This is a genomic window from Psychrobacter sp. M17(2026) (assembly GCF_055699815.1).
On sequence record NZ_CM146741.1, the window covers coordinates 403701 to 519043 of the forward strand.

Genomic DNA, 115343 nt, shown 5'->3' on the forward strand with positions numbered 1-115343 from the left:
CAGCTTTGGTTAGTAGAATATGGACAGGAAGGTTACCCTCATTGGCCCAATGTAGCATCTGCTCATCGTAAAACTTTATAGGATGACGGATGTCTGTTAGTAGCACTAAACCTGCTAAGCTTGAACGCGCTACTAGGTATTCCTCAAGCTCAACTTGCCATTCCTTTTTCATCTCTAATGGCACTGCTGCATAGCCGTAACCTGGCAAGTCCACGAGTCGTCTATCGGTATCACCAATACTAAAAAAGTTAATCATTTGCGTGCGCCCAGGGGTCTTGGATGAGCGTGCCAGCTGCCGCTGATTGGTCAGCGCATTGATGGCAGATGATTTGCCAGCATTTGAGCGTCCAGCAAAAGCAACCTCAAACCCAGCATCTGGTGGGCAAAGACGAAAAGTAGGAGCTGAGGTCATAAACTCAGTTTGTTGAATTCGCTGACGGGCTTTAGTATTAAAAGCCGCATGTTCAGCAGCAACATCATTATACGGGGTACTCATAAGGAGCTCATTAATATTTAATATTTAAAATCAAGTGACTAATTGCTTAAGTGACTAATTAGTGTGGACACTATTTAATAGCATTACCTATAATCTCTATTGAAAATAGCACTATTGCCATCATATATAGAATAACACTAAATTCAAACAAGGCTCAAAGAAAGTTGCTGATAGTGCTTAAGCTTTCCTAAAGTTATTGATGAAGCTTTGCAGGATTTTCCTTACATAATTTGTTACAATATAGGCTAAGTTGGAAAGTTTGACAAAGAGCACCTATAGACTACAAATAAAGTCTATAGCGGATCTAAGGAGAGATATCATGCACATTATGACTCAATTATCGGCTAAAATTACGCGCCTATTAATACCTGTCTTTATCACTATTATAGGCAGTGCTGCTATGATGACAGCTGTGTCTGCTGCTGATATTGCAACGACTTATAGCGACTCCTGCGGTGCTTGTCATGATAGCGGTGCTTTAAACGCTATCAAAAAAGGGGATAGTGCCAAATGGCAGCAACTAATAGAATCTAAAGGTATGCCAGCGCTAGTAAAATCGGTCAAAAACGGTATGATTCAGATGCCTGCTGGTGGCTTGTGCAATAACTGTAGCGATGAGGATTATCGTGAACTTATAAAGTACATGAGTAAATAGGCAGTATTTACGATTATCAAACGCTATAATTTATGGTTAGCAAAACTACAGATGTTAAGATTAAGTAAGCAAATAGCGTGAAGTCTTGCTATAATAATTGCAAATAAACCCCGATGTCAGTAAGTACTTGCAAACGGTGTCGAATTAAGGCTTGTCATACTTAGCTACCTTACCGAATAGTAAGGTAGTTTATAATGTACCTAGTTACAGTTTATCTAGGATATAGTGTATCTGGGCTTTTATTAACGCAACCATTCTAAATAATACTTACGTCGAGTTAGTAGGATTCATATCAATGAAAAAGTTAATCGCTGCCGCCAGCTTATGTGTTGCAAGTTTCAGCGTACAAGCTGCTATCACCGTTCCTGAATATGACGCTAATGCTGGTAAAAAAATCGTCGAAGCACAATGTGCGGCCTGTCACGGTGTTAATGGGGTAAGTGTAGTGCCCTCTCAGCCTAATCTAGGCGGTCAAAATCCGAAATATCTGTATAAGCAATTGGTCAATTTTAAATCAGGCTACCGCGTTAATGGCATTATGCAGTCACAAGTCGCTAATCTATCACAGCAACAGCTTGCTGATGTAGCGGGCTACTACGCTGAACAAGCGCCTTGGGGAGTTGGTTTCGGTAATCCCGCTACGACTGCCGAGGCGACTAAGATCTTCTTAGGTGGTGACAAGTCGCGTGGTGTTATTGGCTGTGCAGGCTGTCATGGTCCAGATGCTGCTGGTAATACGTGGGCAGCATTTCCACGTTTAGGTGGTCAGCATGCTCAGTATATCGCCACTCAGCTCAAGCTGTTCCGCGCAGCTGGCCGTGAAGACGATGTCACAGGTGATGATCAAAAACGTTATAACGATGCGGCCAAAGAAGGCGATATGGGCATGATGCAAATGGTAGCCTCAAAACTATCAGATCGTGATATCCGCATTTTGTCAGATTATGTTAGTGCTATTCACTAATTGCTATTTACTGATATTAGTCATCAATGAAAATTATTAAACATTAATTTTTTGAATTGATGCTTAGCCAGTCGTTATCGTTACGTTTTAAAAGCCCCGTTCTCGGGGTTTTTTTACAGCTTACTATTAGCTTTCATAAAATCTATCTATAGCCGCGTATTAGTGGTCTGTATAATTGATTACCTTTTAACTTTAGATCGTTTGGATTGAGATTATGATGATCCGCTATGCTTCTTATTTTATGGCAGCATTATTGCCTTTATTACTGTTTCGCTTTTTTGTCAGCTCATCTATTGGCGAGATTGACTTTTGGCTATTGTGGTTACTGGCGATGGTCGTCGTAGCATTGCCAGTCGTTTATGCTGAGATTGCTTTAGCTTATCGCAGTGCTGAATCGCCACTAGCAGGTATGCAAAAGCTCACCCGCGAAGCGGATGCCAACTCCCTATGGCGCAGCTTTGGCTGGCTGGCAGCCGTAGTTGCGATAGTGATTGCCGCTTTGAGTCTATCGGCAGCAAGTAGTAGTCTATTATCAGCACTGAATGAGCTAAATGGCGCAGCTGATATTCCGCTATTTGCTATTGCCGCAGGCTTGATGGTAATTGCGGTGCTACTCAGCTTACTTGGTGCCGCGCCCTTACCGATTGGTTTAGGACTTATGGTGATTGGGTTAGTGCTAGGGGTTACTAGTGGGCTACCGCAAATTAGTTTTACGATGACTGATGTCAGCTTGAGCGAATGGGCGCGAGCCGTTGCTTTGGCCTTGGTCAGTGTTGGCGCTGGTACGGGATTATATTGGTTCGCTCAGCACTTAAACTATAATCAGACGTTGACCGTTGCTAACAACTCCGAAACTAACCATCAGCCACGAGCAGCTGCGATCTACCGTGCTTCTAGATTAGTACTGCCTATCTGGCTATTACAGCTAGTCGTTGGGGTGATAGCTTTATTCATAAGTGGTTTGAATCTACCACCTGTCGCTCAGATATTATATTCAGTAGGCGTGCTGTTTGTCGTGAGTTATTTATTGCATTATGCTGCGCAGCAGTTAGCGCATAAGTTCGGCGTGTTAATCAGCATAGCATTGACTTTAGTTTTGGGAGTGCTACTAGTAATAGCAGTACCAACCGCTTGGCTGGTTGGTGTGCTAGTCATTATTAGCAGTATCGCGGTTCTGCTATTATCCGTATTTGTTGGATGGCAAATGAAAATAAGTCATTTGCGCAAATCATTAAACTTTGCCAGTGAAGGTTTTTATAATGTGTGGCGGATAGCGATTCGTATCATCGTACCGTTAGCATTGGTATTAGCTTTATTAGGCTGGATATTACAGTGGTTGAGCTGATGAGTACAGATCATAGCGATAGCAGAGCAAAGCAGTCGATAACGGTGCATTTAGCTTATGCTAAGACGGCAACTGAGCAGCATTATCAGGCACTGCAAGTGATCAAGGGCAGCACAATATACGAGGCTCTGGAGCAGGCGGGATGGCTGAGTCAATTTACAGATTTAGCGTTATGGTGTCAGCAAGCTATAGATATCAAAGTGCCTACAGCTAAGCTGTGGCATGTCGGTATCTTTGCGCAAAAGCAGCCACTTAGCTATCAGCTTCAGCCCTTTGACCGTATTGAGGTGTATCGTAGCTTGAGCGCTGATCCTATGTCTCAGCGCAAAAGTAGATCTAGAAGTTAAAAGCTTAAATTCTTATATAAATAACCTTTTAGCGGCTATTTATTTAGCCTGAGGTAAGGTTTCGATACCTTCAATACGACTCACTAAGCTGTTGGCGTCAAAATAGATTATTAAATGCTGACTGGCGTCTCTTACATCAGCAATCCCTTTACGACTGCCCTCAGTACCTGCCTGAAAATCATAGACATAATCCCAGCGATTAGGGGCTAAAGTGTCCCTAATAGCAGGGCTACCTAGTATGTACAATACTTGATTTTGGCTCATGCCAAGCTTTAGCGACTGGGCTTGAGTCTGAGTGATTGGTGTACCTTGTGGTAAATCAATCTTATAAACACTAAATAGCGAACAACCTGATAAGGTAAGTGTAGCACCCAGACCGATGGCAAGGACAAGCTTGCGTAGAGTACGATTAGAAAAAATAGCTAATGAATTTATCATGATAAGATGACTCATAAAAATGGGTTAGGCTGGGCTAAACGTCAGTATAACAACGCATACCAGCAATCTTGGACAAATGATACGTCATTTACTTGCAATTGCCTATCACTTACGACATTATTTCATAAACCTAATTTCATAAGCCTTATAGGATAGCGATAGAGCAGATGTCTGTAACGCTCTAAGCTGTGCAGCTTAGAGCGTTTGTAGTCTGTAGACTAAAACTCTGTGCTTGCTAAATACCGACGAGCTAGTATGATTACTATAATAATTGCTTTATTATTAAATAAATAGCTTCTTAAAATAACCACTATGAACTACTTATATTTTAATTTTTACTTATTTGGACTTTAATAGTCAAAGGGAACATTATGTCTTTTACTAATCAAGATTTGCGTAAAGCGGGACTCAAAGTGACCTTGCCACGAGTCAAGATTCTGGAGCTGTTAGAGAGTGCAGAGCTTCATCACATGAGCGCGGAGGAAGTGTACAAAGCCCTCATTGAACAAGGTGAAGATGTTGGTCTAGCGACCGTATATCGAGTACTGACCCAGTTTGAGCAAGCAGGCATCGTTGAGCGTCATAATTTTGAAAATAATCTATCCGTATTTGAGATTACCCAAGAAGAGCATCATGATCATTTAGTCTGTGATATCTGTGGCAAAATTATTGAGTTTCACAATGCTACTATTGAGCTTGAACAGCTTGCCGTTGCAAAAGAGCATGGCTTTAAGCTCTCGGGACACTCGTTAGTGCTATATGGCATCTGTAATAATAAAGAGTGTCAAGATAGCGCTAAATAGAATGATTAGGGTCTGTTGAACATTCATAAATGAGCACTGCTGATAGCTAAAATAGTTCTAGTCTAAGTAAAAATCGCAGGTAATGCTTAGTGCATTGGCTAGATTTTTATAACGAATAGAACAATTTTAGCATCAGCCTGCAAGGACAGGACTCTTTTTTGCCGATTCGTCATTAAAAAGATCCGCTTAGAATGACTAAACTAGATATTTTTAATCTAGAATTGCCTAAAAAATAGTCTCTGTCAGTGCCAAGATCGAATGTTCAACAGACCCTAGTCTTTATGATTTTAATTCGAGATGCCATTAACCATTAAGCCTTCATAACGAAGGCTTTTTTGTGACTTTAAACTTTGTGATCTTAAATAAGGTTTTGCAAATTTGAACGACTTATTCTAATCGATAGTTTTTAATTAACAATTTCTACTCAACAATTAAAAAGTGTCTAAGGATAGGTTATCCAAGTCTTGATCTTGATCCTGAGCACTACTGCTATGCTTACTGTTTAGCTTGATTTGCAGGCGCAAATCATTAGGGGAGTCTGCATATATCATGGCATCTTCATAAGTGACTTCATTATTTTCATATAAATCAAACAGTGCCTGATCAAAGGTCTGCATGCCGTTGTTCCGTGAGCGCTTCATTACCTCTTTGATCTCATGCACCTCACCTTTACGGATATAGTCACTGATCAGTTGTGAGTTTAATAAAATCTCAATAGCGGCGCGACGCCCTTTACCATCAGGGGTAGGGATAAGCTGCTGAGCAATGATAGCTTGCAGGTTTAGCGATAAATCCATGAATAGCTGGCTATGACGATCGGCTTCAAAAAAGTGAATGATACGGTCAATAGCTTGGTTGGCGTTATTGGCGTGTAAAGTTGCAAAAACTAAATGGCCGGTCTCAGCATATTGAATAGCGTAGTTCATCACTTCACGATTACGAATTTCACCAATCAAAATAACATCTGGTGCTTGGCGAAGGGTATTTTTGAGGCCAGACTCAAACGATAAGGTATCGATACCCACTTCGCGCTGGGTGATAATGCAGCCTTGATGCTGATGGATAAACTCTATTGGATCTTCAATAGTAATAATATGACCATGCGAGTTTTGATTGCGATGCCCAACCATAGCAGCAAGGGTAGTCGACTTACCTGTACCAGTCGCGCCAACTAATAAAATGATGCCACGGTTTTTCATAGCCAGCTCTTTTAATAGAGGTGGTAATTGCAGCTCATCAACAGTCGGAATTTTATTCTCAATTTTACGTAGGACCATTCCTGGCATATCGCGTTGCACAAAGGCGCTAACGCGAAAACGGGCTAATTCAGCACTATCAGTGATGGCGAACTGACATTCATTAGTCTCAGAGAATTCTTTTCGTTGCGCAGGCGTCATCACCCCTTTTACCAAAGTATCGACTTGCTTGATAGTCAATGGCGTTTTACCCACGGGATGGATAACCCCGTTCATTTTCATTGAAGGCGCGACGTCAGCTGTGATAAATAAGTCAGAGCCATTTTTTTTGATCATTAACTGTAATAACTTATCGAAGTCCATAATAGAGTCACATATAAATAAAGAGTAAGGGTAAGTACTTAGTGATATTGAATATCAAACGTCCATCAACTTAACTTATAATAATTTTACTTATAAAAAGGCATCTGGTTGCTTGGCATAAGGTCTAGCAACTTCCTTACTAATAGTGCCTTTAGTTATTAGATTCTTGAGCGACTGATCTAAAGTAATCATCCCTTCACCTGCACCAGTCTGTATCGATGAATACATCTGTGCCACTTTATTTTCGCGGATCAAATTACGAATGGCGGGCGTGCCTAACATGATCTCATGCGCAGCCACTCGGCCACCTGTCTTACGGGGTAATAAGGTTTGTGAAATGACGGCTTGCAGTGATTCTGATAGCATAGCGCGAATCATAGACTTCTCAGAGGCTGGAAAAACATCAATGACTCGGTCAATCGTTTTGGCCGCTGAGCTGGTGTGCAAAGTGCCAAATACTAAGTGTCCTGTTTCAGCAGCGGTCAGAGCCAAACGAATGGTCTCAAGATCACGTAATTCGCCGACTAAGATCACGTCTGGATCCTCACGTAATGCTGAGCGCAGAGCAGGCTCAAAACCTAGAGTATCACGGTGCACTTCACGCTGATTAATCAAACTCTTTTTGGATTCGTGAACGAATTCAATAGGGTCTTCGATAGTCAAAATATGCTCTTTACGAGTCTCGTTAATATAATCCACCATAGCCGCTAGGGTAGTGGACTTACCCGAACCAGTAGGACCTGTGACTAATACCACGCCGCGTTTGAAGTCAGAGACGCGCTTAAACACTTCGCCCATGCCTAAGTCCTCCATAGTGAGCACTTTAGAGGGAATAGTCCGAAAAACTGCCCCAGCACCACGATTTTGATTAAAAGCGTTGACTCGAAAACGGGCTAAGTTTGGAATCTCAAATGAAAAATCCGTCTCAAAAAACTCTTCAAAATCTGCGCGCTGCTTGTCATTCATGATATCGTAAATCAGCTGATGAACGGTCTGATGGCTCATCACGGGCATGTTGATACGAGTCATCTCACCGTCAACGCGAATGATCGCGGGCATTCCTGCGGAGATATGCAAATCTGATGCGTTGTGCTTCACCGTAAAGCGTAATAAATCTTCAATACTCAACGTGCTTTTCTCAGACTTCATTGTCTATTCCTAATAGTAAATAAAATATACTCACATACCTATAATAGTTATTCATCTAGACTACAAAAATTCTATGTTACCCTATTTTGCTACAGGCAATGAGCCAATACTCTGTTAACAGTATAGATTAAATCATGTGACCCTATAATAACAACCTTAATTAATTTTAATGACCCTTTTAAACGTACAACTAAAACGTGAGGCTTTTATGAGTAATGATATGATCGGAAAGCTGCCAGACAATAAAAATGACAACATTGACAATGCTAATAATGAAAACATTGATCAAGCTGCCTTGATCGATAACTGGCAAAAAGTTAGCGAGCAAGTAGCACAAGCGCATAAGCAAACCGCTGAGCAACAGCATAGCAAAGCGGCGGCTAAAGTGACCTTGCTAGCGGTGTCCAAAACTAAGCCTGTCAAAATGATTGCGACACTTGTCAAGCAAGGCCAGCACGAGTTTGGTGAGAACTACCTACAAGAGGCGATTGAAAAGATCACAACTTTACAGGCCGATCCTGAGATGAGTGCTATTGTCTGGCATTACATCGGTAGTATTCAGCGTAATAAAACCCGCGATATAGCAGAGCATTTTGATTGGGTGCAGACCCTGGAGCGCGATATTATCGCCAAGCGCTTAAATAATCAGCGCCCTGATGATATGCCACCATTGAACGTACTTATTCAGCTCAATATTGATGACGAGGATAGCAAATCAGGATGTCTTCCAGCAGAATTACCTAAATTGATTGCGACTATTAAGGGTTATGAGCGCTTGCAACTGCGCGGACTTATGATCATTCCTGCCAAATCTGATACTGATGCATTTGCGCGGACTCAGCGATTATTTGCTGATATAAAACAGGATCATCCTGAGCTTACAGGATGGGATACCCTGAGCATGGGCATGAGTAGTGATATGAGTGAAGCTATCGATAATGGCTCGACTATGGTGCGAGTGGGTACGGCGATATTTGGGGCGCGTGATTAACCAACAACCGAGTCATATTCTACAAATTAACTTATGCTAATTTTCTTCTTCAAATTTAGTCACCAGTAATTGGTTGATCTTTAAATTTTCGGTAGCCAGAATCTCAAACCGATAATTAGTATACTCAATGCTATCGGTCTTTTTAGGGATTTTGCGCAACATATACATCATAAAGCCACTGATAGTCTCGTAGTTTTGACTATGCGGTAGCTCGCCCATACCCAAAGCGCGAATGACGTCTTCAATAGGCGTCATACCATCGATCAGCCAAGAGTTATCAGTACGCTGTACAATAGGCTGCTCCTCTAAAGTCACCAGCTCGCCCATAACGATACTCATCACATCCCTTAAAGTAATCACACCGACCACCAAGGCATACTCGTTAACGATGACCGCAAAGTCAGCGCCTGTTGATTTAAAGGTTTCAAGCACTTCAAATAAGGAGAGCGTGTCTGGGATAAATAGCGCAGGCTTTAGCAGAGCTTTATCCGTCAAACATACTTGCTGCTGCTCAAGCACTGAGGCCAAGAAGCTACGTGACTCGACATAGCCGATGATATGCTCTAAATCATCATCTATGCAGACCAAAAACTTATTATGTGGCTGCTTGATCATGACTGCGACTATTTGCTCTGTGCTGGCTTGGCTATCAAAATAGACCACATGCTCGCGCGGATTCATGACCGAGGTCACTGTACGCTCTTGCATCTCAAATATGTTTTCGATCAAGTGATGCTCTTGGTGCTTGATAACGCCTGCTTCTGCGCCAGCATCCATCACCGCATAAATATCCTCAGAGGTCATTTCATCTTTACGTACAGTTGAGATGCCTGCCAGTTTAAATATCAAATTTGCAGCGCTATCGAATACCCAAATAATGGGCTTTAGAATAAATATCAAAAATAGCATTGGTCTTACTAATTTTATAGCAATATTTTCAGTGTCTGACATAGCTAAGCGTCTGGGTATCAGATCAGCAAACAAAGAAAATATACTGGTAACTAGCACAAATGATATGACGGAGGATAGTGCTTCATTATGGAAAAGACGCTGCAAATAGGGGCTAAGAGCTGACTCACCTACAGCACCAGCTGAGATAGCGACAGCATTCAGAACGACTTGGACTAAGGTAATAAAATTACCAGGGTGCTCTTGCATATTTAGAACAACAAGCGCACGGATGTCGCCTTCTTTTGCTAGTACTTGTAGCTTGATCCTACGAGCAGCAGCAATGGCTATCTCTGCACTAGAGACTAGTGCACTTAACGCGATTAGTAATAAAAGAAACACACTAGCTGCTAGCAAGCTCATGAAATACTCGGATGAATGGGATAAAATAAAGGTGAGATTTAGAGAATAAAACCACTGAAAAAGAGTAGGATCAAATAATAAAAGACAAAAACTAAAAAAGCTGGGAAGCACCCAGCTGATAGTTATACGATTAGTTTTCGTTAGTTCAATTAGTCCTTTAACGACCACTTATTGACAAGTGGATAGCGACGCTCACGGCCAAAGGCTTTATGACTGATTTTGGTACCGATTGGGGATTGCACACGCTTAAACTCGCTGTTATTGACCATAGCAATAGTTTTGGCAACCAGTTCGGCCTCAAAGCCTTTGTCAATTATATCTTGATAGCCCATATCCTCATCGATATACAAGCTCAAAATACCATCTAAAATCTCATAATCAGGTAGGCTATCCTGATCGGTTTGATCAGCACGTAGCTCAGCTGATGGTGGGCGAGTGATAACGCGCTCAGGAATGACAGGCGTATCCTCTAAGCGATTACGATAGCTGGCTAAGTCGTAGACTTGCGTTTTATAAACGTCTTTTAACACATCAAAACCACCTGCCATATCACCGTACAAGGTTGAATAGCCTACTGCTAGCTCTGATTTATTACCCGTAGTAATCACTAAATGGCCAAATTTATTCGACAAGGCCATCAAGATAACGCCACGAGCACGCGCTTGGATATTCTCTTCTGTTGTGTCCGCAGGTGATTTATTAAATAATGGCGCAAGGGTATGGCGAATACCTTCAACGGCATCAAATATCGGACAAACCGTATAAGATACGTTTAAGCGGCGCGCTTGCGCTTGCGCATCCTCTAAGCTGATTTTTGAAGTGTATTCATAAGGCATCATCACCGCATAGACTTTATCCGCACCCAAAGCATCAACAGCGATACAAAGCGTCAAAGCAGAGTCTATACCACCTGATAGACCGATAATCACCCCAGTAAAGCCTGAATGATTGACATAATCACGCAAGCCTACAACTAAAGCTTGATACATCTCAGACTCACGGCTTAATGATAATGGCGCTTTGGCTTGCGTATCAAAAGTCGTCGTCGCCACATCCAAAGTGGTCAGCAACAGCTGACTCATAAAGCGTGAGGCTTCATGAGCAATCACTCCATCAGCTTGTACCGCCATTGAGCCACCGTCAAATACTAAGTCGTCTTGACCGCCAACGGCATTAACATAGAGAATCGGTAGTTTGTTTTCACTACTACGCTTAGTCAGCATAGTTTTGCGCATCTCTTGCTTGTCTCGCTCAAACGGTGAGGCATTTAGACTAATAACCAAATCTGCGCCTTGCTCTTTGAGCTCAGTGATCAGATTTTTCTCCCAAAGATCTTCGCAAATAAGCAGACCTATGGTAACGCCCTTATAGTCAAACAGTACTTGATTGCGACCTTTATCAAAATAGCGGCGCTCATCAAACACCCCGTAATTAGGCAGAAACTGCTTATGATAAAAGCCTTTTTGATGACCATTATGCAAGATGGCGGCTGAATTAAAAGTGCCGTGATGATCAACGTGTGGATAGCCGACGATCATGACAATATCTTCGATATCACTCAGATTTGCCAAAGCAGCTTTGATACGACCTGAGAGATTAGGGCGTAACAACAAATCTTGCGGAGGGTAGCCTAAAAGGGAAAGCTCTGGAAATACAATGACATCAGCGCCTTGAGTACGGGCTTCAATAGCTAACGTACGCATCTTTTCAGCGTTGGCGCTAATATCACCAACCAAAAAGTGTGACTGAGCTAGAGCAAAAGTGATGGTATTAGAGGCAGGGTTATCGGTTGTTGTATTAGATTGAGTACTGTCTTTTGACATTGTTATTTTTCCTATCAATATGATATTTAAAATGTAGTGGATTATTATTTATTTAATTTTCAAGTGAATGACTAAACCCATAATAGGCAGGTAAGCAATAAAATAAATAGTTTTAGAGCGTATTATAATTAAAATAAGTTAAACAACAGTCACACTAATTAAACAGTTGATGACCAATAATGCAAAATAAAAGTCTAAAAATAGACTTAATACAATTAAAGTGTAGAAAATAATACCTTTAGTATAACACCAATTATCTAGGCTAAGAGAACGCTATGGTATTTTAGCCGATTAAATGAGCGGGTATTATTGCTAATATAGCACAAGAAAATGCCCGCCTGTTTTGATAGCACTTCACAAGCGCAAACTAAGTCTCACACATAAAATTGTAAGTAAAAATTACAACATAGTGTTATATCTTTATACTAGGCTGTTGCATAATGAGCGCTTGAAAACACAAGCTTTTGGGGTGTTAACAAGGTATGATTTATAAGATTATTCTATATTCCTATTTATATCTAAAGTGGTAGCATCTTATTTGGCTCTCATTGTACGTTATTGGCTCATAAACTATGATTGAAAACTGGACAAAAGAGGTCGTCATTCAGCGACTGCTAGCGATTACTTTGTTAGTGATGTTGTTTATACTCTGCTTTCAAGTGGTACAGTTTTTTATTGTACCTGCACTTTGGGCGGCGATTTTAGCTTATGTTACTTTTCCTATTTATAATTTTTTCCATGAAAAAGTAGAGCTAAGTCCCAGCTTTAGTGCGGGGATTATGACCGTTAGTATCAGCCTTATGATCGGTGTTCCCTTAGTGGTCGGCGTGTTTATCTTGCAGCAAGAAGCACTGAGTCTTTATAGCAATCTTATCTATCGCGTAAAGGTTGGCTATCTAGATGTGCCTGAATCGATAAAAGGCTTGCCAATTATAGGCCAGCAGATTCAGGATGCCTTATGGAGAATAAATAAGAATCCTGAGGGTACATTAGATGCTTTTCGCGCTTGGATCCAGTCGCATCTTTACTATGGTAAAGTCGCGCTTGATGTAGTGCTAAGCAGCTTGGCTAAACTCGGCATGGCCTTGATGACGCTATATTTTTTCTATCGCGATGGCATCAGCTTAATCAAACAGATTCGTCAAGCGCTACGCAATATTATCGGTAATCGTATCGATGGTTATATCGATTCAGTAGGAACGACGACGCGCGCTGTGGTCTACGGCATTGGACTGACGGCATTGGCGCAGGCCATATTAGCTGGCATCGGATACTATTTCTCTGGAGCACCTAGTCCTATCTTAATGACGCTCATAACTTTTGTGGTAGCGCTGATCCCCTTTGGTACTCCGTTCGCATGGGGTGCAGTATCGATTTGGTTATTGAGCCAAGGTCAGACTGTAGAAGGAGTTGGTCTAGCATTATGGGGTATCTTGGTCATTAGCTGGGTCGATAATTTGATCCGTCCTATCGTTATTAGCGGCGCCACCAAAATCCCATTTATTATTATTTTTATTGGCGTATTAGGCGGATTAACTGCCTTTGGGTTTGTGGGCTTATTTATTGGCCCTGTCGTATTGGCAATCGGTCTGGCGGTTTGGCGTGAATGGATCACTCAGCATAAAGGCGATATTTTTGAGTCTAAGCAACCGCCAGTCATTGATAATCAGATGCTATTAAATTTTGATAAATCCGTTGAAGACGATGTGAGCCAATAATAATAAAAAGCCTTAAAATACAATTTTTGCAGCACTTATTCTTAAGTATTTTAATTGTAATTCTAAGACGACTGTAATTCTGAAACGACTATAATTCTGAGACGATTATGCCTACTAAAAACTCAGCTAGCTTTACTATTATTGCTGACAGCAATATTGCCAGCCTTGATGCTTTTTTTAATCCTCACACGTTATCCCAAGATCTAACACAAACGATAACTATCATCAGGGCTGTAGGGCGTGATATCGATGCGCAGCTGTTACATGATTTGCAGCCAGATGTGTTGCTCATTCGTTCAGTGACGCCTGTAGATGAGTCTCTACTAGCTGATAATACCAGCGTCAAGTTTGTAGGTTCTGCCACTATTGGCACTGACCATGTCGATCAAGCTTATCTGGCTGCACGTAATATCACTTTTGCTAATGCGGCAGGCTGTAGCAAGCACTCAGTGGCGCAATATGTGCTTACGGCGATTTTAACTTTGCGCCCTCAGTATTGGCAGCAGCCTTTAACTTTAGGTATTGTCGGGCTGGGCAATATCGGTAGTACTTTGGCTAAATATGCCACTGATTTGGGCTGGCAAGTATTGGGCTATGACCCACTGCTACCCCCATCGAATTATAATAATGCCAGCTTTGAGCAGGTAATAAGTCAAAGCAATGCTATCAGCTTACACGTGCCCTTAACCTTTAAGGGAACGACTAAAGATCAGGGTGCTGACTATCCAACACAGCATTTAATTGACGCTAGTGCTTTAGCATTAATGTCGCCTGATACTATGTTGATTAACAGTGCGCGCGGGCCTGTTATTGCCGCTGATGACTTAGAGCAAGATATTAAGAGCACTAAACGTCAAGTTGTGCTCGATGTATTTGAGCATGAGCCACAAATTGCTGAATCATTACTAGCTCAGCTAACGATAGCAACGCCGCATATTGCAGGCTATACGTTAGAGGGTAAACTGCGCGGTACGCAAATGATTTATGATGCGCTATGCGAGCAGTTTGAGGTAGAGCCAGTACAGTCTATGCACCAGCTAATACCTGTCAATATGTATCTGTGGTCTGAGCTCAAAGCACACCCTGATCGACTCGCAAAATTTTATGACATTATGGCGGATGACAAGTCGCTACGCTCGCAGATTTGTGATGGACAAGTCGCTGGAGCTGACTTTGATCAGTTGCGCCGTGATTATCATCTACGCCGCGAGTGGCAGTCCTGATGAGCCATTGAGTCTCAAAAAGCCATTGAGTCTTAATCAACACCATATTGAGCGATAAAAAATGAGCCAAGATCCTAATCTTTCTACTTCACCAACTTTTGATAAATCCCCTTACGCGCCAACGATGAGCTTAGCTATGGCGCGCCAACGTGCGCAAATGCTGGCTAGTATTCGGCAGTTTTTTGCGCAGGGTAAAGTGTTAGAAGTACAGACGCCACTGTTATCACAAGCAGGTAATACTGATACTTTTTTACAATCAGTATCAGCCAACGTCACTTACCAAGATAAACCCCGTCGCTATTATCTACACACCTCACCTGAATTTGCGATGAAGCGCTTACTTGCCAGCTGGCAGGTGGCTATGTATCAGATTTGCCCTGTTTTTCGTGATAATGAAATAGGCTCGCGGCATAATATTGAGTTTACTATGCTCGAATGGTATCAGCCCCACTATAATTTATCAGATATGGCGGATGAGTTGGCTAAACTGCTAGAGGCGCTCTACGGCTATCCTGTGATTATGAATCACTATCGTTATGTTGATGCGTTTATGGATTTTGTTGGTATTCATCCTTTGACTGCTAGCATTGACGCATTGCAAGCGGTAGCTGAGGATAAAGGGTTGACGGTTTTCAACACTGGTGGCATTTTGAATGAGCAACCATCAAATGAGAAAATAGATAGTGAGAATAGCCGCCAAGATTGGTTAGACTTATTGTTCAGTCATAGCGTCGAGCCGAATCTTGGGTTTGATTTACCGACGCTTATCACTGAATATCCACCTGCTACCGCCGCTTTAGCCAAGACCGCGATTGATAAAGACGGCAATTTGGTGGCTAAGCGTTTTGAGCTCTATATCGACGGTATTGAGATTGCTAATGCTTATGATGAGCTGGCAGATGGGTCAGCACTACGCGAGCGTTTCGAGCAGGATAATGCGTTGCGTCAGCAGCATGATCTGCCAGTCATGCCGATAGATGAGCATTTGCTAGCCGCTTGCGATGATCTACCGCCTTGTAGCGGTATTGCGGTGGGTATCGATAGACTGCTGATGGTGATTACGGGCACAAAATCACTACAAGAGGTCATTGCTTTCTCCAGTGGGCGAGCTTAAAAGCTAGTCACTTAGCCTATTTTATAATTGTCATTAAAAAGCGGATAAGCTTAGGGGCTTATCCGCTTTAAGTTTTATATTATTCGACTTAGTAAAATAACGCTATAGAAAAGCAACCATGCACTGTTGCCAAGTGCTACGCTAAATTAGCAATGGCCTCATCGATAGAGGTGTCGCCGTTTTTCATATTGAATACTTTTTTACTAGCGCTATTAGCCTCTAACACTGCTTTTAGTGTCGCTGCCACATCTTCAATCGCATTTTCACCTGCTTTATCACTATTGACCGTGATTTTGCCAGTACCCGCGCGCTCTTTTAACGCACCTGCTTGCACAATGGTGTAGTTTAAAGTGCTATCGTTGACTAGCCAAGCATCGGCATAATGCTTACCGATATAGTAGTCTTTTAGATCAGCAATCGCAGGACTATCCCATTTGCTCGTATCTAGTGAGAATACAGTGCTGAGCATAATATAGCGCTTGATACCTTTATCTTGCGCGGCTTGAATGGTTTTGATCGTACCATGTAAGTCAACTTCTAGCACTTTTTTGCCGCCAGAACCTGCCACAAAATACACGGCATCGATATCATTAGGCATTTGCTGCTGAATCTCATCTTTGCTAGCGGTAATATCTAAATCTAGCTGACTATAGTTATCGGCATCGAATAACTGCTGCTCTTGACGAGTCGTACCGATAACTTGATGGTTATCTGCTAGCAGTTTACTGACTAGATCTTTACCAACACGACCACTTGCGCCTATGACTAAAATTTTCATAATTTCTCCTATTGTTTTTATCAGTTGTTATTAAAAGTTAGGCATACGATAACAAAAAATCTAGCAATAGTAAGTTATGATAAGTGGATATTAGCAGCGGTTTGGTTGCAGACTGTATACTCTTTGCAAGGTGAAACTTGATTTTAAATTTGCTTAAAAGGTGTTAACGGACTAATTTATTCAGACCATCCGCAAAAGCCTTTTTGTCGCGGTCGCCATAGGGCTTTTGTCCGCTCATCTCTTGTAGCTCTAACACGCCAGTGCCGCGCATGGTGTCCATAAAGTCGCGCATATTAAGCTTTTGCTTGATGTTGTTGTGATCGTAAATGACGCCGCGTGAGGTCAGCACTTTACCGCCTTTATCTAAGATATCGTTGGCTAGTGGAATATCACTGGTAATAGCCAAATCACCGCTTTGAATATTATCAGCGATATAGTCATCAGCTTTATCAAAACCTGACGGCACTACGGTCATGATTAGTAGTGGCGATTTACGCAGTTTGATAGGCTGATTGGCAACGAAGATCGCTGTCGTTTGGGTGCGCTCAGCGGTTTTTATAATCAGCTCTTTAGCGATTAATGGTACTGAATCGGCATCCACCCAAATCTGCATTATTTCTTCGCCTTATTATTTGCCGATTTATTAGCGCTAGTCTTTTTGGTAGTGCCTGCTACTATTTTGGCTGCAACTGCTAACACTTCGGTTTCAGCGGCAACTTCTTCAGTAGCTTTAGCGTCATCAGAGGTGTTGTTCTCAGAGATACGGATGGTAGACATATCATCTTGCACGTCAGCTGTCATTGCCGAATCGGTAGTCATCAATACGGTTGTATTTTTATCTAGTCCTACTTTGTTCGGTAGGCTCGTCACTAGCTTAGCTAAAGCAGGTTCTAAGTCTGCCACGTCGTTTGGCATCAAGGTGATATGGGCAATCTTGCGATCAGGGCGTTCAGCCTTGTGATAGCTGTGATAATGCGCCCCATCGATCGCCATTACCGCTGTAATGTCAGGGTAGCGGCCGAGTACATTAACCATAATCGATGGATGGATATTGTCGGTATCGCCAAGTGGTAAGCCCACTACCGCGCGAATATGGTTCTCAAACTGACTGGTAATAGCGCCCTCAATACTCCAGTGACCCGAGTTATGTACGCGCGGAGCGATCTCATTAGCGAGCAGATGGTCATAGCCTTGCTCGTCTTTACTAACGAATAACTCCAATGCCATAACCCCAACGTAATCGAGATGATTCATCAAGATCGTCATGGTTTTTTGTGCTTTGATAAACAGATGGCTAGTACCGACGGCAGGCGCTTGCGTCTTGGCTAGGACCCCCTGATGATGGTAATTTTCGACTAGATCATAGCAGCGTACGCTACCGTCTTGGGCGCGTGCCGCTATGATAGACACTTCACGGCTAAAATTAATAAAGCCCTCGGCAATTAGTGGCGCAGGTGTCGATGTCAGGCTACCTTTACCACTGACCGCGTCTTCTAATGCTTGCCAAGCCAGCTTTATATCGCTGGTCTCTTTGATGACATATTGACCTTTACCATCGTAACCACCACGGCTGGTTTTTAGCACTATAGGCAGACCCAAAGTCTGACTGGCTTGTTGCAAATCTGCAAGCGAACTTACGCTCACAAAAGGCACTGTGGCGATATCCAACTCATTAAATAACTGCTTTTCTTTTAGGCGGTCTTGGGCAACGTCCAGGGCAATCAGTGATGGAAACATACCTTGCTTATGCTTATCTTTGGATAACTTGGTTAAGCGCTCAACCGTCGCTGTTGGCGTATTCTCAAATTCTAAGGTAAATACGTCAGCGGCAGCGATAAACGCCTCTAACTGCTCGCTGGTATAAACCCGACCATATAGGCTGGCAGGGCAGTCCGCGCTGTCTTCTAAGAACACACATTTATAGCCCAAAGGCATTGCCGCCTCGGCTAACATCATTCCTAGCTGACCACCTCCTAAAATACCGATAGTGTGAATCGTTTGAGTAGTAGGATAAGCATTGGCTATAGTCATATCAGGCCTTTAAAATAGTAATGAGTTTGGAATACTGAAATTAGCAAAACAGGAATAGTGTGAAAACCTAGTATAAATCAGTTTGATAAAATAACAAAAGGTGCACGATTGGCACCTTTCAATTGTGCTTTTTAAGGTAAATATTAGTTATTGATGATACCAGGTATTGGACTGGCCAAAATAGTCTCGGTTTGGTCTTTACGTAGATTATGCAGCTTCGCCGCAATCAAGTTGTCGTGCAGTGCTAGTATCTGAATAGCAAGCAGCGCGGCATTATAAGCGCCAGCGCTACCGATCGCTAGAGTACCAACCGCAATGCCTTTTGGCATCTGTACTATAGAGAGTAGACTATCCCAACCGCTAAGCATAGAGGACTTTACGGGTACACCAAGCACAGGTAATGGCGTTTGACTGGCGCACATTCCTGGAAGATGCGCGGCGCCACCTGCACCTGCGATGATAACTTGTAGGCCATTATCTTTGGCGCCTTTGGCATAATCAAATAATCTATCAGGGGTGCGATGCGCTGACACCACTTCACATTCAAAGGCAATATCAAAATCTGCTAACAGCTGGGCGGCCGCGCTCATTGTTGCCCAGTCAGACTGTGAGCCCATGATAATGCCTACTTTTGCTGCGCCAGCAGGAGATTCAATAGGGCCAAGTGATGTAGTAGTGCTCATAACGCAATATCCTCAAAAGGGTCATCATACAAAAATTTAGCTAGTAGCGTAAAGACAAGTTTTAACAATCAGTTCGATTTTTGACTATTTTAGCCATACAAAATTAATCATGAATATATTGGACAAAGTTGTCAGCGGTTAAAGGTAGCGGCTGATCTGTATCTAACTGATAGCAAGTCAAATAACCACTATCGACGGCAGCCGAATAGTCAGTACAGATAACTTGCGCGCTCAGCGGTGCAGGCTCGCCTGTCATCCAGTAGTGACCGACAAATACTGGCTTATAAGTTCTTAATACAAAATCAATATTTTCACTTAGGGCATCTTTGGGGATTTGTGCCAGTCCCGAATTAGGAGCGCGCGCAATTTGATGGATGGTTTGTTTGTTAAGATCATCAAGCCACCAGCGCACTCGTACCCGCGTGCGTTTTGTGCCTTCTTTATCGATCATCGATAGTCCTGCTGGTAGTGGTGTCTCGACGCCTTTTAATACTCGCTCTAGCGCCTCAAACGGCTCGCTGTGCTTTTGTGAGGTCAAAATTAATGCTTGCTCGGTCAAGCAGTTATCAGCCGTCAACATCGGCTGAAGTATCGCCATACTATCGACATCCCAGCAGGCGTGTACAAAGCAAGCATAGTCAGTCTCAAGCCATAACGGAATCTCATACAAACGCGCCAGCCAATGCTTATGCAGCGCTGAGCCAAAAGGTATTTCAGCCAAAAAAGCTTCGTGTTGCGTGGTATGAGTCTGATTGTGTTTGCGTAAATATTGCTTAGGATGGTCAGAACTAAAGTTAGAATCAGGATCAAGGGTAGCAAAAGCCAGCGCGTTGTACTCATGATTGCCCATCACCGCATCAGCTACATTAGCATCAAGCATAGCAAATACGATCTCAAGTGCCGCTAGCTGCTGCGAGCCGCGGTCAATAAGATCGCCAATAAATAACGCCCGATGATTAGCAGGCGGCTCATAATAAGTGCCGTTGTGCACATAACCCAATTGGATCAGTAAGCCTGTGAGCTTATCTGCATAGCCATGGATATCACCGATAACATCTATAATCATAATTTGAAGTCTAAAGCTAAGCGCAATTTAAAAGCTAGGTGAGAGTAGCGCATTGATGAAATAAGGCAGAATCTGTGGTTGTAGCGCGATAGTAGCAACAACCCCAAACGCGCCGCCCCATAAATGTGCCATGTGGTTAATATTAGAACCGCCGCGCCTGTCGGCGTAGATGCTGTAAGCCACATAAGCCACAGCAAATAAAATGGCAGGGATAGGAATCACGGCAAACAGATAAATCATATCCCATGGCGCAATTAAAATAAACGCGAATAATACCGCTGATACACCGCCTGAAGCCCCAAGACTGAGATAGCTGGCACTGTTTTTATGCTTAATATAGCTAGGTATCATCGCTACGATAATAGCCAGTACATAAAAAACCACAAAACCATAACCCGCTAAAAATGGCTTGTATAATCCTTCGATAGCGCGACCGAAGAAATATAACGTAAACATATTAAACAGTAAGTGCATACTGTCGGCATGAATAAAGCCATGGGTAACAAAACGATCCCATTGACCTTTACTGACTGCAGGTGGATAAAAAATCAAACGGTTAAACAGTGCCTTGTTTTGCCAAGCCAACAAGCTCACAATAACCGTAATAATAATGATAAGAGTAGTATGGTCAAACAAAGGGTAATCCTTAGGCCAAGCCTAATCAGTAATATTGTCAAAAACCTATAGTTGTCAAAAGCCCAGTAGCTGGCATAGAATTTTAGAACAATGAGCAAATTTGATAGCACTAAGTCTAACGCTAAATCATCGTTATAGCTCTATATAACTTACATACCCATACAAATTATAGTCAATAAGTTATCAAACCTAACTATTTACTGTAAGATATTTTGATAGTGGCAGCAGTATAAATTATATACTCAAATATATCCTACGTACTCATCAAATATTGATAATTTTCATTCTCAAAATGTTATCGCAGAAGGCAAGATTTATGACCATTATCGACCAGCTAGAATCCTTGATTACGCCTGCTATCGTAGGGGATGATCCAAGCGTTGCCTCTATCAGCTTACTTGAGCAATTCTATGCGATCTTAGTCAGTCGTCTAGCGATAGCGGATGTCTATAACCAATTGCAACGCAATCAGGCATCGATTGCCACGCATAATAATATGTTTGAGCAGTTTTGGACTGAGCCTAGTGAGCGTGAGCTTATCATCAGCGAGCTGGCGCAAACCCATCATCTTGACGAGCTTGAAACTGAGCATTTAATCACGAATGCTGCTCACTTAGGATTTGGACAGCTCAAAGAGCTTGCCAACGACCAGTTTTTACCCGCGTTTTTGCAGTCCAAACAAGCAGATATACGTCACTATTTACCTGTATGGGCATCAGAGATTATAGCAAATCCTATCACACCAATTGAGCAAATAGCCTTATTAGATAATGATAAAAAGTTAAATAACGATAAACAGTTAGGCAGAAATAACCCCTTAACTCTCGATCCGCAAGAGAACAACGAACCAGTCGTCGCTATTGTAGAAGAAACCCTAGTGGTCGATGGTCTCAATGACGTAAGCATCCTCAACGACACAGATACAGATACAGATACAGAAAATACTATGGCTATGCCAGTCATAACGATTGATAAAGATGACGGCATCAGTAATGAGAGCCATGATAAAGCTATACCAACCAATGCGTCAGCTAATAGCTCTCCGGCCTATGCCAGTTCTAAAAACCTGTCTAGCACTCACGCTAATAAGCCGCCTAGTAACTGGCTTATCCCTATCTTGTTATTGATTATCGCTTTAGCGGCTTTGGCTTTGTTATGGTCTTTGGTCATCCAGCCTAAGCTTATGCAGCCTGCCGAATCAGTGATAATAGAGCCAATAGTGATTGAGGATATAGCGCCTATCGCAGCTGTACTAAAGCCCGCTCAACTGATCATAGCCGTCGATAATAGTGGCAGCTTATATACTTGTACAGCGACTATTGGCGATGTCAATTTGCAAAATAGTTTGCGCCAAGCTTTAACTACTAGCTTTGGCGAGCAGGCGAGTATCTGTGAATTCATCATAGAGCAGGACATTGCCACAGATTTGGCGAGTGTAAATATCAATAGTTTACCAGAGATTCTAACCTTAGTACGCGCCACCCCTTTTGCCCGTCTAGAGCTACTAGATAGCAGCATTCGTCTGGAAGCACCTGATAGTAATCTATTGCAGCAACTGGCAATCAATATGCGTAGTCTATTGCCAACGACTTCTATCACTACTACCGATCCTACGCCATTGCTAAATGATGTTAACAACCCTAACGGCGCTAATAATCTAAATAATTCTAATGTCAAATTTGATAACGGTGCTGGATTCAATACTAATGATCCCAATTCAAATTATCAATCCTCAGATGATGATACCAATGACAGGGTAATGCCCGCACCATCAAGTAATAATGACAATTTCAACAATACTAACAACGTCAATAATCCTAACTATGCTAATAGCAATAATAATAGCAATGCCAATATCAGAAACAACGCTTTTAGTGAACGAAGTCAGCAATCAGGACTCATATCAGAATCAGAGGTTGATAATCTTGCCAATACTTCAATCGTAGCAGAGCCATTACGTAATGCACGACCTGTCGATAACAATTTAAATCTTAATAACTAACTATAGAACAAAGATTATCTGCCAAAAATTATAGGTCAAAAATAATAGAAATCGTTATTTTTACCATTGGAATAATTATCTTGTGTCTACATTGTGTTATCCATTAGCTTAATATAAGCGCTACAGTTACGTGCAACAACTGAAACATTACTTATCGTAGCAATTACACAACAGCGAGTTGATTGTGATATTCAAAGTATTGAATTTATAATAGAAAAGTTAAATAAAGTGTTGAATCTTTGCATTATTTTATTTTGAATAATTTTACTTTGAATAAAGAATAAGATAAACACTTGCTAAGCTTCTTATTTATTTGCAGTAAGTAGCACATCGTTTTAGATTTCTAGAAAGATAATTATAATTGGAGGAAACATACTATGGATATTATTGGTCATTTAACCCGTACGGTGACACCAGCGGTACTAGGCAGTGATAACGACCCTGCCAAAAAAAGCTTACTTGAGCAGTTTTACGCGGTATTTACTGCACGTTTAGCAGATAAAGAGACTTATGGTCGTTTTGCTAATGAGAATATTGCCCGTGACGATCAAGGATTTTATGATCGTGTTTGGACAGATGGTAGCCATCGAGATCAAATCTCTAACGAGCTCTCAAGTGGTCATAACGTAGATCCTACAGCGGCTCGTGGCCTTATCGCTATGGCGGCTCCATTGGCCTATCATGAAATCAAAAGCTTGGCGGGTACAACACCTGTACCTCAGTTCTTAAATGACAATCTATCCAGCTATCAGCATCATATTCCTGCTTGGGCTGCAGGTGTCGTTCCCGCTGGTATGCTAATGGCAGCGCCTGCTGGTGAGCGTATCTCAGATACCACTAGCATGGCACCATTGGTACACGAAGAAGAAAAGTCTGGTAGCTTTATGAAAGCACTACTGCCTATTATAGGTCTAATTATCTTAGGTGCATTAGCTTGGGCATTACTGCGTGGCTGCCAAGATAATCCAGAGCCTGTCGCGACGCCTATCGTAACTGAAGAGCAAGTGAGCGATGCGCCTGTAGCAGCAGTTGCTAGTGATATCGAATTGGCATCATTACGTGTCGCTACGGGTGAAGGCAATACTTTGTACGCTTGTAATATGAATGTTGGCGACGAAGCGCTACAAAATACAGTTATGGGCGCTATGAGCACGACGTTTGGCGCTGAAGCAGATAAATGTGTTGCCGATGTTGATGATAGCTTTGCAGCAGATATGCCTGCAGCAGCAGTACTAGCGGATATTTTACCCATTATCCAAAGCTCACCAAACGCTAGCATGATTGTCAAAGGTAATGAGATTATTGTTAACTCACCAGATGCAGCAGCGCTTGAGCAATTGGTTGCTGATTTGCAAGCAGCTGCGCCAAACATGATGGTAAGTGCAGAAGGTCCACTAGATCTACAGGGTGAGATCGATAATAGTTTAGCCGCTGCAGATGTTGCTATTGGTCGTCTTGGTGAAAATCCAGATCCCCGTGATGTAGCACGAGCGCTTAGCATACAAGTTATCAATTTTGAGCTGGATGCAGCTATGATTCCAGATATCAATAAGCCGTTCCTTGATCGTGCTGCCAAGCTAATTACTGAAACGCCTGATGTGCAATTGACTATTACAGGTAATACCGATAGCTTAGCATCAGATGCTTACAATCTAGACTTATCACGTCAACGTGCCCAAGCAGTTAAAGAGTACTTGGTATCACAAGGCGTCGATGCTAGCAAGCTAGTTACCAAAGGTGCTGGTGAGTCCAATCCAATTGCGGATAACTCAACCGAGCAAGGTCGTTTCCGTAACCGTCGTATTGGCTTTACTGTATATGATGAAAGTGTAGATGGTAATGGAGTTGCAGTCACAGCTGGTAATGGTGGCGATATGGCAACTAATACATCACTTAACAATAACGCAACGACTGGTATGGATGTCAATATGCCAGATCCTGATCTAAACCCACTAGATGATAACAATGATGATGTGTTGCCAGATGGTGATGATCTTACGCAAGGTACTGTATTAGATCCTCAGTAATCTATGATGATCTATATTTAGATAAATATCTAAAAGTATTTTCAATTTAAAAAGACCGCATCTGTTATAGATGCGGTCTTTTTGTATAACACGCCCTAGTATTTATCAATAACAAGTGGGGTCACGTTGCTCATCGTTATTATCTAAAAGCTTTGAATCGGCTGATTCGTTTTTACCGCTACTTTTACTAAAAAAAGCTTCAGTGACTGCAAGCTTTGCTTGATGCCAATGCTCAAACTGCAGGCAAGTATCGTCAAGACTACCTTGCCATACAGGTATTCTCCCACACATGGTTTTGATACGCTTTTGACTAGGGTAAGGTAGCTCTTGGGCGGCCTCAGCAGCTTCATGCGCGGCAACCCTATCATTACAGACCAATACAATATCACAGCCTGCTTCAATAGCCGCTTGTACACGAGCGCTAATATCGCCAGCTGCCTGAGCGCCTTGCATAGATAGGTCATCAGAGAAAATCACCCCATCAAACTTTAGCTGATCACGCAAAATATCTTGTAGCCAAATCTTAGAGAATCCAGCAGACTTATCATCGACTTGTGAGAAAATAACATGAGCTGGCATAACGGCATCAAGCCAAGGTAGTGTCTGCACAAAGGGCTGAATATCAGTCGCCATAATGTCATGTAGGCTACGCTCATCGATAGCCTCTGCCACATGCGAATCAGGGGCAATAGCGCCATGACCTGGGAAATGCTTACCTGTCGTTGCCATGCCTGCATCCTTTATGCCGCGCATCAACTGTGTGGCCAAAGCTATTATAACTTGAGGATCTTGATGAAAGCTGCGATCACCGATCACTTGACTGATACCATCGCGATCAAGCACAGGTGCAAAACTGATATCGATGCCTACGGCTAGTACTTCAGCCGCCATTAAGTAGCCACAGTCATATGCCAAGCTTAGCGCATCACTCGGCTGTTGATCGAAGAGTTTACCCAACTGTCCCATAGCAGGTAGTTTACTAAACCCCTCACGCAGGCGAGCAACCCGACCACCTTCTTGATCAACGCCTATCAAGATATCGGGATTATGGTAACGTATATCATCACAAAGATAACGTACTTGCTCAGCATTGGCGATATTACGTGCAAACAAAATAACGCCACCGACCTGAGCTTGTTTGATAAGACTGACATCTTCAGCTGTCAAACCTGTGCTATCGATATCTATCATTAATATGCCGTACATGGCTTTGTCCTTAAAGTGCTAAGCACCATTTCATTTGGTTTATAAGGGTTTAAAATAATAACAAAAAGTTTGGTGTACAAAGAGATTGCGTGTAAGATTGATTATACATTTTGAGACAATTTCAAATTAAAACACATGCTAACATCACCTTTAACTGAGCCATATTGAATAAAGTTTCTCCAAATTAAATGCTTGATTATCGTACACAGCTTTTTAATTTAGCGGTCTAATTTAATAGTCTAAAGGTTTTGTATAATCAATAAAAGAGACCCTAAGGTAATCATAAATAAACGGTTGTGATTAGTGTATGCTTATCTCATTGAAATATTAGAATATGTTTTTGTTTTATAAAGTTTTATAAAAATAGATCCATTTATTTTTAACTCAATACCTCATTTGAAATAACTAGGTAGATATAATGAAGAAACAACCCGCACAATGGTTACTTAGCGCTGCATCTGTTGGTATCGCAGGTCTAATATTGACGCAAAGCTATGGTACTGCATTAGCAGAGACCAATACTGAAGGTTTTGTGCCAACACCTGAGCAAAAGATTACCACTCGTCAGGTTGCCGCCTTGCTTGATCGCAGTCATTATCTCAATCAACCCTTAGATACTAAAATGGGTAATGAGATACTAGCTATGTATATCGATAGCTTAGATCCTAACCATACGCTATTTCTGCAATCTGATGTTGATGAGTTTACCCAAAAGTACGGCGGTGATTTTGGCAATCGTCTCAAGCGCGGTGACTTATCAGCAGGCGTTGATGTGTTTGAGCGCTATCGTAAACGCTCAAATGAGTATTTTGAGATGGCTACCAAAATGCTTAAAACTAAAATAGATCTGACCAGCAAAGAGACCATAGTGTTAGATCGTGAAAAATTAGCGCATTTTAAGACTAAAAAAGAGCAACGCGATTATTGGGCGCGCCAGCTAAAGTTTCAGCTGATGAGCATTACTTTGGGTCAAGAGGATGAGAAAAGTAAAGAAAAAATATTCTTAGACAACCCAGATATTACGCGTGGACAAGACTTGATACGCGATGATCAGCGTACACCAAGTGAGATTTTACTCAATCGTTTCTCGCGTCAACAGGGTCAGATGAAGCGTCTTAAAGACGATGAGATTATGGAAACAGTACTAAATACTGCAATGCTGACCTATGATCCGCACAGTAATTATTACGCGCCTATCCAAGCCAATGAGTTGCAGATTCAGTCGAGTTTACAGTTAGAGGGTATTGGGGTCTCTATCCGTCCTGATCGTAAAAACCCTGACTATACACGCATTGTCACCTTAGTTGATGGCGGCCCTGCTGCTAAAGGCGGTCAGATTAAGCCTAATGATCTAATCGTCGGTGTGGCCCAAGACGGCAAGACTATGACCGATGTAGTAGGGTGGTCAACGCGTGAGATTGTGGCGCTGATCCGTGGTAAACGTGGTACTACGGTAGTGCTTAAGGTGCGTCAGCCTAACACCCCTGAAGCGGGTGCCCGTACCGTCTCTATCGTCCGTGATGTGATTCAGCAAGAAGAGTCGGGCGTGACGCAGCGAGTGATCGAGGTGCAGCGTCCTAATATTGACGCCACGCCTAAACGTATTGGCGTACTTGAGATACCTAGCTTTTATTTAAACTATCGTGCGCGCCGTAATGGTGAAGACTATCGCAGCGTCAGTATAGATACTGAAAATGCGATCAAAGCGCTTAATAAACAGAATATAGACGGCTTAGTGGTTGATCTGCGTAATGATCCAGGTGGCTCATTAGATGAAGTCGCAAAAATGTTAGGGCTATTTATAAAGCAAGGACCTTTAGTCCAAATCCGTGACAACCGCGGTAATATTCAGGTCTATCGTGATGATGACGGTGGCAAGCAGTTATATGATGGCAAGATGGTCGTCTTAACCAATCTAGCTTCGGCCTCTGCTAGTGAGATATTTGCAGCGGCGATTCAGGATTATGGTCGTGGACTAGTCGTCGGTAGTACCACGACGGGCAAAGGATCTGCGCAGATTCAATTAGATAGTTTAGCTTTGGGTTCAGCGACGCTAACTCAGCGCAAATTCTATCGAGTTACTGGTGGTAGTACCCAAAACAAAGGTGTAGTACCTGATGTTGAGCTAGTAAATATCTACGATGACGCCACTTTTGGTGAGCGTGCGCAGAAAAAAGCACTGCCTTGGGATACTATCAAGACCGCCCCTTTCAAACCTGAAGGAAAGTTTAGCGCCAGTACTCTAGCGACGCTGAATCAGCAGTCGAAGATCCGTCAGCAACAAGACCCACAATTCGTCTATTTATCGACGCTGAATGATATACGAGATATGGACGACGAGAAGAAGCCAGTAGATCTAGATATCAATAAGCGCCGTGCCAAAATGCAGCTTATCGAAGATCGTACGCTAGCGGCTGAAAACAAGCGACTTAAAGCGACAGGTGAGCGTCCTTATGCTAATTGGAGTACTTATCAAGCCGCAATGGACTCTAAGTTTGAAGAGCGTAGTCAAATGAAAGAAAGTGAGCGTCCCCAGCTGCCTGAAAACGAGACCTATATAACAGAAGCTGCTTATTTGATGCTAAGTGCTGATCCAATAGTTTCCATTAGCCCTGAAGAAAAGCTGTAATAGTAGTTTCAGTCTAACAGCGTTGTGGCTTGTAAGTATATGCTTACAAGTAACGACGCTATAGCGTCTTACGTTGATCTATAAAATTTGCGATCATTACCTCGCAGCACAATTTAGTGATAATATTTATCTATACTGTTTTGAATACTATTTTAAATACTAGGGATTGGTATTTAGGATTGATATTTACAAGCAGCTAATAAATTGATCTAGGGATGGATAGCTGGTTGTAAGTGATAAAGTTAATAGCTTAATCATGATTTTGTATCTCGGGATTAGATGCAAAACAGTATTAATAGTGACGTAGGCAAGGATGTCGAAGGTGCTATTAGCTGATGTAAGACTGTGATAAGAACCGTATAGCGATCGTCGTTATGCGGTTTTATTACGTTTAGAGAGCAAGAAATTACTAAAATTTATCCTAATTATTGATCACAACTACTAATCGTAACTTTTAAAAGTCATCAATTGACTCAGACACAAAAAAGCCAGTAGCATGACTATGCACACTACTGGCTTTTATGCTTTAGACGACATATTAATCTTTATACCACTATCAAAATGTCATCTAGATACTTTATCGATAATGATAAAGAATTAGTGCTCAACACCACCAGCACCATGGACATGGCCATGGTTCAATTCGTCTTCGGTAGCAGCACGTACTTCTTGGATTTCTACATCAAAAGTCAAACGCTTACCTGCTAATGGGTGGTTAGCATCTACAGTAACTTCTTCGTCATTAACATCAGTGACTGTCACTAGCATGACTTGACCGCCCGCTTCAGACTGAAACTGCATACCAGGCTGAATATCTTCAACACCTTGGAAATTATCACGAGGTACCTTTTGTACGGCTTGCTCTTGGTATTCGCCGTAGCCATCTACAGGCTCAACAACAGCATTAACGCTTTCGCCAGCAGACTTGCCTTCTAGCTGTTTCTCAAGACCTGGAATAATGTTGCTATGGCCATGCAAGTAAGCTAAAGGTTGACCTTCTGGTGACTGGTCAAGAACATTCCCTTCATCGTCTTTTAGAGTGTAGTTAAATTTGACAGAGGTATCTTTTGCAATAGTAGTCATAAATTATCCTAAATAGATTATAAAGATTAAATTCGGTTGTAATAAACCTAAAAAAGCCAATCAATGCGCTAAACAGCCATATTATCAGTCAATGACTTATAGTTTATTAGAGTAACTGAAACAGTTAGCCTCTTTAATTGAGATGGTTATAATAACTTTCAAGGTAAATACCTCAAAAAAAGCCAATTATTAATATATTTGCGAATTTTGAGTGAATGTTTTTCACAATTGTAGTCACTGACGGTTTTATCGTTGCGTTTTTGACTAATCACTTCTAACATAACACTAAATACTCGCCAAGTTCCTACTATGACTAAAACTATCCAAGATAACGATGATTTATCACAGACAGCTAGTGTAGCTGCTATAAGCTATTGCCTTAACTTTGCACGCTTTAATGAGCATCTGATCGATGTTACCTTAACTTTTACAGCCTCTGTTGATTCTCCGCGGCTGTGGTTACCAGTCTGGATTCCAGGAAGCTATTTGCTGCGTGAGTTTGCTCGAAATATCACGGCGCTGCATTATAAAGGGAGTGATGAGTCATCAAAGGTAGGGCGCGCGCAAAAGGTAGATAAGCATACTTGGGCGCTGCCAGCAGTCAAAGCAGGGCAGATTGTGAGCGTAGATTATGAAGTCTATTGCTATGATCTGTCAGTACGGACTGCTTATGTCGATCAGCAGCGTCTATACGGCAACTTTACCTCACTGGCCTTAGCAGTTGAGGGGCAAGAGCAACTGCCTGTACAAGTTAGCCTACTGGTGCCAGCCGCGTTTTTGAGTGACAAATGTGAAAATAATGTGGTATTGGCTTGTGGGCTTGATGCGACCTATCTAAAGAGCCTCAATCAAGAAGATGATAATAAAAACAGCAGCACTCAGCATGGCTATGGTCTGCAGGCCGATAGCTATCATCAGCTGATTGATTATCCGTTTGAAATAGCCGAGCAGCAGTTTTTCGATTTTATTATTCAAGATAGCGATAATCAAACGCTAAGCCATCGCTTTTATTTATCAGGCAAGCACAGCGCCAACATGGGCCGCTTACAGCAAGATATTACCCAAATCTGTCAAACTTATTTGAACTGGTTGGGGGATGCGCCCTTTGGTGATTATACTTTTATGACCTTTGCTAGCGGTCAAGATTATGGTGGCCTTGAGCATATTAATTCAACCAGCCTTATCACTCCGCGACGGGATTTACCGTCTATCGATGAGCCTGAGTTGCCCAGCACTGACTACAAGCGCTTTTTGGGGTTATGCAGTCATGAGTATTTTCATGCATGGTGGGTTAAGACCGTCAGTCCCGATGTGATGATCGATGTGGATTTGCGCCGAGAAGCCTATACGCCACTACTTTGGGTATTTGAAGGCTTTACCTCTTATATTGACGACTTTATGTTGCAAGCATCTGGTGTCATCGATCAAGATGGCTATTTGACCTTATTGGCTGAACAAATAAGCCGTTATTATCAGACGCACGGGCGTAGCCAGCAGAGTGTGGCTGAGTCCAGCTTTGATGCTTGGATTAAGCTGTATCGTAGTGATGAAAATACAGGCAATGCGGGCATTAGCTATTACAATAAAGGTGCATTAGTAGCCTTATGCTTAGATTTAACTCTATTTGAGAAAAGTGCTGGTAAGCATCGACTATTCGATGTCGTCAGATCCTTTTATAGTCAAGCTAAACAAAGCGGTACTCAGCGTATTGGTATTAGTAGTGCTGATATGGGTGAAGTTATCAGTCAGTTTATGCCAAGAGCAGATTGGGAAGATTTTGAGCAGCGCTATGTTAATGGGGTAGAGGAGCTGCCTATTGAGGCATTACTAAATGCTCACGGCACGATTATTTATAAGGATGCTAAAGATAATGCTGATAAAAAAGTGCCTTGGGGCATGCGCTGTACAGAGACGCCAGCAGGTCTGAAGGTCAATCGGGTACAACGTGGTAGTATCGCCGCCAGAGCTGGTATCTCAGCGCACGATATCATCATCGCTATTGATAGGATCAAGGCGGATAATAAGCATTTAGCGACTTTAAGCCCATTATTACAAGATACCACTTGTCACTTGTTTCGCCGTGATGAGCTGATGACTATTACTATAAAAGCTGAGCCTACTGCGCAAGCTGAGGTAGATATTACCGATGCGTATAAAGTCAATCTAAGACGCAAGGAATCAGAGTTTGAGCAATGGCTAAACCCTGATTTTATCGAATCTTAATAACTCTTAATAAGATAGGGTTTTTGACAATATAAATAAAAACCGCCAAGCTTTTATTTAGAAGCTTGGCGGTTTCTTTAAGCCATGTTAAGTCATCAGTTGCGCCTAGCCAAAACGCTGATGTAAATAGGCGTTGATATCGTCTGATTCATACATCCATTGGACGTCGTTATTTTCTGTAGTGTTATCTTCAATACGTAAGCAAGGTACTTTGACACGTCCACCATTTTCAGCAAGCTCACTACGAAACTGCTCATTATTTTTGGCGTCACGCAACTCAATAGGCAAGTTTAGCTTATGAATTTGACGGCGTACTTTGACGCAAAAAGGGCAAGATTGAAATTGATATAAAGCCAAATCTTCACAAGCTGCGTCTACGCGGGCTTGCTCCTCGGCAGTGCGTGTCACAGCTTTGCCCTGAGTCATGACACTGCCGCCTGCTATGAGTCGTCCTAGCCCTTCGCGCATAAATTTTACTAGCATTTTTGCCTCTATAAATTTTGTTGTGTGGGTGTTGGGTGAGTGCTTTAAACACTCAAAGAATAAGATGTTAATTAGTTTCTATTGCTTCTTTGGTTAAATTGTCATCAGCATCGTCTGCGATATCGTCGTCAGTAATATTATCACTATCTAAAGAAGTGCTGTTTGCCGCCAGCCAGTTCTGCAAGTCTACAATGATAGGCTGTTGAGCATTGATAATCTGTCGTGCTAGTACTAACATCTCCTCATTAGCACCATATTTAAGCTCAATTTTTGCCATCTTACCAGCGCTGATATAGTGCGCGAGCATAGTACGAGCAAAAGCTACATCCGCTACTGGATCAGCAATACTTAATGACATCTCATCTAGCATAATCTGCGTAGTATCGGTATATTCTTGTTGTACAAAAGGAGTCTCAAGCTTAGCTCTAGCGCTATCAAGATGGCTGGCAAGCCACTTATTAATAATGTTAATCTCGCCCTGTTGTGAGTTAATGACCTGCTGAGCCAATTGACGCATGACAGGATCACTGCCGTACTTAAGTTGTAGACTAGCCATATCCAAAGCGCCACGACTGTGCCCGAGCATACTCTTGGCAAATGTCGTATCAGGATCATTATAGCCCATACCGATCAGCATCTCATCATGCATTCGAGTTATCGACTTATCATAGTCCGCCTGCATCGCCGTCATTGGTGCTATATCAGCGATCATATCATTAGCTGAGAGATTATTATCGACATAGCCCTCGTCATCCGTGCCTGCTTCAGGGGTAGTAGAGTTATTTATCACATCATCAGCTGGTGCAGGCTGAGTGGGCTCTACAGAGTCAGCCTTGGGCTGACAGGCGCTGAGCATAAGCGTCATGCAAGTAGCAATAGCGAGATGATAAACAGGAGTCATAAAATACCCTTAACTGGATGGTTGTATGGCAAGGCAGGCGACTAAGGTATAAAAGCACATAAAGCTATGAATATTAACAGATAAGTCTTACTAGTTTAAGACGTAGCGTTATAAATATGCTAATTACTTAAAGTCCGTAGGCGATAATAGACTGCTACTTTATGTTTTTAGCTAGGTCTTATGGTTATGTCGGTAATGGATAACTAATACTGGCTAATATTTAACGTCTAATATTTAATACCTAACTGTCGATAGTGTGCTTTGTTTAAGACCAAAGTTATAGAGTCTCCGACGGCCAAACTCCCTAGCTCAAATCCTGCTACAGACCAGCGAATCAAACGCAAACAGGGCAGACCAACGTGCGCAGTCATTCGCCGAACTTGACGGTTTTTACCTTCATAAATCGTTAGCATCAGCCACGACGTTGGAATGTTTTTGCGCTCGCGAATAGGCGGGTCACGTGGCCATAGCTCGATTGGCAGCTCAGACTCATCAACGATGACAGCGGTAGCAGGTAGGGTTTTGCCGTCTTTTAGTATAACGCCACGGCTTAACTCAGCCAATTGGATAGCTGTCGCTATTCCTTCAACTTGTACTAGATAAGTTTTGCCTTGCTTATGAGTAGTATGATCAAATTTTTCAGTCTTTGGCGGTTGAGTAATGGCTTTATTCACGCGTCCATCATTGGTTAATATTAATAATCCCTCTGAGGTCGCATCCAACCTACCTGCTATGCGCAGTGACTTATCGCTAAAGTACTCTGATAACGTCGTATGCTTATTATTGCTATCCTCTCGAAACTGACTTTGCACGCCAAAAGGTTTGTTAAATAGCACAAGATTTGAGATCGACATAAAGCAAAGATTCCTAGGGTGTTTCCTCATTTTGAAAATAGAGATAAAAATGAGATAGTTTTGTGTCAGGTACAGTAAATACAACAAACCTTAGTCATGTTAACAAGGTTTTGCATAAAAAACACCTTAACAGTCTGAGACCATTAAGGTGTTTGCAATACTAGCCAAACCCGCTCAAATATTAAATCATTCAAGCGTGTTTTGGTTCAGGTTATAAAGAAGCTGAGTTACAACGAAGCCAAAGCTTCATTGAATAGTTTACTTGGGCGCATGGCTTGCTCAGCCAAGGCTTCATCAGCGAGATAATAGCCTTTAATATCGACAGCTTTGCCTTGGGCACTATTCATCTCCTCGACGATAGCTCGCTCATTGCTCGCAAGCTTTTCGGCTAGCGGGGCAAACTGTGCTTTTAGATCAGCGTCTTTATCTTGCGCAGCGAGTTCTTCGGCCCAGTACATGGCTAGGTAGAAATGGCTGCCGCGGTTGTCAAGCTCGCCTGTTTTACGCGAGGGCGACTTATCATTTAATAATAGCTTTTCAGTCGCTCTATCTAAAGTGTCGGCCAGTATTTGTGCTTTAGCATTATCATCATTCTTAGCTAAATGCTCTAAAGACTCTGTCAAAGCCAAGAACTCACCCAACGAATCCCAACGTAGGTGGTTTTCCTCGATCAGTTGTTGAACGTGCTTCGGTGCAGAACCACCAGCACCGGTTTCAAATAAACCGCCGCCTTTCATTAATGGCACGACTGATAGCATCTTGGCGCTAGTACCCAATTCTAGAATAGGGAACAAGTCAGTCAGGTAGTCACGTAAAATATTACCAGTAGCAGAGATGGTATCGAGACCACGAGCGACGCGCTCCAAGGTATAGCGCATGGCGCGAACCTGTGACATAATTTCGATATGTAGCCCTGTAGTATCATGATCTTTTAGGTAAGTTTGTACCTTTTTGATCAGCTCATTCTCATGTGGACGATAAGGGTCTAACCAAAAGATAACCGGTGTATCTGATTCGCGCGCACGGCGTACCGCAAGCTTGACCCAATCTTGAATAGGCTCATCTTTGACTTGACACATGCGCCAGATATCACCTTTTTCAACGCGCTGTTCAAGTAATACTTCATCTGTAGCTTCGTCGACAATACGCGCTATACCCGCATCGCTGGCTTCAAACGTCTTATCATGCGAGCCATACTCTTCAGCTTTTTGCGCCATCAAACCAACGTTTGGCACCGTACCCATAGTCGTTGGGTCAAAGTTACCATGCCATTTGCAAAAGTTAATCATCTCTTGATAAATACGTGCAAAAGTGGACTCAGGCATGACCGCTTTACATTCGTACATTTTGCCATCAGCGCCCCACATTTTACCGCCTGAGCGAATCATAGCAGGCATAGAAGCATCGACGATGACATCACTTGGCGAATGGAAGTTGGTGATACCTTTGGCTGAGTCGACCATCGCTAGACGCGGACGATGTACCTGACAAGCATGCAGATCACGTTCAATCTCTTCACGCTTACTGGCGGGTAGCTCTGCTATTTTTTCATATAGCGAGGCCATGCCGTTGTTGACGTTGATACCTAGCTCATCAAAGTAGGCACCATGCTTGTCAAAAGCGTCTTTGTAATAGGTCTTGACCGCATGTCCAAAGACAATAGGGTGCGACACTTTCATCATCGTCGCTTTTACGTGCAAGGAAAATAAAATGCCCGCTTCACGGCAGTCTTCCATTTCACGCTCATAAAATTCAATCAGCGCTTTTTTACTCATGAACATCAAATCGATGACTTCTTTGTCTAGCAGCGCAATGCCTGTTTTGAAGACGCCGATAGTACCATCTTCAGCCACGCGCTCCATACGTACGCTACGTGCTTTATCCAAAGTAATAGACTGCTCACCTTCATAAAAGTCGCCACTGTGCATGTGCGAGACATGAGTGCGTGACCATTGTTTCCACTCGCCCATAGAGTGCGGATGCTTACGGGCATAGTTTTTGACTGCTTTAGGAGCACGGCGGTCTGAGTTACCCTCACGGAGTACTGGATTCACTGAACTGCCTAGACTCTTACCATAGCGTCTGCGTAGCTCAATCTCTTCCTCAGTTTTTGGATCGTCTGGGAATTCAGGTAGCGCATAGCCTTTGCCTTGCAGCTCTTTGATACAAGCTTTGAGCTGTTGTACAGAAGCGCTAATATTAGGCAGTTTGATAATATTAGTGTTGGGATCTTGAGTTAAGCGTCCGAGCTCAGCTAGATTGTCAGGAACACGCTGCTCATCTGTTAAATAGTCAGAGAACTCAGCCAATACACGCGCAGCAACTGAGATGTCACTGGTCTCAACGACGACGCCTGCCTTGTCGGTAAAAGCTTTTACGATAGGTAAAAAGGATAGGGTTGCCAGTGCTGGGGCTTCATCGGTTTTGGTATAAATAATTTTTGACATGACAGTAAAATTTCCTCTTGAATGTTTTTATTTAGTGCTCTTTGATATCGCCATCAATAGTATATAACAGGAACGCTCTTGTTTCTAAGGCAATAAGATTAAAGTATAAGGTAATTGCTAATAGTCTCTATAAATAATAAAAATGACTCATATTATCAGGTTCAACAAAAACCCCAACACTCTTAGATCATTAAGGTTTTATATTGTAGGCTCAGCTAAAAGCTAAGTTTAAAAGCTAAGTTTAAAAGCTAGGCCTAGAGCAAGTATTGTCGTTTATCACAACGCTTGCCTTTGACCGTGTTTCTATTAAATCGAAGCTATAATTTCATTTAAGGTTTTACTTGGGCGCATAATATCTGTTGCCAGCTTTTCATCAAAGAAGTAATAGCCATTGATGTTGGCAGGGCTACCTTGAGCATCATTGAGCTCTTTGACGATAGCATCTTCATTATCCTTCAGCTTCTTAGCTATTGGAGTAAAGGTCTCTTTTAGCTCGCTGTCTTGGTTTTGATTCGCCAGCTCCTCGGCCCAGTACATAGCTAGATAGAAGTGACTACCACGGTTATCAAGCTCACCAGTCTTACGTGATGGCGACTTGTTATTCATCAGCAGAGTCTCAGTCGCAGTATCTAAGGTATCTGATAATATTTGCGCTTTAGGATTATTTTCGTGAATAGCTAAATGCTCTAAAGACTCGGCTAACGCTAAGAACTCACCTAATGAATCCCAGCGCAGATGATTTTCTTCAACCAGCTGCTCGACATGCTTCGGCGCAGAACCACCAGCACCAGTCTCAAATAGACCACCACCATTCATAAGCGGTACGATAGAGAGCATCTTCGCGCTAGTACCCAGCTCTAAGATTGGGAATAGATCGGTTAAGTAATCACGTAAGACGTTACCGGTAACTGAAATCGTATCTTTGCCTTCTTTTAGACGCTCTAAAGTAAAGCGAGTCGCCTCGCGAACGGGCATGATGCGAATATCTAAGCCAGTCGTATCGTAATCTTTTAGATAGCGTTCTACTTTTTTGATCAATGCAGCATGATGCGGACGCTTATGATCCAACCAGAAGATAGTCGGTATCATGCTAGCACGAGCACGCGTGACTGCTAACTTGACCCAGTCTTGAATCGGTGCGTCTTTGACCTGATTCATACGCCAGATATCGTCTGCTTCAACTTGATGCTCAGTCAATACCTTATCATTGCTATCCAGTACTTGCACAATACCTGCAGATGGGATCAAGAAAGTCTTATCATGTGAGCCATACTCTTCTGCTTTTTGTGCCATAAGACCGACGTTCGGTACTGAACCCATAGTCGTTGGATCAAAGGCACCGTTTTCTTTACAGAATTTGATGGTTTCATCATAGATGCAAGCATAGCTGCTATCAGGGATAATCGCTTTGGTGTCGTGTAGCTCGTTATCCGCGCCCCACATCTTACCTGAGCTACGAATCATAGCTGGCATTGACGCATCAACGATCACATCACTCGGTACATGTAGGTTAGTGATGCCTTTGTCAGAGTTGACCATTGCTAGATCTGGATTGCTCTTATAGATGCTTTGGATATCCGCTTCGATTTCTTGACGTTTGTCATCAGGCAGCTCTTTTAATTTAGCGAGCAAGTTGCTAAAGCCGTTATTGACATTAACGTCGATCTCTTTGAACGTATCACCGTGCTTGTCAAACAACTCTTTGAAGAATACTTTTACTGCTTCACCAAAGATAATAGGATCAGAGACTTTCATCATCGTCGCTTTTAGATGTAATGAGAATAATACATCTTCAGCTTTGGCGTCTTCGACTTGCTCTTCTAAAAACTCAACCAAGGCTTTGTGGCTCAAAATAGCCGCATCGATAACTTCACCCGCTAGTAATGGTGCAGGTGCTTTTAATTCAGTGACACTACCGTCGTTAGCAGTGAACTCAATACGGTAATCAGTTGGCTCGTCTACAGTGACTGAAGTCTCCGTATCGGCAAAGTCGCCATGATCCATAGTCGCCACATGAGTTTTAGAGTCTGCACTCCATGCCCCCATAGAATGAGGATGGCTACGAGCATAAGCTTTTACCGCTTTTGGTGCACGGCGATCTGAGTTACCTTCACGTAAAATCGGATTAACTGCACTACCTTTTATTTTGTCATAACGATCTCGCACATCTTTTTCTTCGTCGGTCTCTGGATGATCTGGATAATCAGGTAAGCCGTAACCTTTATCCTGTAACTCTTTGATCGCCGCTTTTAGCTGCGGTACTGAGGCACTAATATTAGGCAGTTTGATAACGTTAGCACCAGGGGTTTTAACCAGTTCGCGTAGTTCTCTAAAAGCACTAGGAATACGCTGCTCTTTAGTAATAAAATCTGGAAATAAAGCAATGATACGTCCTGCTAAAGAGATATCAGCCGTTTCTACTTCGATATCAGCTGTTTTGGCAAAAGCTTCTACGATAGGTAAAAAAGATAGGGTAGCAAGCGCTGGGGCTTCGTCAGTTTTCGTATAAATGAGTTTTGACATTTTAGTATTTATTCCTTTAGGTTGTGTTTGATCATAAAGCTGAAATTTAACAGTATACCTAGCCATAATAAGGCTAAAGGCTGAAAGCAATTGCGTTACAAGATAGGTGGTTTTTCGAAGAGTTTTAGGCCGACGTAGAATGTTTCGTGACTTTTATTTAGATATTTTTTATTTACACTATTTAGCTAAGTCCATCTCTACCAAATAACATTCCATTTGTACCGGTAACTTAGGTAATTCATATCGTTCAAAACAGCTAAGGGTAGCCTTGCTTATGAATAAGAGAACAGGGAAGCTGATAAGCTCACTATAGATTTACTACAATGTCAATATTACATAATGAACTTAAGATACTGTTTTTGCTCTTACCACACGTATCTTAATTGTACTAGACTGTCAGAAGCCTTATTCTAGCAGTCATCGGCAAAAATAACATCTTTTACCGATACCTTAGCTCACTATTATAATAAAGTTAACGTTAAAAAAAGCTATCGGTAACGTTATAAATACCTTTTTTATGCCGAACTAGGGTGTGTCATTATAAGTTGAATGAATGACAAAGGTATTAAAAGTACTTATTTTTCAGCTTCGACAATCACAACTTGATCATCGCGCTGCTCAGCTTTTGCCTCAGCAACATCGCCCATACTGTTGAGTTCCATCTTATCGTCATTAGTTTGCGTTGCATTATCGCTACCAAGGGTTGACTCATCAGTGATCTCTTGAGCGTTATTGCAGGCTCCTAAAAGCAATGTGCAACCTATGACAAGCATGACCAATGGTGTTTTGATAACTTTGGTAAAACTAGGTGAGCAATATGGTCGAGAGTTAATCATAGTATTCCCCAGATAAGTAATAAGCTTCTATCTATCCTAGAATTGCCTATATCATTTGCAAAAATCTAGCTGATTTTTGCAAATTGTGACAGCAATTGAGTAAAAGTTTGCTAGTCTAGAACTCATAAAAACTAATAAACAGTGATAATAAATAATATGAGCATGAGTCTACAGTATGCACTCGTCGGAGACATGAGCTGGCAGAATCGCGCCCAGTGGCAAGCTCCTGATACCCCTTTTATGAGCTTTGCTTTTTGGCAAGCATTGACTGATACTGGCGCTATCGGTGAGGCTGCTGGTTGGTTACCTATTTTTATATTGGTTTATCGTCATAGTAATAACGATAATAATACCGATACTGATATAGATGTTCATAAAAATGAGATAAATTTAGATGTAATGCAGCCTGTGTCGGTGATGCCAGTGTTCGTCAAAGGTCATCATCGTGGCGAGTTTGTTTTTGATTATGCGTGGGCAGAGGCTTATGCGCGCTATGGCATTGACTATTATCCGCGTCTGGTGACCAGCTCGCCATATACGCCGATCACAGGTCAGCGTATATGGCTGACGGTAGGTCAAGCTTTAGACCGTGAGATTATACAAGCCATAATGGCAGGGGTTGATGATATCGCCCAGCAAGTTGGTGCATCAAGCTGGCATGGCTTATTTGTCACACCAGAATTAGCAAGACTTGCGGCCTCTACACAGACTGAAATAGCCAAAGCTTTAGCCAATAATCACAGTATCACTCAAGATAAAGAGACTATTGATGATGACGATAGTGCTTTTACAACACCTATATTAGAGCGGCAAGGTTGTCAGTTTTTATGGCAGAATAAAAACTTAATGAAGGATAAAAAACCGTTTTTAAGTTTTGAGGATTTTTTAGCGACATTGAAAGCCAAAAAGCGTAAAACTATCCGTGCTGAACGTCGAAAGGTCGCTGAGCAAGGTATTAAGTGCGAGCGTAAGTGTGGCGTTGCTATCACTGACGCTGATTGGTCGGCGTTTTATCATTGTTACGTGATGACTTATGCGGTACGTGGTCAGCAGCCTTATTTGACCGCTGAATTCTTTGATTCTCTTGCAGTCAGCATGCCTGAGCACATAATGCTTGCGCAAGCGTTCGATAATGATGGTGAGATTATTGCGAGTAGTTTATTTCTCTACGACAAGGTTGATAGCGCTGAAAATAATAAAGCCACCTTGTACGGTCGCTATTGGGGCGCACTTGGCGAGTATGACAGCTTGCACTTTGAGCTGTGTTACTACCAAGGTATTGAATTTGCTATTGAGCAAGGTTTAACTTACTTTGATCCTGGTACTCAAGGCGAGCATAAACTGGTCCGTGGCTTTATCCCGACGACTACGCACTCCTTGCATCGTATCTATGATGCGCGTTTTATTCCTGCGATAGCGAATTTCTGTATTGAGGATAGAGGACGGATGGCGCAGTATCGCGCACAGGCTCATGAGGCGCTACCTTTTAATCAAGATAACATGCCTACGTTCGATAGCGATGTATAAAGGTTTGATAGCAATGTACCAATGTAGTGGCGGTGGATTATGTCTGATATAAGTAAAACTATCATTGCCAAAACATCACCACCGATAGCGTTACTACCTTGGCTTGAGGCCAAAGGCTCTTTGACGGCATTATTTGAGGCAAAAGCAGGGCAGCCATTGCGAGTTGAGCGCCAGTTCGAGGGCTATAAGCGGCTATCGTTAAGCCAAAAGCGGCAATTGGGCTTGCAAGGCTCAGCGCTCAATCGTCCTCTGATGGCTTGGGTACGTGAGGTGCAGCTATATGGTGATAGCGATCAGCCTTGGGTGTGGGCGCAAAGTATCTTTCCTCTAACCAGCCTGCAAGGTCAAGCCCGTCGCTTGCAACAGCTAAAGGGCACGCCTATCGGTTACGTGTTATTTAAGCGTAGCCGTACTTTGCCCAATCAGCGGATTATTAAGAACACGGCTAAAGGCTGGCAACGACAGACGTATTACGATTGGTATGGGCGCAAAGTGCTTATTAGCGAGACCTTTTTGTCTGATTTTTTGGTCACAGTGTAGATTTTGAAAAACAAGATCGACATAGATAATCAGCCATTATTATTTAAAACTAATAGCTGAATAGGTAGCTAATAAGACGTAACGCTAAGTTAGTCTAGTATCAACCCTATGATATTGCTAACTATTTAATTCAGTGATGATGTCATAAAAAACTCTCAGCTATAGCTGAGAGTTTTTGCTCTCATACCGTAAAGTTTCATGTTACACTTGCTTCACAGCAAAACGTATGGCGCAATATGATGTAAAGAAGCATCAAAATTATTGCTAAATAAAGTAAACCAACGCTAGGCTAGATTTTAGATTACTAGCGTCTTTATTAATAGACTTTCTCTGATATACATTTTCTAATAAAAGTCACTCTATAGGACATAACTATGTTTAAAGATATCTCTATAAAAGAATATGATCCAGCATTATCAGCAGCTATGGAAGCTGAGAGCGTTCGTCAAGAAAACCATATCGAGCTTATTGCTTCAGAGAACTACTGCTCACAAGCAGTGATGGAAGCGCAAGGCTCAGATCTAACTAATAAATACGCAGAAGGCTATCCAGGTAAGCGCTATTACGGCGGCTGTGAGCATGTCGATGTCGTTGAACAACTAGCCATCGACCGTGCAAAAGAGCTGTTCGGTGCTGAATATGTCAACGTACAACCGCATTCAGGTTCTCAGGCCAACTCAGCGGTATTTTTAGCACTGCTCGATGCCAACGATACTATTCTTGGTATGAGTCTTGATGCTGGTGGTCACTTGACCCATGGCGCTCATATCAACTTCTCAGGTATCAACTACAATGCGGTGCAGTATGGTCTAGTTGAAGAGACGGGTCTTATCGATTATGATCAAGTCGATAGCTTAGCCCGTGAGCACAAGCCTAAAATGATTATCGCTGGTTTTTCAGCCTACTCGCAAGTAGTTGATTGGCAGCGTTTCCGTGATATCGCGGACGAGATCGGCGCTTACTTCTTAGTTGATATGGCGCACATTGCTGGTTTGGCTGCTACAGGTGCTTATCCTAACCCAGTACCATTCGCTGATGTCGTCACTAGTACTACGCATAAAACGTTACGTGGCCCACGCTCAGGGGTCATCATGTCACGTGATGATAAACTTGCTAAAAAGCTGAACTCTGCCGTTTTCCCAGGCAACCAAGGTGGCCCGTTGATGCACGTTATCGCGGCCAAAGCGATTTGCTTTAAAGAAGCGCTAGAAGATAACTTCAAGACGTATCAAGAGCAAGTCATCAAAAACGCTAAAGCTATGGCAGCGGTCATTCAAGAGCGTGGCTATGAAATCATCTCTGGTGGTACAGAAAACCATCTCATGCTTATTAGCTTAGTTAAGCAAGAAATGACCGGTAAAGAAGCCGACAAATGGTTGGGTGAAGCGCACATTACGGTTAATAAAAACGCTGTACCTAACGATCCAAAGTCTCCGTTCGTGACTTCTGGTATCCGTATCGGTACTGGTGCTGTGACCACTCGCGGCTTTGATGAAGCAGATGTCAAAGAGTTGGCGGGTTGGATGTGTGATGTACTAGACTCGCGCGGTGATGAAAAAGTATTAGCTGAAGTACGCGAAAAGGTTGAAGCTATCTGTGCGAAAAAACCAGTGTATGCTAAGAATCAGTAATATTTAGAATCGTATAAAAAATAAACCGCTTAGCTTTTGCTTGGCGGTTTTTTTGTGGTTAAGGTTTTCAATTAAGAGTTGTGAATTTGTTGTAGGCAAATGATTTAACTTAACTGCGCTAACCATAAATTCATGGCAAAGCCAATAAATAGTAAGCCTGTAAAAGTGGTGCTAGCTACGATTAGTGTCGGTGATTGGCTGAATTTTCGAGAGAGGTTTTTACCTGAAAATACCATGACGCTTAGATAGCTAAAACTAATGAGCTGTAAAATAATGGCTAATACTAAAAAAGACAAAAAAGGATAAGGATAAGTAGGCTCAACGAACTGCACGAAAAACGATAAGAAAAATAATATGGCTTTAGGGTTGGTCAAACTAAGTAATAGCGCACGATAAAAGAAGTTTTGACTTATGGGCGCTGTTATCAGCTTTGGTTTAGCATCAGCGATTTGAGCTCTATGACGGAAGGTTTGATAGCCACTTATGAGCAGTTTTGTCCCCAAGTAAGATAAATATAATCCGCCCAATAATTTGATAGCGGTGAAAAGAACAGGGTAGAGCTTTAGCAGGCTGCCCATTCCTAAGACGGTCACTAGTATCAAGATACTATCACCCAAAAATATACCCGCTACCGTGCGATAGCCTTTTCTAGTGCCGTGTGCGGCTGACACTGATAGGCAGTATAAACTGTTAGGACCTGGCAGCAAGATAATGATGATTGAGCCAATAATATAGGCAGTAAGATCAGTGATACCGAACATAAATAATTTTCATCATCCAAAGTAAAGGTCTAATTATATCGGTGCGCGGGTCAACACTCTATGCCTAAGCTATATACTTTAAACCGATAATGTCTATTCTAATTTGCCTATTAAGATAAAGTGTTGATTTGGGGTGTAGGTTAGCTCAAGCATAACCCACTAGATCTATCAATTAATTACCAACTTTTGAAAGCTAAGTCGATGATTAAATAAATAAAAATATATCAATGTTTTTGTTTATTTAATTTTATTAGTATATAGTCAGTATTGATTATTTAGTAGTAATAGCAGTACAAAGTGTAATACATAACCACTCACTTAGTATCGATATTACTATAATTATCAAGATATTCACTAGGAAGTGATTCTAATTAAAGGGATTTTTATGAAAAAACAATCGTTAGTCGCCATGCTGCTACTCTTCAGCGCCAGTATCGTGCAAGCCGCTGAAGAATCGGCTTTAGCAGCAGAACAAACAGGTTTAGAAGCATTTGGTACAGGTCTTGATGGCTTCATGGCCAATACCTTTGGCTGGTTTGTAGACCTGATCTTCTTTTCAGTGCCACTCGGTGATGTAAGCTTTCCACTAATTGTGGGTTGGTTATTAGTTGCCGCAATAGTATTTACGCTCTATTTTGGCTTTATTCAGTTTCGTCTTATAGGGTTGTCTCTCGATATTGTCAGAGGTAAATATACTGATCCCAATCCTGCTGTTAAAGAAGAAGGCGAGGTTAGCCATTTCCAAGCCTTGGCTACTGCTCTATCAGGCACGGTCGGTCTGGGTAATATTGCAGGTGTAGGTGCAGCACTCGCAATTGGTGGGCCTGGTGCTACCTTTTGGATGATCGTGGTTGGCCTGTTCGGTATGGCATCCAAGTTTGTAGAGTGTACGCTAGGGGTAAAATACCGTACGATACTGCCCTCTGGTGCCGTATCAGGTGGACCTATGTACTACCTCAGTCGCGGTATGGCTGAACGTGGTATGGGCGGATTTGGTAAGGTTTTAGCCGTTGGTTTTGCCCTTATGACGATACTAGCCACTTTTGGCGCTGGTAATATGTTTCAAGGCAACCAAGCCTTTGCAATGGTAAGCTCTACTTTTTCTATTCCTACTGAGTACAGTATAATCTTTGGTGTTGTCTTAGCGGTTTTAGTCGGTTCGGTCATCCTTGGTGGTATGCCTCGCATAGCAACGGTTACCGAAAAAATTGTACCCTTTATGGCTTTGTTATACATCACAATGGCAGTAATCGTACTGGTTGCTAACTTTAACCAAATTGGCACAGCGTTTGAGCAGATCTTCGTTGGTGCCTTCACTGGTGCTGGTGTTGCTGGTGGTTTCATTGGTGCATTAATCCAAGGTTTAAAACGTGCCACTTTCTCTAATGAAGCTGGTGTTGGTTCAGCCGCTATTGCTCACTCCGCGGTAAAAACAAATGAGCCTGCAACTGAAGGTTTGGTCGCTTTACTAGAGCCTTTCATTGATACGGTTATCATCTGTACTATGACCGCGTTAGTTATCACTATATCTGGTGTGAACACAGCAGCAAACTTGCAAGATCAAGCGATTACTGGTGTAGAGCTAACCCGTGCCGCCTTTATGCAAACAGCACCAATTTTCCAGTACTTCTTAGCTTTAGCGGTAATCATGTTCGCCTTTTCAACGATGATTTCATGGTCGTATTACGGTCTAAAAGCTTGGACTTACCTATTCGGTGAAGGTAGAACTAAAGAAATAATATACAAACTTATCTTTTTAGTCTTCGTCGTTATCGGTACTGTCATACAGTTTGGTTTTGTTATCGACTTCGCAGATGCCGCCCTATTCGCGATGGCTATCTTTAACATCATCGGTCTATACTTCTTGATGCCAGTGGTGAAAAGAGAAGTCAAATCTTATGTCGCTCGTGTGAAGAGTGGTGAGATTAAGAAGTTCAAATAAGCGGTTTGATTAAAAAGCTTTAATACCTTTATAATTATAAAAGCCCGTCAAGACTATTCTTGGCGGGCTTTTTGATGACTGGTAGTTGTTATTTGGTTAGTAGGGTGGGTTAGCTCAAGCGTAACCCGCCGAATTTTATTTACCAACGCTCGTTTTCAAATTTTTTGAATCTAAAACTATTAGAATAGCCAAACCCATCAATATCAGGGAATAGAGTTATATATCTAATATCAAAAATCTCTGACAATCCTTTAAGTGCTTGTTTTTTGAAAGTGGGGCTTATGTTTATAGAAACGTATGAATCGGCATCATTACCGAGCGCTAAACTTCCAAAGTTATTTTCAACAACTTTGCTATAAAGAAACTGAGCACTTTGAGAGGCAATACGCTTTGAAACTACTGGAGGATGCCAAACGATAGGATGATCAAAATTTTCTATTCCCTCAAGAACTTCGGAGTAATCCCCCAGTTCAATCTTATTTTCACCTCCTCCAACAAAATGAGAGTGAAAACCAAATAATATTCCTGATTTTTCTGGTTCTGCCGAGCAAGCAAACCAAAGACCTATTAATATATTTCTAGAGAAATCAATTAGCCTTGTAGCAGCTCCATGATGTTGAAGTTTTGCCAACAGTTCCATATCTGTGAGATATCTACCATCAACATACCTGTATCCTTGATGAGTAGCGTGCTGAAGTAAATGCTGTTCATAACGTTGCATGTGAGATTCAGTTATTTTAGTCTCAGTTCTTTTCAATCTTCTATATGCAGAACTATGGATAGGCCACTGGATATCGCTTTGCCCTCTCCAAAAATATACATTACGCCTTCTAGGAGTTTGTCGTTTTACTAAAAGTAGTAATTCTTCAATAGACTCTGGTGAAGAAATTTTTCCAAACAATGGATCATCAACAAAGTTCATAAAACCTCTTATATCTTTTATATTAATAATATTAAGGGCTTTTAGCCCAGCGCTTTTTGATTTTTATCATCCAGTTTGAAATATATAGTTTTATTTATAAATCGGTGCGCGGAGCGCACCCTACTAAATCCAAAGCCTATTTTAAGCTATCCAATATTGTGACTTACTATAAAGATTTGCTAGGTTAAAAACCCACCCTACGCGACTCAGTTTTCGCAAAAGTAGCTAATTTATTTGTGCCACTTAGACAAGAGTATCAGCTAATAACCCACAACTGAGGCTGACCAAAATCTCGATAGGCATCCTCAATCATACTTTTAAATACGTTAAAGTCCTCAGTGTTAATGTGCTTAACTTTAGTCAAATCAAGTTTTAAATATTTGACATCACTATCGGTTAAGCAGTCCCATGCGCTATCCCAGTTGTAGGTAAAGTAATCTGGAAAATTCAGTGCGTGAGCCAAAGCTTTTAGCAGCATCTCCTTATCTAGTACTGCACCCAAGACGATATCAATTGCTTGCTGAGGGATGTCAGTGAATTCGCACTCTTTATTCCTATAGTAAATGGCAGCACTCATATTAGTTCACCTGCAATTGGCTAAAGCTATCGTAATGGTTGACGGTCAAATAATAAACCGTTGGAGGATTGCCACCAGTAACAATACGTCTTGCGCCGCGATGCGATACGCCAGGTGTGGGCACCGTATATTCGCGGTAGTAGCCACTAGATTGAGCGGGGAGTCTGCCTTCACGATTATAAAATGTCGTGCCGTCCTTGGCAGGATAAGGATATGGCCCACCTTGTTTGATAAGCGCAATAGTATGATCTATCTGCGCATCACCTGTGATAGCTGTCGTAACACTTGACTCAGCTTGCTCAGAATAGCTCGGTGCTATCTTCGCGGTAGCTAGGTCACTATTAAATAGCGTCGACTGGATATCGCCAAAAAAATAAACGGCGACTGCGAGGATAGCAAGTAGACTTAATACAGTAGAGAATACGCTCTTCTTGTGGGGTCTGACGCGCCGCTCATTTTGATTGGTCTGTAGGCTTGAACTAGAGCGAGTCGTATTCTGATAATTATTCTTTGGCGAGCGTTTGGATGCAGTTGAATTAAGGCTGTCTTGTAGACTCAAAGCAGTCGAGGTCACCTCAACCGCACGCAACTGGTTTTTATCATTGCGCTCGCTGGTGAAGTAGACGCGCTGACCTGCGCTTATTGGCTGAGACAAGCGCACTTTGCTAATATGAAAAAACACATCTTCGCTTTGATCGTCGACATCGATAAAGCCATAGCCTTTATCGTCATTCCAGTGTTTGATTTTACCACTTTGCATTGTTTTATAGCCTTGATATTTTCTATTATCGAATAGTATATACAAGATTAGGGGCAGTAAAAGAATAAAGGTCAACATCGTAAAAGGGTGCTTAAAAAGCACACTATAAAAATAATAAAAACTTTTAACCAAAAAAACGCCAGCATTTAGCTGACGTTTGTTATTTGACAATGGTTTTATAGGCTAAGCACGGGTTTCACCATGACCATAGACGATCCACTTTTGTGACGTTAGACCTTCAAGGCCAACAGGGCCACGTGCGTGAATCTTATCGGTTGAGATGCCGATTTCTGCACCGAGTCCATATTCAAAACCGTCAGCGAAACGGCTAGAGGCATTAATCATCACACTGGCTGAATCTACTTCACGGATGAAACGCTGCGACTTACTATAATTATCAGTGATAATCACGTCAGTATGATGGCTGCCGTGCGTATTGATATGCTCAATCGCTTCATCTAAACCGTCGACTATTTTAATTGCTAATATTGGCGCTAGATATTCAGTATCCCAATCCTCAGCGGTCGCAGCGGATAGATGACCTTTGAGCTTGGCATTATCCTTCAAAATAGCTTGTGATAGCTCATCAAGGCGTAGCTGCATAGCGTCGTCCGCTGCAATAATTGCTTCAGCAATCTTCGGTAGCATAGTATCAGCGACCGCTTTATCGACTAATAAAGTCTCCATGGTATTACAAGTACCATAGCGATGGGTTTTGGCATTGACGCTAACCTTTACCGCAGTATCAAGCTCAGCATCGCTGTCGATATAAGTGTGACAGTTACCATCTAGATGCTTAATAACGGGCACTTTAGCATCTTCACTAATACGAGCGATCAAGCCTTTACCGCCACGAGGTACGATAACATCGACATATTCGGTCATCGTAATCAGCTCGCCGACTGCTGCGCGATCAGTCGTCTGTAATACTTGCACGCTGTGCTCAGACAGATTGACATCTTTTAGACCCTGATGGATACATTTAGCAATCGCTTGATTAGACTCAAAAGCCTCAGAGCCACCTCGTAAGATAATAGCGTTGCCTGATTTTAGCGCAAGCGATGCCGCCTCTAAAGTCACATTAGGGCGTGATTCATAAATCATACCGACAACGCCAAGTGGTACGCGCATCTTACCTAAATGAATACCTGATGGCTGAAAGGTCATATCGGTGACTTCGCCAATAGGATCAGGCAGGGTAGAGACGTCTTTGAGACCTTGCAGCATACCGTCAAAACGCGCGTCATTGAGCTCTAATCGATCAAGAAGGGCTGCATCGAGATCATTGTTTTTGCCATTATCCATGTCTATCTTATTAGCGGCTAAAATGTCCGCCTTCGCTGTGATTAGCTGATCATGGATAGCTATCAGCGCTGAGTTTTTGACTCCTGTATTAGCAGCCGCTAGTGCGCGCGAGGCTGCCCGAGCTTGTTGTCCTACGGTTTGCATATAAGCTTTTATATCTTTAGTATTCGATTGAGTCATATATTATTTTCCTTATATATAAATTAATTTTAGCAGTTGTTATAAAAGTTGAAACGAGCTTAAAGAGTAGAAAAACTAAATTTACTGAGTATTAGTTGTACTAAATAGAGGTAAAAACTGGTATAAATAGAGGTTTTAAGCACTTCGTAGCATTATGCTACTTAACATAGAGTAGATAAAGACGATAGTAAAGGCAGATTTATAGTTAATAAGTAGCGAGAGGGCTATTTTGAGTTATTTTTACAGGTTTTATGCGCTTGTTACGCATTTTTAACACAATTAGCCTGTAATTACTAAAGCCGTAACTATCAGATACCAGTATAGTTGTAATCTTTTGATAAATAAGCTCATCGCTTCTTAGCTATCATTGGTTTCGCTTTTGCTATTTACTTTTATAATAGGCATTGAAATGATTGATAAAGATGATGATGTTAAACAACCTACGATTTCTAAAAAGTGGTTGTATGGTTCTCTAGCAATTGCAGCGTTACTCATCGGTCTTTTTTTTGATTTTGGATAGTGATGCTATTGCAGCTGACCTAAATGCTAATGCTAATGCGGTTGAGAAAGCAGAGATCGATAGCATTTACTAGGGTTTATAAAATAAATGCATAACCGCTTTTTTATTATTCTTAACTTCTACATCAACTAATAGGTAATTATTATGGTAGCTCAAGTATCACTGACTAAAAAATTATTATTGGTCTCAGTAGCAGCGGCAGCATTAACGCTTAGCGCTTGTGCTGATCCAGACTCAGCAACCACTCAAGATGATGTCGATGCCGTTGCTGATCCACAAACCCAAATTGAGCAAGAAGCGACTAGCGTTGATGATGTTGTACAAGTTGAAGAAGATATTAATAGCGTTGAAACGGATGAAGATCCTATGGCGGTTGACCCTGTCGTTGCAGAGGGTGATGCTACTATAGTTACTGCAGATGAAGTCGCCGATGCTGATATGCTAGACGGTACAGAGTCTGAAGAGCATGTATCGACATATTAGTAGACGTCACTTTATAAGTCTTAGCTGAACTGTGATTAGCAGTATAAAAAACACCAAGGTTCATCTTAAGATGATAAAATAAAGCTCAAGTTTGCAATAGCAGCTTGGGCTTTTTTATGAGCGCTTAAATAAAGACAAAGGTTGCCTTATTAAACAGTCTTACGCACAATGCCTCGCTATATGATTTGTTCTGAAATAATTTGTTTTAAAACAAATTATTCTAAAATAGGCTACTGCAAATTTTATCAGCCTAATTCGTGGCTTTGAGCTATATTTTATAATGCTACACTCATCAATTGGAAATACGGTAAACCATGCTTGATATGACTAAAGACTCAACTCGCCCTATCGCCTTGGATATACAAGACTTGCATAAGAGTTACGGCTCTTTGGAAGTGCTCAAGGGTGTCTCGCTCACAGCTTATGATGGCGACGTCATTTCTATCTTAGGCTCGTCAGGCTCTGGCAAATCTACCTTGTTGCGTTGCGTCAATCTATTAGAGAAGCCAACACAGGGTCGTATTATTGTAGGCGATGAAGAGCTGAGGTTGAAGCCCAATAAAGCAGGCGAATTGCAAGCGACTGATGTCAAGCAATTAGAGAGCCTGCGGGCGAGCGTGGGTTTCGTGTTTCAGAATTTTAACTTATGGCCGCACAAAACCATTTTACAGAATATTATTGAAGGCCCAACTCAAGTACTCAAGATCAAAAAAGACCAAGCGATCAAAGATGCGGAAGCGCTACTTGATAAAGTCGGTCTGCTCGATAAGAAAGACGCTTATCCCGCTAACTTATCAGGTGGTCAACGTCAGCGCGTTGCTATCGCTCGCGCCTTGGCGATGCAGCCTCGTGTGCTATTATTTGATGAGCCGACCTCAGCGCTAGATCCTGAGCTAGTCAATGAAGTACTGGTCGTTATGCGTGAGCTGGCAGAAGAAGGTCGTACTATGCTTATCGTCACGCATGAGATGCGTTTTGCCCGCGAAGTCTCAAGCCAAGTAGTGTTTTTGCATCAAGGGGTAGTAGAGGAGATCGGAACGCCTGAACAAGTCTTTGATAACCCTAAGTCAGAGCGAGTTCGAGACTTTATGGCTTCGCATCGTCAAAATACCTAGAAAAACACAACACAATGAAGAGTCATAAAATTGATTGAACAATAATTAATCTATATGGCTCAGTCAATAGCGCTATCGAATTATCGATTAGCGCTATTATTTTTTGAGGATGCCGTTTATTACCCAATAATGACAGTCAATACCTAAAACGTTTGTTTTTGATATTTTAGTAAGGTATTATCGATGAGTTTATAACTTATCGATATATATAACTATTTTGCTAAGCTGGCAGGGATATCAGCGTTAAAAAGGATAGCAATATCGGTAACAACCCTATTAAAAGCTTGATAAAATTCATTAAAAATTTGAGGAACGTATGATGTTTGATCTCCGTCTTTTATGGCCATCTGTTACTATTGCTACCGCTATGAGCTTAGCGGCTTGTAGTCAACCCGCCCAAGACACTGCTAGTGCCGATGCCGACGCTCCTGCTGCTGATACTGCTGGTAAGACTATTCGTATTGCTACCGAGGGGGCTTATCCTCCGTTTAACTTTACCAATGCCGATGGTAGTATTGGTGGCTATGATGTGGATGTTGCCAACGCCCTATGCGCGCAGATGCAAGCCAAATGTGAAATCGTCGCTCAAGATTGGGACGGTATTATTCCAGGGCTATTAGCACAAAAGTACGATGCCGTTGTAGCGGGGATGTCTATTACACCTGAGCGCCAAGAAAAAGTTGATTTTACTGAGCCGTACTTTGCTAATACTATGGTTTGGCTGACTGACATTAATGGCGGCTTTGATCCTTTAGCGATTAAGAGCTTAAACTTGGGTGGTCAACGTTCAACGACACCTGGTGCGTATCTACAAGATAATTATGAAGGCAAAGACGGCAATACCGTGCAGTTATATGACAATTATGATAATGCTTATTTAGATCTAAAGTCAGGTCGTAGCGATGCGGTATTGGCTGAAAAAGTCTCTGCAAAGTCATGGTTAAAAGACAACCCTGAAGGCTTTGGTATTGTCGGCGATGAGATCGACAACGATGACAATATTGCTATTGCAGTGCGTAAAGGGGATAGCTTACGTGACGATTTCAACAAAGCTTTGAGCGAGATTCGTAGTAATGGTGAGCTGGCACGTCTTGAACAAGCCAACTTTGGCGAGTAAGCTATAGTTTAGTTGCCAAAGTTGGCTTCAAGCACTATTGATTCGCCCCATTATTCAAGGTTTAAGCCTTTATTAGATCAATGTAGGAATACTCTTTATGTCTTTTTCAATATCAGCTACCGTAAATAAAGCCCTTTGGCTGGCTCCACTTAGCGCTGCAATGCTTATGCTAGCAGGCTGTAATAATAGTACAACGCCCACTGAAAACGTAGCAGTCGATTCAGCAGATGCTACGCCTATGAATATCAAGATTGCGACCGAGTCTAGCTACAAGCCTTTTAGTTATACTGATGCTGATGGCAAGCTCATCGGTTATGAGATTGAGCTGATTGATGCCTTGTGTGCGCAAATGAAAGCGGAATGTGAAGTTATCTCGCAAGATTGGGATGGCTTGATTCCAGGTCTTAATGCGCAAAAATTCGATGCGGCTATTGCTGGGATGTCTATTACTCCTGAGCGCCTCGAGGTCGTAGAGTTTAGCGATCCCTACTTTTATAGCGGTATTATCTTGATCGGCAAAAAAGGCGATAACGTCAGCGTTGACGATCTAAAATCTCAGCCGATCGCCTCCCAGCGTGCAACAGTTTCTGCGCAGTATTTACAAGATGAGCATAGCGACGCTGATATTAAGCTTTATGACACGCAAGATAACGCTTATTTAGATTTAACCTCAGGACGCGTACGGGCGATGATGTCTGATAAAGTCACAGGTATTGACTGGTTAAAAACAGCTGCGGGTCAAGACTACGAAGTCAAAGGCGAAGAGATTAGCACCGATGATGATGCGATGGGTATCGCCTTTCGTAAAGGGGATCCTTTAGTTGCCAAGTTCAATGCCGCTTTAGCTGAGCTAAAATCTAATGGGTCTTATGATCAAATCACTGGTAGCTACTTTGGTACTAGCACTACGGCTGCTGTGCAAAATACGGTAGTTAACGATGCAGAAGTGGCCGAAGGTGAGCCCGCTGAGATGGCTAATTAGGATCTGCTAAACATTTATAAGGATAAATATACGGGTTGATTCAGGGTTAGCTGCTGTTGCTAACTGGTTCAATGGCTCGTATTGTCAAATAATCGTCATAAGGAAATCATGGATGATCACCCGTAGCCACTTTGCTCAAAGCTTGAAGTCTCATAATGTGTTTATCAGTCGTATAGCTAAATGCTGTTTGTCAGCTTCAACGGTTGCCGCTGTGATGATGCTAGCAGGTTGTAGCAATAGTCAACAAGCTGGCGAAGAGGTGGCGAGTGATGCTGATGCTAGCACCGCTGAAACACTCAGCGCTGGTGATAGTGGCGTGCTGCGTATTGGTACCGAAGGCGCTTATGCCCCTTTTAACTACACCAATGCTGATGGTACGCTTGGCGGTTTTGATGTCGAGCTGGCTCAAGTGTTATGTGCGGATATGCAAGTGACTTGTGAGATAGTTGCCCAAGACTGGGATGGTATTATCCCAGGTCTAAAGGCTGGTAAGTATGATGCTATCGTAGCGGCGATGTCGATTACGCCTGAACGCGCCGAGCAGGTCAGCTTTACCGACCCTTATTTTAGCAATACCTTAGTATTTTTAGCTAAGCAAGAAAGTGATTTTGATCCTGATAATAGCAATGATATCGATGATAATTTGATCGCTGCTCAGCGCTCAACAATTTCATCACAATGGCTTGAGAGTACTTATCCAAAAGCCAAGATGAAACTTTATGATACTTTGAGTAATGCGTTTTTGGATTTAGGCTCAGGTCGCGTTGATGCGATGATCTCTGACAAAGTGCCTGCGCTACAATGGCTGAACTCTGCATCTGGTAGTGATTATGTGCTCAAGGGCAATGAGATCGATATCGATGATAACTTTGCTATCGCAGTGCGATCAGGTGATGAGCTACAAGGCAAGTTTAATCAATCTTTGGCTAATATAAAATCTAACGGCACTTATGATGAGCTCAATCATAGATACTTTGCCGTATCAGCCGACACAGTGCAATAGTAGCTAAACCGCTTAAACTTAAAAGGGATATCACTAGATCAGTGATATCCTTTTTGCTTTGTGGGCGAACTAGTTTTTATTAAAATTTATCATAGATACAATACTTTTTATTGAGTAAGTTTTTTATAATGATTACTTTTGAGTCAAGCAGTACCCTGCTAGGTGCTGAATATGATAAAATCAGCGCTCATTTTCTGTATATACCATCAGCGAATCAATCACTGATTCTCTTGATTACTATATTATTAACTGAATTATCAATTTATTAGGGCGTTCAGCGCGCCCTTATCGAGAGAGACTGAGTGAGCCCTAGTGTTTGATTTACAAGGATTTGGCGCGCTATTATTAAGCGGCGCAACCGTCACCATCAAGCTTGCCGTAACCAGCCTAGTGATAGGTATGGCCTTAGGGCTGCTAGGTGCTACTGCTAAGCTATCTAATGTTTGGCTATTACGTAAGCTTGCCACCCTCTATACGGCGACGATGCGCGGTATCCCTGAGCTACTGTTAGTGCTGTTTATCTACTATGGCGGCTCTATCTTACTGATGAGCATCCTCAAAAAGTTCGGCTATAATAATTACGTTGAAATCAGCGCTTTTTGGGGTGGCGTAATGGCACTGTCGATTGCTTTTGGGGCTTATGCTACCGAAATCTTTCGCATGTCTATTCAAGAGATTCCAGTCGGTCAAAGTGAGGCGGCCAAAGCCATTGGTATGCGTCCTCTACAAACCTTTTATCGTATCACTCTGCCGCAAGTTTGGCAGATTGCTTTGCCTGGGCTTGGTAACTTGTTTCTAGTACTCCTAAAAGACACAGCGCTAGTGTCAGTTATTGGTCTCAAAGATATTATGTATCAGTCATCGCGTGCGGCGCAGTCCACCCAGCAGCCTTTTACGTTTTATATGGCAGCGGCGATTATTTACTTAGGGCTGACCATGCTGATTACTGGCTTTATGATGTGGCTTGAGTGGCGCGCTAATCCTGCGGCCCGCTATGCCAAAAAGCTAACTCGTCAATCCACCACTCAATCAATCAAAGGATAGGGGAGCGTTATGGATTGGAACTGGCAGGTTATCTTTGAGCATATTCCAGACTTACTTGGTGGCGCGGTATTGACAGTGCAGCTAGTGGTTATATCTGGTGTGATCGGACTGCTCTTCGGTATTATTTTAGCGCTATTGCGCCTATCCAAAAATTGGGTGGTACAAGTGCTACCCTTTCTATATATTTTCTTTTTCCGTGGTACACCGCTACTGGTACAGATATTTTTGATTTACTATGGTCTTGGTCAGTTTGAAGCAGTACGTGACTCTTGGCTATGGGAGCCTGTACTCAGTCAAGCATACTGGTGCGCTATCATTGCTTTTACTATGAATACCAGTGCTTATTTGGCAGAGATCATTCGTGGCGCTATTCAGACTATTCCAGTCGGTGAGCTGGAAGCGGCTGATGCCGTTGGTATGTCCAAATGGCAAAAGCTCACTCGTATCACGCTACCACGCGCTTTTGGTATTGTTATTCCTGCTTATAGTAATGAAGTTATCTTTATGCTAAAAGGCAGTGCCTTGGCTTCGACCATTGCATTGATGGATATCACTGGCGTTGCCCGAACTATCAGTGCTCGTACTTATACTTTAATGGAATTATTCTTTGCGGCAGGTATTGTCTATTTACTTCTGTCGTGGGTGATACTATTTAGTTTCAGACTGTTTGAAAAGCGTATGAATCGCTATATGACCTATGTACCGCCTGATGTGGTCACTCGTACTATTCCTTAGTTTGCCCTAAAAACTCATTATTTAATTGAATAATGAGTTTTGTTTAGTGGCTACTATCAGCAGTAATATATTAGCCAAATTATTTACCGCTGATGAAGATAATGAAAAAACAAAAACCTGCTAAGTATCGCTTTATTGATGAAGTAAAGTTTAGATAGTTTATCCAATAATATAAATAACTAAAATAAGCCTTAATTATGACTCTCTCTGCTAAATCTCAAGCTGTTGGTAAAGTCGTTTGTGTCGGTCGCAACTATGCTGCCCATGCTCGTGAGCTGGGTAATGAAGTACCCAGCTCGCCGTTACTCTTTATGAAACCTGCTTCCTCAGTCGTTTGGATAAATAGTGCTGCTGATAATAAGATAGTGCGTCCAAATCCGAGCACTTATGGTGATACTCATTACGAGGCTGAATTATGTATTCAGCTCTCGGCCGATTTGAGTGCCGCCACTGCCCAGCAAGCACAGCAAGCTATCGGCGGGGTGACTTTAGGCTTGGATCTAACTTTGCGTGATCTACAAAGCCAGCTAAAAGACAAAGGCCAGCCGTGGGAGCGCGCTAAGTGCTTTGATGGGGCTTGTGTGCTAGCGGATTGGTTAGAGGTGCAAGCTTTTGGTGACTTTAGCCAAGTGCAGTATCAGCTCTATATCAATGACGCGCTCAAACAAGACGGCGATAGCGCTTTGATGCTATTTCCCGTCTACGAGCTACTGGCTGAGATCAGTCACGCTTTTAGCTTACAAGCAGGTGATGTCATTATGACAGGCACGCCAAGTGGCGTTGGTGTACTGCAAGCAGGCGACAATCTAAAATTAGTGCTAGGGGCTCATGAGTGGCAAGCGCAAGTTCAGTGAAAGGTTAAAGCACGATAAATTCTACAAAACGTTAAGTTGCACCTTGGGATTTTATTGAACTCATTTAATAGACAGCCTTTTTATCATTCAAACCCTACCACTAATCGCAAAACATACTTATAAGTCAAACCCTGTTCTTCTTTTTTATAAGGTTACCAGCTAGTATGAAACTATTATCACAACTAAACACGCAACGCTATGTCTAACTTTAAGCCATTTGTTACTTACTATGACCTCTCCAGCAAGGAGGTTATTGCTCAGCCCGACGCTGATATGCTTATTGATGAGCCAATGAGCGAGTACCTGCAAGATAATGTCTATGAGCAGTTAGCTGAGCTTGATTATATCTATGTCGATCGTCCAACTGTAGACAGTAGCAACTTTGCGCTTAGTCAAGGGCCGACATCACTGGCGGATGTGTTTGAGGGGCTCGCGCAGCTGGCAACGATGGGTGTGGTCGAAGTCACTGATATTGTAGAGGCCATTCATCGCGAGATTATTCTGCGGCCAATAGGTCGTCTTAATGAGCGCAGTCTAAAAAAATGGCCGCGCGGTATCACGGGACGTATCTATGGTACGGTGCGCTACATTGCTACTTTTGTCGGTAATAATCTGACCACAGGCTTATGGTTATATAATAATATGACCAAACACAAAAATGTCCAGCGCCTTCCTAGAAGCTTAAGACGGCTGATCAATATCTTAAACGGGGTCATGGGCGATCATTTAGTCACTCATAAAAACGCACTTGCCATTCCTATGGTGCTGTATGATAAATATAATTATCTACAAAGCGGTGAACTATCAGGGCGCATTATTATTCTATGCCATGGGCTATGTATGAGTCATCTGAGCTGGAATATTCCTGAACATGATAGCTTGGGTGAGACGCTTATCCGCAGTCAGCCAACCTCTACCATTTTATACCTCAATTATAATACAGGACGCCGTATTTCTAGTAACGGTCGTAGCTTCTCTAAGCTTTTACAGAGCTTAGTCGATAATAATCCTGATATCGCGCAAATAGATTTGGTCGGTCATAGTATGGGCGGGCTCGTCTCTCGTAGTGCGCTGTTTTATGGAAAGGAGCAGGGCTATCATTGGGTGCAGCGTGTAGGTAATCTCGTTACGCTAGGCTCACCGCATAATGGTGCGAGTCTAGAGCGTATTGGGGTTTTTGTGCAAGAGATGATTGGCAAGCTCCCTTTTGCAGGGTCTCTCGCTAAGCTCGGTGACTTGCGTAGTGCAGGTATCATTGATCTGCGCTATGGTAGCGTTCGTGATGCCGACTGGAATACTTTAGAGGGTCGTAGTGTATTGCCGCAAGAGTTTCGCCATCCTGCGCGTCTGCCACTGCATGTACGCAGCTACTTTGTGGCGGGCACTATCGTTGAGGCGCACTATGATTCTAAGGCGGCAAGCCTATTGGGTGATGGCTTAGTCACCGTCAATTCAGCCCTTGGAGAGGACTCAGCTGAGCATACTTTATTTGTACCTGAGGGTCATAAAGCGGTGTTTTATGGGGTCAATCATTATGATTTGATCTACAACGAGCGGGTGCATGCGCAAGTCAAATCTTGGCTGTTAGATAATGGTCGCAGCGATACCAATCAGATGTTCCATGTGCTTAGAACGCGGATTTATTCTTATCCTAATGATTTGGATGTGGTGGTTTGAGGGTAGTAGCCTAGCAGCCTGATATTATTTTGATATCGAAAGTAGATGTCATAGAATTAAGAGCCCTTTTTAAATTCAACAAATGAAAACCCCTCAAGCATCACACTTGAGGAGTTTTTTAATAACTAAAGAATCATTTATATTAAAATTAATGCGCAAATATCTCAGCGATATTGTCTTTATCAAAGCGATAAATCTCACCGCAGAAGCCGCAATCCATCTCAAACTGACCGCCTTGCTCCTCACAGATATCAAGCATCTCATCCTGTCCAATTTGTAATATCGCAGTCTCACACTTTTCGCGCGAGCAGGTACAACCAAATTCTAAAGCAGTAGGCTCAGGAGCGACGACGTTTTCTTGATTGTACAAGCGATAGATAATTTCGCTAGCCGTCAATGTGGTTAGCTCTTCTGCTTTTACAGTGCTCGTTAGCATTTTTAGGCGCGTCCATAGATCATCATCGATGCCCGCATCTTGATTTTGCTCGACCTCTACTGTTTCCTCAACCGTACGCGGCAACATTTGCACTAGTATGCCGCCTGCCTGCAAGCCATCCGAGGCCAAGTTGATGAGCGTTGGAATCTGCGCCGATTGTTTTTGATAATGCGCTAGGCAGTCGGCTAGATTATCATGGCTACGCTCAACGATACCTTGATACGGTTCGCCTTGCTCGGGCTGGATATTGATAAATAATACCCCTGCGCCTGTAGCACCAAGCTCTGAAAAAGCTTCATTTGCAGTCGTCATGCTATTCCATGCTTGAGACTGTTCATCATTATCGCTCTTCCAGCTGGCAAGCGCGCGAATGATACCGTTTTGGTCACACTCAGCCATCGCCCAGTTCAGCAGACTATTGCTATCTGAAGACTGCAATTGAATAGACAGGCGACCATCAATTTTGACCGTTCCTATCAATAGGCTGGCTGCGGTCAGCATCTCTCCTAACAAACGCTTAATGGCCTCAGGATAAGGCTTTTGCGCGATAGTATTAGCGTAGCTGCGTGATAGGCGTACCACGTCACCACGTACAGGGGAGTCTTGGATAAAAAAGCGCTGACGTACGTCGATATCGGTACTAACAGCAGGGTTGTTTGAGGTTTGCATATCTTGAGTCATAGGTCATTTATTATATTGAGAAGTTGTGCTCTTTATGGGGATTATCCATTATTTATCAATAATGACACTCTCTTATCTTACAAGGCATCACTTTTATATATATTTTCACTATCAAATTGACCATAATCAGCCAAGGTAAAATCAATTTGCTATATAACTTTATTAACGTAACTTTATTAACGTAATTATACAAAAACATTACTAACTGCTATAAAAGTGATGTACAGTAACATGAAGTTGCATTATGATAATTAGCAGTAACAGCTCCAAAGTAATAGTGTTTACTGAGTTTGGTACTGCTCTAATAACTATTAGCTTCAATTAATTTTACTTTAATGATGTGATAAAAGGATATATCTCATGGCTTACTCATTCGCAAAACCTTTAACTTTTGCTGCTTTTGTAGCGTTAGGGTTGGCTGGCTGTAATAACAGTAGTGAAACAGCTGTTGAAGCACCAGCAGATGGCGCAACGACAGAAGCTGCTGCTAACCCCAATGGCACGCTGCAAAAAATTAAAGATTCAGGCACTATCGTTGTCGGTTATCGTGACTCTTCTATTCCATTTTCTTATGTTGCCGATGATCCTAATCAGCCGATGGGTTATGCGCATGATCTTGAAATGAAAATCGTCGAGGCAGTTAAAGAAAACCTAAACATGCCAGATCTAAAAGTTCGTTATAACTTGATCACTTCACAAACTCGTATTCCTTTAGTACAAAACGGTACGGTTGATTTTGAGTGTGGCTCAACGACCAATAATGTCGAGCGTCAAGAGCAAGTGGCCTTCTCTAATGGTTTCTTTGAGATTGGTACGCGTCTATTAACTAAAGCCGATTCAGGTGTCACAGGTTTTGATGATTTAGCGGGCAAAAGATTAGTAACGACCGCCGGTACAACCTCTGAGCGTTACATCCGTCAATATGTAGATGAAAAATCTCTAGATACGGATATTATTTCAGCCAAAGATCATGGCGAAGGTTTCTTGATGTTAGAGAGCGGCCGTGCTGATGCATTTATGATGGATGATGTATTGCTCGCAGGTGAAAAAGCCAAAGCGAAGAATCCTGCTGAATGGGTTATCGTTGGAGAGCCACAATCGTTTGAGATCTATGGTTGCATGATGCGCAAGGACGATCCTGAATTCAAGACGGTAGTGAACGACGCGCTAAATAAAACCTTTAGCTCAGGTGAAATCAATAGCATTTATGACAAGTGGTTCTTAAACCCAATTCCACCAAAAAATGTCAACTTGAGCTTTGAGATGTCGGATAACTTAAAAGCACTTATAGCCAATCCGCATGATAGCGATCAGCCAAAAATGGCGACAGCGCAGTAACGAGCCTTTGTCCCTCAACATAGCTAGTACTCGGGTTAGATTAGGGTTAAATGTTTAACAGACCTTACTCTAATCTGAGTGTTAATGGATTGCAGCTGGAGAGACAACTATGAATTATAGCTGGAACTGGGGCGTACTGTTCGAGTCTACAGGCATCGGTAGTGAGCTATATCTAAACTGGATGATTACAGGTTTAGGCTGGCTATTATTAATCGGTAGTATTGCTTGGACCATCGCGATGGTCATCGGTACTATCTTTGGTATTATGCGCACCCTGCCGAACAAAACTGCCCGTAGTATTGGCACCGCTTATGTAACCTTTTTCCGTAATATTCCGCTACTTGTACAGCTGTTTTTTTGGTTCTACGTAGCGCCCGGATGGTTAACACCCTCGCTTCAAGAATGGTGGTTTAGAGAGTTATCACCCAATACCTCAGCGATGCTCTCAGCGAGTATCGGCTTAGGTCTATTTACCGCAGCACGTATCGTTGAGCAAGTACGTACAGGTATTGAATCCTTGCCTCAAGGGCAGATCAATGCCGCCTATGCACTTGGCTTTACGATTCCGCAAGCTTATAAACAAGTATTATTGCCCCAAGCCTTTCGTATCATCCTGCCACCGCTAAGCTCTGAGCTGACTAATTGCTTCAAAAACGCTTCTGTAGCCTCGCTCGTAGGCGTTATGGAGCTAATCAGTCAAACCAAGACTATTAGTGAGTATACTCAAAACAGCCTTGAGATTTATACTTATGCGACGATTATCTATTTGGTTTTCAACTTGACGCTGATTGCCATTATGGGCTTGATTGAGCGCAAACTACGCGTACCTGGGCTCATTGCAGGAGGTCAAAAATGAACATGATGACCGAACTTGCCACCGCTTATCCCGGCCTTATGGGCGGTATGATGACCACCTTAAAGGTACTGTTTTTGGCTATCATCGGCGGTATTAGCTTAGGAACGGTATTAGCGCTGATGCGTTTATCTGGTATCAAGGCATTAGAGATACCCGCCAAATTATACGTCAACTACTTTCGATCGGTACCGCTATTGTTAGTACTCTTATGGTTCTACTTTGCAGTACCGATGATCTACTTTTGGGTAGCCGGTAAGTATCTGCAACTAGATGCTGCTTTTGCCTCATGTGTGGTCGCTTTTATGATGTTTGAGGCGGCTTACTTCTCTGAAGTCGTACGTGCAGGCATTCAGTCTATTGGTAGTGGACAGGTCAATGCTGCTAAGGCTTTGGGTATGACTTATGGTCAGACCATGCGCTTAGTTATTCTACCGCAAGCCTTTCGTAAGATGTTGCCGCTGATACTACAGCAGTGTATTATTTTATTCCAAGATACTACTTTGGTCTTTGCTATTGGTCTGACTGATTTCTTCCGTGCCGCCTATGTACGCGGTGAGCTGATGGGATTATTAACCCCTTATATCTTAGGAGCGGGAGCGGTGTACTTTATTCTTAGCTTAGCGGCCTCGATAGGGGTACAACAAGTACAGAAAAGGTTAAGATTTTAACGCGAGCGCTTAAAAATTAGAGTAAATCAAGACTGCGCTATTTGCGCAGCTTTGCTCTATCAAAGCTCGACTAGAGTTTTATCAATACAATTTGGCAAGAGTAAGAATAGGTTAGGAGCCAACGATGAATGATGCTAAAACGTTTATAAATGAGTTTGGCGGACTGGTCACAGATAATGGTCATGCCAGCGATGAGATAGTTGTTGATATAGACAGCGTTAGCAAATGGTACGGCGATTTTCAAGTACTCACTGATTGCACAGCACACGTACATAAAGGTGATGTGGTTGTCGTCTGTGGCCCCTCAGGGAGTGGTAAGTCAACGTTGATCAAGACAGTTAATGGTCTTGAGCCGTTTCAAAAAGGTAATATTCTAGTTAATGGAATATCCGTTGGCGACTCAAAAACGAATTTGCCAAAGCTACGCAGCCGAGTAGGTATGGTGTTTCAACATTTTGAATTGTTTCCGCATTTAACGATTATCGATAACCTAATGGTTGCTCAAATAAAAGTTTTGGGTCGTAAAGAGGACGAAGCTAAGAAAAAAGCCATGGCTTATCTAGATCGGGTAGGCTTAGTGCTACAAGCGGCTAAATATCCAGCAGAGCTATCAGGTGGACAGCAGCAGCGAGTGGCAATTGCGCGCGCACTGGCGATGGATCCCATCGCTATGCTGTTCGATGAGCCGACCTCTGCGCTTGATCCTGAGATGATCCAAGAAGTACTTGATGTCATGGTCGAGCTGACCCGCGAGGGTATGACGATGATGTGTGTGACCCATGAAATGGGTTTTGCCAGTCAAGTTGCCAATCGCATTATCTTTATGGATGAAGGGCATATCGTTGAGAACTGTAGTAAAGATGAGTTCTTCGAAAATGCAAAAAGTGAGCGGGCGCAGCAGTTCTTATCCAAGATCCTTAATCACTAATGTTTTAATCATTAATGTTTTAATCTTAATCGTATCAAGCGTCTTTAATAAAGGCGCTTTTTTTGTGTCTGTTAGTTGTTCTAAATAGCTCAGCTTACAAGTGTTCCTAGTTTACTGCTACAATAGGCTCAATAATTTCTTTGTAAAATATAGAACTGAACGCTAAAAAATTATAACTAACCAGACATCTTGGAGCTTTTATGAGCGCAGAGCATTCTAATACACCATTAGGTATCGTCATTATTGGCGCAGGTCTAGCAGGCTGGCATGTCATTGATGCGATACGTAGTAAGGATCAGGATATTCCCATTACTTTGATCACGGCTGACAATGGTGATCGCTATCATAAGCCGATGCTAACGATGGCGATTAGTCAAAATAAAAGCGCTACAGATTTAGTGCGGGCGACTGGCGCTGAAGGGGCGACAACCGCAGGAATAACGCTACTGGCTGATACTAGTGTTAGCGATATTGACGCTGATAAGCAGCAGTTGCAGTTGATCTCAGCCAACCGCTCTGATCCTGCTAATACTAACTATGCCACTATCAGCTACGACAAGCTGGTGTTAGCGATGGGCGCGCATCCTATCTTCCCAAAAAGTCTACCGCAAGACTTGGTTTGGCATGTCAATCATATTGAGCGTTTTGGACAATTGCAAGAAAAGCTAGCAACAGGTAGTCAGCGTATTGCTATCGTTGGTGCTGGTATGGTAGGTACTGAAATCGCTGAGGATCTGCTAAAAGCGGGTCATACTATCACTTTGATTGATCTAAATGACGCGCCACTAGCCCAGATGCTACCCGCACAGGCTACTGCCCGTATTGCAAAGGCAGTTGAATCACAAGGTATTGAGTTCTTAGGCGGCTGTCAGGTATCAGCAGTGACTCGCAACAGTGATGGTGCTTTGCAGGTTGATTATGAGCTATTAGCGTCTAGCTCAGACGATAAAACATTATCTGAACCCTTAATTGTAGATCATGTCATAGCCAGCACAGGTCTGTTGATTAATGAGACTTTGCCTACGGCAGCAGGTATTGAGTTTAACCGTCGCACTGGCATTGTGGTCGATAGCCAAACGCTACAAACGGCTGCGGCAAATATTTATGCGATTGGCGATTGTATGTCAATTGATGGGGTTGCTTGTCGTTACGTCGCACCGCTACGCGCGCAAGCGGCAACGATTGCTGATGGTATTTTAGGTCTTGAGCACACAGGTTATGAGCATAAGCCACCCATGATACGCTTAAAAAATAAAGCTATCTCAGTGATGGTAACAGGCGTACCAAAAGCGGATGGCAACTGGCAGGTCAAAACCGAAACGGATGACGAGCTGGTAATGGAATTGCTTAACGACAACAATGACGTCAGCTCAGTAGTCACTGTTAAAGCGCCTGCTACGGTATAATTACTTACTTAGCCACATAGTGCTAATGAAATTTTAGAATGATAGCCAGCATTGCGTTATTCGCGCAGTGCTGATTTTTGTGGATGCACATTTTTGACTGTATTAATTGATACCTATACCTCTCAAAATAAGTGTCAAAAGGTTTTAAGCATACTTTTCATCTGATACTCAATTTTAATTGATAAATGTTGTATCGGTATTATTGACAGTCTTTTGTTAACAGCGCTATAGTAATATAAAACAGTTTCTTCAAGGAAGAATGGTGTAAATAAATAGCCTGTAAGGCGTTGATATAGAACAATAAATCGAGTAAAAATGAAAGGACTCGTCATGATACACTCTTCTCAATTCTCTACTGTTGATAATGATACTGGCAATAATGATATTTTAGCCAATGTTCCACAAATCAATATGGGTGCACAATCCAGTAATGCACCGCTGATTCAAAGCTATGATAAAGGACATGATGTGGCACTTATCGAGGCGACTATCGGTGACTTTTTTGATGCCATTGTCGATAAGTACCCTGAGCGTATGGCGCTAATATCTTGTCATCAAAACATACGTTGGAATTACCGCGAATTACAACAACGCGTTAATCAATTGGCTAGCGCTATTATTGAGATGGGTCTTGAGAGTGGCGATCGTATCGGCATCTGGTCGCATAACAATGCAGAATGGCTACTAATGCAACTAGCAACCGCTAAAGTTGGTGTTATTTTAGTCAATATTAATCCAGCCTATCGTACCTTTGAGCTGCAATACTCTCTGAATAAGCTTGGCTGCTCAGCACTAGTGCTCATGCGCCATTTCAAGAGCAGCGATTATGCTCAGATGGTGCGTGAGCTGTGCCCTGAGATTTATCATAAAACCTATAATCAGCTCGATTTGGTCGAGATTCCAACGATTGAGCGCATCATTTGGATCGATGAGCCAGGCAATGATGAAGACTTTGATTATATGCAAAAGTTTTCAGAGTGGATAAGCGAAGGTGACGCTAACGATCCTCGTATTGCCGAGCGGCAAGCTCAGTTAAAAAATACTGACTCAATTAACGTACAGTTTACTAGTGGCACTACAGGTACGCCCAAAGGCGCGACCTTGACCCATCGCAATATTTTGAATAATGGCTACTTTATCGGTGAGGCGATGAACTTAACCGAAGAAGATAAGCTATGTATTCCCGTACCTTTGTATCATTGCTTCGGTATGGTGCTCGGTAATTTGGCGATCTTAACTCATGGCGGCTGTATCGTTTATCCCAGTGATGGTTTTGATCCCCTATTAGTATTACAAGCGGTAGAAAAAGAGCAGTGTACTGGCCTGCATGGCGTACCGACGATGTTTATCGCAGAGCTTGATCATCCTGAGTTTAAGCGCTTTGATTTATCCAGTCTGCGTACAGGTATTATGGCAGGTTCTAGCTGTCCGATTGAAGTGATGCGCCGCGTCATCGATGAGATGCACATGAGTGAGGTGACTATCGCTTATGGTATGACAGAGACCAGTCCTGTATCCTGCCAAACCAATAAGCATACCCCACTTGAAAAGCAAGTCGCCACTGTCGGTCTTGTGCAGCCAGCGCTTGAGGTAAAAGTCATCGATACTAAGACGGGCGAAACCCTACCGATTGGCAAGACAGGTGAGCTATTAACGCGTGGCTATTCAGTGATGAAAGGCTATTGGGGTAGTCGCTTTAAAACTCGCGAAGCCATTCAAGATGGCTGGATGCATACGGGCGATCTGGCAACCATGGATCAAGAGGGCTATGTCAAAATCGTCGGACGTAGCAAAGATATGGTTATTCGCGGTGGCGAAAATATCTATCCCGTAGAGATTGAAAATTATCTTTACCGTCATCCGAAGATTCGCGATGTACAAATTATTGGTGTACCAGATGAGCGTTATGGTGAGGTGCTAGCGGCGTGGATTATTCCCAAAAATCCTAATAGCTTGACCGAAGAGGAAGTGCGTCACTTCTGTCAGGAGCATATTGCTCATTATAAAGTGCCAACTTATTATCGTTTCGTAAGCGAATATCCCATGACCATCACAGGTAAAATTCAAAAGTATAAAATGGTAGAACTTATGAAGGCAGAGCTAGGCTTATAGTGAGTTCAAAATAAGATTGATAAGCTAATATTAAAGTGCAATGGATATAGATTTTCCTTGCGTGCTGTATCTACGTCAAACTATATCAATAGTTGAATTCGAAGTAAAAGGAATATCATGAGCGCCGTCATTACTAGTGAATTAAGCCCCAACTCAAGCGAATTTCAACAAAACAGTGCCGCGATGCAAGCTATCGTCGATGACTTATATCAGCATCTTAATAAAATTGCACAAGGCGGATCAGAGCGGGCGAGAGCCAAGCATCTAGCACGTGGTAAGCTATTGCCTCGCGAGCGCGTAGAGCGCCTGCTAGATGTGGGTACGCCATTTTTAGAAGTCGCACCGATGGCCGCTTTCGATATGTACGATGCTGATATTCCAGCGGCTGGAGTGATTGCAGGTATTGGCCGTATCAAGGGTGTTGATTGTATGATTGTCTGTAACGACGCCACGGTAAAAGGCGGCACTTATTATCCGATGACGGTCAAAAAACATCTACGCGCGCAAGAGATTGCTCAGCAAAACCATCTACCATGCGTCTACCTAGTCGATTCCGGTGGCGCTAATTTGCCCAATCAAGATGAAGTATTTCCTGATAAAGATGACTTTGGGCGAATTTTCTTTAATCAAGCTAATCTAAGTGCGGCAGGTATTCCACAAATTGCGGTGGTTATGGGCAGCTGTACCGCAGGCGGGGCTTACGTTCCTGCCATGAGTGATGAGTCTATTATTGTCAAAGACCAAGGCACTATCTTTTTGGGTGGCCCGCCACTGGTCAAAGCAGCAACGGGTGAAGAAGTCAGTGCGGAAGATTTAGGCGGCGGTGATGTGCATACGCGTTTGTCTGGCGTGGTTGATTATTTGGCACAAAACGACACCCATGCGTTATCCATTGCCCGCGATATTGTCGGGCATTTAAATCGCGATACAAAAGTAATTCCTAATCAAATTACCCCGCGTCCACCGCGTTATGATGCCAAAGAGCTATATGGCATTATCCCAACCGACAAACGCAAGCCATTTGATATCAAAGAAATCATCGCTCGCATCGTCGATGATAGCGCTTTTGATGAGTTTAAAGCGCGCTTTGCCACGACTTTGATTTGTGGTTTTGCGCATATCGAAGGGATGCCTGTTGGCATTATCGCGAATAACGGCATCTTATTTAGTGAGTCAGCGCAAAAAGGCACCCACTTCATTGAACTATGCTGCAAACGCAAAATTCCATTAGTATTTTTGCAAAATATCACTGGGTTTATGGTCGGGCGCAAATATGAGAACGAAGGTATCGCTCGTCATGGTGCCAAAATGGTGATGGCGGTTGCCAATGCGAAAGTGCCCAAATTTACCGTTATTGTCGGTGGATCATTCGGCGCAGGTAACTATGGGATGTGTGGTCGCGCTTACGATCCAAGATTTTTATGGATGTGGCCGAACGCACGTATTTCGGTAATGGGTGGTGAGCAGGCGGCTTCAGTATTGGCAACCGTTAAGCGTGATAACTTTGACCGTAAAGGAGAGTTGTGGAGCGCTGAGGATGAGGAGGCGTTTAAAGCGCCAATTCGGGAGATGTATGAAGAGCAAGGTCATCCTTATTATGCTACTGCTCGTTTATGGGATGATGGCGTTATCGATCCAGCCGATACGCGTCAGGTATTAGCATTAGGATTGAGCGCTGCTCATAATGCGCCTATTGAAGAGACTACTTTTGGTATTTTTAGGATGTAGATTAGGTAATAGTCTGAAAAGAGAGGTAAGGTGGGTTATTTTCCCAAATTCTTATAGAGAATGCAGATAAAACGTAACTCGCCATTTTATAAAGTGCTAAGCCAAAATGACCTTGATGAGCAGCATGAAAAACAGGAATAACTGAATATGACTAACTATAAAAACTTACTAGTAACGATAGAAAATCACGTTGCAACAGTAACTTTAAATCGTCCTGAGATTCGCAATGCTTTTAATGATGAGATGATTAGCGAGTTGACATCCGTTTTTGAGCGATTAGGTCAAACTGATGACGTTCGGGTGATTGTGTTAGCAGCGGCGGGCAAATCTTTTTGTGCAGGAGCCGATCTAAACTGGATGCGCGCGATGGCAGATTATGACTATGAAGAAAACTTAGCAGACGCAGATAAATTAGCACAGATGCTCAAGATTATTTACGAATGTCCTAAGCCAACAGTTGCTGCTATTCAAGGTGATGTTTATGCCGGTGGCATGGGTCTAGTCGCTGTCTGTGATGTGGCCATCGCGGTTAAAAGTGTTAACTTTTGTCTTAGTGAAGTGCGTTTAGGTCTCGCTCCAGCGACTATCAGCCCCTATGTCATTCGCGCTTTGGGCGCGCGTGCCTCACAACGTTACTTTTTAACCGCTGAAGTATTCGATGCCAAAAAAGCGCGTCAACTTGGCTTTATTCACGAGCGAGTTAATGCAGACGAGTTGCAAGATAGCGTGGCGGCAATATGTGCCAAGATTGTCAATAATAGTCCTGAAGCGGTTAAGACGTGCAAGCGACTTTTGCATGATATTGCAGGCGAAACTATTACGGATGGGTTAATCGCTGACACGATAAAAGAGATTGCCGATATTCGCTCGTCAAAGCAAGGTAAGGAAGGCGTGCAAGCGTTTTTGCAAAAGCGTAAGCCTGATTGGTTCGTACAGTAATAACGATAAGCAATTAAACAATCTTCAATAAAATAGTAAACAAATAAATACTAAGCATGGGACTCACTATGTTCTCTAAAATTTTGATCGCCAACCGTGGTGAAATTGCTTGCCGAGTAGCGGCTACTGCCAAGCGTATGGGCGTTCGCACCGTTGCTGTCTACTCTGACGCCGACCGCCATGCCAAGCATGTGGCTGTCTGTGATGAAGCCGTCTACCTTGGCGGCTCTGCACCAAAAGACAGCTATCTTAAAGGTGATGCTATCATTGCTATTGCCAAGGAGCGCGGCGCACAGGCTATTCACCCAGGCTATGGGTTTTTGAGTGAGAACGCCGACTTCGCGCAGGCATGTATAGACGCAGGTTTAGTGTTTATTGGACCATCTGCTGATGCTATTCGAGCGATGGGCGGCAAATCAGAGTCTAAGCGCTTAATGGAAGCAGCAGAAGTTCCGCTAATCCCAGGCTATCATGGTGATAATCAAGATGCGAAATTCTTGCAAACGCAAGCGGATGAGATTGGCTATCCGGTGCTGATTAAAGCCAGTGCAGGTGGCGGCGGTAAAGGCATGCGTATTGTTGAAAACAGTAAAGCGTTTAGCGACTTGTTAGATTCTTGCCGCCGTGAAGCTATTACTAGTTTTGGTAATGACCAAGTCCTCATCGAAAAGTATGCCCTCAAACCGCGCCATATCGAAATCCAAGTCTTCGGTGATAGTCACGGTAATTACGTGCATCTGTTTGAGCGTGATTGCTCTGTGCAACGTCGCCATCAAAAGGTACTAGAAGAAGCGCCTGCGCCTGACGTCGATGAGTCCATGCGTAGCGCTATGGGTAAAGCTGCGATAGAAGCGGCGCGCGCGGTTGAATATGTCGGTGCGGGTACGGTGGAGTTTATCGTTGAGCAGCGTCCCGAGGGTATGAGTTTTTATTTTATGGAGATGAATACTCGCCTGCAAGTCGAGCATCCAGTGACCGAAGCGATTACGGGCGTGGATTTGGTTGAATGGCAATTACTGGTGGCTGCTGGTCAGAAATTACCTAAATCTCAAGAGGATCTGAAGATAAACGGTCATGCGGTTGAAGCGCGAATTTGTGCTGAAAATCCAGATAATGATTTCTTGCCTGCGACGGGCATGCTGTTTACTTATCAAAAGCCAGCACACAGTACTTTTATCATTGATGAAAATGGCAAAGATGTCCGTATCGATGATGGCGTACGCGAAGGCGATGTGATTAGTCCATTTTACGACTCTATGATTGCCAAGCTCATCGTCCATGCGCCCACTCGCGCGCAAGCTTTAGCGAAGCTGGATCGCGCTTTAGCTTTAACCCGCATTGTTGGACTGCCCAATAACGTAGCGTTTTTGCGTTATGTCATTAACACTGACTCTTTTAGTCAGCCAAATCTTGATACTGCTTTGATTGAACGCGAAGCGGATGAGCTGTTTAATCAGCAGCCACTTGAGCTATCAACGCTGGCTACTACTGCGATTGTACAGCAGCTGGCGAATGAGTTTAAAGCTGCTAATGCTAATAGTCATTATAAGTATGATCCCTTTAATCGACCTTCAGGATTCCGTGCTTATACGAATTATATGCGCAAGTTTAGTTTGTCTTATGATCAGCAGCCCTATGTTGCAAATATCAGCGAATGGCAGAATATTAATATTGATGCAGATAAGAAAAGCGCAGAGAATCTAAGTCACTTTAAGCTAGTAATCAAACATGACCCAGTTGGCAACGAGCAAGCTGAGGCATCAGTTGCACCTGTCTTTGAAGCACAAGTCAGCTATAGTAGTGATGACGCGCACAATCATACTCTATGGCTAAATGGCGCACGTATTAGTGCCCAAAGCTGGATCTACAACGATACGATACATGTTTTCACCGATGCTGGTCGTGATCAGATTAAGCTCATTGATGTTATGGCGTATGTGGGTAGTGAGACTGCTGCTGTTGGCAGTCTAAAGTCGCCGATGCCAGGACAAGTGATTGCTTTTAAAGTAGCGGTTGGGGATAGTGTCAATCAAGGTGATGCGCTCGCTGTGATTGAAGCGATGAAAATTGAGCATACCATCACTGCACCAACGGATGGGGTAGTAGCTGAACTGTTGTTTGCAGCGGGTGACTTGGTCGCTGATGGTGATGAGCTATTACGTATTGATAGTGAGACCAGCGAAGTTTAAGGATAATAACTATGAATAACGCTTATCCAAAGCACGTTTCTATCGTTGACGTCAGTCCGCGTGATGGACTACAAAACGAGTCAAAGACAGTGCCGACAGCGGTCAAGCAAGCGCTAATCGAAGATTTAATCGCGGCAGGAGTTAAGAAGATTGAAACCACTAGCTTTGTCTCCCCTAAATGGGTGCCACAGATGGGCGATAATAGTGACTTGATGACTGCGCTTATGCCTAGCAGATCGAATGACGTTATCTATTCCGTGCTTGTGCCCAATATGCGCGGCTTTGAGAATGCTATTGTGCATCGCCCTGATGAGGTGGTTATCTTTGCTTCCGCTAGCGAAACCTTTAGTCAAAAAAATATCAATTGTAGTATCGATGAGAGCATTGCGCGTTTTGCGCCAGTAGCCGCTGCTGCCAAGGCGCAAGGCATCAAAGTTCGAGGCGTTATCTCTTGCACGGTCGGCTGTCCTTATGAGGGCGAGATTGACCCCAGCCAAGTCGCTTATGTCACCAAACGCTTAGTAGCAATCGGTGCGGAGCAGATCGGCATCGCTGATACCATTGGGGTAGGCACACCTATAAAGGTAAAAAAGGCTTTGCAAGCCGCATTAGAATATATAGATATTGAACATATCTCAGGGCATTTCCATGATACTTATGGGCAAGCGCTAAGCAATACTTTAGCGGCGCTTGAGATGGGTGTTAGCGAATTTGATACCTCAGTAGCGGGCCTCGGCGGTTGTCCCTATGCCAAAGGCGCTACGGGTAATGTCGCAACCGAAAATGTGGTGTATATGCTGCATGGCATGGGTATCCATACTGGTATTGATTTAGATAAATTAGTTGTCGCAGGCGAGCGCATTAGCGAATTTTTAGGACGCCGTAACGACTCTAACGTCGCGCGTGCTTTGATTAACAAGCGTAATTCTTGAAGACGACCTTTTAAGACTAAGTTCTAAAAATAAATTTTAAAAAATATCAAAATTTAAAACATCAAATAATTAAGGATAGATAATGAGTTTACCTGGTTTAAATTTTCAGCTTGGCGAAGATATTGATGCTTTGCGCGATGTCGTGGCACAGTTCGCTGCCAAAGAGATTGCTCCGCGCGCTGGCGAGATTGATAGCAGTGATGAGTTTCCGATGGATCTTTGGCAAAAAATGGGTGATTTAGGCTTGCATGGCATCACCGTGCCTGAAGAATACGGTGGCGCTAATATGGGCTATGTTGCGCACATGGTGGCGATGGAAGAGATTAGCCGCGCGTCAGCCTCTATTGGTTTGAGCTACGGTGCTCATTCAAACTTATGTGTCAATCAGATTAAGCGTAACGGATCCGAGGCACAAAAGCAGAAATTCTTACCGAAGCTTATCACGGGTGAATTCATCGGCGCTTTGGCTATGAGTGAGACGGGTGCAGGTTCTGATGTGACTAGCATGAAGCTAAAAGCTGAAGAAAAAGGGGATGCTTATGTGCTAAACGGTAGCAAAATGTGGATTACTAATGGTCCCGATGCTGATGTAATGGTGGTCTATGCTAAGACCAATCCTGAGCTTGGCGCGCAAGGTATCACTGCCTTTATCATTGAGAAAGGTATGGAAGGTTTCGGTACCGCGCAGAAGCTAGATAAACTAGGTATGCGTGGTAGTCATACAGGTGAGATGGTCTTTAATAATGTTGAAGTACCTAAAGATAATATTTTGGGCAATTTAAATGAGGGCGTTAAGGTGCTGATGAGTGGGCTTGATTACGAGCGCGCGGTATTGGCCGCAGGACCTATTGGTATCATGCAATCGGTTATGGATAATGTCGTGCCTTATATTCACGATCGTAAACAGTTTGGTCAAGCTATCGGTGAGTTTCAACTGATTCAAGGTAAGGTTGCCGACATGTACACCATATTGCAAGCGGGTCGTAGCTTTTTATATACTGTCGGTAAGAATCTCGATATGTTGGATGCGCAAGGCGCAAATCATAGTCGGCAAGTAAGAAAAGACTGCGCTAGTGTAATCTTGTGGTGCGCTGAAAAAGCCACATGGATGGCAGGCGAGGGTATTCAAATCTTTGGTGGTAATGGCTATACTAATGAGTATCCGTTAGGTCGCTTATGGCGTGATGCCAAGCTATATGAGATTGGCGCTGGCACCAGCGAGATTCGCCGTATGCTCATTGGTCGTGAGTTATTTAACGAGACAAAATAGTCGTTACTGCTATTTCTTCAAACCAGAGAATCAGTGTAGGGTGCGGTTAGCAAAGCGTAACCTGGCGCATAAAGTTTTAATAACGCCTTTATATAATAAAAGAGCAGCTCGTCTGTGACGAGCTGCTCTTTTATTGCCATTATTTTTATTATAAAACGCTAATCAGCCAACTGCTGACGATGATCAAAATAACGCGCTAGTCCATTTAATAATAAATCATCGCGCAGGCGTACTGAACGGCTGACGTGTTGGGCGATCATTCTAGCATCGCCACCTGTCATGATCAGCTCAAAGTTAGGATGACGACGGCTGATCTCATTGATTGACCCAACGATGGATAATAAAATACCGCGATGTACCGCATCTTGAGTATTTATACCTTGAGTAATACTATCAAAAGTACCGTTAGAGATGGTAATTTGCTTAGTTCCTGAAAACAGCGATTCACGTTGCAGATAGATACTAGGAAAGATATAGCCGCCTAAGTGCTGGGCATGGTCAATCAGATCGATCGTAACCGCTGTACCACAGCCTATAACGCACTGGCGCTTTTTCTTATCAACAGCGCCTAGCATTTGTAACCAACGATCACAGCCGAGCTGATTAGAGTCATAAGCGCTATGCATGAGCGGGTGCTCGGCATCGACAGTGACGAAATCAAATGGAATGTCTAAGCGGCTTAGCGTCTTGGATACTTGACCGTTGAGCTCATCTCCCAATACCGATGAGATACCGATAAAGTCAGGCGCATAGTGCTCAAAACGATCGGTGAGACCCATAAGTAGCTCAGCGGGCGATTGCAGATGCTGCCTGGCATCATGCGAGACGATTTGACCGACATCATCAGTCAGCCAGTATTTGAGTCGGGTATTGCCAAGATCTAGCCAAAGCATAACTATCCTTTTAGGGGTGGTTTAATTAGCAGCTATAAGTGTAAGTTTTGACTTTGGAGTGATATCGCTTTAACTGTAAATTATAAAATATATCAATAGCTTAGATATTATTAATGACGTCAATACGACCAGTGAAAAGCGTGGCAAGCTTACCGTTATCTTGACGTAATTGCAAACAGCCGTTTGTATCAATGCCATCAGCACAACCCGTTATGATCTGCGCCTCGCCATTGTGGTTTTGGCTTACTTGGATACGTAACCCTGCTAACGCATCTAATTGATCAAACGCTTCTATAAAGCTTTCGCTAGCGCTTTTTTGCATAGGTTTTGTTTGCTCAGCTAGCTGCTCTTTAGCTATACTCTCAAAGCCTCTTAATGCATCAATTAATGCCTGACTAATTTGTGCGTACAGCTCTTTTAGGCTAGGCAATGAATCAACTAAATTGTTTTGACTATCAGCAGGCATATTTACTGCTAGCGTCTGTTTTATATCCTGTAAACTCAGCGCTTGATAGCTCATACCTTCTAGAGTATGAGTCGTTAATTTTGGTGTGGCTTGGACATTAAGACCAACACCCATGACTATCCCAATCAACTTATTTGCCTGCCATACAGGCTCAATCAAGATACCTGCTAGCTTATTAAAGTAAATGACAGTTGGTTCTGAGCTTTTGTTGCCATTCTTATTAGTATTAGAATGATTGCTTACGTTTACTTCTAAAGGTTTGTAAAAGCCTAAATCATTAGCCCATTTTACTCCAATAGCAGTTAATCCTTGCGCCATTAACTGCTTATTAAAAGCTGCAATAACCGGCATCTTTGCCAGCTCAACACCGATAATTAAAGATAGCAAACCACTGATTGGCATACGTACAGGATGATAGAGCGACAGATAAACGTTGCCTGCTGGTGACTGCCAAGAGCGTCCTCGTTGGCCGCGTCCAGCCGTTTGCGTATCGGCAGTTAGCAAATGTGGCTGATCGGCACTTAAACTTTGATCTTTTATAGCCTCAATTAATTCACTATTGGTCGAGAGGCTGCTAGGCACATGGCGATGATTCACCATTTTTAGCGTCTCAAGATACTTGGAGTTATTAGCGTGTGGCATAGGTTTGGTCGCTGTGATGCTGTGATTAGGTGGAATCTTGCTATACTGTGCCGATTGGTACGGCGCTGTATGCTGACGCTATTATGATCTAAAAACACTCTCAATAGAAGCTAAGTACTCTAAGAGCTTGCTACCCTGTAAGCCAAGTATCGAAAAATAAGCAAAAAAGGATTTTAACAATGTTATATGTATGGTTTGTGATTGCAGGTGCATTTGCAGGAGTCTGTGCAGGCCTATTTGGGGTTGGTGGTGGGATGATTATCGTGCCTGCACTGGTCTGGATTTTTACCGCTTACAGCTTCCCACCTGAGGTGGTCACCCATCTCGCCGTTGGTACTTCGCTTGCGACTATCGTCGTCACTTCTATCAGCTCATTGACCGCGCATAATAAGCGTGGCGGTGTACGCTGGGATATTTGGCGCAAGATGGCGCTAGGCTTAGTCATCGGTAGCTTAGTCGGTGCAGGTGTCGCTGATATGATAGATGGTAAAGCGCTGCAAGCGATCATCGGTGTTGGTGCACTACTAGTCGCGTTAAAGATGCTGTTTTTATCGAATAGAGAGCAATTGGGTAAGCCTCTGCCGTCTGCTGGTACACAGTTTGGCGCGGGTACAGGCATTGGTCTTGCCTCATCTATCTTCGGTATTGGCGGTGGTAGTTTAACCGTGCCGTTCCTTAATTGGGCGGGACTAACGATGAAACAGTCCGTGGGTACTTCTGCTGCTTGTGGTCTACCGATTGCTATCGCTGGGGCATTAGGCTTTGCTTGGTTTGGTCAAAACACAGTCGACTTGCCAGAGGGCACGATTGGTTTTGTGCATATCAGCGGATTTTTATGTATATCGGTCATTAGCTTTATTATGGCAAAGGTCGGTGCCAAGCTTGCTTATAAACTACCTGCACAAACTCTCAAACGCGCCTTTGGCATATTGTTATTATTTGCAGGCGGGCAGTTGTTATTGAGTGGGATTGGGGTGATTTAATATAAAATATTAGTATAAAAAATAATAAGTTGCTTTATGAATAATAGAATACTACTACCCAAATCTTTATGCTAATATTTTGCTTATCTCTATTCATTTAAATCAATAGATTATCATGGAAGATAGTCAAACGGCCTGTTGATGATAGGTCATTACCTACAGTATAAGGAAGCATTGATTATGAGCCAACAAGATGATAAAACCGCAAAAATAGATGCCAATGAAGATAATTCTATAACAGAAAGAGTTATTCACAATGTTTTTACTGATGGTATCTCGTCTGGACGTGCTGATAGCAATGCTGAAGATGAAATCCCATCCAGTACTCAAAATGTAGCAGGCTTTAATAGACGTCGTTTTATGAAAGCTTTTGGTTCCGTAGGGGTCACGGCTGTCGGAGCTAGTAGTTTGGGTCTAGTAGGATGTAGCGATGACGATGATGACTCCAATGCAAACACCAGTGGCGTTGTTAGCTTTGATCATGGCGTTGCCAGTGGTGACCCTTTATCTGATAAAGTCATTTTGTGGACACGAGTGACACCGCAAAGAGCAGGTTCTTTTCAGCCTGTTGTTAAGTGGGTGCTGGGTCGTGATCCACAAATGCGCGACATCGTTAAGCAAGGTGAGGTAACTACAAGCGCGGTCAAGGATTACACCGTCAAGGTAGATGTCAATGGTTTACAGCCTAATACCATTTACTATTATCAATTTGTCGTGGGCAATACAGTGAGTCGTATCGGTAAAACCAAAACTTTACCCGTCAGCAACATCAACCAAGTTAAAATGGCAGTGTTTAGCTGTGCCAATTATCCAGCAGGGTTCTTTCATGTCTATGCAGATGCCGCCAAGCGCAATGATTTAGATGTTTGCATCCATTTAGGCGATTATATTTACGAGTATGCGCGCACTATTACTAATACTCAAGGAAATACCGTACCAGCCTATGCTTCAGCGGATGCGGCAGCTATCGATCGTGAAGTGCTACCCGAGCAGGAAATCGTTAAAATCAACGAGTATCGCCTGCGTTATGCTCAGTATAGGTCAGATCCAGATTTACAAGATTTGCATGCCGCTCTTCCTATGATTGCTGTATGGGATGATCATGAGTTCGCGAATAATGCTTATATCGATGGTGCTGAAAACCATCAACCTGCTACTGAAGGGGATTGGGATGAGCGTAAGGTAGCGGCATTTACCGCTTATCATGAGTGGATGCCGATACGTACTGAGATCAAAAGTGAAATATATCGTCGCTTCGATTTCGGTAATTTATTAAGTCTAAACATGTTAGACACCCGAGTTGTCGGGCGTGATGTGCAGCTCAATTATGTTAATTTTATTAAGGTAGATAGCACAGGAAAGCGCTTTATTGACGCTGCCGCCTTTAAAACGGCTACCAATAATCCTGAAAGACAGATGTTAGGACTCAAACAGAATAATTGGCTAGTCAGTCAACTACAGCAATCAACCGCGACTTGGCAAGTTTTAGGTCAGCAAGTTCTTATGGGACGTATGGCGATACCTGCGCCCGTTATTTTAAACCTCGCCGATCCTAGATTAGGGCTAAGCATCACCGCTTATCTAGCTTTAGTTGATAAATCACAAACCAGCCCGCAAACCTTAACCGCTCAAGATATAGCCAATTTGCAGGAGCCTCCTATCCCTTATAATATTGATGCTTGGGATGGTTATGGCGCAGCACGTGAGCGAGTGTTAAGCACTGTCAAAAGTCTAAATAAAAACCTAGTCGTGCTTGCGGGTGATTCGCATAATGCGTGGGCAAACAACCTCACTAACGACGCTGGTGAAGCAATCGGTGTTGAGTTTGCGACAAGCTCTGTCAGCTCGCCAGGCTTTGAGGTGAATGTGCCTAATATTCCACCAGCAACTTTGCAAGGGGTATTGCTACAATTGATACCTGGATTGAAGTATACGAATTCTAGCCAAAGAGGCTATATGGTGGTCACCATCACACCTGAAGCTTGTCAGTCGGAATGGATATTCGTCAGTGATATTTTGCAGCGAACTTATAGCAGTGAAGTTGGAAGAACGCTAAGAGTGCTTGCGGGTCAAAAAACGATCGATATCTAAATTATTTAGTTTCTAAAGATATAAATGACAAAGGCTACGATAATGATTTATTGTGGCTTTTGTTTTTGGTGGTTTCTGTTTTCAAGCAAACAACTACTATTTAAATTTCTAATACAGTAAGGATAAAGATTAATGTTAGATGAGTTATATTTTAAAATACAAGAAAGCATTGATAGCAAGCTCTCAAGTTGCTCGTAATAAAGTAGCTGGTCATGGTGCAGGTAATGAAGTTAGAGAGATACCTGAGTATTTAGTTAGCTATATACTTCATATGACAGCATCTACCATTGTATTTTTAATCAAAGCAGATGAAAGCTTGAAATGATTACTCCTTATAAATCTCATCTAATCCCAAACGCATCCACTTTCGTGCCAGCTCATTGCGATCGCTAAGCATACTCCACAGCGCGTCTTCACTAAAGATAGAATACGCCTCGCCTGAATGTTCGATAGGTAGATCTTGTTCGCGATCTGCCATCCACTGCGGGTTAAGATAATAAGCCTGTAGCTCATCGAACAGCTTTTCAGCTTCTAAGAATTGCTGTTGTGCCTCAAGCTGTTTACGATGTAGCTCACACCATTCTTCATACTTTTGCTGTAGTTCTTGCGGATTATAATCAGCCATTTTAATGCTCTTAATTCTTATTGTTTAGATTAGGGCGTGTTGAACATTCACAAATAAGCACTGCTGATAGTTAAAATGGGTCTAGTCTAGGTAAAAATCGCAGGTAATGCAGATGCCTTGGCTAGATTTTTACAACGAATAGAGCAATTTTAGCATCAGCCTGTAAGGACAGGACTCTTTTTTGTCGCTTCGTCATTAAAAAGATCCGCTTAGAATGACTAAACTAGATATTTTTAATCTAGAATCGTCTAAAAAATAGTCTCTGTCAGTGCTATGGTCGAATGCTCAACACGCCCTAGTCATTTAGATTTTCAGCCATATTGTAGCATCCTTCACAAATCCTAAAAACCTAGCACAATATGAGGTAGAATAGCCGCCTGTTTTTGCTAATCCAATGTATCGCTCATGCGCCTTAAATCTCTTAAACTAGCAGGGTTTAAATCCTTTGCTAACGCCACCACTTTTACCTTTCCTCATGGTATTACTGCTATTGTCGGGCCAAATGGCTGCGGCAAATCAAACGTCATTGATGCTATTCGTTGGGTATTAGGCGAGACCTCTGCCAAGCAATTACGTGGCGGCGCGATGAGTGATGTGATATTTGCTGGTACGCAAGATAAAGCGGCAAAGAGCGTGGCTAGCGTCGAGCTGACCTTTGAGCATACCCAAGATGAGCAGACAGGTATTCGCCATGAGTTCAATCTATATCAAGAGCTATCGGTACGTCGACAAGTCAATCTTGAGGGACGTTCTGACTACTTTATAAATGGCACGCGATGTCGTCGCCGCGATGTGGTCGATGTGTTCTTGGGTACAGGGCTTGGCGCGCGTAGTTATGCGGTGATTGAGCAGGGGATGATTGGACGCATTGTTGACTCCAACCCCATGCAATTACGCGAATTTATTGAAGAGGCAGCAGGCGTCTCACGCTATCAAGCCCGCCGTGAGGAAACTCAAAAAAAGTTAGAGACCACCCAAGATAATTTAGCGCGCCTGCACGATATGCAAAGTGAGCTAGTACGCCAACAAAAGAGCTTAGCAAGGCAAGCGACTAGCGCTGAGCGTTATGAGGCGCTGACTCTATCGATTGCCGATGTGCAGCAGCAACTGGCCATCCAGCAGTTATACCAAGCCAAGCATACTCAGCAGCAGCAAAGACAAGCTTATAACAATAGCACCGCTACCGTATCAAAGTTGCAAACGGATTATGAGCGTATCAAAGCCAAGCTAGATAAGCTTAGCGCACATATCAATCAGGAGCAGTGGCTCAAAGACGAGGCACAAAGCACTTACTATCAGCAGCAGCTCGAGCTCCAACAAGCCGAGCAGCAATTGCAAAGCGTACAAGCGCAACTTGAGCAAGCCGATCAGCAGCTCATTAATTTAGACATTCAACGCCAGCAAGCCGATGCTGAAAGTGTCAGTCTACAAAGCCGACAAGCCGAGCAACAAGCCGAGCTAGCTGATTTACAGCCGCAGATCGATGAGTTAAAGTTGAGGCGCGCCCGTTATGACGCTGATGAGCCGTCACTAAAACGCGCTTTGTATCAGGCGCAAGACCTACAGACGCAGCTGCAACACAGTGAGCGTAGCCTTCTTCAACAACAAGCGCTAAATACTCAATCACAGCAGCGCTTGCAAGGTAGTGAAGATAAGTGGTCACGCCGCGAGCAGAATTGGCAAGCGTTATGGGCGCAATTATCACAGTCTAAGAGCGATGCTGACAGTGACAGTAGTGCTAATAGTGGCAGTGATACTAATAATGATAAGTCGCCTCTTGCACAAATACAGACGCTTAAAGAACATTTGCAGCAAAACGCGCGGCAACAAGATAGCGTGAGCGAGCAATTAAGTGAGCTAAAGCCCCAAGCGCATATCTTACAGCAACAGCTAAATGCGCAGCAGCGCGAGCTGATTGAGCAAGAAAAATCGCACGCCGCGTTAGCTGGTGAATACGATACTCTCCATAAAATTTTGCATCCGAAGCCTATCAAAACTACAGACAATAAAACTGTAGAGGGCAAAGCTGTGGTGCAGGATAAAATAGCGAGCGCTCAGCATACAGCTCATCTATCCAAACGACCTATCAGCACTTTACGCGAGCAGATTGAATTGAGCACTCAAGGTCAGCAGTACGCTGATTTACTCGATAGCCTGCTAGCTTTGTGGCTGGATAGTCAGGTGTTCATAGAGAGCGAGTTAAACGATGCCGCTGCAGACTCAGTTGATTATTCAAGCAATCATTCAGCCAATTTAGCGCAAACACTGACGCCTTTTTTAACATTATTAATAAGTCATCAGCGGCAGGGCAGTATCAAAAACCCGTTAAATCATAGCTTATGGTTACCTGCTAGCCAGAATAACCAAAAAAATAGCCAGAAAATCTCTTTTATCAATGAGCTAGCAGATGAGGTTAGCGCTAAAGTTTTGCCTTTATCTGAGCTAATAGCGCAGCCCACTTTAGCCTTATGGCAGCAGTGTTATTTATATCTCGCTGATGACAAAGTTACTGATAATGCTACTGACAATGAAATCACCGATGAGCTTGCTACTATCCTACAAGCTTTGCCATCCTCAGCACTATTATTGACTACGGATGGCTGGATAGTTCATAGCCTAGGGATGATCAATGTCGCAAAATTTGCCAGTGCGCAAGACCCTAAAAACAATAATCAAAATAGCCAGTTTTTAAGTCAACGTTTACAGCAGCGCACGCGTTTAGAAGAATTAGAAACTCAGCTTGATGAGCTTGAAGTACATATCGATAGCCAACAGCAAGCTGTAAAACGCACCCAAACCAGCTTCGATACCTTAAATATCAGCCTAGAAGAAACCCGTGCGCAAGCAGAGCGCTTAACGCAAGATAAGTATCGCTATCAGCAGCAACTCAGTGACGAGCAAGCAGAGAATGAGCGCCTGCAAGTGGCTCAAGAACAGTTGCAAGCCGATAAACAGCGATTGCAAGCTGACAAATTATTATTAGAGTCTGAACGGCAAGAATTAGTAGAAGAGCAGCAATCACTGAGTAGTGATCAGCAGACTATTGAGCAAAACATAGCAGCGCTTATACCTAAGCTAAAGGCGGCACGGGCGGCCTACCAGCAACTGCAAGCTGAGCGCAATGAGCTCGGCCGTAACCGTCAGTTAGATGATAAGGCGTGGCAGGCTCTACAATTGACCCTACAAAAAGTTGAGATGTCTTTAGAGAACACTACAACCAGCCTTACGCGTGTCAACGCGGTCTACGAGCAAGCGCTACAAAGCGAAAAAGCACTGCGCTCAAAGCTTGCTAACTTTCAGCAGCAATTACCTAGTTTACAAACAAAGTTACAAACCGTTCAGCTAAAGCGTGACGATCAGCAGCTGTTATTAGCAGAGCGTAATAGCGCTTTAGCGGCGCTCAAACAAGACTATACCCAGCAAGAAGATGAGCTAAAACGGGCGCAAACTCACTTGCAAAATCAGCAAGCGGAGCTGGCAAGCCTATCGACTCAACTAGCGCTTAGTGAGGCAAAATTGCAAGAGTATATTTTGCGCACACAACAGGCTCTAGAGAAATATCAACAGATAAGTAGTGCTAATAACGAGCCTGCGTCGCAATCCGTGATCAGTGTCTCAAGCCTACTGACAGACTTTATTACTCATGAGCGCCGCGTGCGCCCTGACAAAATTGATGAGCTACAAGCTGAGTCTGTTAAACTTGAGCAGCAACTGAGTAAAATCGGCCCTGTTAATTTAGCCGCTATTAGCGAGCTTGATGACGTTAACGAACGTCTAGAGCCGCTTGCCCAGCAAACCAAAGATATTGCCGCTAGCATGGCGACGCTAACTGAGGCGATTGCCGCTATTGATGAGACCACTAAGACGCTATTTATGCAGACGCTGGATAGTGTCAACACAGAGCTTGCCAAGCTATTTGCCAAAGTATTCGGCGGTGGTCAAGCGAGCCTCACGCTGGATACTGATGATATACCAGTAGAAGAATCAAAATCGGAGCAATGGCGCGCAGGACTTACCTTAATGGCACAGCCTAAAGGCAAGCGTAATAGTCGCTTGGCGGTCCTATCCGGCGGTGAAAAAACATTAACCGCGCTAAGCTTAATCTTTGCGATATTTAAGCAGCATCCAGCGCCGTTTTGTGTGCTCGATGAAGTCGATGCCCCACTTGATGACGCTAATGTCGCGCGCTTTACTAGCTTAATCACAGATCTTGCAGATGAGGTGCAGTTTATTTTTATTAGTCATAATAAGCTGACCATGCAGATCGCTGATGAGCTCAAAGGTATCACGATGCCCAGCGCAGGCATCTCAATGCTAGTAAGTGTTTCACTCGATGAAGCGGCTCGCTATATCGATAGCTAGGTACTATTAGTTAAGTTAAGAGTATGGCTAGTTAAGTTAAAAGTATGGCTCAGCGAGGTGAGAATGATTGAATCCGCTAGAACATGTTGAACACTTATTAATAGATACTGATAATAGCTAAAAGTAACCCAGCGCAGATCCGATACAAATTGATGACGCCATAGGGTAGCCATGCTAAACTATTGCCATTTATATCTTGTTGTTTATTCTCATTTATCGTCGTTATTAGGATGTGTCTCTCATGACCGCTATTCAGTTTATGTTGATTGCTATTGCTGCGCTTATTGTCCTTGCAGGACTGTTTATGGTCACTCGTAGCTTTAAGCGTCGCCAAAGCGCTGAAATAAACGCTGTGAGCTATGATAAAAACGGTATTCCTATTATCCCGCGTCATGAGCGTAATGTCGTGGATCAGCCCGACTTGCAAGATACCGTAGCAGGTGAGACGACCATTGGCCCTGATCGTAAATACTTACAGGCAGTGATAGATGATGAGCCGCTGACCCCAGAGTATAGCTATCCCAATGAAGCGGCGGCGCAAAGTCATAGCGAGACAGACAGCTTCGATGAGGATGAGGACTATCAGCGCTGGCAAGCAGAGCAGCGGCACGCTGATGATGCTGAGTTTACTCATTTTTCACAAGAGCTGAGCGATAAGGATAGTGACTATCAAGCTGGTGTTCAAGAGCCAGATGCCTTTTCAAGTCTAATGTCAGCGACGGATAGTCTGATGCCCGTGATCGACACTGCCGATGAGCCTGAGTTTGATGATAATAGTCCTGTTCTTGATCAGCACCTGCTCGCACCTGTGAATGAGGCGCAAAATGGTCCGTTGATTAATGCCAAAGACAATATTAATATCACCATCTTGCCGCACCAGTATCGTGATCGTTCGCCTGCTATCATTCGTGGTCGTGACTTATTGACTTTGATTGACAAATACGGTTTGCGCTTTGGGGCGATGAATATGTTTCATCGCTATGAGCAAAAAGACGGCACAGGGATGCTGTGGTTCAGTATGATGGGTATCACTGATAACGGCATTGCGCCTTTTGACCCACATAGTGTGGCCACTGATAGCTATAATGGCATAGTGGTGTTTTTGTCACTGCCACATCCGCAAGCGCTGCGTAGCTTTGATAGTATGATGAGCATTGCCTATATGATGGCTAATGATTTGGACGCTATGATTCTCGATGAGAATAACGAATCCATCACTGCTGAATACAAGCAGCAACTGCGCAACCAAGTGCGTGATTATGGCGAATAGAGCCACACCCTAGTTTTAATAAACGCAGCTTTTGATTTTATCGGGCTGCGTTTTTGTCTCAGTCGTTCGTGTAAATGTATCCTCAAATTGTTATGATAGTCGTTATTATAAATCGATAGATACCGACTATGACCGATTCAAAAACCACCAACGCCCAAAATAATCCGCTCAATAACTCTTCTATTGATGATAGAGAGATTATCAATAAAATGCGGACGTTAATAGCTGCCCTAAAAACTCATAATAACGCCTATTACGTCCTTGATAATCCTATACTTGAAGACAGCGAGTACGATCAATTGCGCCTGTCGTTAATCAAGATTGAAGAACAGTACCCTGATTTAGTACAGCCAGATAGCCCGATTAATACGGTGGGCGACATACCATTATCAGCCTTTACGCAAGTGACTCATGATATTCCTATGCTATCGCTAGGCAATGTCTTTGAATATGATGACTTACGTGACTTTATGCGCCGCGTCAATGACCGTCTAAGTGATGCTCAGAAAAACCCTGAATATGAAGTCGAGCTAAAACTCGATGGCTTAGCCGTTTCATTAAAATATCAGCATGGCAAATTTGTACAAGCGGTGACGCGTGGCGATGGGCAAACGGGCGAGGACATCACCCAAAACACTAAAACCATTCGCAATCTGCCTTTATATCTTAGCGATGCCGCTGATATAGAGCTATTAGAAGTGCGCGGTGAGGTGCTGATGCCAAAAGCTGGTTTTGAGCGACTAAACCGTCTAGCCCAGCAGAATGAAGAAAAAACTTTTGCCAATCCCCGTAATGCCGCAGCGGGTAGCTTACGCCAACTTGATCCAGCAGTAGCCGCCAGTCGCCCGCTTGCGTTTTATGCGTACTCGGTCAATCAAGGTTTACCTGAACGTATCGACACGCAGTCAGCCGCGTTAGCTTGGCTTGGTGACATTGGCTTTAGTGTTAGCGCTGTGCAAGTGGTAAAGAACCCGCGCGAAACCCAAGAATACTATGAGTCAGTGATTGAAAAACGCGCCAAGCTGCCGTTTGAGATTGACGGTACGGTTATTAAGGTTAATAGCTTAGCGCTACAGCAGCAATTAGGCTATCTCTCGCGTGAGCCGCGTTGGGCAACGGCTTATAAATTTCCTGCCGAGACCGTGATGACGCGCCTACATTCTATCGAATGGCAAGTCGGTCGTACGGGAGCCATCACTCCAGTAGGCAAGCTTGAACCCGTCAAAGTCGGTGGTGTCACTGTCAGTAATGTCACTTTGCATAACTTTGGCGAGATTCAACGTTTGGACGTGCGGGCAGGCGATATGGTCAGTGTGCACCGTGCAGGCGACGTCATCCCAAAAGTCACCCGCGTCTGGGAAGATCAACGTCCTGAAGACTCTACGCCTGCCCAATTACCATCGACTTGTCCTGTGTGCGACTCCCCAGTAGTACTACCCGAAGACGAAGCACTAGCGCGTTGTACTGGTGGACTATTTTGTCCTGCCCAGCAGCAAGAAGCATTGATTCATTTTGTGTCGCGTCGGGCGATGGATATCGATGGGCTAGGCGAACGTTGGCTGATTAGCTTCTTTGAGCAAGGACTGGTCAAGACTGTCGCTGATATTTATCAGCTGCATAATCATCAAGAGCAAATGATTACCTTTGAGAAAATGGGTGAGAAATCGGTACAGAATATTATTGATGCTGTCGAGGCTAGCAAACATACCACGCTATCTCGCTTTATCTACGCGCTTGGTATTCGCGGTGTTGGTGAAGGCACCGCGCAGAATTTCACCCAGCAGTTTGGTGATTTAGAGCGCTTAATGACAGCCGATATCGAGACGCTAATCCAAACCCCTGATGTCGGTACGATTACCGCTGAGCTGGCCTACGAATTCTTTCGCGCGCCGCACAATATCGAAGTCATCAATGCTTTGCTAGCAGCTGGTGTGTATTGGGATAAAGTTGAGAAAAAGTCATCAAGTCATTTACCTCTTGATGGGCAAACGTGGGTCATTACTGGTGCGCTTGCGAGTATGGCGCGTGATGAGGCTAAAGCCAAGTTGCAAGCGTTAGGAGCCAAAGTATCGGGTAGTATTTCTGCCAAAACGACGGCATTGCTAGCAGGTGAAAAAGCGGGATCAAAAATGGCGAAGGCCGAGAAACTGGGCGTAAAAGTGGTGAGTGAGGATGAGTTTTTGGTAATGTTGGATGAGTAATATGTTTTGAATTTAGCTTGATTCATAGCGTTTAGTGTAGGGTGCGCCCAGCGCACCATGAACTATAAAACACACTATTCTATTAAAGTGATTTTTATTCTAACTACTTTTAAAAAGACAAAGATTTAAAAGCATGGCCTCAGCATCGCGTTCTTTAGAGGTCGGTAAATATGCGGGTCATGGTTATTCTTACTTTAATGGTTCGCCTCGGCGCTCGTCCCTCGCGTGAAATTGTGCTTGGACAAAGTAGCGCTTTGCTATTCTTGTTACGCATTCGCTAAAAGAGAAATATCACACATATTTGATATGATTATATTGGTCGAGTAGGGTGCGCCTCGCGCACTATTTAAGAATCGAATTTTAAAACACAAAAGCATTATTTGATAAATAATTATATAAAAAATAATTTACGCAGAGAGGTAGGTTTGATTGTTTAATACTCATACATCGGTGCGCAGGGCGCACCCTACAACTGCTCACTATCATCATAAACTACTCCAACCTAGCCGAAAAACTCTCTGAAAACTCAATCGAATTAGTACCCCAATCTACCAAATAAACACCAGCGTTCACATAACGATGAAAGCTTGAATAATCCCAATCCGAAACTCTTTCAACCAATCCGTGTTTGACAGGATTGTAATGAATGTAATCCATATGCTTAATAAAATCAGCTTCACTATTTATTTGATGCTCAGAAAATCGTCGTTGCCATATTCCTCTCTCATTCCTACTAACTTTTGAATGGCTCAACTCACGCGCTGTCAGATGATACTGCGGACAAGCTTAAGTCGTCAGTCGTTTTATCTGCGACCAACGCATACTATAATTTGCATCGTTCTCAGGCATTTGCCAAATACAATGTAGATGATCAAGCAATTGTACCCATGCTATTATCTCAAAAGGATATTGCTGTTGAATAAGCTTTACACTATTTTTAAATGCTTTTAAAAAATCATTTTCGCATAATATTTTTCTTCGGTTATACGATACCAATGTAAAAAAGTAAGTAGCGCCTTCCGTATATGAGCGGATATATTGCGGCATTTTCACTTTTCCTTGAGAGGAATATTTTTAATCGGTATCTCGGTATCAATGTGCAGGTTTATTTTGAATATCATCGGTGCGCGAGGCGCACCCTACAAGTAACATATTTGGATTGAGGTTTCTATTTTATAGACTCGTTTCTTGCTCTTGAGAATCTCCGTGCACATTACCCTCACTCTTAACCCCATCAGGCACAATCTCAATCGGTAATATTAGCCCTTTCGCAAAAGGCTCAGCGAAGACATAATCATAGCTGCTGGCATCGATGTCAGCAGTGGTATGTATCACTAGCTTAGCGTCTTTACCATCGATAACTTGGTGTGAGGTATAGCTCGTATCCAGCTGATCGAGCACCTTAGATAGAGCTTCATTACTCGCCGTACTTATCGTCAGATTATGCTGGGCAGTAGTATTATCTACCTTAAAATAATCAGCGTAGTTCTTGACGTTTTGGCTATCGATTGCAAAGGGATAGTCATAGTCAGCGATGTTAACGGCTTGCTCGCCACTGGCTACTTTTGACCAATCAATAGCAGTAACTTTAGCCTCAGTTTCAGCACTATTGGAGTTTTCACTATCTGCTAGAGCGGTATTCGTTTGCTCAGTAGAGGCGCTATTTGTATTAGGTTCACTATTATTATCACAGCCTGACACTGTTAATGTAGTTGCCATGCCAGCTACAGTGATTATCAGCATAGGGGCTAAACGCTTGACCATGAATCTTATCCTCTTAAAAAGTACCGTTGCTATTATTGTCGCATAGTTGATACCGAATAGTGTTATTTTGCCACGTTTACTTATTGGAAAACACATAAAAAAACAGCCATCATAGGATGACTGTCTATTCTGACATTGAGCTGCTCAGTTGCAGGTTTACTGTAATCGATAAACGATTGAACTAACCTTATTATCTGCCTATTTTGCAATTAACTTGATAGGTCTTGCCATCAGCCCATTTCATAGCCAATACACCTTCGTCAGCTTGCATATGCCATGCATAAATAACTTCTGGATTGGACTCATTAATATAGCTTGATACTTTACCGTTAGGTCCACCATTTAAGATTATAGGCTGCTGTGACCAGTTGATTTTTGGTACAGTAGCATTAACCATAACTTGCTCTTTATTGATAGACTGCTTGACCATAACTTGGCTATCATCAGTACAAGTATAAGGTGCTGGTGCCATGCGGTCATAAGCAAGGGTAGTCACGCTCTCTGATGGCGTGGTTACGGGCATATTAGGCTTAGGGCTCGTCGTTGAACAAGCACCTAATAAAGCGACAGCAGGTAAGGTGGCAGCTAATTTAGCTAAATTATTCATAAGAATCTCCAAAAAATATAAGTTAAGAGGTTAAGGTCTTAGGGCAAAAATTAGTATTATTAATATGTCCAGCGTATGACGTCTATAGTAACTAAAATATAGTAACTAAAACTTATACTCTATAATGTTAGGAATTGTTCCTCACATGTGAGTTATCTTACCTAAATATTATCTAACGTAATTATGCAGATAAGCTAAATAATACAAGATAAGTAATAAAAAGCGCACATTACTTTATAAAATAATGTGCGCTGTTTTGATTTATATTCAATACGTATAGCTGACTATCTTAAGCTGTTTTAATGTCGGCTTATTTGGTTTTACGCGGTGGCAGACCAGTATGTTGAGTTTGGAAATTACCTTTACTCACTCTTTTCTTAGTAGGCTTACCTGTGTTAGCAGCCGTATTATTATCACGACGCTTTACAGAGTCATTACCGACGCGGCTGTTCTTTTTACGGGCAGACTGATAGCCATTTTGTTCAGCATCACGCCCTTCTAGACTAGCATTGAACGGTGGAATTAGACAGCCTCTATTCTTGCCGATCAAATCGCTACGACCCATATCTTGCAATGCTTTACGCAACATTACCCAGTTTTTGGGATCATGATAACGCAAGAATGCCTTGTGCAATTTGCGCTGCTTACCTGACTTGACGATATCCATATCACCGCCTTCGCGACTCACTTTATGTAGCGGGTCTTTGTGGGTGTGATACATCGTCGTCGCAGTCGCCATTGGGCTTGGATAAAAGGCTTGTACTTGATCAGCACGGTAGCCATAGCTTTTGAGCCACAGCGCAAGATTCATCATATCTTCATCTTTAGTGCCAGGATGCGCGGCGATAAAATAGGGGATCAGATACTGCTCTTTACCCGCTTCTTGACTGTATTGCTCGAACATGGCTTTGAACTTATCATAGCTGCCCATGCCCGGCTTCATCATCTTCGTCAGTACCGCTTCTTCTGAGTGTTCAGGGGCAATCTTTAGGTAGCCACCGACATGATGGCTAACTAATTCCTTGACGTATTCAGGATCTTTTACTGCTAAGTCGTAACGTAGACCTGAGGCAATAAGGATTTTTTTCACGCCTTTGATATCACGCGCTTTACGATATAGCTTAGTTAGGTTGCTGTGATCGGTAATTAGGTTTTCGCAGACATCAGGGTAGACACAAGAGGGCTTACGGCAGTTTTTCTCGATCGTCTCATCTTTACAGCTCAAGCGATACATATTCGCGGTCGGGCCACCCAAATCAGAGATGACGCCAGTGAAGTTCGGTGCTACATCACGGATAGCTTCTACTTCACGTAGGATAGACTCTTCTGATCGGTTCTGAATGATACGCCCTTCGTGCTCGGTAATAGAGCAAAAAGTACAACCGCCAAAACAGCCGCGCATAATATTAACAGAGAATTTGATCATGTCATAAGCAGGGATGCGCGCATCGCCATAACTTGGATGCGGCAGACGTGCATAAGGCAAGTCAAACACATAATCCATCTCTTCTGTCGATAGCGGAATCGGCGGTGGATTGAGCCAGACATCGATAGAGGTATGCGAGTTACCAGCGCCACTACTATGGCGTTGAACTAAAGCGCGGGCATTACCTGGATTGGTCTCAAGATGCAAGATACGGCTGGCATGAGCGTAGAGTACAGGATCAGATTTAACATGCTCATAATCTGGCAGACGAATAACCGTTTGCTCGCGTGCAGGCATTTTTAGCTTATATTTACGAGCGGTTTTAGGTCGGTATTCTTTACTATCTTGCGTATCCATACCGCGCATTTGTACTACTTGGGTGTCTTCATCGACTTGATCAGCGTTGATGATTTTATTAGCCACAGGCTCAGATACAAACCCCTGATACTGCGCGGACATACCTGTCATCGCTTGTCCAACAGGCCCAACTGGAGATGAGCTCGGTTTATCTTGTTCAATTGAGCACTGATCCAGATCTTCGGTCATCACATAAGGATTGATAATCGGATCAACGCGACCGACCGTATCAACATCGTTACTAGCGACCTCTGTCATATCCGCCTGCCAGTGGCGACGTGTCGGTGTCAAAAGGTACGCCGTACCACGCATTTTACTCATTTGCTCAAAACTATAGCCTTTGGATAAACCATGTACCACATCAACGATGGCACGCTCGGCATTACCGTATAATAAAACATCCGCACGCGCATCGAGTAAAATACTGCGGCGCACTTTATCCGACCAATAGTCATAATGAGCGATACGGCGCAGGCTACCCTCGATACCGCCTAAGATAATTGGCACATCAGGATAAGCTTCACGGCAGCGTTGACTGTAGACAATAGCCGCGCGATCAGGGCGCTTATCTGCGACGTTGCCAGGTGAGTACGCATCATCACTACGGATTTTGCGATCAGCCGTGTAGCGATTGATCATGCTGTCCATATTGCCAGCAGTCACACCATAAGCATAGACGGGCTTGCCCAGTTCCATGAAGGCATCTTTACTCTTCCAATCTGGCTGAGCAATGATCCCCACTCGAAAGCCCTGCGCTTCTAATAGACGACCAATAATCGCCATACCGAAGCTAGGATGATCGACATAAGCGTCGCCTGATATAATAATGACGTCGCAAGCATCCCAGCCCAGCGCATCCATCTCAGCGCGACTCATCGGTAGATAGGGCGCAGGCTCGTAGCAGCTCGCCCAATGCTTATCGTAGTCATATAACGGTTTAGTGCCTTGTTTAAAGGCGGTATGGGCAATGGTATCGGCAGACATGGGGCAACCTTAATCAGAAAAATACGTTTGAATGGTGTGAAAGTTAGAAGCTATAGAGAGTTGTTATTAACTAATTAACTAGCAGCTAATTTAAAGGCGCTCATTTTAACATGAATTTAGTTCAGGATGTGAAAAAGCCGTTTTGATTTATTTAGTTAAGTTATTGATAGTTTAGAGTAAAAATACGATTTTAGACGGATTAGCAGGAGTGTTTCTGAAAGGTATGTCTTACAATTAATTAGCGAATATTTTCAAACTATCTAATGCTGAGCTTTATTGTGCTTTAATACAATAAAACATTCTATTCTAAAAATAACTATAGCTAGGATAAAAAATGAAAAACCGAATGCTAATACTATTTCTGCTGGTACCGATATCTGCTTATGCTTCGGATATGACAGGTGTGCTTACCATATACTATGTTATGTCCATAGTATTTCCATTAGCTCTAGTTCATTTTGCTGCAGTTTGGAATTTTTCTAAGAACGGTCGTTACCGTAATAAAAAATTTGCTCTTAAGCATACTCTAGTAGCAATGTCTGTTCCTATAATTGGTATTGCGATAGTGCTTTTTGAGGTCTATTTGGTAAGGAATTCATCAACCAGTTATGTTGAATCATTTATAACTGGTCTTTTGATGTACATTTTCATAGCCTTTATAGCTAGTATCCCTTATTTCATTCATCTTATAAAATCTACTTCACAGTAATAAGCTAGCTTTAAAAGTTAATCTTAAAATTTTAATAGGTTCAAACAGTACTAGAAGATGATTAGAACAAGTATTTTTTATAGGTAAAATATGCCAAATCGTATGTTAGTACTTTTATCAATTTTGCTAATGCCACTATCAGCAAACGCTTCAGACATGACAGCAATGTTTACCTTTTATTATGGATTATTTATTGTGGTTCCTGCGATAGTCATACATATCATCGCCACTATTTTCTTCGCCAAAAAAGGCTACTATCAGTCTAAAAGGTTCACCACTCGATACCTTATTGTCGCTATGCTTATTCCTATAATAGGCGTTGGTTTGAGCATGTATGAATATGCGTTAGATACCAGTGCTACAGGCATTCACATTGGTACTTTGGTTTCGATTTTATTCGTTTACGGTCTTTTATCGTTGATCTTTGCCGTTCCCTATATTTTGTATCTCTCTAATACTACAAAAACCTCTTAATCCAACAAAATCTTCGTACCACTCTTAGTAAAATTCATCACAAACTGGCTGCTGAAACTACGTACATTATTATCATGGGTGAGTAAGTTTCGGGTAAATTGGTGATAATCTTGCATGTTTTTAGCATTGACCATCAGCATAAAATCCGCATCGCCTGATACCTCATAACAGCTCATCACTTGCGGCTGCGCATTCATTAGGCGCTCAAATCGGTGCTGCATTGAGTTATTTGATTTTGCCATCTCTACCATGACGACCGCTGTCAAGCTATAGCCTACCTTATTGGGATCAACAATAGCGACTTGCTTAGTAATCACTTCATTATCTACTAAAGCTTGTATTCGCCTTTGAGCAGTAGCAATAGACACATGCACGTGCTCTGCAACCGTTTTTAACGGCAGAGTGGCGTCGTCTTGCAGTAGATTTAAAATAGCCTTATCAGTGTTATCTAATTGCTGATTCATAATATTAGCTTTCCAATTAATGTAACTATTATCATTATAAATGCTGAGACAATAAATTATAAGCAATATAGATATTATTATAATAAATATTATCAAATATATCTAAAAATAGAAATAATGTATCAAAGTACAAAGGTAAAATAAGACTTATCAACTATAACTTAACTTATTCAAAATAAAAATAATGATAGTTAAGTATTTTCTTTTATAACGCGCAAATCAGAGGGTCTTATGTCTACTTCAACCTTATCTACTACTCTAGCCTCAACGCTATCACGCTTGCCGATGCCAGCGATGTGGACGACTGGTACCGCGCAGCAGCGCACCTTAATGATGGGCGTGTCTTTGGCTGTATTATCCAATCTGCTATTCGGTGTGCTCTACGCTTATGGTAGCTTTTTAGCACCTTTATCTGGCACGCAAGTTTTTATTTGGCGCATGCTCGCGATGTGGGCGGCATTGATAGGCTATCTGGTGATTAGTGGTCGTCTGACTTCGCACCTTGATAAGTTAAAGACGCTGCGTTCGCTTAAGCAGTGGGCATGGTTGTTATTGCCGACACCGATATTTTTGAGCCAGTTTTGGCTATTTATGTGGGCACCTGTCAACGGTCAAGGCGTACAAACTGCGATGGGTTATTTCTTATTCCCATTGATGATGGTGGTGTTTGGCTGTGTGCTATTTGGTGAGAAGTTAAGCCGCTTACAATGGTTAGCGGTGGGCTTTGCAGCATTGGGTGTGGGTAGTGAAATTGTACGTACGCAAAGCGTTTCATGGGCAACATTATGGGTTTGTGGTACTTATCCACTGTATTATATCCTGCGTCGCTTGCAAGGTATCGGCGCGGTTACAGGACTGCTGGTTGATTTGACTATCTTTGCGCCTTTTGCCTTAGCTTACTTATTCTTTATTGCACCTAGTAGTTTAAGCTTAGTTAGTGGCTCTGGTTTTTTTATCGCGATGCTGGCAGGTTTAGGGATTGTAAGTGTATTGGCAATGAAAACCAACGTTGATGCCAGTCAGATGCTACCTGTTAATGTCTATGGCATGATGAGCTACTTAGAGCCTGCATTGTTATTTATCTTAGCGGTAACGGTACTAGGTAATCCGTTTGAGTCAGCGATGATATACAGCTATGGCTTGATTTGGTTAGGTATTGTCTTTTTAATCGCGCATGGTGTGCGCCAATTACGTAGTGTTCGTAAGCAAAGATTAAATCCGCTTACTGCTTGATAATAATGATTGTAATGAACCTAAAAAAGCGGACAACTTGATAGATTGTCCGCTTTTCTTATTACTAGAGTGATAGCAATCTTCTAGTCCAAATGCTGCTTAAAACCTCGCTGCTTATCACGTTCCCAATCGCGATCCTTTAGCGTTTTACGTTTATCATGCTGCTTTTTACCGATGGCAAGCCCGATTTGACACTTAACCATCGAGCGCTTCCAGTAGCAAGATAACGGCACGCAAGCATAGCCTTTTTGATTCACCGCACCAAATAGCTTTTCGATTTCACGGCGATTGAGTAGCAGCTTACGCGTACGAGTCGTATCTGGACTGACGTGCGTCGAGCTACTTATTAGTGGCTGAATATGCGCGCCAAACAAAAACGCTTCGTTATTGCGAAAGATCACATAGGCTTCGGTAATAGTCATCTTGCCTGCACGAATAGACTTAACTTCCCACCCTTGCAGAGACAACCCTGCCTCAAAGTTCTCTTCAATAAAGTACTCGTGCCGCGCTTTTTTATTAGCGCATATTTGATTATCTGGCTTTTTTGATTTTTTTGACATAATTTCCTCTTAAGGACTTTCAGGTCAGAGTCACTATCTTTCTCTGACTTATTCCTCATCTTATGGCTAATCTTATAACTATAAATGAGTCGAGCCGCTATTGTAGCAAAGCTATAGGTGCAAGTGTATGTAGCTGTTATAACAAATGTAGTGACTGCGTTGCTAGGGCATGTTGAGAAAAACAATCAATATCTATAGCGATAGCTATTTAATAATTACTCAATAGTTATCTAAAAGCTCATGTATGCTCTTTTTAGCGATAGATAAGTGTTAAATTCGGCAAAAATTTGTTAGCATACATAGCAATACTAACGATTACATTAGCCCTGCTATGAGCCTTGACGCGACTTCCTCCAAATCTTCAAAACTGCACACCAAGATTTTATACCCTGGCACCTTTGATCCTATTACCAATGGGCATGTGGACTTAGTTACCCGAGCGACCAAGCTATTCGATGAAGTGGTCATTGCTGTAGCCTTAGGTCATCATAAAAAGCCATTATTCGATTTTGAAGAGCGTGTCGATATGGTCGAGACCGTCTTTGCTGATTTGCCACAAGTATCAGTGGTAGGCTTTGAAGGCTTGCTGGTTGAATTTATGCGTGAGCGAAACGCTACAGCGGTACTACGTGGCCTGCGTGCTATGTCAGATTTTGAGTATGAGTTCCAATTGGCTAATATGAATCGCGAGCTGGATGAAAACTTTGAGGCAGTATTTTTGACGCCATCACAGAATTACTCTTTTATCTCCTCAACGATGATTCGTGAAGTTGCCAAACTTGGCGGTGATGTTACAAAATTTGTCCCAACCTGTGTCACACAGGCATTTGCGCAAAAGTTTAATAAGTAATCTAACCCTTCATCTATTTATTAATACTATTATAAGGAGCAGCTCATGGCACTACTAATCACTGATGAATGCATCAATTGTGATGTCTGTGAGCCTGCTTGCCCTAATGATGCCATCTATGAGGGCGAGGATATCTATGAGATTAATCCCGATCTATGCACCGAATGTGTTGGTCACTTTGATGAGCCACAATGCGTGGTGATTTGTCCGATTGACTGTATTCCCCATGATCCCGATCATGTTGAGACCCAGAGCGATTTGATGGCTAAATACAAACGTATCACGGGCAAATAAACCAAAATTTTTCTCCTATTAACTCTCAGCTTTGCTATACTAGCGCGCTTGGTAGACTAGGCAATCGCCGCTGCACACTGGCAACAGATGCGCAGGGGAGGAAAGTCCGGGCTACATAGGGCAGCGTGCCAGCTAACGGCTGGGCAGGGTAACTTGACGACCAGTGCAGCAGAGAGTAGACCGCCTTTGGCTTAAGTGAGAATCGCAAGATTTTCATGTCATCGGTAAGGGTGAAAGGGTGCGGTAAGAGCGCACCGCGTGGATGGCAACATCTCACGGCATGGTAAACTCCACGCGTAGCAAGACCAAATAGGCATCGGCATGGCGCGGCCCGCGTTCGATGCGGGTAGGTTGCTTGAGCGTACGAGCGATTGTACGCCTAGAGGAATGATTGTCCACGACAGAACCCGGCTTATCGGTCTGCCAAACCTTTTTCAGTGCTCGTTTTTTATTACGAGTAGTAGCTAGTAGTTGCAGTTAATTTGAAAAATATGCATATCTTTTGCAAAAAATGCCTTTTAGGGGTTGACGGCAGTCAGCAGCTTGGGCATAATGTGCAGCCTAAAATGGCGATGTAGCTCAGCTGGTTAGAGCGCATGACTCATAATCGTGAGGTCAAGAGTTCAAGTCTCTTCATCGCCACCATTTATTGCTCGTTTACTGGTAAAACAGTAATTAAAACACCAATCCACTGTGATTGGTTTTTTTTTGCCTAAAATTTTTGGTTGGGTGATTTAGCCATGGTGTTAATTGCTATAACTAGCTCTTGCAAGCTCTAAAATACTTACTGACAAAATCGCCATACTTTATAGCCAAAAACTGCTAGAATACCAGCACATGCCTGCGCGTATCGGTAAGCTTTATTTGCGCTTATTCTGATGATTTGCTGACAGGCAGTGTTAATTATTGTTTTTTGATATCTCTATCCCATTCCTTTATTTAGTAGGCGCTTTGTGACTGCATTAGCCAATATTCGTAACTTTTCTATTATTGCCCATATTGATCATGGCAAATCGACCCTTGCCGATCGCTTTATTCAGATGTGCGGCGCGCTACAAGACCGTGAAATGCAAGCGCAAGTGCTTGACTCGATGGATATTGAGCGTGAGCGCGGCATTACCATCAAAGCGCAATCGGTGACGCTCTATTATGATCATCCTAACGGTGAGCGTTACCAGCTTAACTTTATTGATACCCCAGGTCACGTTGACTTTTCTTATGAAGTCTCGCGCTCACTAGCGGCTTGTGAAGGCGCGCTATTGGTCGTTGACGCGGCACAGGGTGTTGAAGCTCAATCTGTGGCCAATTGCTATACCGCGGTCGATCAAGGGCTTGAGGTGATGGCGGTGCTGAACAAGATTGACTTGCCACAAGTTGAGCCTGAGCGCGTGATTCAAGAGATTGAAGATATCATCGGTATCGATGCGGTGGATGCGCCACGCGTTTCTGCCAAGTCAGGTCTAGGTGTCGACAAGTTGCTTGAGGCTTTGGTTGAGTTTATCCCAGCGCCAACAGGCGATCGTGATGCGCCATTGCAAGCTTTGATTATTGACTCTTGGTTTGATAACTATTTAGGCGTAGTCTCTTTAGTTCGGGTACGTCAAGGTACTGTAAAATCAGGCGATAAAATCTACATCAAATCGACCCAAGATGCTCATTTAGCAGGCTCTATAGGTGTCTTTACACCGAAGCCATTAGATACTGGTATTTTAGAAGCAGGTGAAGTAGGTTTTATTATCGCGGGTATCAAAGACATTGCAGGCGCACCTGTAGGTGATACGATTACCCATGCCAAAACGCCTGATGTCGATCGTATTCCAGGCTTTAAGCAAGTGACGCCGCAAGTCTATGCAGGGATGTTCCCTGTCGAGTCTACTGACTTTGAAAAGTTTCGTGAAGCGCTACAAAAGCTGCAAATTAACGATGCGTCCTTGTTCTTCGAACCAGACACCTCAGATGCGCTAGGCTTTGGTTTTCGCTGTGGCTTTTTGGGTATGCTGCACATGGAGATTATCCAAGAGCGCTTAGAGCGTGAGTACGACTTGGATCTAATCACCACTGCACCATCAGTTATTTATGAGATTGTCAAAAAAGATGGCAGCATCATTCATGTCGATAATCCATCACATTTGCCTGAATCGAATAATATCGAAGAGTTCCGTGAGCCGATCGCTCGTTGTCAGATCCTAGTACCGCAAGAGTATTTAGGTAATGTGATGACCTTGTGCATGGAGCGTCGTGGTGTCCAAGTCGATATGCGCTTTATGGGCCGTCAAGTGCAGTTGGTATTTGATATTCCAATGGGTGAAGTGGTCATGGACTTCTTTGATCGATTGAAGTCAGTGTCGCGCGGATTTGCCTCTTTAGATTATAATTTTGAACGTTATCAAGTTGATAAACTGGTCAAAGTCGATGTGCTCATCAATGGCGATAAAGTTGATGCTTTAGCAATGATTGTGCATGAAACTCAGTCTCGTTACCGTGGTAATGCGCTGGTTGGTAAGATGAAAGAATTGATCCCACGGCAGATGTTTGATGTGGCAATCCAAGCGGCTATTGGTGGTCAAATTATTGGTCGCAGTACGGTCAAAGCCATGCGTAAAGATGTACTTGCCAAATGCTATGGCGGCGATGTGTCGCGTAAGAAAAAGCTACTGTCCAAGCAAAAAGCAGGTAAAAAACGTATGAAGCAAGTCGGCAACGTGGAGATTCCACAAGAAGCTTTCTTAGCAGTGCTACAAGTAGATTAAGCTGCAAGTAGACTAGGTATTCACTCTTTATCTCTACTTTTTATCGCGACTTTAATTGATAACGGTTACAGAGCTAGCTCGCTAATAGGCCATTCAGTATGGATTTTGATTTTAATTTGGTTTTAGTACCTCTAACTTTAGTTTTTGGTGTCCTTTGGCTATTAGACAAGTTTGTGTTTAAGCAGCGCCAAACTCAAGGCCGTGGCAAAGAGAGCTGGCCTGTACGCTGGGCTTATGACTTTTTTCCCGTATTAGCAGTGGTATTAATTGTACGCTCGTTTTTGCTTGAGCCGTTTAACATACCGTCATCCTCTATGGTACCGACGTTATATACGGGCGATTTTATTGCCGTTAATAAATACGCTTATGGGGTGCGTCTGCCATTGACTTATAATAAAGTCATAGATACAGGCTCGCCTGAACATGGCGATGTGATGGTGTTTCGTTTCCCAGAAAACCCTAAGATCTACTATATTAAGCGGGTTATTGGTCTGCCAGGCGACAGCGTTAGCTATAACAACGGTCAATTATCTATCAACGATGTACCGATCGCTACTAAGCCTGAAGACTTTACAGCTGATGCTGAGCTTACCGCGCGTTTATATTTGGAAGGTCAGCAAGTAGGGCCTAATACCTATCTTAATAAAGAGCAGGCACTAGCGAGAAGCCAGGAAGAAGAGTTTTATGCTCAATATTTTCAGGAAAATCAAGGTGAGCATGAGCATTTAGTACGTTACCTGCCAGGTGCTAATAGTTCGCAAGCGGGGCCGTTTTTACAGCAGCAAGCACCAGAAGTAATCACTTCCAAAGGGACTCAATGGCGCATAACAGTTCCTGAAGGAAAATATTTCGTGATGGGTGATAACCGAGACAGCAGCGCTGATGGCAGGTTTTGGGGATTTGTACCTGATGAAAATCTCGCTGGTAAAGCGGTTTATATCTGGATGCACAAGCCACCAGGTTTAAGTTTACCTACTTTTGCGCGTAACGGTAGCATTGACTAAAACTTACTTTGCTAGCAGAGTATAAGCAATAAAGAAGTATAAGCTCTTAACTATTTAGCAGTCATTTGGAGGCGTTATGTCGCAGCGATTAGCGAGTTTATCTTCACAGCGCGGTGCTAGTGTTACTAGCGTCATTTTGATATTGATTGTAGTCGTTATCGCTGCAAAACTTATGATCGCTATTGTTCCTGCTCAAATTAGTGATTATCAAATGACGCAAATGTTAGGTGAGCAGCTAAAAGAAGCCAATAATAATAGAGAGACGCCTGCACAGTTCATGGCGCGAGTTGATCGGCAGCTCGCTATTAATGCCAGCTATGATACCAAGGCTGAAGAGACTTTTACGTTTACTAATGAAAAATTAGGACAATTGGCTATACGCAAGGACTATGATACAACCAATAATTTTTTTGCTAATGTAGACATTATTAATCATTTTGAAGGTGATATTGACTCTAAGTCTGTAGAGTAGTTGGCACAGAGTAGGGACAAGCATCAAAGCTTCTTTTTCACTATAATTCATTTAATAGGATAGTAATAGCCGCGCATGAAATCAGACCTACAACAGCATCATCCTGTAAACCATCCCCCTATTAATGCTGACTTCATAAAGCGTTTGGCAATATTAACGCGTCAATTAGGCTATGAGTTCAAGGATCTAAGCTTGCCCAAACTGGCGCTAACGCATCGCTCATTCGATAGCAAAAAGAACTATGAGCGCTTAGAGTTTTTGGGGGATGCGTTATTGGGTATGATCGTGGGCGAGGCTCTGTATTATCGATACCCCACTCAAAATGAAGGTCGATTAACGCGGATGCGTGCCACTTTGGTACGTCAAGAAACTCTAGTCATCATTGCGCAAAAGTTAGATTTATCCAATCACCTAATTTTGGGTATTGGCGAGCGTAAAGGCGGCGGACGCAATCGTGCCTCAATCCTAGCGGATGCTGTAGAGTCACTACTCGGTGCCATCTATTTAGATAGCCAAGATTTGACCATTACTAGGAATTGCGTTTTGTCTTGGTACGGCGACTTAATTAACAATGTAAGTGAGCAAAAAGTTCTCAAAGACGCCAAAAGCCGTTTGCAAGAATGGCTACAGTCAAAACAGTTCGACTTACCTCATTATGAACTAGTGGAAATCCAAGGCAATGCACCTTATCAGATCTTTGTGGTGCGCTGTCAAGTCAACATTATAGGCTGTCCTGATATTACTGAATCAGGTGAAAGCCGTCGAATCGCTGAACAAAAATCTGCTGAGCTGATGATTAATCAATTACATAAACTACCAAATTCTACCAAAAGATAGCGGTGACGGATAAGCTTAGGTTTACCTATACACCCTAATATAAGTAAAAATAAATATTAATAACCAGTAGTTTAATAAATTATTATTAAACCGCTGGTTATAAGCCTATGAGATGAACCTATGAGTAATAATACTGATCTACCATCAACTGAGAGCGCTGTTATTACTAACGCTGTCGTTGACGACAATAGCACAAGTCGACTTAAAGAAGCTGGCTTGAAGAGCACAATGACCGATACTGATGTAGCGGACGTTAATGGTAGCGAAGCTGCTGCTGCCAACGTCATAGATACTAATGGCACTGATAATACCGCAAACGATAGTGCTATTGAAGAGTTTTTTGCCACAACTAATACGGCTCAAAGCGCTGATAAGCGTCAAGATAAAACTATTAATAGTGATAGCTTTAAGACAGGATATGTCGCGATTGTTGGTCGCCCTAATGTGGGTAAGTCAACACTGATGAATCATATGCTAGGTCAAAAGCTCTCTATCACCTCACGCAAACCGCAAACCACCCGCCATCGTATTCATGGCATTCTATCGAACCATGAGATGCAGGCGGTGTTTGTTGATACGCCAGGTATTCACCGTAACGAAGTACGAGCTATTAATGAGCGCATGAATAAGGCGGCAACCTCAGCCCTAGTCGATGTTGATCTAGTGCTATTTGTGGTGGACTCAGATCAGTGGCGCGATGATGACTTACTGGTATTACAAAAGCTTGGTGACACTAATCTTACCGTTGTATTGGTTATTAATAAAGCAGATACCTTAAAAGACAAAGGCACCTTATTACCTTTGATTGAGACCTTTAGTGATAGCTTTGATTTTGCTGATATCGTACCTGTTTCTGCTCTTAGAAATCAAAACCTTGATCGTTTGCAGGAAGTCATTGCCTCGCATTTACCTATTGCTGATCCTATCTATGACACCGAACAAATCACTGATCGCTCAGAGCGTTTCTTAGCCAGTGAGATTATTCGCGAAAAGATTATGCGCAGCGCAGGGGACGAAGTGCCTTATGATTTGACCGTACAAATCGACGGCTTTAAAGATGAGCCTGCGCATACTGACCCAAAAACAGGGCGTCCGCGTAAAGCTTGTACCTTTATTGATGCCACTATCTATGTCGAGCGTAATGGCCAAAAAGCCATTATTATTGGTGACAAAGGTCAACGTATCAAGCAAGTAGGTATTGATGCACGCAAAGATATAGAACAGCTGCTTGATAAAAAAATTATGCTAACGCTATGGGTCAAAGTCAAACGAGGCTGGTCTGATGACGAGCGTGCGCTGACTAGCTTAGGGTATTGAGCAGATTTCAACACGGCCTAAGCTGATGCACTGAGTAGTGTAGCTTATTGATAGCTAAGTTTTGCTGAGATAAATAATAGAATAAATAAGGGGGTCAAGCCATGCGTAATGAAGCGTTAAATGGTTACTTATTGCATCAGCGCCCTTATCAAGAAAAACGTGCGTTATATTATTTATTTTCAGAGCACTTAGGTATTGTGCATGGCATAGGCAAAAAAGGCGCGCCGTTGTTTGAGCCGTTGCAACTATTTGCAACGGGTAAGCGCGACCTAAAAACCTTTAGCCAAATTACTATTAGCCCTATCGAGACCAGTCAGCTAGATAAGGGTCTAAGCAGCGATATTTCAAACAACAGTGTTTCAAAAAAAACTCAAGCGATCAATAGCACGCCTCAAGTATTGATTCCTCAGCCGCAGCGCTATCAGCAGATTACGGGTCAACAGCAATATGCGGCTCTCTACTTGAACGAGATATTACTAAAACTCCTGCCCGTAGAAGATCCAGTCCCTGTATTATGGCATCACTACCAGCATAGCCTGTTAACCCTTAAACAGTCGCTAAGTGCTGATGAACTACGTCTATGCTTACGTCAATTTGAACAGAATTTGTTTCAAGAGCTAGGTTTTGCTTTGAATTTAACTCAAGATAGTATGCTAGATAATATCGAGGCTGATAGCGATTATAGGTTTTTACCAGATATAGGCTTAGTGCCTATTATTCAGCACCCTAATATCCAACATAATGATATCCAAAATACGGATCAAGTAGAAAATACTAATTTGCAAGCAGTATTCAAGGGTAGTGAAATTCTTGCGATGGAGCATTCTGGTATTACTATAGAGACGCTTAATTCTTGGTCAAGACTCTATAAACATCTTATTGATCATCTTGTAGACTATCAACCTCTACAAAGTCGATTATTATGGCAGCAGCAACAGCGCTATCAATAATTTTTTTTAGGCTTAGAACAAGTGCACTGCTTTAACTATACTAGCGTTAGTAGATATCCGTATTTTAATAATGCTTTAATTGCAGTCAGTAGGGTGGCTGCTATTTGGTTTGTACCTAATAATACCAATATTATTAAAAGAGACTTGATATTTATTAGTGTTATAGCTTGTGTTTGGGCAGTACTTAATATGACCAAAGTGCCCACGAGGCGTACCTGTATTGCCAAAAAACTTAATGTGATGACGTCCAGCAGAAGCACGTAAATGCAGTGTGGCATACTTAGGATCTAGTCGTTGCACAGTCAGCAATAAATCAACCCCTGCATCAAAACTTTTATTATCGTTGTTGTCTGCGAACAACAACAAGGCTGAGTTGCTATTCTTATTGCAGGTACTATTATCATCAGAGAGGCAGACTATCAAATTTTGACGATGAATCAAGCTCTCGGCTTTAGCGATAGATAAGGTGTTTGAAATATCATAGCGAATGCGTTTGGCTTCTGTGGCTGCCAGCTGAGTCAGCACATAGGGTGTAGCGACAGTAATAATAATAGCTATGATAGCTATCGTTATAATCAACTCTATTAAAGTAAAAGCTTTTTGTTGTTTTAACTTAAGCGAACAGCTAACGCCATGATGATTTGTAATCAAGATATCGATACCAACGCCAGTATTAGTAAATTTATGATAGCGATATGCCGAAGTAGCAGCAGGGGGCTGAGTTAACTGATTCATCGTTGTCTCCCACTTGTAAGCCTATCTGATATATCATTTACTATTGATTGATCCCTAAAACTGTAATTATCAATACTTGTAACTATCAATACATACTCTAAATAAAAATATATTTGATAATATGAATATATACCTAATATAGTTCAAATGTCAAAAAATGTTTCATTTAGTGAGTAAAAGTTTTTATAATAGAGAAAAAAAACTACATGTATTAAAATGCAGTAAGTAATCAAAAACATAGTAAAATTTTTGTTACGAATGAGATGGTACATATTCGGAAAAATCTTTATTTGTGTTTGTTATCAGTAATATACAGCTGCTATTGTGTTTTTCTTACAACACAATAGTGTAATAATGTGTAGCTCCTTGACGAAAAAAGTTGTAAAGTGTATTGATTGTCGCTAAGCTACTCCGTAATTAGTTTTGTTATGTAGTAATGTGCTTAAAAAGCCTTTTTAAAGATTGGCTTAGCTTGCATATTAATTAAATTATCCTTTGGGGGAAGTCCATGAAATTGAATAAAATTGCTTTAGCACTGTTCGCTGTAACAGCTGCTCCACTAGCGGCTAACGCTGGTGTTACTATCAGTCCAGTATTGTTAGGCTATCATTACAGCGAAGGCGCTGAAGATGAGCAAAGTGATCAACTCGGTTATTACAAAGAAGATGGTTTGTATACTGGTGCGGCACTAGGTATCGAGCTTACTCCTTCTACTCAGTTTCAAGTAGAGTACGGTGTAGCAAACAATGATGCTACTCGTAGAGACGGTGTAGAGGGTTTTGATGGCGAACAAGAAATGATCTCTGGTAACTTCTTGATCGGTACTGAGCAGTTCACTGGCTATACAGACAGCTCATTCAAGCCATACGTTTTAGTTGGTGCTGGTCGCTCAAAACTTGAGTTTGAAAACAGTGCTGGTAATCAAGTATCAGAAAGTACTGATACTATCGGTAACCTAGGTCTAGGTGCTATGTATCGTATCAATGACGCTTTAAGCCTACGTGGTGAAGCTCGTGCGATTCACAACTTTGATGAAAACTGGTGGGAAGGTATGGCTCTAGCTGGTCTAGAAGTCGTACTTGGTGGTCATTTAGCCCCTACAGTAGCAGTTCCACCACAATTAGAACCTACTTTAGTACCAGTAGTACCAGTAGTAGAGACTCCAGTAGTCGTTGTTACTCCTGATGTTGATTCTGATGGTGATGGCGTATTTGATAGCGTTGATCAGTGCCCAGGCACACCAATGAACTTGGTAGTTGATGCTCGTGGTTGCCCAGTAGACGTAGTCGTTAGCGATGAGCTAAAAATGGAATTACGTGTATTCTTTGATAACGATAAATCAAACATCAAAGCACAGTATCAGTCAGAAATCGCTAAAGTTGCTGAAAAAATGCGTGAATATCCAAACTCTGGCGCACGTGTAGAAGGTCATGCTTCTAAAACTGGCCCATCAGCACGTTATAACCAACGTCTATCTGAAGCTCGCGCTGTAGCGGTTAAGTCTATGTTGACTAATGAGTTCGGTATTGCACCAAACCGTGTATCAACTGTTGGCTATGGCTATGATGTACCAATCGCTTCAAATGACACTGAAGAAGGTCGTGCTATGAACCGTCGTGTTTATGCCATCATCACTGGTGACAAATCTATGACTGTTGAGCAAACTAAAGATATGGTAATCAATTAAGATTATTCTTACTGAAAGCTATTATTAATAGTTAAGCGTTAAAAGAAAAAGTCACCTATAGGGTGGCTTTTTTGTTGCCTGTTTTTATTATTCATACATTGAGATGACTTGTAAATACTTATAAAAACAAGTTAAATTATAAATTTGACAATGAATAATGTTATACTAGCCGCCCAAACACTTTGTGCATTGACATAGTGTCTACTGATATCACATTTTATTAAGACAAAACGAGCATTTCATATGGCGAACGACATCAAACATTTGCGTAATATTGCAATTATTGCCCACGTTGATCACGGTAAAACTACTTTGGTTGATAAACTATTACATCAGTCAGGCACCTTTGGTGATCGAGCCAATATCGCCGAACGCGCGATGGATTCTGGTGACATTGAGCAAGAACGTGGTATTACCATCTTGGCTAAAAATACAGCTATCAAATGGACAGATAAGTCTGACGACACTGAATATCGTATCAATATTGTAGATACTCCAGGTCACGCCGATTTTGGTGGTGAAGTTGAGCGCGTTATGTCTATGGTTGATTGCGTACTTTTAGTCGTTGACGCTGTTGATGGCCCTATGCCTCAAACTAGATTCGTCACTCAAAAAGCGTTTGAGCAGGGCTTGAAACCTATCTTAGTTATTAACAAAATCGATCGTCCTGGTGCACGTCCTGACTGGGTAATGGATCAAATTTTTGATTTGTTCGATAATTTGGGCGCTACAGATGAGCAGTTAGATTTTCCAATTGTTTATGCTTCAGCATTGAATGGTATTGCTGGTTTAGAAGCAGATGATCTTGCTGACGACATGACTCCTTTGTTTAAGACTATTGTTGATGTGGTTCAACCACCACAAGTTGATGCAGACGCACCGTTCCGTATGCAGATATCTAGCCTTGATTACAATAGCTTCGTTGGTGTTATCGGTATCGGCCGTGTTCAACGCGGTAGAATTAAGACTAATACGCCAGTAACGATCATCGATAAACAAGGTGAGACTCGTAATGGTCGTATTTTAAAAATCATGGGCTATCATGGTCTTGATCGCATCGAAGTAGAAGATGCTCAAGCGGGTGATATTATTTGTATTACTGGTATCGATGCGTTGAATATCTCAGATACTATTTGTGATCCAAGCAATGTTGAAGCGCTAAAGCCGTTAACCGTTGATGAACCTACTGTATCAATGAACTTTCAGGTGAACAACTCACCATTTGCAGGCCGCGAAGGTAAATTTGTGACCTCACGTAATATTCGTGAGCGCCTAGAACGTGAGTTGATTCATAACGTAGCATTGCGTGTGCAAGATACAGAATCTCCTGATAAGTTTAAGGTATCAGGTCGTGGTGAGCTACATTTGTCAGTATTGATTGAAAATATGCGCCGTGAAGGTTTTGAGATGGGCGTATCAGGTCCAGAAGTTATCGTAAAAGAAGTTGATGGCAAGCTACAAGAGCCTTACGAAAATGTAGTCTTCGATATTGAAGATCAGCATCAAGGTAGCATCATGGAGCAGGTCGGTCTTCGCAAAGGCGAGATGACCAATATGGAGCTCGATGGTAAAGGTCGTATGCGTATTGAAGCAACCGTTCCTGCTCGTGGTCTGATTGGCTTTCGCTCTGAATTTTTGACGCTGACTTCAGGTTCGGGCATCATGACGTCAAGCTTCTCACATTATGGACCACAGAAGATCGGTGATGTAGGTGGTCGTACTAATGGTGTATTAGTATCAATGGCTAAAGGGGTTTGCTTAGGTTTTGCTCTATTTAACCTACAAAAACGCGGTAAGCTCTTTGCTGAGCCTCAGCTTGAAGTATATGAGGGTATGATTGTGGGGCAAAATTCACGCAGTGATGATATGGCTGTGAACCCAACAACTGCTAAGCAATTAACTAACGTCCGTGCTAGTGGTACTGATGAAGCATTGACTCTAACGCCCGCTATTAAGTTTACGCTTGAGCAAGCGCTTGAATATATTCAAGATGATGAGTTAGTTGAAGTCACGCCAAAAGCGATTCGTTTGCGTAAGCGTTACTTGACTGAGAGTGAGCGCAAGCGTCATGGTCGCAAAAAAGGCGCTTAATCGCTACATTTGATTGAGTTCTAACCACAAAAAGGCTAACGCTATGTTAGCCTTTTTTATGTCTGTTGATATTTTCACGCTTGATTGCTTATAGTGTTGGGAATTTAGAGCACTGCGTTTAGATAGGGATATAAATTAATTTACCTTATATCCTTCTAAAATCGCGTGCTGTCAGTTTTATAATGGCACAGCTACCAAAATTTCATATAATGAGTGTTTACAATAACGAGTATATGAAATGAGCATGATAGATGAGTTTAAAGAGTTTGCTTTAAAAGGCAACGTGATGGACTTGGCAGTGGGTGTCATTATCGGTGGCGCTTTTGCTACGATTACCACGTCATTAGTAGAAGATATTATTATGCCAATTGTGGCGATGATATTCGGTGGTGAGCTAAACTTCACTAATATGTTTGTTGTATTAGGAGACATACCAGAGGGCATGGTGAGAAACTACGCCAGCTTAAAGGCTGCTGGTATCCCAGTACTGGCTTACGGTAACTTTATCACCGTGCTCATTAATTTTATCATCTTAGCGTTTATTATCTTTATGATGGTCAAGTCTGTCAATCGCTTACGCCGACAGCAACCAGCCGTACCCGATGCCATAGCTGAAGAAATCGTCTTGCTGCGTGAAATTAGTGACAAGCTTGGTAAAAATCAGCTAACTAAATAAAACATTTTCATTATGAACCAGGTATAAAAAAAGCTGATTTAATAAATCAGCTTTTTGCTTTAAAACGCTTATCATCAGCAATTATTACTGGCAATAGCTATTGTGGATTTACTACCACATAGTCATTAGTATTGATAAAAATCTCTGAGGGCTGATCGACCACAATACGTACTACGTTATCGTTGACTACTTGCGACTTATAATAGTTATCCTCAGCAACGGTGCACCCTAAGCAGCGTGACATGGCATCCCAAGGCTCTACGAATAGCTTTTGTTGTGCCTGATCTGCGTTACCTCCTATTAATGAAAAAGGCAAGCTGACTACATATGCTGCAGTGCCAGCAATAGCCGTCACCAGTTGCAACGGCTTGCCAACAACTGTGTCCGCTACCATAGTGCCATAAGAGGGACCAAAGTCGCTCTCATCAATTTCTATGGCAGCGCTAGCAGGCTGTATTATAGCCATGACGCAACTGACACTAATAATAGTGGTGAGAAGGTTACGCTTAATAGAGCGCAGGCTAACGTTAGTAGTCATGACAATATTCCAAGGCTTATTAAAAAAAGTAGCAAAAAACGGGTTTAGAATCTGTTGAACAGATTTTAATAGTATCTTCTATTAAAGCAAGATGAGCGCTGATAAGCAATATAAATAACATCACTACGATGACGTTACCAGTATTTAACCGGTATTTAAATAGTATTCCGCTATTAGGAAATTTATAACGGCTGACATAGTGGGCAGTAAACGCTAGCTCTACCGTTAATTTTAAGGTTCTCAAGCTCAGATTTACAGCTTGGACAACACTCGCCCTGCTTACCATAGACATTTAAGGTTTGTTGAAAATAGCCTGTCTGGCCGCTAGCAACGGTAAAGTCACGTAAGGTTGAGCCGCCAAGCTCAATGGCTTTGCTTAGAATTGCCTTAACATGATCAACTAATATAACGATTTGCTTATAATTTAATTGATGAGCTGGCGTCGCTGGATGGATACCTGCCAAATAAAGACTCTCAGTGGCATAAATATTACCGACGCCAACCACCACCTGCTGCTCCATAATGACTGACTTGATCGCTCGGGCAATAGGACGTTTGGCTATCTTTTTATCTTGCATTTTATTGGTAGAGGTATCGGAAATAGCTTCACTCTTTAAGGGCTGAATATTATCGGCTGTACGTTGTATCAAGTGATACAAATAATCAGCATCAAACTTACTTGATAAAGGCTCAGGCCCTAGATGATCCAGTAATTTAGCACTATAGTCGGCATGCCATAGCACGGCGCCAAAACGTCTTGGATCATGGTAATGCAACTGAGTTTGTTTGCCTGTGCTATCGTTAAAAGTGATAATAAGATGGTCATGTTTGCGCTTATCGGTATCGATAGGATATTGTTGCAGACTTCCTGACATTCCCAAATGCATTATCAACTGACGCTGTAATGATACAGTATTTTGCTCAATTGGCTCGCTTTCTTTAATGGCACCGTCTTTTTTACCAGTAAGCTGTGTAGTAGGTAAAAAAGTTAGGATTAAATACTTAGCACGGCGCTCAACGCTATATAAAGCATAACCAACCAGTTCTGACAAATCGTCAGGCATTTGCCAGCGCAGTTTTGGCTGGAATACTTGTACTTTATTGACTTGCTGTCCTAATATAGGCGCAAGACTGGCTTTAGTGGTTTCAACTTCGGGTAGCTCAGGCATAATCTTAAAGCTTTATAATAGTAAAATTTAATATTGTATAGATAGAAGTAAACGGTTGATATAATAATGTCTAGCTTATGAGCTTATTAAACCACAGCACGGCGCGCATGCAGAATGCCAGGTTGCTGCTCAAGCTTCGCCAATAACTTAGATAAATGCGCCAATCCTGAAACTTCAATATGAAACTTTAAAAAGGCAATATTATCATCAGTACTCGAGGTTTGTACTTGGCGAATATTGACGTTCTCTTTATCGATTACTTGAGTCAAATCTCGCAATAGACCGCGCCGATCATAAGCTTCTACATGGATATCGACAGGCTGATAGCGACCAGACTTTGACTTCCAAGCGGCACTAATCTCGCGCTCTGGGTCACGCTCAATTAAGCGTACATATTCAGCACAGCCGCGATTATGAATGCTCACACCACGCGATAGAGTAATATAGCCTGATATCGGCTCACCATGCACAGGGTGACAACAGCCTGCCAAATTAATCTCTATATTATCCAGCCCGTCGATACAGATTTTATAAGCGTCAAGCTTGCCAGTAGCCTTGGGATCAACACTCGGCGTATAGTCATCAATCTCCTTTTCAGGCTCTAAATGCAGCTGTCGAGAGATATGATTGGTGAGTTGATTAATCCCAATCTCACCTGTGACCAGACCGACGACAATATCTTCAGTGCTATTGACATTAAAAAACTGCAAGTAGTCATTTAGATCGATACTGTTAGGGTGTACCGACAAGCGCTCCAACTCACGGCCAAGCATCTGTCGTCCAATCTCGATATTTTTATCGCGATCTTGTTTATTAAACCATTGGCGTAGCTTTGAGCGGGCTCTATTGGTATGAATATAGCCTAGGGATGCCACCAGCCAGTCCCGATTAGGCTCGCGTGAAGATTTGGTGATGATCTCTACTTGTTCGCCCGTTTTGAGCTGGTAGGTCAGTGGCACGTAGCGCTGGTTCACCCGTGCCGCTTGCGCGCTATTGCCCACCTGTGTATGCACGTAATAGGCAAAATCAAGTACTGTTGCACCCTTTGGCAGCTCAGTAATATCGCCATCACGACTGAAGATATAAATTCGCTCAAGCTCATCAAAGTCAACGGTTTGTTCTTCTTCATCAAGCTCTAATATATCGCTGTTATCAAGGTCATTACCACTGGCTAAAGCAGTACGAGTTTGATTATTAATAGATAGCAGTTGACGCAATGAGCTGATGCGTTGATTGAGATAGTTATCTTTTTTATTTTTCAAGCCCTCTTTATAGTTGACATGAGCACACATACCGAGCTCAGCCTCAAAATGCATTGTATGAGTACGTATTTGCACCTCAAGCGACTTTTTTTCAGCGATAACAGCGGTATGTAGTGAGCGGTAACCATTGGCTTTAGGGTTAGTAATATAATCATCGAACTGCTCAGGAATATAACGCCATAGACCATGTACTAACCCTAATGCGTGATAGCACTCTGAAGGATCGTCCACTAATACGCGTAGCGCCCTAATATCGTAAAGCTGATCAAAAGATAGACCTTTTAGCTTCATCTTGCGATAGATAGAATAAATATGTTTAACACGTCCAGAGACTTCAGCGACAATGTCAGCAGCCGCCAAAGCTGTACTCAGCTGATGCTCGACGCGCTGAATATAGTCCTCACGCTCGCTACGCTTTTCTGATAGTAATTTGGCTATTTCCTTATAGCGATCAGGAGCCAAGTGGCGAAAGGCTAAATCCTCTAGTTCCCATTTGAGTTGTGCAATACCCAAGCGATGAGCAAGGGGCGCATAAATCGTCATCACTTCACGGGCTACGCGCTGCTGGCGCTCTTCATTAGAAAACGACAGCTCACGCATGGCAAAGGTACGATCAGCCATCTTGATCAATACCACACGGACATCGTTAGTGACAGATATAAGCATGCTATAAATATTTGATAACTGATCACGTTGATTATTGGCAAAGTGATCCTCTAAGCGCTTATTGCTCTCTATAATAGCGGACAACTTACCCATAGCCAAAGCGTCTTTGACCAAGTTGCTTATATCAGTGCCAAAGTTTTTTTGGATATCGGCTAAGCTAATGAGCGACTCACGAGCGCTACGATAGATCATAGCGGCGACTAGCGCATCTTCGTCTTGATACAGATATGTCAAAATGTCAGTCATACCGATACCTGTGACATAAGCACCAGAGCGCTCAGATTCACTAGTGTTCATACGATTGCGAATAAATTCACAAGCGATTGTCAAGTTAGGAACCGACTCTTGTCCAATGCGTCTAGCCACATTATCCAGCCACATCGGCACATCAATATTGGCATGATCTAAGTCAATATCTTCGAAAATATCTGT

95 protein-coding genes, 1 tRNA gene, 1 other RNA gene and 1 pseudogene (2 of these 98 cut by a window edge) are annotated in these 115343 nt (G+C 42.6%); 59 read left to right on the plus strand and 39 right to left on the minus strand.

Going from position 1 to position 115343, the window contains the following annotated elements:
* Nucleotides 1–496: the 5' portion of a ribosome biogenesis GTP-binding protein YihA/YsxC gene (yihA, locus tag ACR63T_RS01750; RefSeq protein ID WP_201571352.1), read on the minus strand. The gene continues 272 nt to the left of window position 1, outside the view; only the first 496 of its 768 coding nucleotides appear in the window; its start codon is at nt 494–496; its stop codon lies off the left edge, out of view.
* A 319-nt stretch (nt 497–815) separates the two neighbouring features.
* On the opposite strand from yihA, the gene ACR63T_RS01755 reads away from it, so the two are divergent.
* The 4 genes from ACR63T_RS01755 to ACR63T_RS01770 all read left to right on the plus strand — a co-directional run bounded on the left by ACR63T_RS01755 (nt 816) and on the right by ACR63T_RS01770 (nt 3807).
* Complete coding sequence (locus tag ACR63T_RS01755; protein ID WP_472784580.1) at nt 816–1151, plus strand: c-type cytochrome; 336 nt, start codon at nt 816–818, stop codon at nt 1149–1151.
* Nucleotides 1152–1446: 295 nt separating this feature from the next.
* On the plus strand, nt 1447–2115 hold the full coding sequence (locus ACR63T_RS01760) for a c-type cytochrome (protein WP_201571354.1): 669 nt from the start codon (nt 1447–1449) through the stop codon (nt 2113–2115).
* Nucleotides 2116–2329: 214 nt separating this feature from the next.
* Nucleotides 2330–3460, plus strand: coding sequence for a hypothetical protein (locus ACR63T_RS01765; protein ID WP_472784581.1), 1131 nt, complete (start codon nt 2330–2332; stop codon nt 3458–3460).
* The gene (locus ACR63T_RS01770) at nt 3460–3807 is read left to right on the plus strand and encodes an RnfH family protein (RefSeq protein ID WP_201571356.1); all 348 of its coding nucleotides are present in this window, start codon (nt 3460–3462) and stop codon (nt 3805–3807) included. The genes ACR63T_RS01765 and ACR63T_RS01770 overlap by 1 nt, the downstream gene beginning before the upstream one ends.
* Nucleotides 3808–3846: 39 nt before the next feature.
* Here the strand turns inward: ACR63T_RS01770 and ACR63T_RS01775 are convergent, their stop codons facing one another.
* The gene (locus ACR63T_RS01775) at nt 3847–4260 is read right to left on the minus strand and encodes an outer membrane protein assembly factor BamE (RefSeq protein WP_305899483.1); all 414 of its coding nucleotides are present in this window, start codon (nt 4258–4260) and stop codon (nt 3847–3849) included.
* Nucleotides 4261–4616: 356 nt separating this feature from the next.
* Here ACR63T_RS01775 and fur point away from each other — a divergent pair, with 356 nt between their 5' ends.
* A complete protein-coding gene (gene fur / locus ACR63T_RS01780; protein WP_305899484.1) occupies nt 4617–5048 on the plus strand; it encodes a ferric iron uptake transcriptional regulator in 432 nt (143 codons plus the stop codon).
* A 431-nt stretch (nt 5049–5479) separates the two neighbouring features.
* Here the strand turns inward: fur and ACR63T_RS01785 are convergent, their stop codons facing one another.
* Nucleotides 5480–6607 (minus strand): PilT/PilU family type 4a pilus ATPase, encoded by a 1128-nt coding sequence (locus ACR63T_RS01785; RefSeq protein ID WP_472784582.1) that lies wholly within the window; start codon nt 6605–6607, stop codon nt 5480–5482.
* 90 nt (nt 6608–6697) lie between these two features.
* Complete coding sequence (locus tag ACR63T_RS01790; RefSeq protein ID WP_305900247.1) at nt 6698–7735, minus strand: type IV pilus twitching motility protein PilT; 1038 nt, start codon at nt 7733–7735, stop codon at nt 6698–6700.
* Nucleotides 7736–7976: 241 nt separating this feature from the next.
* Between ACR63T_RS01790 and ACR63T_RS01795 the strand changes: the two genes are divergently transcribed.
* Nucleotides 7977–8747: a YggS family pyridoxal phosphate-dependent enzyme gene (locus tag ACR63T_RS01795; protein ID WP_472785210.1), complete on the plus strand. Its 771-nt coding sequence runs from the start codon at nt 7977–7979 to the stop codon at nt 8745–8747.
* 36 nt (nt 8748–8783) lie between these two features.
* On the opposite strand, the gene paeA is transcribed toward ACR63T_RS01795, so the two are convergent.
* Both paeA and ACR63T_RS01805 read right to left on the minus strand, forming a co-directional pair.
* Nucleotides 8784–10058: a polyamine export protein PaeA gene (paeA, locus tag ACR63T_RS01800; protein ID WP_305899487.1), complete on the minus strand. Its 1275-nt coding sequence runs from the start codon at nt 10056–10058 to the stop codon at nt 8784–8786.
* A 149-nt stretch (nt 10059–10207) separates the two neighbouring features.
* Entirely contained in the window at nt 10208–11881 is a 1674-nt protein-coding gene (locus ACR63T_RS01805) for an NAD+ synthase (RefSeq protein WP_305899488.1), read from the minus strand.
* A 572-nt stretch (nt 11882–12453) separates the two neighbouring features.
* Here ACR63T_RS01805 and ACR63T_RS01810 point away from each other — a divergent pair.
* The 3 genes from ACR63T_RS01810 to epmA all read left to right on the plus strand — a co-directional run bounded on the left by ACR63T_RS01810 (nt 12454) and on the right by epmA (nt 15936).
* Complete coding sequence (locus tag ACR63T_RS01810) at nt 12454–13599, plus strand: AI-2E family transporter (protein WP_305899489.1); 1146 nt, start codon at nt 12454–12456, stop codon at nt 13597–13599.
* 107 nt (nt 13600–13706) lie between these two features.
* Entirely contained in the window at nt 13707–14822 is a 1116-nt protein-coding gene (locus ACR63T_RS01815) for a 4-phosphoerythronate dehydrogenase (RefSeq protein WP_305899490.1), read from the plus strand.
* A gap of 61 nt (nt 14823–14883) precedes the next feature.
* Nucleotides 14884–15936, plus strand: a complete 1053-nt coding sequence (gene epmA / locus ACR63T_RS01820) for an EF-P lysine aminoacylase EpmA (protein WP_472784583.1) — start codon at nt 14884–14886, stop codon at nt 15934–15936.
* Nucleotides 15937–16072: 136 nt separating this feature from the next.
* Here epmA and ACR63T_RS01825 read toward each other — a convergent pair whose 3' ends face one another.
* From ACR63T_RS01825 to ACR63T_RS01850, 6 genes are all read right to left on the minus strand, one after another.
* Nucleotides 16073–16714, minus strand: coding sequence for an NAD(P)H-binding protein (locus tag ACR63T_RS01825; RefSeq protein WP_305899492.1), 642 nt, complete (start codon nt 16712–16714; stop codon nt 16073–16075).
* A gap of 163 nt (nt 16715–16877) precedes the next feature.
* Entirely contained in the window at nt 16878–17327 is a 450-nt protein-coding gene (locus tag ACR63T_RS01830; protein ID WP_201571385.1) for a YaiI/YqxD family protein, read from the minus strand.
* Nucleotides 17327–18745 carry a 5-(carboxyamino)imidazole ribonucleotide synthase gene (locus ACR63T_RS01835; RefSeq protein ID WP_472784584.1) on the minus strand — a complete coding sequence of 473 codons (1419 nt, stop codon included), beginning with the start codon at nt 18743–18745 and terminating at the stop codon, nt 17327–17329. Before ACR63T_RS01835 ends, ACR63T_RS01830 begins: the two co-directional genes overlap by 1 nt.
* 143 nt (nt 18746–18888) lie before the next feature.
* Nucleotides 18889–19428 (minus strand): 5-(carboxyamino)imidazole ribonucleotide mutase, encoded by a 540-nt coding sequence (gene purE, locus ACR63T_RS01840; protein ID WP_472784585.1) that lies wholly within the window; start codon nt 19426–19428, stop codon nt 18889–18891.
* Between the two features lie 103 nt (nt 19429–19531).
* Nucleotides 19532–20494, minus strand: coding sequence for a metallophosphoesterase (locus ACR63T_RS01845; RefSeq protein WP_472784586.1), 963 nt, complete (start codon nt 20492–20494; stop codon nt 19532–19534).
* 27 nt (nt 20495–20521) lie between these two features.
* On the minus strand, nt 20522–21130 hold the full coding sequence (locus tag ACR63T_RS01850; protein WP_472784587.1) for a rhomboid family intramembrane serine protease: 609 nt from the start codon (nt 21128–21130) through the stop codon (nt 20522–20524).
* A gap of 316 nt (nt 21131–21446) precedes the next feature.
* On the opposite strand from ACR63T_RS01850, the gene ACR63T_RS01855 reads away from it, so the two are divergent.
* Nucleotides 21447–23132 carry a hypothetical protein gene (locus tag ACR63T_RS01855; RefSeq protein WP_472784588.1) on the plus strand — a complete coding sequence of 562 codons (1686 nt, stop codon included), beginning with the start codon at nt 21447–21449 and terminating at the stop codon, nt 23130–23132.
* A gap of 377 nt (nt 23133–23509) precedes the next feature.
* Nucleotides 23510–25159 carry an OmpA family protein gene (locus tag ACR63T_RS01860; RefSeq protein WP_472784589.1) on the plus strand — a complete coding sequence of 550 codons (1650 nt, stop codon included), beginning with the start codon at nt 23510–23512 and terminating at the stop codon, nt 25157–25159.
* A gap of 105 nt (nt 25160–25264) precedes the next feature.
* Here the strand turns inward: ACR63T_RS01860 and nagZ are convergent, their stop codons facing one another.
* Nucleotides 25265–26365, minus strand: coding sequence for a beta-N-acetylhexosaminidase (gene nagZ / locus ACR63T_RS01865; protein ID WP_472784590.1), 1101 nt, complete (start codon nt 26363–26365; stop codon nt 25265–25267).
* 418 nt (nt 26366–26783) lie between these two features.
* On the opposite strand from nagZ, the gene ACR63T_RS01870 reads away from it, so the two are divergent.
* A complete protein-coding gene (locus ACR63T_RS01870; protein ID WP_305899500.1) occupies nt 26784–28994 on the plus strand; it encodes a carboxy terminal-processing peptidase in 2211 nt (736 codons plus the stop codon).
* Between the two features lie 597 nt (nt 28995–29591).
* Here ACR63T_RS01870 and ACR63T_RS01875 read toward each other — a convergent pair.
* Complete coding sequence (locus ACR63T_RS01875) at nt 29592–30077, minus strand: FKBP-type peptidyl-prolyl cis-trans isomerase (RefSeq protein WP_305899501.1); 486 nt, start codon at nt 30075–30077, stop codon at nt 29592–29594.
* A gap of 309 nt (nt 30078–30386) precedes the next feature.
* Between ACR63T_RS01875 and ACR63T_RS01880 the strand changes: the two genes are divergently transcribed.
* Nucleotides 30387–32300: a M61 family metallopeptidase gene (locus ACR63T_RS01880; RefSeq protein ID WP_472784591.1), complete on the plus strand. Its 1914-nt coding sequence runs from the start codon at nt 30387–30389 to the stop codon at nt 32298–32300.
* A gap of 105 nt (nt 32301–32405) precedes the next feature.
* On the opposite strand, the gene ACR63T_RS01885 is transcribed toward ACR63T_RS01880, so the two are convergent.
* From ACR63T_RS01885 to ACR63T_RS01910, 6 genes are all read right to left on the minus strand, one after another.
* Nucleotides 32406–32783, minus strand: coding sequence for a glutaredoxin domain-containing protein (locus tag ACR63T_RS01885; RefSeq protein ID WP_472784592.1), 378 nt, complete (start codon nt 32781–32783; stop codon nt 32406–32408).
* A 67-nt stretch (nt 32784–32850) separates the two neighbouring features.
* Entirely contained in the window at nt 32851–33684 is an 834-nt protein-coding gene (locus tag ACR63T_RS01890) for a DUF305 domain-containing protein (protein WP_472784593.1), read from the minus strand.
* Between the two features lie 227 nt (nt 33685–33911).
* On the minus strand, nt 33912–34538 hold the full coding sequence (locus tag ACR63T_RS01895; protein ID WP_305899505.1) for a pseudouridine synthase: 627 nt from the start codon (nt 34536–34538) through the stop codon (nt 33912–33914).
* Nucleotides 34539–34765: 227 nt separating this feature from the next.
* Nucleotides 34766–36985 carry an NADP-dependent isocitrate dehydrogenase gene (locus ACR63T_RS01900; protein WP_201571407.1) on the minus strand — a complete coding sequence of 740 codons (2220 nt, stop codon included), beginning with the start codon at nt 36983–36985 and terminating at the stop codon, nt 34766–34768.
* 306 nt (nt 36986–37291) lie between these two features.
* Nucleotides 37292–39508, minus strand: a complete 2217-nt coding sequence (locus ACR63T_RS01905) for an NADP-dependent isocitrate dehydrogenase (protein ID WP_472784594.1) — start codon at nt 39506–39508, stop codon at nt 37292–37294.
* A 575-nt stretch (nt 39509–40083) separates the two neighbouring features.
* Nucleotides 40084–40344: a hypothetical protein gene (locus ACR63T_RS01910; protein ID WP_472784595.1), complete on the minus strand. Its 261-nt coding sequence runs from the start codon at nt 40342–40344 to the stop codon at nt 40084–40086.
* A 162-nt stretch (nt 40345–40506) separates the two neighbouring features.
* On the opposite strand from ACR63T_RS01910, the gene ACR63T_RS01915 reads away from it, so the two are divergent.
* From ACR63T_RS01915 to glyA, 3 genes are all read left to right on the plus strand, one after another.
* A complete protein-coding gene (locus tag ACR63T_RS01915; protein ID WP_472785211.1) occupies nt 40507–41871 on the plus strand; it encodes a GNAT family N-acetyltransferase in 1365 nt (454 codons plus the stop codon).
* 39 nt (nt 41872–41910) lie between these two features.
* Nucleotides 41911–42411, plus strand: a complete 501-nt coding sequence (locus ACR63T_RS01920; protein WP_472784596.1) for a chorismate--pyruvate lyase family protein — start codon at nt 41911–41913, stop codon at nt 42409–42411.
* Nucleotides 42412–42785: 374 nt separating this feature from the next.
* Nucleotides 42786–44042: a serine hydroxymethyltransferase gene (gene glyA, locus ACR63T_RS01925; RefSeq protein WP_201571416.1), complete on the plus strand. Its 1257-nt coding sequence runs from the start codon at nt 42786–42788 to the stop codon at nt 44040–44042.
* 104 nt (nt 44043–44146) lie between these two features.
* On the opposite strand, the gene leuE is transcribed toward glyA, so the two are convergent.
* Nucleotides 44147–44803 (minus strand): leucine efflux protein LeuE, encoded by a 657-nt coding sequence (gene leuE, locus ACR63T_RS01930; RefSeq protein WP_201571418.1) that lies wholly within the window; start codon nt 44801–44803, stop codon nt 44147–44149.
* A gap of 385 nt (nt 44804–45188) precedes the next feature.
* Between leuE and ACR63T_RS01935 the strand changes: the two genes are divergently transcribed.
* Nucleotides 45189–46745 (plus strand): alanine/glycine:cation symporter family protein, encoded by a 1557-nt coding sequence (locus tag ACR63T_RS01935; RefSeq protein WP_472784597.1) that lies wholly within the window; start codon nt 45189–45191, stop codon nt 46743–46745.
* A gap of 139 nt (nt 46746–46884) precedes the next feature.
* Here the strand turns inward: ACR63T_RS01935 and ACR63T_RS01940 are convergent, their stop codons facing one another.
* The 4 genes from ACR63T_RS01940 to ACR63T_RS01955 all read right to left on the minus strand — a co-directional run bounded on the left by ACR63T_RS01940 (nt 46885) and on the right by ACR63T_RS01955 (nt 50489).
* Nucleotides 46885–47667 (minus strand): FRG domain-containing protein, encoded by a 783-nt coding sequence (locus tag ACR63T_RS01940; RefSeq protein WP_472784598.1) that lies wholly within the window; start codon nt 47665–47667, stop codon nt 46885–46887.
* Nucleotides 47668–47923: 256 nt separating this feature from the next.
* Nucleotides 47924–48244: a barstar family protein gene (locus ACR63T_RS01945; protein WP_472784599.1), complete on the minus strand. Its 321-nt coding sequence runs from the start codon at nt 48242–48244 to the stop codon at nt 47924–47926.
* Between the two features lies 1 nt (nt 48245).
* Complete coding sequence (locus ACR63T_RS01950; protein ID WP_472784600.1) at nt 48246–49004, minus strand: ribonuclease domain-containing protein; 759 nt, start codon at nt 49002–49004, stop codon at nt 48246–48248.
* A 183-nt stretch (nt 49005–49187) separates the two neighbouring features.
* On the minus strand, nt 49188–50489 hold the full coding sequence (locus ACR63T_RS01955; protein WP_472784601.1) for a glutamate-5-semialdehyde dehydrogenase: 1302 nt from the start codon (nt 50487–50489) through the stop codon (nt 49188–49190).
* 664 nt (nt 50490–51153) lie between these two features.
* Between ACR63T_RS01955 and ACR63T_RS01960 the strand changes: the two genes are divergently transcribed.
* The 9 genes from ACR63T_RS01960 (at nt 51154) to ACR63T_RS02000 (ending at nt 60019) form a co-directional block, all read left to right on the plus strand.
* Nucleotides 51154–51492, plus strand: coding sequence for a hypothetical protein (locus ACR63T_RS01960; protein ID WP_472784602.1), 339 nt, complete (start codon nt 51154–51156; stop codon nt 51490–51492).
* Nucleotides 51493–51806: 314 nt separating this feature from the next.
* On the plus strand, nt 51807–52607 hold the full coding sequence (locus ACR63T_RS01965; protein WP_201571429.1) for an ABC transporter ATP-binding protein: 801 nt from the start codon (nt 51807–51809) through the stop codon (nt 52605–52607).
* 319 nt (nt 52608–52926) lie between these two features.
* Nucleotides 52927–53724 (plus strand): transporter substrate-binding domain-containing protein, encoded by a 798-nt coding sequence (locus ACR63T_RS01970; RefSeq protein WP_472785212.1) that lies wholly within the window; start codon nt 52927–52929, stop codon nt 53722–53724.
* Nucleotides 53725–53821: 97 nt separating this feature from the next.
* Nucleotides 53822–54706 (plus strand): transporter substrate-binding domain-containing protein, encoded by an 885-nt coding sequence (locus tag ACR63T_RS01975; RefSeq protein ID WP_472784603.1) that lies wholly within the window; start codon nt 53822–53824, stop codon nt 54704–54706.
* A gap of 214 nt (nt 54707–54920) precedes the next feature.
* Complete coding sequence (locus tag ACR63T_RS01980) at nt 54921–55709, plus strand: ABC transporter substrate-binding protein (protein WP_472785213.1); 789 nt, start codon at nt 54921–54923, stop codon at nt 55707–55709.
* A 312-nt stretch (nt 55710–56021) separates the two neighbouring features.
* Nucleotides 56022–56753, plus strand: coding sequence for an ABC transporter permease (locus ACR63T_RS01985; RefSeq protein WP_472784604.1), 732 nt, complete (start codon nt 56022–56024; stop codon nt 56751–56753).
* A 9-nt stretch (nt 56754–56762) separates the two neighbouring features.
* On the plus strand, nt 56763–57488 hold the full coding sequence (locus ACR63T_RS01990) for an ABC transporter permease (protein WP_472784605.1): 726 nt from the start codon (nt 56763–56765) through the stop codon (nt 57486–57488).
* A gap of 197 nt (nt 57489–57685) precedes the next feature.
* A complete protein-coding gene (locus ACR63T_RS01995) occupies nt 57686–58342 on the plus strand; it encodes a fumarylacetoacetate hydrolase family protein (protein ID WP_472784606.1) in 657 nt (218 codons plus the stop codon).
* Nucleotides 58343–58540: 198 nt separating this feature from the next.
* Complete coding sequence (locus tag ACR63T_RS02000; RefSeq protein WP_472784607.1) at nt 58541–60019, plus strand: PGAP1-like alpha/beta domain-containing protein; 1479 nt, start codon at nt 58541–58543, stop codon at nt 60017–60019.
* Between the two features lie 148 nt (nt 60020–60167).
* On the opposite strand, the gene hslO is transcribed toward ACR63T_RS02000, so the two are convergent.
* Complete coding sequence (gene hslO / locus ACR63T_RS02005) at nt 60168–61136, minus strand: Hsp33 family molecular chaperone HslO (protein WP_472784608.1); 969 nt, start codon at nt 61134–61136, stop codon at nt 60168–60170.
* A 360-nt stretch (nt 61137–61496) separates the two neighbouring features.
* On the opposite strand from hslO, the gene ACR63T_RS02010 reads away from it, so the two are divergent.
* The 11 genes from ACR63T_RS02010 (at nt 61497) to ACR63T_RS02060 (ending at nt 75502) form a co-directional block, all read left to right on the plus strand.
* The gene (locus ACR63T_RS02010; protein WP_472784609.1) at nt 61497–62474 is read left to right on the plus strand and encodes a glutamate/aspartate ABC transporter substrate-binding protein; all 978 of its coding nucleotides are present in this window, start codon (nt 61497–61499) and stop codon (nt 62472–62474) included.
* Between the two features lie 109 nt (nt 62475–62583).
* Entirely contained in the window at nt 62584–63330 is a 747-nt protein-coding gene (locus tag ACR63T_RS02015) for an amino acid ABC transporter permease (protein WP_201571446.1), read from the plus strand.
* The gene (locus ACR63T_RS02020; RefSeq protein WP_305899520.1) at nt 63327–63998 is read left to right on the plus strand and encodes an ABC transporter permease subunit; all 672 of its coding nucleotides are present in this window, start codon (nt 63327–63329) and stop codon (nt 63996–63998) included. The genes ACR63T_RS02015 and ACR63T_RS02020 overlap by 4 nt, the downstream gene beginning before the upstream one ends.
* A 124-nt stretch (nt 63999–64122) precedes the next feature.
* Entirely contained in the window at nt 64123–64926 is an 804-nt protein-coding gene (locus ACR63T_RS02025; RefSeq protein ID WP_227680334.1) for an amino acid ABC transporter ATP-binding protein, read from the plus strand.
* A gap of 200 nt (nt 64927–65126) precedes the next feature.
* Nucleotides 65127–66332, plus strand: a complete 1206-nt coding sequence (locus tag ACR63T_RS02030; RefSeq protein ID WP_305899521.1) for an FAD-dependent oxidoreductase — start codon at nt 65127–65129, stop codon at nt 66330–66332.
* A gap of 330 nt (nt 66333–66662) precedes the next feature.
* The gene (locus ACR63T_RS02035; protein WP_472784610.1) at nt 66663–68444 is read left to right on the plus strand and encodes an AMP-binding protein; all 1782 of its coding nucleotides are present in this window, start codon (nt 66663–66665) and stop codon (nt 68442–68444) included.
* Between the two features lie 117 nt (nt 68445–68561).
* Nucleotides 68562–70172 carry a carboxyl transferase domain-containing protein gene (locus ACR63T_RS02040; RefSeq protein WP_305899523.1) on the plus strand — a complete coding sequence of 537 codons (1611 nt, stop codon included), beginning with the start codon at nt 68562–68564 and terminating at the stop codon, nt 70170–70172.
* A gap of 147 nt (nt 70173–70319) precedes the next feature.
* Nucleotides 70320–71111 (plus strand): enoyl-CoA hydratase/isomerase family protein, encoded by a 792-nt coding sequence (locus ACR63T_RS02045; protein ID WP_472784611.1) that lies wholly within the window; start codon nt 70320–70322, stop codon nt 71109–71111.
* Between the two features lie 68 nt (nt 71112–71179).
* Nucleotides 71180–73300, plus strand: coding sequence for an acetyl/propionyl/methylcrotonyl-CoA carboxylase subunit alpha (locus tag ACR63T_RS02050; protein WP_472784612.1), 2121 nt, complete (start codon nt 71180–71182; stop codon nt 73298–73300).
* 11 nt (nt 73301–73311) lie between these two features.
* Nucleotides 73312–74232, plus strand: coding sequence for a hydroxymethylglutaryl-CoA lyase (locus ACR63T_RS02055; RefSeq protein ID WP_472784613.1), 921 nt, complete (start codon nt 73312–73314; stop codon nt 74230–74232).
* Between the two features lie 82 nt (nt 74233–74314).
* Nucleotides 74315–75502, plus strand: coding sequence for an isovaleryl-CoA dehydrogenase (locus ACR63T_RS02060; RefSeq protein WP_472784614.1), 1188 nt, complete (start codon nt 74315–74317; stop codon nt 75500–75502).
* Nucleotides 75503–75660: 158 nt separating this feature from the next.
* Here ACR63T_RS02060 and ACR63T_RS02065 read toward each other — a convergent pair whose 3' ends face one another.
* The gene (locus ACR63T_RS02065) at nt 75661–76395 is read right to left on the minus strand and encodes a pantothenate kinase (RefSeq protein ID WP_305899528.1); all 735 of its coding nucleotides are present in this window, start codon (nt 76393–76395) and stop codon (nt 75661–75663) included.
* A gap of 100 nt (nt 76396–76495) precedes the next feature.
* On the minus strand, nt 76496–77503 hold the full coding sequence (locus ACR63T_RS02070; RefSeq protein ID WP_472784615.1) for a biotin--[acetyl-CoA-carboxylase] ligase: 1008 nt from the start codon (nt 77501–77503) through the stop codon (nt 76496–76498).
* A gap of 179 nt (nt 77504–77682) precedes the next feature.
* Here ACR63T_RS02070 and ACR63T_RS02075 point away from each other — a divergent pair, with 179 nt between their 5' ends.
* The 3 genes from ACR63T_RS02075 (at nt 77683) to ACR63T_RS02085 (ending at nt 80902) form a co-directional block, all read left to right on the plus strand.
* Complete coding sequence (locus tag ACR63T_RS02075) at nt 77683–78486, plus strand: sulfite exporter TauE/SafE family protein (protein WP_472784616.1); 804 nt, start codon at nt 77683–77685, stop codon at nt 78484–78486.
* Between the two features lie 180 nt (nt 78487–78666).
* Nucleotides 78667–80577, plus strand: a complete 1911-nt coding sequence (locus tag ACR63T_RS02080) for an alkaline phosphatase D family protein (RefSeq protein WP_472784617.1) — start codon at nt 78667–78669, stop codon at nt 80575–80577.
* Nucleotides 80578–80716: 139 nt separating this feature from the next.
* On the plus strand, nt 80717–80902 hold the full coding sequence (locus ACR63T_RS02085; protein ID WP_472784618.1) for a DUF7014 domain-containing protein: 186 nt from the start codon (nt 80717–80719) through the stop codon (nt 80900–80902).
* Here the strand turns inward: ACR63T_RS02085 and ACR63T_RS02090 are convergent, their stop codons facing one another.
* Complete coding sequence (locus tag ACR63T_RS02090; RefSeq protein ID WP_472784619.1) at nt 80903–81202, minus strand: DUF4298 domain-containing protein; 300 nt, start codon at nt 81200–81202, stop codon at nt 80903–80905.
* 405 nt (nt 81203–81607) lie between these two features.
* Between ACR63T_RS02090 and ACR63T_RS02095 the strand changes: the two genes are divergently transcribed.
* From ACR63T_RS02095 to ligA, 3 genes are all read left to right on the plus strand, one after another.
* Nucleotides 81608–85564 carry an AAA family ATPase gene (locus tag ACR63T_RS02095; protein WP_472784620.1) on the plus strand — a complete coding sequence of 1319 codons (3957 nt, stop codon included), beginning with the start codon at nt 81608–81610 and terminating at the stop codon, nt 85562–85564.
* Nucleotides 85565–85805: 241 nt separating this feature from the next.
* A complete protein-coding gene (locus tag ACR63T_RS02100) occupies nt 85806–86834 on the plus strand; it encodes a cell division protein ZipA C-terminal FtsZ-binding domain-containing protein (RefSeq protein WP_472784621.1) in 1029 nt (342 codons plus the stop codon).
* A 209-nt stretch (nt 86835–87043) separates the two neighbouring features.
* On the plus strand, nt 87044–89035 hold the full coding sequence (ligA, locus tag ACR63T_RS02105) for an NAD-dependent DNA ligase LigA (RefSeq protein WP_472785214.1): 1992 nt from the start codon (nt 87044–87046) through the stop codon (nt 89033–89035).
* A 492-nt stretch (nt 89036–89527) separates the two neighbouring features.
* Here the strand turns inward: ligA and ACR63T_RS02110 are convergent.
* The 4 genes and pseudogenes from ACR63T_RS02110 to ACR63T_RS02125 form a co-directional block, all read right to left on the minus strand.
* Nucleotides 89528–90082: pseudogene (locus tag ACR63T_RS02110) on the minus strand (REP-associated tyrosine transposase).
* 126 nt (nt 90083–90208) lie between these two features.
* A complete protein-coding gene (locus ACR63T_RS02115; protein WP_472784622.1) occupies nt 90209–90799 on the minus strand; it encodes a hypothetical protein in 591 nt (196 codons plus the stop codon).
* A gap of 190 nt (nt 90800–90989) precedes the next feature.
* A complete protein-coding gene (locus tag ACR63T_RS02120; protein ID WP_472784623.1) occupies nt 90990–91406 on the minus strand; it encodes a hypothetical protein in 417 nt (138 codons plus the stop codon).
* Nucleotides 91407–91716: 310 nt separating this feature from the next.
* On the minus strand, nt 91717–94173 hold the full coding sequence (locus tag ACR63T_RS02125) for a YgiQ family radical SAM protein (protein ID WP_472784624.1): 2457 nt from the start codon (nt 94171–94173) through the stop codon (nt 91717–91719).
* A gap of 334 nt (nt 94174–94507) precedes the next feature.
* Here ACR63T_RS02125 and ACR63T_RS02130 point away from each other — a divergent pair, with 334 nt between their 5' ends.
* On the plus strand, nt 94508–94882 hold the full coding sequence (locus ACR63T_RS02130) for a hypothetical protein (RefSeq protein ID WP_472784625.1): 375 nt from the start codon (nt 94508–94510) through the stop codon (nt 94880–94882).
* 90 nt (nt 94883–94972) lie between these two features.
* Complete coding sequence (locus ACR63T_RS02135; protein ID WP_472784626.1) at nt 94973–95356, plus strand: hypothetical protein; 384 nt, start codon at nt 94973–94975, stop codon at nt 95354–95356.
* Here ACR63T_RS02135 and ACR63T_RS02140 read toward each other — a convergent pair.
* On the minus strand, nt 95353–95820 hold the full coding sequence (locus ACR63T_RS02140) for an Lrp/AsnC family transcriptional regulator (protein WP_472784627.1): 468 nt from the start codon (nt 95818–95820) through the stop codon (nt 95353–95355). The genes ACR63T_RS02135 and ACR63T_RS02140 overlap by 4 nt on opposite strands.
* Before the next feature lie 231 nt (nt 95821–96051).
* On the opposite strand from ACR63T_RS02140, the gene rarD reads away from it, so the two are divergent.
* A complete protein-coding gene (gene rarD, locus ACR63T_RS02145; protein WP_472784628.1) occupies nt 96052–97053 on the plus strand; it encodes an EamA family transporter RarD in 1002 nt (333 codons plus the stop codon).
* Between the two features lie 83 nt (nt 97054–97136).
* On the opposite strand, the gene smpB is transcribed toward rarD, so the two are convergent.
* The gene (smpB, locus tag ACR63T_RS02150) at nt 97137–97613 is read right to left on the minus strand and encodes an SsrA-binding protein SmpB (RefSeq protein ID WP_201571489.1); all 477 of its coding nucleotides are present in this window, start codon (nt 97611–97613) and stop codon (nt 97137–97139) included.
* 331 nt (nt 97614–97944) lie between these two features.
* Here smpB and coaD point away from each other — a divergent pair, with 331 nt between their 5' ends.
* From coaD to recO, 10 genes are all read left to right on the plus strand, one after another.
* On the plus strand, nt 97945–98463 hold the full coding sequence (coaD, locus tag ACR63T_RS02155; RefSeq protein WP_472784629.1) for a pantetheine-phosphate adenylyltransferase: 519 nt from the start codon (nt 97945–97947) through the stop codon (nt 98461–98463).
* Between the two features lie 45 nt (nt 98464–98508).
* Entirely contained in the window at nt 98509–98757 is a 249-nt protein-coding gene (locus ACR63T_RS02160; protein ID WP_201571498.1) for a YfhL family 4Fe-4S dicluster ferredoxin, read from the plus strand.
* A 48-nt stretch (nt 98758–98805) separates the two neighbouring features.
* Nucleotides 98806–99188, plus strand: an RNA gene (gene rnpB / locus ACR63T_RS02165) — RNase P RNA component class A.
* Between the two features lie 137 nt (nt 99189–99325).
* Nucleotides 99326–99402 (plus strand) — tRNA-Met (locus ACR63T_RS02170).
* Nucleotides 99403–99710: 308 nt separating this feature from the next.
* Nucleotides 99711–101507 carry a translation elongation factor 4 gene (lepA, locus tag ACR63T_RS02175; protein WP_201571499.1) on the plus strand — a complete coding sequence of 599 codons (1797 nt, stop codon included), beginning with the start codon at nt 99711–99713 and terminating at the stop codon, nt 101505–101507.
* 98 nt (nt 101508–101605) lie between these two features.
* Nucleotides 101606–102511 carry a signal peptidase I gene (lepB, locus tag ACR63T_RS02180; protein WP_472784630.1) on the plus strand — a complete coding sequence of 302 codons (906 nt, stop codon included), beginning with the start codon at nt 101606–101608 and terminating at the stop codon, nt 102509–102511.
* A gap of 76 nt (nt 102512–102587) precedes the next feature.
* Nucleotides 102588–102983 carry a DUF4845 domain-containing protein gene (locus tag ACR63T_RS02185; RefSeq protein ID WP_201571501.1) on the plus strand — a complete coding sequence of 132 codons (396 nt, stop codon included), beginning with the start codon at nt 102588–102590 and terminating at the stop codon, nt 102981–102983.
* A 75-nt stretch (nt 102984–103058) separates the two neighbouring features.
* Nucleotides 103059–103820 carry a ribonuclease III gene (gene rnc, locus ACR63T_RS02190; protein ID WP_201571502.1) on the plus strand — a complete coding sequence of 254 codons (762 nt, stop codon included), beginning with the start codon at nt 103059–103061 and terminating at the stop codon, nt 103818–103820.
* A gap of 120 nt (nt 103821–103940) precedes the next feature.
* Entirely contained in the window at nt 103941–105137 is a 1197-nt protein-coding gene (gene era, locus ACR63T_RS02195; RefSeq protein ID WP_472784631.1) for a GTPase Era, read from the plus strand.
* 101 nt (nt 105138–105238) lie between these two features.
* Nucleotides 105239–106087, plus strand: coding sequence for a DNA repair protein RecO (recO, locus tag ACR63T_RS02200; RefSeq protein ID WP_472784632.1), 849 nt, complete (start codon nt 105239–105241; stop codon nt 106085–106087).
* Nucleotides 106088–106162: 75 nt separating this feature from the next.
* Here recO and ACR63T_RS02205 read toward each other — a convergent pair whose 3' ends face one another.
* Nucleotides 106163–106822: a GspH/FimT family pseudopilin gene (locus tag ACR63T_RS02205; protein WP_472784633.1), complete on the minus strand. Its 660-nt coding sequence runs from the start codon at nt 106820–106822 to the stop codon at nt 106163–106165.
* Between the two features lie 508 nt (nt 106823–107330).
* On the opposite strand from ACR63T_RS02205, the gene ACR63T_RS02210 reads away from it, so the two are divergent.
* From ACR63T_RS02210 to mscL, 3 genes are all read left to right on the plus strand, one after another.
* Nucleotides 107331–108509: an OmpA family protein gene (locus ACR63T_RS02210; protein WP_472784634.1), complete on the plus strand. Its 1179-nt coding sequence runs from the start codon at nt 107331–107333 to the stop codon at nt 108507–108509.
* A gap of 243 nt (nt 108510–108752) precedes the next feature.
* Complete coding sequence (gene typA / locus ACR63T_RS02215) at nt 108753–110600, plus strand: translational GTPase TypA (protein WP_305899548.1); 1848 nt, start codon at nt 108753–108755, stop codon at nt 110598–110600.
* Between the two features lie 238 nt (nt 110601–110838).
* The gene (mscL, locus tag ACR63T_RS02220; protein WP_201571518.1) at nt 110839–111276 is read left to right on the plus strand and encodes a large conductance mechanosensitive channel protein MscL; all 438 of its coding nucleotides are present in this window, start codon (nt 110839–110841) and stop codon (nt 111274–111276) included.
* Nucleotides 111277–111373: 97 nt separating this feature from the next.
* Here mscL and ACR63T_RS02225 read toward each other — a convergent pair whose 3' ends face one another.
* From ACR63T_RS02225 to ACR63T_RS02235, 3 genes are all read right to left on the minus strand, one after another.
* Nucleotides 111374–111814 carry a hypothetical protein gene (locus ACR63T_RS02225; protein ID WP_305899549.1) on the minus strand — a complete coding sequence of 147 codons (441 nt, stop codon included), beginning with the start codon at nt 111812–111814 and terminating at the stop codon, nt 111374–111376.
* A gap of 182 nt (nt 111815–111996) precedes the next feature.
* Complete coding sequence (mutM, locus tag ACR63T_RS02230; RefSeq protein WP_472784635.1) at nt 111997–112983, minus strand: bifunctional DNA-formamidopyrimidine glycosylase/DNA-(apurinic or apyrimidinic site) lyase; 987 nt, start codon at nt 112981–112983, stop codon at nt 111997–111999.
* A gap of 86 nt (nt 112984–113069) precedes the next feature.
* On the minus strand, nt 113070–115343 hold the 3' portion of the coding sequence (locus ACR63T_RS02235; RefSeq protein WP_305899551.1) for a RelA/SpoT family protein. It continues 270 nt past the right edge of the window; only the last 2274 of its 2544 coding nucleotides appear in the window; the start codon falls outside the window, past its right edge; it ends in the stop codon at nt 113070–113072.

Coding starts and splice junctions, on each gene's coding strand:
- ACR63T_RS01755 (WP_472784580.1), top strand. CDS start 816: ATGCACATTATGACTCAATTATCGGCTAAAATTACGCGCCTATTAATA.
- ACR63T_RS01760 (WP_201571354.1), top strand. CDS start 1,447: ATGAAAAAGTTAATCGCTGCCGCCAGCTTATGTGTTGCAAGTTTCAGC.
- ACR63T_RS01765 (WP_472784581.1), top strand. CDS start 2,330: ATGATGATCCGCTATGCTTCTTATTTTATGGCAGCATTATTGCCTTTA.
- ACR63T_RS01770 (WP_201571356.1), top strand. CDS start 3,460: ATGAGTACAGATCATAGCGATAGCAGAGCAAAGCAGTCGATAACGGTG.
- ACR63T_RS01775 (WP_305899483.1), bottom strand. CDS start 4,260: ATGAGTCATCTTATCATGATAAATTCATTAGCTATTTTTTCTAATCGT.
- fur (WP_305899484.1), top strand. CDS start 4,617: ATGTCTTTTACTAATCAAGATTTGCGTAAAGCGGGACTCAAAGTGACC.
- ACR63T_RS01785 (WP_472784582.1), bottom strand. CDS start 6,607: ATGGACTTCGATAAGTTATTACAGTTAATGATCAAAAAAAATGGCTCT.
- ACR63T_RS01795 (WP_472785210.1), top strand. CDS start 7,977: ATGATCGGAAAGCTGCCAGACAATAAAAATGACAACATTGACAATGCT.
- paeA (WP_305899487.1), bottom strand. CDS start 10,058: ATGAGCTTGCTAGCAGCTAGTGTGTTTCTTTTATTACTAATCGCGTTA.
- ACR63T_RS01805 (WP_305899488.1), bottom strand. CDS start 11,881: ATGTCAAAAGACAGTACTCAATCTAATACAACAACCGATAACCCTGCC.
- ACR63T_RS01810 (WP_305899489.1), top strand. CDS start 12,454: ATGATTGAAAACTGGACAAAAGAGGTCGTCATTCAGCGACTGCTAGCG.
- ACR63T_RS01815 (WP_305899490.1), top strand. CDS start 13,707: ATGCCTACTAAAAACTCAGCTAGCTTTACTATTATTGCTGACAGCAAT.
- epmA (WP_472784583.1), top strand. CDS start 14,884: ATGAGCCAAGATCCTAATCTTTCTACTTCACCAACTTTTGATAAATCC.
- ACR63T_RS01825 (WP_305899492.1), bottom strand. CDS start 16,714: ATGAAAATTTTAGTCATAGGCGCAAGTGGTCGTGTTGGTAAAGATCTA.
- ACR63T_RS01830 (WP_201571385.1), bottom strand. CDS start 17,327: ATGCAGATTTGGGTGGATGCCGATTCAGTACCATTAATCGCTAAAGAG.
- ACR63T_RS01835 (WP_472784584.1), bottom strand. CDS start 18,745: ATGACTATAGCCAATGCTTATCCTACTACTCAAACGATTCACACTATC.
- purE (WP_472784585.1), bottom strand. CDS start 19,428: ATGAGCACTACTACATCACTTGGCCCTATTGAATCTCCTGCTGGCGCA.
- ACR63T_RS01845 (WP_472784586.1), bottom strand. CDS start 20,494: ATGATTATAGATGTTATCGGTGATATCCATGGCTATGCAGATAAGCTC.
- ACR63T_RS01855 (WP_472784588.1), top strand. CDS start 21,447: ATGACCATTATCGACCAGCTAGAATCCTTGATTACGCCTGCTATCGTA.
- ACR63T_RS01860 (WP_472784589.1), top strand. CDS start 23,510: ATGGATATTATTGGTCATTTAACCCGTACGGTGACACCAGCGGTACTA.
- nagZ (WP_472784590.1), bottom strand. CDS start 26,365: ATGTACGGCATATTAATGATAGATATCGATAGCACAGGTTTGACAGCT.
- ACR63T_RS01870 (WP_305899500.1), top strand. CDS start 26,784: ATGAAGAAACAACCCGCACAATGGTTACTTAGCGCTGCATCTGTTGGT.
- ACR63T_RS01875 (WP_305899501.1), bottom strand. CDS start 30,077: ATGACTACTATTGCAAAAGATACCTCTGTCAAATTTAACTACACTCTA.
- ACR63T_RS01880 (WP_472784591.1), top strand. CDS start 30,387: ATGACTAAAACTATCCAAGATAACGATGATTTATCACAGACAGCTAGT.
- ACR63T_RS01885 (WP_472784592.1), bottom strand. CDS start 32,783: ATGCTAGTAAAATTTATGCGCGAAGGGCTAGGACGACTCATAGCAGGC.
- ACR63T_RS01890 (WP_472784593.1), bottom strand. CDS start 33,684: ATGACTCCTGTTTATCATCTCGCTATTGCTACTTGCATGACGCTTATG.
- ACR63T_RS01895 (WP_305899505.1), bottom strand. CDS start 34,538: ATGTCGATCTCAAATCTTGTGCTATTTAACAAACCTTTTGGCGTGCAA.
- ACR63T_RS01900 (WP_201571407.1), bottom strand. CDS start 36,985: ATGTCAAAAATTATTTATACCAAAACCGATGAAGCCCCAGCACTGGCA.
- ACR63T_RS01905 (WP_472784594.1), bottom strand. CDS start 39,508: ATGTCAAAACTCATTTATACGAAAACTGACGAAGCCCCAGCGCTTGCT.
- ACR63T_RS01910 (WP_472784595.1), bottom strand. CDS start 40,344: ATGATTAACTCTCGACCATATTGCTCACCTAGTTTTACCAAAGTTATC.
- ACR63T_RS01915 (WP_472785211.1), top strand. CDS start 40,507: ATGAGTCTACAGTATGCACTCGTCGGAGACATGAGCTGGCAGAATCGC.
- ACR63T_RS01920 (WP_472784596.1), top strand. CDS start 41,911: ATGTCTGATATAAGTAAAACTATCATTGCCAAAACATCACCACCGATA.
- glyA (WP_201571416.1), top strand. CDS start 42,786: ATGTTTAAAGATATCTCTATAAAAGAATATGATCCAGCATTATCAGCA.
- leuE (WP_201571418.1), bottom strand. CDS start 44,803: ATGTTCGGTATCACTGATCTTACTGCCTATATTATTGGCTCAATCATC.
- ACR63T_RS01935 (WP_472784597.1), top strand. CDS start 45,189: ATGAAAAAACAATCGTTAGTCGCCATGCTGCTACTCTTCAGCGCCAGT.
- ACR63T_RS01940 (WP_472784598.1), bottom strand. CDS start 47,667: ATGAACTTTGTTGATGATCCATTGTTTGGAAAAATTTCTTCACCAGAG.
- ACR63T_RS01945 (WP_472784599.1), bottom strand. CDS start 48,244: ATGAGTGCTGCCATTTACTATAGGAATAAAGAGTGCGAATTCACTGAC.
- ACR63T_RS01950 (WP_472784600.1), bottom strand. CDS start 49,004: ATGCAAAGTGGTAAAATCAAACACTGGAATGACGATAAAGGCTATGGC.
- ACR63T_RS01955 (WP_472784601.1), bottom strand. CDS start 50,489: ATGACTCAATCGAATACTAAAGATATAAAAGCTTATATGCAAACCGTA.
- ACR63T_RS01960 (WP_472784602.1), top strand. CDS start 51,154: ATGGTAGCTCAAGTATCACTGACTAAAAAATTATTATTGGTCTCAGTA.
- ACR63T_RS01965 (WP_201571429.1), top strand. CDS start 51,807: ATGCTTGATATGACTAAAGACTCAACTCGCCCTATCGCCTTGGATATA.
- ACR63T_RS01970 (WP_472785212.1), top strand. CDS start 52,927: ATGTTTGATCTCCGTCTTTTATGGCCATCTGTTACTATTGCTACCGCT.
- ACR63T_RS01975 (WP_472784603.1), top strand. CDS start 53,822: ATGTCTTTTTCAATATCAGCTACCGTAAATAAAGCCCTTTGGCTGGCT.
- ACR63T_RS01980 (WP_472785213.1), top strand. CDS start 54,921: ATGATGCTAGCAGGTTGTAGCAATAGTCAACAAGCTGGCGAAGAGGTG.
- ACR63T_RS01990 (WP_472784605.1), top strand. CDS start 56,763: ATGGATTGGAACTGGCAGGTTATCTTTGAGCATATTCCAGACTTACTT.
- ACR63T_RS01995 (WP_472784606.1), top strand. CDS start 57,686: ATGACTCTCTCTGCTAAATCTCAAGCTGTTGGTAAAGTCGTTTGTGTC.
- ACR63T_RS02000 (WP_472784607.1), top strand. CDS start 58,541: ATGTCTAACTTTAAGCCATTTGTTACTTACTATGACCTCTCCAGCAAG.
- hslO (WP_472784608.1), bottom strand. CDS start 61,136: ATGACTCAAGATATGCAAACCTCAAACAACCCTGCTGTTAGTACCGAT.
- ACR63T_RS02010 (WP_472784609.1), top strand. CDS start 61,497: ATGGCTTACTCATTCGCAAAACCTTTAACTTTTGCTGCTTTTGTAGCG.
- ACR63T_RS02015 (WP_201571446.1), top strand. CDS start 62,584: ATGAATTATAGCTGGAACTGGGGCGTACTGTTCGAGTCTACAGGCATC.
- ACR63T_RS02020 (WP_305899520.1), top strand. CDS start 63,327: ATGAACATGATGACCGAACTTGCCACCGCTTATCCCGGCCTTATGGGC.
- ACR63T_RS02025 (WP_227680334.1), top strand. CDS start 64,123: ATGAATGATGCTAAAACGTTTATAAATGAGTTTGGCGGACTGGTCACA.
- ACR63T_RS02030 (WP_305899521.1), top strand. CDS start 65,127: ATGAGCGCAGAGCATTCTAATACACCATTAGGTATCGTCATTATTGGC.
- ACR63T_RS02035 (WP_472784610.1), top strand. CDS start 66,663: ATGATACACTCTTCTCAATTCTCTACTGTTGATAATGATACTGGCAAT.
- ACR63T_RS02040 (WP_305899523.1), top strand. CDS start 68,562: ATGAGCGCCGTCATTACTAGTGAATTAAGCCCCAACTCAAGCGAATTT.
- ACR63T_RS02045 (WP_472784611.1), top strand. CDS start 70,320: ATGACTAACTATAAAAACTTACTAGTAACGATAGAAAATCACGTTGCA.
- ACR63T_RS02050 (WP_472784612.1), top strand. CDS start 71,180: ATGTTCTCTAAAATTTTGATCGCCAACCGTGGTGAAATTGCTTGCCGA.
- ACR63T_RS02055 (WP_472784613.1), top strand. CDS start 73,312: ATGAATAACGCTTATCCAAAGCACGTTTCTATCGTTGACGTCAGTCCG.
- ACR63T_RS02060 (WP_472784614.1), top strand. CDS start 74,315: ATGAGTTTACCTGGTTTAAATTTTCAGCTTGGCGAAGATATTGATGCT.
- ACR63T_RS02065 (WP_305899528.1), bottom strand. CDS start 76,395: ATGCTTTGGCTAGATCTTGGCAATACCCGACTCAAATACTGGCTGACT.
- ACR63T_RS02070 (WP_472784615.1), bottom strand. CDS start 77,503: ATGCCACACGCTAATAACTCCAAGTATCTTGAGACGCTAAAAATGGTG.
- ACR63T_RS02075 (WP_472784616.1), top strand. CDS start 77,683: ATGTTATATGTATGGTTTGTGATTGCAGGTGCATTTGCAGGAGTCTGT.
- ACR63T_RS02080 (WP_472784617.1), top strand. CDS start 78,667: ATGAGCCAACAAGATGATAAAACCGCAAAAATAGATGCCAATGAAGAT.
- ACR63T_RS02085 (WP_472784618.1), top strand. CDS start 80,717: ATGAGTTATATTTTAAAATACAAGAAAGCATTGATAGCAAGCTCTCAA.
- ACR63T_RS02090 (WP_472784619.1), bottom strand. CDS start 81,202: ATGGCTGATTATAATCCGCAAGAACTACAGCAAAAGTATGAAGAATGG.
- ACR63T_RS02095 (WP_472784620.1), top strand. CDS start 81,608: ATGCGCCTTAAATCTCTTAAACTAGCAGGGTTTAAATCCTTTGCTAAC.
- ACR63T_RS02100 (WP_472784621.1), top strand. CDS start 85,806: ATGACCGCTATTCAGTTTATGTTGATTGCTATTGCTGCGCTTATTGTC.
- ligA (WP_472785214.1), top strand. CDS start 87,044: ATGCGGACGTTAATAGCTGCCCTAAAAACTCATAATAACGCCTATTAC.
- ACR63T_RS02115 (WP_472784622.1), bottom strand. CDS start 90,799: ATGGTCAAGCGTTTAGCCCCTATGCTGATAATCACTGTAGCTGGCATG.
- ACR63T_RS02120 (WP_472784623.1), bottom strand. CDS start 91,406: ATGAATAATTTAGCTAAATTAGCTGCCACCTTACCTGCTGTCGCTTTA.
- ACR63T_RS02125 (WP_472784624.1), bottom strand. CDS start 94,173: ATGTCTGCCGATACCATTGCCCATACCGCCTTTAAACAAGGCACTAAA.
- ACR63T_RS02130 (WP_472784625.1), top strand. CDS start 94,508: ATGAAAAACCGAATGCTAATACTATTTCTGCTGGTACCGATATCTGCT.
- ACR63T_RS02135 (WP_472784626.1), top strand. CDS start 94,973: ATGCCAAATCGTATGTTAGTACTTTTATCAATTTTGCTAATGCCACTA.
- ACR63T_RS02140 (WP_472784627.1), bottom strand. CDS start 95,820: ATGAATCAGCAATTAGATAACACTGATAAGGCTATTTTAAATCTACTG.
- rarD (WP_472784628.1), top strand. CDS start 96,052: ATGTCTACTTCAACCTTATCTACTACTCTAGCCTCAACGCTATCACGC.
- smpB (WP_201571489.1), bottom strand. CDS start 97,613: ATGTCAAAAAAATCAAAAAAGCCAGATAATCAAATATGCGCTAATAAA.
- coaD (WP_472784629.1), top strand. CDS start 97,945: ATGAGCCTTGACGCGACTTCCTCCAAATCTTCAAAACTGCACACCAAG.
- ACR63T_RS02160 (WP_201571498.1), top strand. CDS start 98,509: ATGGCACTACTAATCACTGATGAATGCATCAATTGTGATGTCTGTGAG.
- lepB (WP_472784630.1), top strand. CDS start 101,606: ATGGATTTTGATTTTAATTTGGTTTTAGTACCTCTAACTTTAGTTTTT.
- ACR63T_RS02185 (WP_201571501.1), top strand. CDS start 102,588: ATGTCGCAGCGATTAGCGAGTTTATCTTCACAGCGCGGTGCTAGTGTT.
- rnc (WP_201571502.1), top strand. CDS start 103,059: ATGAAATCAGACCTACAACAGCATCATCCTGTAAACCATCCCCCTATT.
- era (WP_472784631.1), top strand. CDS start 103,941: ATGAGTAATAATACTGATCTACCATCAACTGAGAGCGCTGTTATTACT.
- recO (WP_472784632.1), top strand. CDS start 105,239: ATGCGTAATGAAGCGTTAAATGGTTACTTATTGCATCAGCGCCCTTAT.
- ACR63T_RS02205 (WP_472784633.1), bottom strand. CDS start 106,822: ATGAATCAGTTAACTCAGCCCCCTGCTGCTACTTCGGCATATCGCTAT.
- ACR63T_RS02210 (WP_472784634.1), top strand. CDS start 107,331: ATGAAATTGAATAAAATTGCTTTAGCACTGTTCGCTGTAACAGCTGCT.
- typA (WP_305899548.1), top strand. CDS start 108,753: ATGGCGAACGACATCAAACATTTGCGTAATATTGCAATTATTGCCCAC.
- mscL (WP_201571518.1), top strand. CDS start 110,839: ATGAGCATGATAGATGAGTTTAAAGAGTTTGCTTTAAAAGGCAACGTG.
- ACR63T_RS02225 (WP_305899549.1), bottom strand. CDS start 111,814: ATGACTACTAACGTTAGCCTGCGCTCTATTAAGCGTAACCTTCTCACC.
- mutM (WP_472784635.1), bottom strand. CDS start 112,983: ATGCCTGAGCTACCCGAAGTTGAAACCACTAAAGCCAGTCTTGCGCCT.